The organism is Oryzomicrobium sp. (assembly GCF_036820405.1).
Taxonomy (GTDB): domain Bacteria; phylum Pseudomonadota; class Gammaproteobacteria; order Burkholderiales; family Rhodocyclaceae; genus Oryzomicrobium.
Genome location: NZ_DAISLS010000013.1, coordinates 55,346 through 165,412 on the forward strand (window position 1 = coordinate 55,346; position 110,067 = coordinate 165,412).

General features: G+C 67.7%; 110 protein-coding genes, 2 pseudogenes and 3 riboswitches (2 of these 115 only partly in view). Of the genes and pseudogenes, 47 read left to right on the top strand and 65 right to left on the bottom strand.

All coding sequences use genetic code 11. From position 1 onward, the window contains the following. From V7Z98_RS13725 to V7Z98_RS13735, 3 genes are all read left to right on the top strand, one after another. Positions 1 to 811, top strand: the 3' portion of a protein-coding gene (locus tag V7Z98_RS13725) for a M20 aminoacylase family protein (protein WP_334158609.1). Its footprint begins 380 nt before the window's first position; 811 of the gene's 1,191 nt are visible here — the last part of the coding sequence; its start codon lies off the left edge, out of view; it ends in the stop codon at positions 809 to 811. Beyond that, entirely contained in the window at positions 808 to 2,622 is a 1,815-nt protein-coding gene (locus V7Z98_RS13730) for a diguanylate cyclase (protein WP_334158610.1), read from the top strand. Before V7Z98_RS13725 ends, V7Z98_RS13730 begins: the two co-directional genes overlap by 4 nt. Before the next feature lie 145 nt (positions 2,623 to 2,767). Further along, complete coding sequence (locus tag V7Z98_RS13735) at positions 2,768 to 3,487, top strand: hypothetical protein (RefSeq protein ID WP_334158611.1); 720 nt, start codon at positions 2,768 to 2,770, stop codon at positions 3,485 to 3,487. A 55-nt stretch (positions 3,488 to 3,542) separates the two neighbouring features. Here the strand turns inward: V7Z98_RS13735 and V7Z98_RS13740 are convergent, their stop codons facing one another. The 15 genes from V7Z98_RS13740 to V7Z98_RS13810 form a co-directional block, all read right to left on the bottom strand. Continuing rightward, complete coding sequence (locus V7Z98_RS13740) at positions 3,543 to 3,890, bottom strand: ribbon-helix-helix domain-containing protein (RefSeq protein ID WP_334158612.1); 348 nt, start codon at positions 3,888 to 3,890, stop codon at positions 3,543 to 3,545. A 148-nt stretch (positions 3,891 to 4,038) separates the two neighbouring features. After that, the gene (locus V7Z98_RS13745) at positions 4,039 to 4,620 is read right to left on the bottom strand and encodes a DJ-1/PfpI family protein (RefSeq protein ID WP_334158613.1); all 582 of its coding nucleotides are present in this window, start codon (positions 4,618 to 4,620) and stop codon (positions 4,039 to 4,041) included. A gap of 151 nt (positions 4,621 to 4,771) precedes the next feature. Next, a complete protein-coding gene (locus V7Z98_RS13750) occupies positions 4,772 to 5,704 on the bottom strand; it encodes an MBL fold metallo-hydrolase (RefSeq protein WP_334158615.1) in 933 nt (310 codons plus the stop codon). Further along, a complete protein-coding gene (locus tag V7Z98_RS13755) occupies positions 5,704 to 5,889 on the bottom strand; it encodes a DUF1289 domain-containing protein (protein WP_293260526.1) in 186 nt (61 codons plus the stop codon). The genes V7Z98_RS13750 and V7Z98_RS13755 overlap by 1 nt, the downstream gene beginning before the upstream one ends. Beyond that, positions 5,886 to 6,083, bottom strand: coding sequence for a DUF1289 domain-containing protein (locus tag V7Z98_RS13760; protein ID WP_334158616.1), 198 nt, complete (start codon positions 6,081 to 6,083; stop codon positions 5,886 to 5,888). Before V7Z98_RS13760 ends, V7Z98_RS13755 begins: the two co-directional genes overlap by 4 nt. 164 nt (positions 6,084 to 6,247) lie before the next feature. Continuing rightward, the gene (locus tag V7Z98_RS13765; protein WP_334158734.1) at positions 6,248 to 7,153 is read right to left on the bottom strand and encodes a hydroxymethylglutaryl-CoA lyase; all 906 of its coding nucleotides are present in this window, start codon (positions 7,151 to 7,153) and stop codon (positions 6,248 to 6,250) included. Between the two features lie 88 nt (positions 7,154 to 7,241). After that, complete coding sequence (locus tag V7Z98_RS13770) at positions 7,242 to 9,260, bottom strand: acetyl/propionyl/methylcrotonyl-CoA carboxylase subunit alpha (protein WP_334158617.1); 2,019 nt, start codon at positions 9,258 to 9,260, stop codon at positions 7,242 to 7,244. Positions 9,261 to 9,333: 73 nt separating this feature from the next. After that, positions 9,334 to 10,125 carry an enoyl-CoA hydratase/isomerase family protein gene (locus V7Z98_RS13775; RefSeq protein ID WP_293260535.1) on the bottom strand — a complete coding sequence of 264 codons (792 nt, stop codon included), beginning with the start codon at positions 10,123 to 10,125 and terminating at the stop codon, positions 9,334 to 9,336. A gap of 19 nt (positions 10,126 to 10,144) precedes the next feature. Beyond that, complete coding sequence (locus V7Z98_RS13780; RefSeq protein WP_334158618.1) at positions 10,145 to 11,767, bottom strand: carboxyl transferase domain-containing protein; 1,623 nt, start codon at positions 11,765 to 11,767, stop codon at positions 10,145 to 10,147. Positions 11,768 to 11,844: 77 nt separating this feature from the next. Further along, a complete protein-coding gene (locus V7Z98_RS13785; protein ID WP_334158620.1) occupies positions 11,845 to 12,453 on the bottom strand; it encodes a 2-hydroxychromene-2-carboxylate isomerase in 609 nt (202 codons plus the stop codon). Between the two features lie 186 nt (positions 12,454 to 12,639). Then, entirely contained in the window at positions 12,640 to 13,566 is a 927-nt protein-coding gene (locus V7Z98_RS13790) for a DMT family transporter (protein WP_293260543.1), read from the bottom strand. A 97-nt stretch (positions 13,567 to 13,663) separates the two neighbouring features. Beyond that, on the bottom strand, positions 13,664 to 14,845 hold the full coding sequence (locus V7Z98_RS13795; RefSeq protein ID WP_334158621.1) for an acetyl-CoA C-acetyltransferase: 1,182 nt from the start codon (positions 14,843 to 14,845) through the stop codon (positions 13,664 to 13,666). A gap of 61 nt (positions 14,846 to 14,906) precedes the next feature. Continuing rightward, positions 14,907 to 16,079 (bottom strand): isovaleryl-CoA dehydrogenase, encoded by a 1,173-nt coding sequence (locus V7Z98_RS13800; protein ID WP_334158623.1) that lies wholly within the window; start codon positions 16,077 to 16,079, stop codon positions 14,907 to 14,909. A 65-nt stretch (positions 16,080 to 16,144) separates the two neighbouring features. Then, positions 16,145 to 16,606: a PaaI family thioesterase gene (locus tag V7Z98_RS13805; RefSeq protein ID WP_293260550.1), complete on the bottom strand. Its 462-nt coding sequence runs from the start codon at positions 16,604 to 16,606 to the stop codon at positions 16,145 to 16,147. Between the two features lie 92 nt (positions 16,607 to 16,698). Further along, complete coding sequence (locus V7Z98_RS13810; protein WP_293260553.1) at positions 16,699 to 17,160, bottom strand: MerR family transcriptional regulator; 462 nt, start codon at positions 17,158 to 17,160, stop codon at positions 16,699 to 16,701. Positions 17,161 to 17,388: 228 nt separating this feature from the next. Here V7Z98_RS13810 and V7Z98_RS13815 point away from each other — a divergent pair, with 228 nt between their 5' ends. The 4 genes from V7Z98_RS13815 (at position 17,389) to V7Z98_RS13830 (ending at position 24,899) form a co-directional block, all read left to right on the top strand. After that, positions 17,389 to 18,447, top strand: a complete 1,059-nt coding sequence (locus V7Z98_RS13815; protein ID WP_334158624.1) for an MBL fold metallo-hydrolase — start codon at positions 17,389 to 17,391, stop codon at positions 18,445 to 18,447. A 64-nt stretch (positions 18,448 to 18,511) separates the two neighbouring features. Further along, on the top strand, positions 18,512 to 20,335 hold the full coding sequence (locus tag V7Z98_RS13820) for a PHA/PHB synthase family protein (protein WP_293260559.1): 1,824 nt from the start codon (positions 18,512 to 18,514) through the stop codon (positions 20,333 to 20,335). Positions 20,336 to 20,643: 308 nt separating this feature from the next. Continuing rightward, on the top strand, positions 20,644 to 22,674 hold the full coding sequence (locus V7Z98_RS13825) for a methyl-accepting chemotaxis protein (RefSeq protein ID WP_334158626.1): 2,031 nt from the start codon (positions 20,644 to 20,646) through the stop codon (positions 22,672 to 22,674). Between the two features lie 197 nt (positions 22,675 to 22,871). Further along, on the top strand, positions 22,872 to 24,899 hold the full coding sequence (locus tag V7Z98_RS13830) for a methyl-accepting chemotaxis protein (RefSeq protein ID WP_334158627.1): 2,028 nt from the start codon (positions 22,872 to 22,874) through the stop codon (positions 24,897 to 24,899). A gap of 229 nt (positions 24,900 to 25,128) precedes the next feature. Here V7Z98_RS13830 and ubiT read toward each other — a convergent pair whose 3' ends face one another. The 4 genes from ubiT to V7Z98_RS13850 form a co-directional block, all read right to left on the bottom strand. After that, a complete protein-coding gene (ubiT, locus tag V7Z98_RS13835; RefSeq protein ID WP_293260568.1) occupies positions 25,129 to 25,611 on the bottom strand; it encodes a ubiquinone anaerobic biosynthesis accessory factor UbiT in 483 nt (160 codons plus the stop codon). 20 nt (positions 25,612 to 25,631) lie between these two features. Next, positions 25,632 to 26,573 carry a U32 family peptidase gene (locus tag V7Z98_RS13840; RefSeq protein ID WP_334158629.1) on the bottom strand — a complete coding sequence of 314 codons (942 nt, stop codon included), beginning with the start codon at positions 26,571 to 26,573 and terminating at the stop codon, positions 25,632 to 25,634. 11 nt (positions 26,574 to 26,584) lie between these two features. Beyond that, complete coding sequence (ubiU, locus tag V7Z98_RS13845; RefSeq protein ID WP_293260574.1) at positions 26,585 to 27,619, bottom strand: ubiquinone anaerobic biosynthesis protein UbiU; 1,035 nt, start codon at positions 27,617 to 27,619, stop codon at positions 26,585 to 26,587. A gap of 145 nt (positions 27,620 to 27,764) precedes the next feature. After that, a complete protein-coding gene (locus V7Z98_RS13850) occupies positions 27,765 to 28,604 on the bottom strand; it encodes a helical backbone metal receptor (protein WP_334158630.1) in 840 nt (279 codons plus the stop codon). Between the two features lie 70 nt (positions 28,605 to 28,674). On the opposite strand from V7Z98_RS13850, the gene V7Z98_RS13855 reads away from it, so the two are divergent. Then, the gene (locus V7Z98_RS13855; RefSeq protein WP_334158632.1) at positions 28,675 to 29,412 is read left to right on the top strand and encodes an SDR family NAD(P)-dependent oxidoreductase; all 738 of its coding nucleotides are present in this window, start codon (positions 28,675 to 28,677) and stop codon (positions 29,410 to 29,412) included. Positions 29,413 to 29,433: 21 nt separating this feature from the next. Here V7Z98_RS13855 and V7Z98_RS13860 read toward each other — a convergent pair whose 3' ends face one another. The 7 genes and pseudogenes from V7Z98_RS13860 to argS form a co-directional block, all read right to left on the bottom strand. After that, positions 29,434 to 30,222 (bottom strand): DUF2189 domain-containing protein, encoded by a 789-nt coding sequence (locus tag V7Z98_RS13860; protein ID WP_334158634.1) that lies wholly within the window; start codon positions 30,220 to 30,222, stop codon positions 29,434 to 29,436. A 49-nt stretch (positions 30,223 to 30,271) separates the two neighbouring features. Then, entirely contained in the window at positions 30,272 to 30,679 is a 408-nt protein-coding gene (locus V7Z98_RS17895) for a CZB domain-containing protein (RefSeq protein ID WP_442951849.1), read from the bottom strand. A gap of 21 nt (positions 30,680 to 30,700) precedes the next feature. Next, a pseudogene (locus V7Z98_RS17900) lies at positions 30,701 to 31,366 on the bottom strand (methyl-accepting chemotaxis protein); the annotation flags it as partial. A gap of 163 nt (positions 31,367 to 31,529) precedes the next feature. Beyond that, positions 31,530 to 32,372 carry an SDR family oxidoreductase gene (locus tag V7Z98_RS13870; RefSeq protein WP_334158637.1) on the bottom strand — a complete coding sequence of 281 codons (843 nt, stop codon included), beginning with the start codon at positions 32,370 to 32,372 and terminating at the stop codon, positions 31,530 to 31,532. A 37-nt stretch (positions 32,373 to 32,409) separates the two neighbouring features. Continuing rightward, entirely contained in the window at positions 32,410 to 33,075 is a 666-nt protein-coding gene (locus V7Z98_RS13875; RefSeq protein WP_293260589.1) for a thiol:disulfide interchange protein DsbA/DsbL, read from the bottom strand. Positions 33,076 to 33,087: 12 nt separating this feature from the next. Then, positions 33,088 to 33,807, bottom strand: coding sequence for an SPOR domain-containing protein (locus V7Z98_RS13880; RefSeq protein ID WP_334158639.1), 720 nt, complete (start codon positions 33,805 to 33,807; stop codon positions 33,088 to 33,090). A gap of 15 nt (positions 33,808 to 33,822) precedes the next feature. Next, positions 33,823 to 35,553, bottom strand: a complete 1,731-nt coding sequence (argS, locus tag V7Z98_RS13885; RefSeq protein ID WP_334158641.1) for an arginine--tRNA ligase — start codon at positions 35,551 to 35,553, stop codon at positions 33,823 to 33,825. A 163-nt stretch (positions 35,554 to 35,716) separates the two neighbouring features. Here argS and V7Z98_RS13890 point away from each other — a divergent pair, with 163 nt between their 5' ends. Together V7Z98_RS13890 and V7Z98_RS13895 are read left to right on the top strand one after the other, a co-directional pair. Next, positions 35,717 to 37,339 carry an ABC-F family ATPase gene (locus V7Z98_RS13890; RefSeq protein ID WP_293260592.1) on the top strand — a complete coding sequence of 541 codons (1,623 nt, stop codon included), beginning with the start codon at positions 35,717 to 35,719 and terminating at the stop codon, positions 37,337 to 37,339. Between the two features lie 280 nt (positions 37,340 to 37,619). After that, a complete protein-coding gene (locus V7Z98_RS13895; protein ID WP_334158642.1) occupies positions 37,620 to 39,446 on the top strand; it encodes a methyl-accepting chemotaxis protein in 1,827 nt (608 codons plus the stop codon). Between the two features lie 160 nt (positions 39,447 to 39,606). On the opposite strand, the gene V7Z98_RS13900 is transcribed toward V7Z98_RS13895, so the two are convergent. Continuing rightward, the gene (locus V7Z98_RS13900; RefSeq protein ID WP_334158643.1) at positions 39,607 to 41,535 is read right to left on the bottom strand and encodes an ATP-binding cassette domain-containing protein; all 1,929 of its coding nucleotides are present in this window, start codon (positions 41,533 to 41,535) and stop codon (positions 39,607 to 39,609) included. A 186-nt stretch (positions 41,536 to 41,721) separates the two neighbouring features. On the opposite strand from V7Z98_RS13900, the gene V7Z98_RS13905 reads away from it, so the two are divergent. From V7Z98_RS13905 to V7Z98_RS13940, 8 genes are all read left to right on the top strand, one after another. Beyond that, positions 41,722 to 42,549: a hypothetical protein gene (locus V7Z98_RS13905; RefSeq protein WP_334158644.1), complete on the top strand. Its 828-nt coding sequence runs from the start codon at positions 41,722 to 41,724 to the stop codon at positions 42,547 to 42,549. A gap of 175 nt (positions 42,550 to 42,724) precedes the next feature. After that, positions 42,725 to 43,333, top strand: coding sequence for a riboflavin synthase (locus V7Z98_RS13910; RefSeq protein WP_334158645.1), 609 nt, complete (start codon positions 42,725 to 42,727; stop codon positions 43,331 to 43,333). Beyond that, positions 43,330 to 44,460, top strand: a complete 1,131-nt coding sequence (ribBA, locus tag V7Z98_RS13915; RefSeq protein WP_293260597.1) for a bifunctional 3,4-dihydroxy-2-butanone-4-phosphate synthase/GTP cyclohydrolase II — start codon at positions 43,330 to 43,332, stop codon at positions 44,458 to 44,460. Before V7Z98_RS13910 ends, ribBA begins: the two co-directional genes overlap by 4 nt. Positions 44,461 to 44,482: 22 nt before the next feature. After that, on the top strand, positions 44,483 to 44,968 hold the full coding sequence (gene ribH / locus V7Z98_RS13920; protein WP_293260598.1) for a 6,7-dimethyl-8-ribityllumazine synthase: 486 nt from the start codon (positions 44,483 to 44,485) through the stop codon (positions 44,966 to 44,968). Continuing rightward, positions 44,965 to 45,546, top strand: coding sequence for a transcription antitermination factor NusB (gene nusB, locus V7Z98_RS13925; protein ID WP_293260599.1), 582 nt, complete (start codon positions 44,965 to 44,967; stop codon positions 45,544 to 45,546). The genes ribH and nusB overlap by 4 nt, the downstream gene beginning before the upstream one ends. Positions 45,547 to 45,574: 28 nt before the next feature. Then, on the top strand, positions 45,575 to 46,585 hold the full coding sequence (gene thiL / locus V7Z98_RS13930; protein WP_293260600.1) for a thiamine-phosphate kinase: 1,011 nt from the start codon (positions 45,575 to 45,577) through the stop codon (positions 46,583 to 46,585). A 63-nt stretch (positions 46,586 to 46,648) separates the two neighbouring features. Next, the gene (locus V7Z98_RS13935) at positions 46,649 to 47,137 is read left to right on the top strand and encodes a phosphatidylglycerophosphatase A family protein (protein WP_293260601.1); all 489 of its coding nucleotides are present in this window, start codon (positions 46,649 to 46,651) and stop codon (positions 47,135 to 47,137) included. Positions 47,138 to 47,172: 35 nt separating this feature from the next. Continuing rightward, a complete protein-coding gene (locus V7Z98_RS13940; RefSeq protein ID WP_293261279.1) occupies positions 47,173 to 47,676 on the top strand; it encodes a CinA family protein in 504 nt (167 codons plus the stop codon). Positions 47,677 to 47,840: 164 nt separating this feature from the next. Here the strand turns inward: V7Z98_RS13940 and V7Z98_RS13945 are convergent, their stop codons facing one another. From V7Z98_RS13945 to V7Z98_RS13975, 7 genes are read right to left on the bottom strand one after another with little or no spacing between them, the layout of a single operon-like run. After that, positions 47,841 to 48,674: a hypothetical protein gene (locus tag V7Z98_RS13945; RefSeq protein ID WP_293260602.1), complete on the bottom strand. Its 834-nt coding sequence runs from the start codon at positions 48,672 to 48,674 to the stop codon at positions 47,841 to 47,843. 4 nt (positions 48,675 to 48,678) lie between these two features. Continuing rightward, entirely contained in the window at positions 48,679 to 49,737 is a 1,059-nt protein-coding gene (locus V7Z98_RS13950; RefSeq protein WP_334158646.1) for a YaiO family outer membrane beta-barrel protein, read from the bottom strand. Further along, positions 49,707 to 50,906 (bottom strand): non-hydrolyzing UDP-N-acetylglucosamine 2-epimerase, encoded by a 1,200-nt coding sequence (gene wecB / locus V7Z98_RS13955; RefSeq protein WP_334158647.1) that lies wholly within the window; start codon positions 50,904 to 50,906, stop codon positions 49,707 to 49,709. Before wecB ends, V7Z98_RS13950 begins: the two co-directional genes overlap by 31 nt. Next, positions 50,903 to 52,771: a hypothetical protein gene (locus V7Z98_RS13960; protein WP_334158648.1), complete on the bottom strand. Its 1,869-nt coding sequence runs from the start codon at positions 52,769 to 52,771 to the stop codon at positions 50,903 to 50,905. The genes wecB and V7Z98_RS13960 overlap by 4 nt, the downstream gene beginning before the upstream one ends. Next, the gene (locus tag V7Z98_RS13965; RefSeq protein ID WP_334158649.1) at positions 52,756 to 53,772 is read right to left on the bottom strand and encodes a hypothetical protein; all 1,017 of its coding nucleotides are present in this window, start codon (positions 53,770 to 53,772) and stop codon (positions 52,756 to 52,758) included. Before V7Z98_RS13965 ends, V7Z98_RS13960 begins: the two co-directional genes overlap by 16 nt. Continuing rightward, a complete protein-coding gene (locus V7Z98_RS13970; RefSeq protein WP_293260607.1) occupies positions 53,769 to 54,854 on the bottom strand; it encodes a hypothetical protein in 1,086 nt (361 codons plus the stop codon). Before V7Z98_RS13970 ends, V7Z98_RS13965 begins: the two co-directional genes overlap by 4 nt. Before the next feature lie 2 nt (positions 54,855 to 54,856). Continuing rightward, positions 54,857 to 56,506 (bottom strand): glycosyltransferase, encoded by a 1,650-nt coding sequence (locus tag V7Z98_RS13975; RefSeq protein WP_293260608.1) that lies wholly within the window; start codon positions 56,504 to 56,506, stop codon positions 54,857 to 54,859. A 498-nt stretch (positions 56,507 to 57,004) separates the two neighbouring features. Beyond that, a riboswitch (cobalamin riboswitch) is annotated at positions 57,005 to 57,231 on the top strand. Between the two features lie 194 nt (positions 57,232 to 57,425). Here V7Z98_RS13975 and V7Z98_RS13980 point away from each other — a divergent pair. The 11 genes from V7Z98_RS13980 (at position 57,426) to V7Z98_RS14030 (ending at position 73,701) form a co-directional block, all read left to right on the top strand. After that, the gene (locus V7Z98_RS13980) at positions 57,426 to 60,323 is read left to right on the top strand and encodes a ribonucleoside-diphosphate reductase subunit alpha (protein ID WP_334158650.1); all 2,898 of its coding nucleotides are present in this window, start codon (positions 57,426 to 57,428) and stop codon (positions 60,321 to 60,323) included. Further along, a complete protein-coding gene (locus V7Z98_RS13985; protein ID WP_334158651.1) occupies positions 60,320 to 61,528 on the top strand; it encodes a ribonucleotide-diphosphate reductase subunit beta in 1,209 nt (402 codons plus the stop codon). Before V7Z98_RS13980 ends, V7Z98_RS13985 begins: the two co-directional genes overlap by 4 nt. Positions 61,529 to 61,664: 136 nt before the next feature. Continuing rightward, a riboswitch (cobalamin riboswitch) is annotated at positions 61,665 to 61,921 on the top strand. A 196-nt stretch (positions 61,922 to 62,117) separates the two neighbouring features. Beyond that, the gene (locus V7Z98_RS13990; RefSeq protein WP_334158652.1) at positions 62,118 to 64,397 is read left to right on the top strand and encodes a TonB-dependent receptor; all 2,280 of its coding nucleotides are present in this window, start codon (positions 62,118 to 62,120) and stop codon (positions 64,395 to 64,397) included. A gap of 19 nt (positions 64,398 to 64,416) precedes the next feature. Then, positions 64,417 to 65,025, top strand: a complete 609-nt coding sequence (locus V7Z98_RS13995; RefSeq protein ID WP_334158653.1) for a MotA/TolQ/ExbB proton channel family protein — start codon at positions 64,417 to 64,419, stop codon at positions 65,023 to 65,025. Further along, a complete protein-coding gene (locus V7Z98_RS14000) occupies positions 65,003 to 65,344 on the top strand; it encodes a DUF2149 domain-containing protein (RefSeq protein ID WP_293260613.1) in 342 nt (113 codons plus the stop codon). Before V7Z98_RS13995 ends, V7Z98_RS14000 begins: the two co-directional genes overlap by 23 nt. Continuing rightward, positions 65,328 to 69,368, top strand: coding sequence for a cobaltochelatase subunit CobN (locus tag V7Z98_RS14005; protein ID WP_334158654.1), 4,041 nt, complete (start codon positions 65,328 to 65,330; stop codon positions 69,366 to 69,368). The genes V7Z98_RS14000 and V7Z98_RS14005 overlap by 17 nt, the downstream gene beginning before the upstream one ends. Before the next feature lie 94 nt (positions 69,369 to 69,462). Continuing rightward, positions 69,463 to 70,644: a PepSY-associated TM helix domain-containing protein gene (locus V7Z98_RS14010; RefSeq protein WP_334158655.1), complete on the top strand. Its 1,182-nt coding sequence runs from the start codon at positions 69,463 to 69,465 to the stop codon at positions 70,642 to 70,644. 97 nt (positions 70,645 to 70,741) lie between these two features. After that, the gene (locus V7Z98_RS14015) at positions 70,742 to 71,719 is read left to right on the top strand and encodes a ParB/RepB/Spo0J family partition protein (RefSeq protein ID WP_334158656.1); all 978 of its coding nucleotides are present in this window, start codon (positions 70,742 to 70,744) and stop codon (positions 71,717 to 71,719) included. Positions 71,720 to 72,198: 479 nt separating this feature from the next. Further along, positions 72,199 to 72,537, top strand: a complete 339-nt coding sequence (locus tag V7Z98_RS14020; protein WP_334158657.1) for a YXWGXW repeat-containing protein — start codon at positions 72,199 to 72,201, stop codon at positions 72,535 to 72,537. A 136-nt stretch (positions 72,538 to 72,673) separates the two neighbouring features. Then, positions 72,674 to 73,240 carry a hypothetical protein gene (locus tag V7Z98_RS14025; protein ID WP_334158658.1) on the top strand — a complete coding sequence of 189 codons (567 nt, stop codon included), beginning with the start codon at positions 72,674 to 72,676 and terminating at the stop codon, positions 73,238 to 73,240. An 83-nt stretch (positions 73,241 to 73,323) separates the two neighbouring features. Then, complete coding sequence (locus tag V7Z98_RS14030) at positions 73,324 to 73,701, top strand: cysteine rich repeat-containing protein (protein ID WP_334158659.1); 378 nt, start codon at positions 73,324 to 73,326, stop codon at positions 73,699 to 73,701. A gap of 765 nt (positions 73,702 to 74,466) precedes the next feature. Here V7Z98_RS14030 and ahpF read toward each other — a convergent pair. The 3 genes from ahpF to V7Z98_RS14045 form a co-directional block, all read right to left on the bottom strand. Beyond that, positions 74,467 to 76,029 (bottom strand): alkyl hydroperoxide reductase subunit F, encoded by a 1,563-nt coding sequence (gene ahpF / locus V7Z98_RS14035; protein WP_334158660.1) that lies wholly within the window; start codon positions 76,027 to 76,029, stop codon positions 74,467 to 74,469. 174 nt (positions 76,030 to 76,203) lie between these two features. After that, positions 76,204 to 76,773, bottom strand: a complete 570-nt coding sequence (gene ahpC, locus V7Z98_RS14040) for an alkyl hydroperoxide reductase subunit C (protein WP_293260623.1) — start codon at positions 76,771 to 76,773, stop codon at positions 76,204 to 76,206. Positions 76,774 to 76,966: 193 nt separating this feature from the next. Then, the gene (locus V7Z98_RS14045) at positions 76,967 to 77,851 is read right to left on the bottom strand and encodes an acyl-CoA thioesterase (RefSeq protein WP_334158661.1); all 885 of its coding nucleotides are present in this window, start codon (positions 77,849 to 77,851) and stop codon (positions 76,967 to 76,969) included. Between the two features lie 180 nt (positions 77,852 to 78,031). Beyond that, positions 78,032 to 78,248: riboswitch (cobalamin riboswitch) on the bottom strand. A 203-nt stretch (positions 78,249 to 78,451) separates the two neighbouring features. On the opposite strand from V7Z98_RS14045, the pseudogene V7Z98_RS14050 reads away from it, so the two are divergent. Continuing rightward, positions 78,452 to 78,691: pseudogene (locus V7Z98_RS14050) on the top strand (methyltransferase); the annotation flags it as partial. Between the two features lie 163 nt (positions 78,692 to 78,854). Here V7Z98_RS14050 and V7Z98_RS14055 read toward each other — a convergent pair. From V7Z98_RS14055 to V7Z98_RS14180, 26 genes are all read right to left on the bottom strand, one after another. Further along, positions 78,855 to 79,352 (bottom strand): phage virion morphogenesis protein, encoded by a 498-nt coding sequence (locus tag V7Z98_RS14055; protein ID WP_334158662.1) that lies wholly within the window; start codon positions 79,350 to 79,352, stop codon positions 78,855 to 78,857. Continuing rightward, on the bottom strand, positions 79,330 to 80,169 hold the full coding sequence (locus V7Z98_RS14060) for a phage head morphogenesis protein (RefSeq protein ID WP_334158663.1): 840 nt from the start codon (positions 80,167 to 80,169) through the stop codon (positions 79,330 to 79,332). Before V7Z98_RS14060 ends, V7Z98_RS14055 begins: the two co-directional genes overlap by 23 nt. Beyond that, complete coding sequence (locus V7Z98_RS14065) at positions 80,170 to 81,684, bottom strand: DUF935 domain-containing protein (protein ID WP_334158664.1); 1,515 nt, start codon at positions 81,682 to 81,684, stop codon at positions 80,170 to 80,172. It abuts the gene before it with no gap. Positions 81,685 to 81,687: 3 nt separating this feature from the next. Next, entirely contained in the window at positions 81,688 to 83,166 is a 1,479-nt protein-coding gene (locus V7Z98_RS14070; protein ID WP_334158665.1) for a hypothetical protein, read from the bottom strand. Further along, positions 83,163 to 83,462 carry a hypothetical protein gene (locus V7Z98_RS14075; protein ID WP_334158666.1) on the bottom strand — a complete coding sequence of 100 codons (300 nt, stop codon included), beginning with the start codon at positions 83,460 to 83,462 and terminating at the stop codon, positions 83,163 to 83,165. The genes V7Z98_RS14070 and V7Z98_RS14075 overlap by 4 nt, the downstream gene beginning before the upstream one ends. A 3-nt stretch (positions 83,463 to 83,465) precedes the next feature. Next, complete coding sequence (locus V7Z98_RS14080) at positions 83,466 to 83,990, bottom strand: DUF3486 family protein (RefSeq protein WP_334158667.1); 525 nt, start codon at positions 83,988 to 83,990, stop codon at positions 83,466 to 83,468. A 3-nt stretch (positions 83,991 to 83,993) separates the two neighbouring features. Next, positions 83,994 to 84,305, bottom strand: coding sequence for a hypothetical protein (locus V7Z98_RS14085; RefSeq protein WP_334158668.1), 312 nt, complete (start codon positions 84,303 to 84,305; stop codon positions 83,994 to 83,996). Next, positions 84,298 to 84,687, bottom strand: coding sequence for a hypothetical protein (locus V7Z98_RS14090; protein WP_334158669.1), 390 nt, complete (start codon positions 84,685 to 84,687; stop codon positions 84,298 to 84,300). The genes V7Z98_RS14085 and V7Z98_RS14090 overlap by 8 nt, the downstream gene beginning before the upstream one ends. Continuing rightward, positions 84,684 to 84,920, bottom strand: a complete 237-nt coding sequence (locus V7Z98_RS14095) for a TraR/DksA C4-type zinc finger protein (protein WP_334158670.1) — start codon at positions 84,918 to 84,920, stop codon at positions 84,684 to 84,686. Before V7Z98_RS14095 ends, V7Z98_RS14090 begins: the two co-directional genes overlap by 4 nt. Continuing rightward, on the bottom strand, positions 84,917 to 85,186 hold the full coding sequence (lysC, locus tag V7Z98_RS17905) for an Rz1-like lysis system protein LysC (RefSeq protein WP_442951848.1): 270 nt from the start codon (positions 85,184 to 85,186) through the stop codon (positions 84,917 to 84,919). Before lysC ends, V7Z98_RS14095 begins: the two co-directional genes overlap by 4 nt. Positions 85,187 to 85,429: 243 nt before the next feature. Then, complete coding sequence (locus V7Z98_RS14105; protein ID WP_334158672.1) at positions 85,430 to 85,636, bottom strand: hypothetical protein; 207 nt, start codon at positions 85,634 to 85,636, stop codon at positions 85,430 to 85,432. Beyond that, a complete protein-coding gene (locus V7Z98_RS14110) occupies positions 85,623 to 86,156 on the bottom strand; it encodes a lysozyme (RefSeq protein WP_334158673.1) in 534 nt (177 codons plus the stop codon). Before V7Z98_RS14110 ends, V7Z98_RS14105 begins: the two co-directional genes overlap by 14 nt. Positions 86,157 to 86,269: 113 nt before the next feature. Then, positions 86,270 to 86,788: a hypothetical protein gene (locus V7Z98_RS14115; RefSeq protein WP_334158674.1), complete on the bottom strand. Its 519-nt coding sequence runs from the start codon at positions 86,786 to 86,788 to the stop codon at positions 86,270 to 86,272. A gap of 25 nt (positions 86,789 to 86,813) precedes the next feature. Next, positions 86,814 to 87,203, bottom strand: coding sequence for a Mor transcription activator family protein (locus tag V7Z98_RS14120; protein WP_334158675.1), 390 nt, complete (start codon positions 87,201 to 87,203; stop codon positions 86,814 to 86,816). Then, positions 87,200 to 87,814: a regulatory protein GemA gene (locus V7Z98_RS14125; RefSeq protein WP_334158676.1), complete on the bottom strand. Its 615-nt coding sequence runs from the start codon at positions 87,812 to 87,814 to the stop codon at positions 87,200 to 87,202. Before V7Z98_RS14125 ends, V7Z98_RS14120 begins: the two co-directional genes overlap by 4 nt. Positions 87,815 to 87,818: 4 nt before the next feature. Then, positions 87,819 to 88,517, bottom strand: coding sequence for a DUF2786 domain-containing protein (locus V7Z98_RS14130; protein ID WP_334158678.1), 699 nt, complete (start codon positions 88,515 to 88,517; stop codon positions 87,819 to 87,821). Positions 88,518 to 88,519: 2 nt separating this feature from the next. After that, positions 88,520 to 88,723: a hypothetical protein gene (locus tag V7Z98_RS14135; RefSeq protein ID WP_334158679.1), complete on the bottom strand. Its 204-nt coding sequence runs from the start codon at positions 88,721 to 88,723 to the stop codon at positions 88,520 to 88,522. A gap of 1 nt (position 88,724) precedes the next feature. Continuing rightward, the gene (locus V7Z98_RS14140; protein ID WP_334158680.1) at positions 88,725 to 89,330 is read right to left on the bottom strand and encodes a DUF3164 family protein; all 606 of its coding nucleotides are present in this window, start codon (positions 89,328 to 89,330) and stop codon (positions 88,725 to 88,727) included. Further along, entirely contained in the window at positions 89,327 to 89,917 is a 591-nt protein-coding gene (locus V7Z98_RS14145; protein WP_334158682.1) for a hypothetical protein, read from the bottom strand. Before V7Z98_RS14145 ends, V7Z98_RS14140 begins: the two co-directional genes overlap by 4 nt. A gap of 116 nt (positions 89,918 to 90,033) precedes the next feature. Beyond that, complete coding sequence (locus tag V7Z98_RS14150; protein WP_334158684.1) at positions 90,034 to 90,351, bottom strand: hypothetical protein; 318 nt, start codon at positions 90,349 to 90,351, stop codon at positions 90,034 to 90,036. A gap of 1 nt (position 90,352) precedes the next feature. After that, positions 90,353 to 91,549 (bottom strand): ExeA family protein, encoded by a 1,197-nt coding sequence (locus tag V7Z98_RS14155; RefSeq protein ID WP_334158685.1) that lies wholly within the window; start codon positions 91,547 to 91,549, stop codon positions 90,353 to 90,355. Beyond that, positions 91,549 to 93,351 (bottom strand): DDE-type integrase/transposase/recombinase, encoded by a 1,803-nt coding sequence (locus V7Z98_RS14160; protein ID WP_334158687.1) that lies wholly within the window; start codon positions 93,349 to 93,351, stop codon positions 91,549 to 91,551. Before V7Z98_RS14160 ends, V7Z98_RS14155 begins: the two co-directional genes overlap by 1 nt. 2 nt (positions 93,352 to 93,353) lie before the next feature. Next, positions 93,354 to 94,403: a hypothetical protein gene (locus V7Z98_RS14165; protein ID WP_334158688.1), complete on the bottom strand. Its 1,050-nt coding sequence runs from the start codon at positions 94,401 to 94,403 to the stop codon at positions 93,354 to 93,356. Between the two features lie 9 nt (positions 94,404 to 94,412). Continuing rightward, on the bottom strand, positions 94,413 to 94,724 hold the full coding sequence (locus V7Z98_RS14170; protein WP_334158690.1) for a helix-turn-helix domain-containing protein: 312 nt from the start codon (positions 94,722 to 94,724) through the stop codon (positions 94,413 to 94,415). Continuing rightward, entirely contained in the window at positions 94,711 to 94,908 is a 198-nt protein-coding gene (locus V7Z98_RS14175; RefSeq protein WP_334158692.1) for a hypothetical protein, read from the bottom strand. The genes V7Z98_RS14170 and V7Z98_RS14175 overlap by 14 nt, the downstream gene beginning before the upstream one ends. 2 nt (positions 94,909 to 94,910) lie before the next feature. Continuing rightward, positions 94,911 to 95,387, bottom strand: a complete 477-nt coding sequence (locus tag V7Z98_RS14180) for a hypothetical protein (RefSeq protein WP_334158694.1) — start codon at positions 95,385 to 95,387, stop codon at positions 94,911 to 94,913. A 111-nt stretch (positions 95,388 to 95,498) separates the two neighbouring features. On the opposite strand from V7Z98_RS14180, the gene V7Z98_RS14185 reads away from it, so the two are divergent. Beyond that, positions 95,499 to 95,729, top strand: coding sequence for a hypothetical protein (locus tag V7Z98_RS14185; RefSeq protein ID WP_334158696.1), 231 nt, complete (start codon positions 95,499 to 95,501; stop codon positions 95,727 to 95,729). Between the two features lie 422 nt (positions 95,730 to 96,151). On the opposite strand, the gene V7Z98_RS14190 is transcribed toward V7Z98_RS14185, so the two are convergent. Then, positions 96,152 to 96,418 (bottom strand): DNA-binding protein, encoded by a 267-nt coding sequence (locus V7Z98_RS14190; RefSeq protein ID WP_334158697.1) that lies wholly within the window; start codon positions 96,416 to 96,418, stop codon positions 96,152 to 96,154. Between the two features lie 122 nt (positions 96,419 to 96,540). Here V7Z98_RS14190 and V7Z98_RS14195 point away from each other — a divergent pair, with 122 nt between their 5' ends. The 13 genes from V7Z98_RS14195 (at position 96,541) to V7Z98_RS14255 (ending at position 105,563) form a co-directional block, all read left to right on the top strand. Next, positions 96,541 to 96,981, top strand: a complete 441-nt coding sequence (locus V7Z98_RS14195; protein WP_334158699.1) for a helix-turn-helix domain-containing protein — start codon at positions 96,541 to 96,543, stop codon at positions 96,979 to 96,981. After that, a complete protein-coding gene (locus V7Z98_RS14200) occupies positions 96,974 to 97,795 on the top strand; it encodes a hypothetical protein (RefSeq protein ID WP_334158701.1) in 822 nt (273 codons plus the stop codon). Before V7Z98_RS14195 ends, V7Z98_RS14200 begins: the two co-directional genes overlap by 8 nt. A gap of 97 nt (positions 97,796 to 97,892) precedes the next feature. Further along, positions 97,893 to 98,903: a hypothetical protein gene (locus tag V7Z98_RS14205; protein ID WP_334158703.1), complete on the top strand. Its 1,011-nt coding sequence runs from the start codon at positions 97,893 to 97,895 to the stop codon at positions 98,901 to 98,903. A gap of 152 nt (positions 98,904 to 99,055) precedes the next feature. Beyond that, positions 99,056 to 100,177, top strand: a complete 1,122-nt coding sequence (locus V7Z98_RS14210) for a hypothetical protein (RefSeq protein WP_334158704.1) — start codon at positions 99,056 to 99,058, stop codon at positions 100,175 to 100,177. A gap of 12 nt (positions 100,178 to 100,189) precedes the next feature. Then, positions 100,190 to 100,567 (top strand): capsid cement protein, encoded by a 378-nt coding sequence (locus V7Z98_RS14215; protein WP_334158706.1) that lies wholly within the window; start codon positions 100,190 to 100,192, stop codon positions 100,565 to 100,567. A 30-nt stretch (positions 100,568 to 100,597) separates the two neighbouring features. Beyond that, positions 100,598 to 101,683 carry a hypothetical protein gene (locus tag V7Z98_RS14220; protein WP_334158707.1) on the top strand — a complete coding sequence of 362 codons (1,086 nt, stop codon included), beginning with the start codon at positions 100,598 to 100,600 and terminating at the stop codon, positions 101,681 to 101,683. Positions 101,684 to 101,767: 84 nt separating this feature from the next. After that, a complete protein-coding gene (locus V7Z98_RS14225) occupies positions 101,768 to 101,959 on the top strand; it encodes a hypothetical protein (protein ID WP_334158708.1) in 192 nt (63 codons plus the stop codon). A gap of 12 nt (positions 101,960 to 101,971) precedes the next feature. Continuing rightward, complete coding sequence (locus tag V7Z98_RS14230) at positions 101,972 to 102,397, top strand: gp436 family protein (protein WP_334158709.1); 426 nt, start codon at positions 101,972 to 101,974, stop codon at positions 102,395 to 102,397. Further along, positions 102,397 to 103,005: a DUF1834 family protein gene (locus V7Z98_RS14235; RefSeq protein ID WP_334158710.1), complete on the top strand. Its 609-nt coding sequence runs from the start codon at positions 102,397 to 102,399 to the stop codon at positions 103,003 to 103,005. Before V7Z98_RS14230 ends, V7Z98_RS14235 begins: the two co-directional genes overlap by 1 nt. Before the next feature lie 18 nt (positions 103,006 to 103,023). Then, entirely contained in the window at positions 103,024 to 103,245 is a 222-nt protein-coding gene (locus V7Z98_RS14240) for a DUF2635 domain-containing protein (RefSeq protein WP_334158711.1), read from the top strand. 11 nt (positions 103,246 to 103,256) lie between these two features. Further along, entirely contained in the window at positions 103,257 to 104,681 is a 1,425-nt protein-coding gene (locus V7Z98_RS14245) for a phage tail sheath subtilisin-like domain-containing protein (RefSeq protein ID WP_334158713.1), read from the top strand. Between the two features lie 22 nt (positions 104,682 to 104,703). Beyond that, positions 104,704 to 105,078, top strand: coding sequence for a hypothetical protein (locus V7Z98_RS14250; RefSeq protein ID WP_334158714.1), 375 nt, complete (start codon positions 104,704 to 104,706; stop codon positions 105,076 to 105,078). After that, positions 105,075 to 105,563, top strand: coding sequence for a hypothetical protein (locus V7Z98_RS14255; protein ID WP_334158715.1), 489 nt, complete (start codon positions 105,075 to 105,077; stop codon positions 105,561 to 105,563). Before V7Z98_RS14250 ends, V7Z98_RS14255 begins: the two co-directional genes overlap by 4 nt. An 82-nt stretch (positions 105,564 to 105,645) precedes the next feature. On the opposite strand, the gene V7Z98_RS14260 is transcribed toward V7Z98_RS14255, so the two are convergent. Continuing rightward, positions 105,646 to 105,858 (bottom strand): hypothetical protein, encoded by a 213-nt coding sequence (locus V7Z98_RS14260; protein WP_334158716.1) that lies wholly within the window; start codon positions 105,856 to 105,858, stop codon positions 105,646 to 105,648. Positions 105,859 to 105,875: 17 nt separating this feature from the next. Between V7Z98_RS14260 and V7Z98_RS14265 the strand changes: the two genes are divergently transcribed. The 3 genes from V7Z98_RS14265 to V7Z98_RS14275 form a co-directional block, all read left to right on the top strand. Then, complete coding sequence (locus V7Z98_RS14265; protein ID WP_334158718.1) at positions 105,876 to 107,771, top strand: phage tail tape measure protein; 1,896 nt, start codon at positions 105,876 to 105,878, stop codon at positions 107,769 to 107,771. A 79-nt stretch (positions 107,772 to 107,850) separates the two neighbouring features. After that, positions 107,851 to 109,122 (top strand): DNA circularization protein, encoded by a 1,272-nt coding sequence (locus V7Z98_RS14270; protein WP_334158719.1) that lies wholly within the window; start codon positions 107,851 to 107,853, stop codon positions 109,120 to 109,122. Further along, a protein-coding gene (locus tag V7Z98_RS14275) for a phage baseplate assembly protein (protein WP_334158720.1) crosses the window boundary here: on the top strand, positions 109,106 to 110,067 show its 5' portion. It continues 169 nt past the right edge of the window; only the first 962 of its 1,131 coding nucleotides appear in the window; its start codon is at positions 109,106 to 109,108; the stop codon falls past the right edge of the window. Before V7Z98_RS14270 ends, V7Z98_RS14275 begins: the two co-directional genes overlap by 17 nt.

A 110,067-nucleotide genomic window follows, 5' to 3' on the forward strand; every position in this document is an offset into this window, starting at 1 on the left:
CATCTTCCAGCCCGCGGAGGAGGCCGAGGGCGGCGCCAAGGTGATGGTGGAGGAAGGGCTGTTCGAACAGTTCCCCATGGAGGCGGTGTACGGCCTGCACAACTGGCCCGGCGTTCCGGTCGGGCAGATGGCGGTGATGCCCGGCCCGGTGATGGCCGGCACCTGCGCCTTCGAGATCAAGATGCGCGGCCACGGCTGCCACGCCGCCATGCCCCACCTGGGCAGCGACCCCATCGTCGCCGCCGCCGAACTGGTCCAGGCCCTGCAAACCGTGGTGTCGCGCACCCTGCACCCCTGCGAGGCCGGGGTGGTGTCGGTGACCCAGATCCACGCCGGCGAGGCCTGGAACGTGATCCCCGAGGAAGTGGTGCTGCGCGGCACCATCCGCAGCTTCAAGCCGGCGGTGCAGGAGCAGATCGAAACCGCCATCGAGCGCCTGTGCAAGGGCGTGGCCGCCGCCCACGGCGCCCAGGCCAGCGTCTGGTTCGACCACCGCTACCCGCCCACGGTCAACAGCGCCGCCGAGGCCGCCCTGTGCCGCGACGTGGCCGCCGAAGTGTGCGGCGCCGACCGGGTGATCGTCGACGCCCTGCCCTCCATGGGCGCCGAGGACTTCGCCTACATGCTGGCGGTCAAGCCCGGCTGCTACGTCTGGCTGGGCAACGGCATCCAGGGCGATGCCCACGCCGCCCACGGCATCACCGCCGGGGCCTGCACCCTGCACAGCCCCCACTACGACTTCAACGACGAGGTCCTGGCCCTGGGCGTCACCTACTGGGTGCGCCTGGCGGAACGGGCCCTGGCGCGGTGAGGTCCCCGCTCCCGCTGGCCTGGCGGCGATCCCAGGCCGATTCGCCGTGCCCGCTCGCCCGGCTGTGCCGCGCCGGCCTGGCCCTGTTCGCCGTGCTGTGGACCCTGCTGGCCGCCGCCCCGGCCCGGGCCGACCTGGTGCTGGAATACGCCTCCCTGGGCCAGTCCCTCACCGGGCACCTGAGCATGCTGGTGGACCCAGGCGGCCGTCTCAGCCCCCAGGAGGCCCGCGCCAACAGCGCCCGCTTCAAACCCCTCACCGGCACCGGCGGCTTCGGCTACAGCACCGACGTCTACTGGCTGCGCTTCACCCTCACCCAGGACGGCCTGCCGCGCAACTGGCTGCTCGAACTGCCTTACCCCTATCTGGACGACGTGCGCCTGTACACGCCCCGGGCCGACGGCAGCCTGGTGGAGCAGCGGGTCGGGGACCACATGCCGTTCGCCAGCTGGCCCCTGCCCTACCGCAACTTCCTCTTCCCCCTGCACCTGGAACCCGGCCACGGCACCCACACCCTGTACCTGCGGGTGGCCACCGCCGACAGCCTGGCGGTGCCCCTGGTGGTCTGGGAAGAACACGCCTTCCAGGAGCACGCCCGGGAAGAGGCCCTGCTGTTCGGCCTCTACTACGGGCTGATGCTGGCGATGCTGTTCTACAACGCCTTCATCGGTACCCTGCTGCGCGACCGCACCTTCTACCACTACGTGGCCTGCGCGTTCTTCGCCCTGCTGATCGTGGCCGAACTGAACGGCCACACCCTGCAATACCTGTGGCCGAACTTCCCCTGGCTGGCGGACCAGCAGCACAACCTGATCCCCTGCGCCTACCTGATCGCCCTGGTGCTGTGGCAGCAGTCCTTCCTCAACCTGCGCCAGACGGTGCCCCTGATCGTCCGTCCCCTGTCGGCCATCGTCGGCGCCTGCGCCGCCCTGATCCTGTTCAGCCTGATCGGCTTCTACCCCCTGGCCAACCGCCTGACCATGTACTTGGCCGGCCTGACCATCGGCCTGACCACCCTGGCCAGCATCATCTGCGTCGTCCGCGGCAGCCTGCCGGCGCGCATCTTCCTCGCCGCCCAGCTCCTGCCCATGGCGTGCAGCGCCCTGATCGTGATGCGCAACCTGGGCTACCTCTCCGCCAGCACCCTGCTCAACCACAGCTTCCAGATCGCCACCGCCCTGGAAATGCTGCTGTTCTCGATCGCCCTGGCCTACCGGGTCTACCTGCTGCGCCGCGAGCGCCACGCCGCCCTGGACATGGCCCAGAGCGACCCCCTCACGGGGCTGCTCAACCGCCACGGCCTGGAACGGCGCCTGGCCCGCTTCGGCCCGGACGGCAGCCACCGCCACCAGGAACTGGCCCTGATGGTCATCGACCTGGACGGCTTCAAGCCGGTCAACGACCGCTACGGCCACAAGCCCGGCGACCTGGTGTTGCAGGAAGTGGCGCGCCGCCTCAAGACCTGCACCCGCACCACCGACTTCATCGCCCGCCCGGGCAACGACGAATTCATCATCGGCCTGCCGGGCATGTTCAGCCACAGCGACGGCGCCCAACTGGCCGACAAGATCCTCGAGCAGATCGCCCAGCCGATCCCCATCCCCGGCGGGCTGGTGCCCGGCGGCAGCCTCCAGGTCACCGCCAGCATCGGCGTGGCCTTCATGCCCGGGGACGCGGACCAGGTGGACGGCCTGCTCGAACAGGCCGACCTGGCCATGTACGTAGCCAAGTCCGAGGGCCGCAACCGCTACGAGCTGGCGGCCGGCATGAGCGAGGAAGGCTATCGCCCACCGGCCTGGCAGGCGAGCTGAACCCTTCGGAGGGCCACATCCGGGCAGGTCGGGCCGCAGAGCATGGACACCTGCCTGGCGACGCCGTGAATGCTTGCGCCTGGCGCATTGCCGGCCCAATGCCATTGGGTTAGCCTGCCGCGTTCCCACTTCGCGAAAGCCCGCCATGAACGCCGCTCCGCTCACCCTCTGCGTCGCCCTCGCCATGCTTGCCGGCCAGGCCTGGGCCCAGGGCATCGCCCCCCGCAACGCCGATCCCGTCCTGCCCCGTTCCGCCAGCGAGCGGCCGCCCCCCATATCCGCGCCGGCCGTGACGCCACGCAGCGCCACGCCGGTAAACAGCACGGCGGTCCAGGGCACCAACCCGAAAGCATGGCGCTGGCAGTCCCTCGGCGATACCGAGGTGGCAGGCGACGGAGTGGCCCGGGGCTCGCAGTTGCGTGACATCCGCTGCGCCGGCCTGGCCTGCCGTGTGTACCAGGACAGCGCCGGCGCCTGGACCATCCGGGCCGAGGGGGGCTTTCCCGAAATGGCGGGGCGGACCTTCAACGTCATGCTCATGAACAGCCAGACGCAACGGCTGCAAACCGACAGCCGCCAGCGGGGCATTTTCAGCGACGGCAGCTTCTGGGACCAGATCGACACCTGGCGCCTGCCCGCCGGCAGCTATGCGGTGTTCTACCACTGGCCGGAACAGGACAAGGTCTTCGCGGCAATCGCCTTCGACGTCCGGCAGGCGCCTGCGCGGCCGAGCAATTCGGGCAGCACGGGCGGCGCGGTGCCTCCCGGAAAGAACCAGCAGGCGATCAACACCGCGCGGGAGAATCAGCGCTGCCTGGCGATGGCGGCAACCAATCCGGACATCCGCTGCGAACCGGCCCGCTGAATCGGCGGGCCAGCAACGCGCCAGAACCACGCAGGCCCGGCGGCGGACTTGCCGTCTAGCCCGCGCCGCCCACCAGTACGAGGGGGGCCGGCACAGGGCCAGTGCCGTCGGGCGCCGCCTGGCGGCCGGACGCCGCCGACTCGCCCTGCAACTGCCGGTAGCGCATGCAGGTGACGCGCAGGAACGAGGCGAAGTTGTCCACCTCGCCCCGGTAGGCCGTCACCTCGTCGTGCAGGGTGGCGATCAGCTGGTTGGTGGTGACGCCCTCGGCAGCGGCCATTTCCGCCAGGGTGTCCCAGAACAGGTTTTCCAGGCGCAGGGTGGTCACCACCCCGTGGATGCGCAGGGAACGGGACCGGGATTCATAGAGGATCGGGTCGGCACGGACGTAGACCTGGCACATGGGCGGCTCCTGCAAGGGGCAAATAGGCAAGGGGGCGAAGCGGCTGCGGGGCGTGGCCCCCGGGTCCGACCGGCGGGCCGGACCGATCGATGGACAGCGCTCCGCCGCCCTGGTTCGGCCCGCGCCAGCCTAGCAGCGGATCACAGCATCACAGGCTGATGCGGGTGCCCAGCACCGCCAGGAACTGGGCCAGCCAGGCCGGATGGGCGGGCCAGGCGGGGGCGGTGACCAGGTTGCCGTCGGTGTGGGCCTGGTCCACCGGAATGTCGGCGTAGGTGCCGCCAGCCAAACGCACCTCCGGGCCGCAGGCCGGATAGGCGCTACAGGTGCGGCCCTGGATCACCCCGGCGGCAGCAAGCAGTTGGGCGCCGTGGCAGACCGCGGCGATGGGCTTGTTAGCCTGGGCGAAGTGCTGCACGGCGGCGATCACCTGGGGATTGAGGCGCAGGTATTCCGGCGCCCGGCCGCCCGGGATTAGCAGGGCGTCGTAGTTCTCGGCGCGCAGGGTGTCGAAGGTGGCGTTGAGGGTGAAGTTGTGGCCCGGCTTCTCGCTGTAGGTCTGGTCACCCTCGAAGTCGTGGATGGCGGTGCGCACGCTCTCGCCGGCCTTCTTGCCCGGGCAAGCGGCATGCACCGTGTGGCCGACCATGGTGAGGGCCTGGAAAGGCACCATGGTTTCGTAGTCTTCGGCGTAATCGCCGACCAGCATCAGGATTTTCTTGGCAGCCATCGATGTCTCCTCGTGTCCTCGCAGGGGCGCCCGTGACGGGCGCCGGGGGGTGGAGGCCGGGGAGGTTGCCCCGCCCGGCCCGTCCGGCCATTCTCCACGGGGCCGGCGGCGCCGGGTAGCACCGGGCTGCTACGGGAGAGGCGGGCCGGTCCTAGCCCGCCGTCAGCCAGCCCTCTTCCTCGCGCAGGGCGCCGGCCCGGGTCAGGTCGTGCACCAGCCAGTCGGCCAGGGCGTCGTCGTCCAGGCCCAGGTAGCGGGCGTTGACGCTGGTGACGAAGGACAGGCCGGCGAGGAATTCGGTGAGGTCGGCGCGCTTGATGCGGCGCTTTTCGAGCATGACGAAGGCGACGATGACCTTGATGGCGTGGCGCGCCAGCCGGTCCAGGCTGGCCTCGAAGCCGGCGAGCTTGCGGTAGGCCCGCTCCAGGGCCGCGTCCACCGCGCCGAAGGCCGGGCCGTGGCCGGGCAGCACGGCGTCGATGGCCAGGCGCCCGAGCATGTCCAGGGTGGCGCGGGTGGCGGCCAGGCCGTCGGCGGTGCCGAGCACCTCGGCGAAGATCACGCCGAAGCCGTCCTCCCACAGGGCGTCGCCGGAAATGAGCAGGCGCTCGTCCGGGTTGTACAGGGCCAGGGCGTCCATGTCGTGGCCGGGCACGGCCAGGGCCTGCCATTCCAGCTCGCCGAGGACGAAGCAGTCGCCCGGGCCGTAGGTGGCGTGGTGCTGGAAGCGGGCGGCGGATTGGCCCAGAGGCGAGAGCAGCAGAGCGTCCTCGTCCCACTCGGCGATGGTGGCGGCCAGGCCCTCGGGCACCACCAGCTCACAGCCGAAGGCGGCGTTGAGGGCGGCGTTGCCGCCGATGTGGTCGGAATGGGAGTGGGTGTTGATCACCCGGGCCAGGGTGCGGCCGGCCAGGGCCCGTTCCACCAGGGCCACGGTCTGGGCGGCGTGGCTGACGTAGCCGCTGTCGATCAGGGTGGCGACTTCGCCGTCGAAGGCGAGGATGTTGTTGGACGACAGCCAGCCCCGTTCGAGCAGTTGCAGGGAATCGGGCAGGACCGCGGCAATGCGCTCGGCGGCCCCCATCAGTCGCTCCCGGCGCCGACTTCGGCCTGGACGTTTTCGGGCAGGGGCACGGTCTTGTTCGGCTCCGCCGGTGGCGGCGGGGTGGGGATGCCGAAGATCTCGTCCGAGGTGCGGCCACAGCCTTCGCATACCCCGGTGTCCGGGTCGATCATGCAGATGCCGACGCACAGGTCATCGCTGCTCATTGCGGGCTCCAGGCGGTGGAAGGCTTGGGCTGGTCGGCGCGGCGCGCCGCCACGGCATCGAGGATGGCCAGGCGCTGGGGGTCACTGGCGCGGCCCCAGGCGGCGATCTCGTCCAGGGTGCGCAGGCAGCCCTGGCAAAGGCCGCTGGCCTTGTCCATGACGCAGACGTTGATGCAGGGGGAAGGAACGGTCATTTCAGCAGTGCAAAAAACAGGGAGGGGCCAAGACCAAGGCGGGACGGGCATCTTCATGCCCCCTGCCTGGAGAGCCGCGCCAGTGGCCGATCTTCAGGCAGGCTCCTTTGGAGGCCACGACTGGCGCGGGGTTCCACGGGGTACCCGATTTTCCTCCAGCGACCTCAGCCGCGCTTGGCGAGGATCGCCCGGGCCACCTTGGAACCGGTTTCCCGGCCCAGGGCCGCCGAGATGAAGGCGCCGGCATCCACCAGTTTGTCCAGGTCGATGCCGGTTTCGATGCCCAGGCCGTGCAGCAGGTAGACCACGTCCTCGCTGGCGACGTTGCCGGAGGCGCCCTTGGCATAGGGGCAGCCGCCTAGGCCGGCCACCGAGGCGTCGAAGACGCTCATGCCCAGTTGCAGCGAGGCCAGGATGTTGGCCACGGCCATGCCGTAGGTGTCGTGGTAGTGGCCGGCCAGTTTTTCCACCGGCACGTGGGCGGTGCAGGCCTCGATCATGCGCGCCACCGCCAGGGGGGTGCCGACGCCGATGGTGTCGCCCAGGGAAACCTCGTAGCAGCCCATCTCGAACAGGGTGCGGGCGACCCGGGCCGCTGCCTCGGGGGCGATGGCGCCCTCGTAGGGGCAGCCGACCACGCAGGAGACGTAGCCGCGCACCGGGATGTCCAGGGCGCTGGCGGCGGCCACCACCGGCTCGAAGCGTTTCAGGCTCTCGGCGATGGAGCAGTTGATGTTCTTCTGCGAAAACGATTCGGAGGCGGCGCCGAAGATCGCCACTTCCTGGGAGCCCGCTTCCACCGCCGCGTCGAAACCTTGCAGGTTGGGGGTGAGCACCGGGTAGGCGACCCCGGGCTGCTTGCGGATGGCGCCCATCACCGCGGCGTTGTCGGCCATCTGCGGCACCCACTTGGGCGAGACGAAGGAGGTGGCCTCCACCGCCGGCACCCCGGCGGCGGCCAGGCGCTCGATCAGTTCCACCTTGATCGCGGTGGGAACCACCTGCTTTTCGTTCTGCAAGCCGTCGCGGGGGCCCACGTCCACCAGCTTGACGCGCTGGGGCAGGTTCATCGGGGAGAGGGACATGTCGTGTTCCTTAGCAGGACGCGGCCGGCGGACGGGACATCCCGCCCCGCCGGCCTGCGGTTAGGCCGGGCGCTCAGGCCGCCTCGAAATCCACCAGTTCGGCGCCGTCGCTGACCTGGTCGCCGGCGGCGTAGCGGAAGGCCTTCACCACCCCGGCCTTGGGGGCGGTGATGGTGTGCTCCATCTTCATCGCCTCCAGGATCAGCAGCGGCGCGCCGGCCTCGACCTTCTGCCCCGGCGTGGCGATCAGGGCCACCACCTTGCCCGGCATGGGGGCGGTCAGGCCGCCGCCCTGATGGCCACCGGCCTCCACCTTGTGCAGGGGGTCGTGGCGCTCCAGGATGAAGGTGCTGCCGTTGAGGAAGACGTGGCGCCGTTCGCTCTGGGTGTCGTTGACCGCCACCACGCTGGCGAGCAGGCGCCGATCGTCCAGCTCCACCGCCAGGCGGTCGCCGCCCAGGCACTTGCCCCGGGCCAGCACCGGGGCCTCGCCGGCCAGGGCGAGGGTCCAGCTGTCGTTGCCGTAGGCCACCTCCACGGTGATTTCGGTGTCGTTGCCCGCCGACTTCCAGGTAAGGGTACGCCGGCCGGTCAGGTTCATGCGCCAGCCGTCCCGGCTCGCCCAGGGGGACCAGGGGTCGGCGCTGGTGCTCGCCGCCTGCTCGGCCTGGGCCTGTTCGCGCAGCAGCTCGGCCACCGAGGCCACTTGCAAGGCCAGAGCCGGCAACGGGGCGTCGCCCGGGAACAGGTAGTCGCGCTGGCGCTCGATCAGGCCGGTGTCCAGGTCGGCCCCGGCGAAGGCCGGGCAGGCCACCAGGCGGGAGAGGAAGGGAATGTTGCTGGTCACCCCGACCACCCGGTAATCGGCCAGGGCCTGGCGCATGCGCGCCAGGGCGGCGTCCCGGTTCTCGTCCCAGACGATCAGCTTGGCCACCATCGGGTCGTAGTGGGGGGTGATCTCGTCGCCCTCTTCCACCCCGGTATCGACGCGCACGTAGAGGCTTTCCGCCGGCGGCGCGAGGCGCAGCAGGCGGCCGGTGGAGGGCAGGAAGCCCCGGTCGGCGTCCTCGGCGTAGATGCGCGCTTCCAGGGCGTGGCCGTAGATCGCCAGGTCAGCCTGCTTGAGGGGCAGGGGTTCGCCGGAGGCGACGCGCAGCTGCCACTCGACCAGGTCCTGGCCGGTGATCATTTCGGTGACCGGGTGCTCCACCTGGAGGCGGGTGTTCATCTCCATGAAGTAGAACGAGCCGTCCTGGTTGGCGATGAATTCCACCGTGCCGGCGCCGACGTAGCCCACGGCCTGGGCGGCGGCCACGGCGGCCTCGCCCATCTGGCGGCGGCGCTCCGGGGTCATGCCCGGGGCGGGGGCCTCTTCCAGCACCTTCTGGTGGCGGCGCTGCACCGAGCAGTCGCGCTCGAACAGGTACACGCAGTTGCCGTGGGTATCGCCGAACACCTGGATTTCGATGTGGCGCGGCCGGGTGATGTATTTCTCGACCAGCACGTGGTCGTTGCCGAAGGAAGAACTGGCCTCGCGCTTGCACGAGGCCAGGGCGGCGATGAAGTCCTCGCCCTTTTCCACCAGGCGCATGCCCTTGCCGCCGCCCCCGGCGGCTGCCTTGATCAGCACCGGGTAGCCGATGGCGTCGGCCTGGGCCTTGAGGAAGTCCGGCTCCTGGTTGTCGCCGTGGTAGCCCGGGGTGAGGGGCACGGCGGCCTTTTCCATGAGGGCCTTGGCGGCGGACTTGCTGCCCATGGCGCGGATGCTGGCGGCCGGCGGGCCGATGAACACCACCCCGGCGGCGGCGCAGGCGTCGGCGAACTCGGCGTTCTCGGAGAGAAAGCCGTAGCCCGGGTGGATCGCCTGGGCGCCGGTGGCCCGGGCCGCGGCCAGTATCTTGTCCGCCACCAGGTAGGATTCCCGGGCGGCGGCGGGGCCGATGCACACGGCCTCGTCGGCCAGGCGCACGTGGCGGGCGCCGGCGTCGGCCTCGGAATAAACGGCGACGGTGCGCACGCCGAGACGGCGGGCGGTCTTGATGACGCGGCAAGCGATCTCGCCGCGGTTGGCAATCAGAATCTTGCTGAACATGTGTCCCCCTTGCGGAGCAGGCCGGCAGCCCACGCGGGCGCCGGCCCTCCGGGCGAAATGGTGCGGAGTGGCGTTAGGCGATCCAGGCGGGTTTGCGTTTTTCGAGGAAGGCGCCGATGCCCTCCCGGCCTTCGTCCGAGGCCCGCACCCGGGTGATGCGCTGGGCGGTGTCCTCGATCACGGCCGCGTCGATGGCCCGGTCGGCCACGGCGGCGATCAGGGCCTTGCACTCGGCCTGGGCGTTGGGGCCGTTGTTGAGCAGGGCCTCCACCACCTCGCCGACGGCGTCGTCCAGGGCCGCCTCGTCGGGCACGATCTCGTGCACCAGGCCGAGGCGGTAGGCCTCGGAGGCGGAGAAGCGCTCGGCGCTGAGCATGTAGCGGCGCGCCGCCCGGGTGCCCAGAGCCTGGATGACGTAGGGGCTGATGACCGCCGGGATCAGGCCGAGCTTGACCTCGGTCAGGGCGAACTGGGCGTCGAAGGTGGCGATGGCCACGTCGCAGGCCGACACCAGGCCGACGCCGCCGCCGTAGGCCGGGCCCTGGACCCGGGCCACGGTGGGCTTGGCCAGTTCGTTGAGGGTGCGCAGCAGCTCGGCCAGGTTGCGGGCGTCGCGCAGGTTCTCTTCCGGGCTGTAGCCGGCGGCGCGCTGCATCCAGTTGAGATCGGCCCCGGCGCAGAAGCTCTTGCCGGTGGAGGAGAGCACCACCACGCGCACGGCGGGGTTGGCTTCCAGTTCTTTCAGGCCGGCGGTGATCTCGGCGATCAGGGTTTCGTCGAAAGCGTTGTGCCGGTCGCCCCGGTTGAGGGTGAGGATGCCGACGGGGCCGTCGACTTCGAGCAGGATGGCGTTGTAGGTGGTCATGGTCGTATCCGTGCGGGGGTCACATGCGGAAGATGCCGAACTTGGTTTCTTCCGCCGGGGCGTTGAAGGCGGCCGACAGGCCCAGGCCGAGGACCCGGCGGGTATCGGCCGGATCGATCACCCCATCGTCCCACAGGCGGGCGCTGGCGTAGTAGGGGTGGCCCTGGGTTTCGTACTGGTCGCGGATCGGCGCCTTGAAGGCGGCCTCGTCCTCGGCGCTCCAGGTCTTGCCGGCGGCCTCCAGGCCGTCGCGCTTGACCGTGGCCAGAACGCCTGCGGCCTGCTCGCCGCCCATCACCGAGATGCGGGCGTTGGGCCACATCCACAGGAAACGGGGCGAGTAGGCCCGGCCGCACATGCCGTAGTTGCCGGCGCCGAACGACCCGCCGATGACCACGGTGAACTTGGGCACCTTGGCGGTGGCGACTGCCGTCACCATCTTGGCCCCGTCCCGGGCGATGCCGCCGTTCTCGTACTTGCGCCCGACCATGAAGCCGGTGATGTTCTGCAGGAACACCAGGGGGATGCCGCGCTGGGCGCACAGTTCGATGAAGTGGGCGGCCTTGAGGGCCGATTCCGAGAAGAGGATGCCGTTGTTGGCGACGATACCCACCGGATAGCCGAAGATGCGCGCAAATCCGCAGACGATGGTGGTGCCGTAGCGGGCCTTGAATTCGTCGAACTCGGAGCCGTCCACGATGCGGGCGATGATCTCGCGCACGTCGAAGGGCTTCTTGGTATCGGTGGGGATCACCCCGTACAGCTCCCGGGCGTCGTAGCGGGGCGGGCGCGGCGGCAGCAGGCTCACCGGCGGCCGCTTCTGCCAGTTGAGGTCGCGCACGATGCGCCGGGCGATGGCCAGGGCGTGGGCGTCGTTCTCGGCGAAGTGGTCGGCCACCCCGGAAACCCGGGTATGCACGTCGGCGCCCCCCAGGTCTTCGGCGGACACCACCTCGCCGGTGGCGGCCTTCACCAGGGGCGGGCCGCCGAGGAAGATGGTGCCCTGCTCGCGCACGATCACCGATTCGTCGCTCATGGCCGGAACGTAGGCGCCGCCGGCGGTGCAGGAGCCCATCACCACGGCGACCTGGGGAATGCCCTTGGCCGACAGGTTGGCCTGGTTGTAGAAGATGCGGCCGAAATGGTCCCGGTCAGGGAAGACCTCGTCCTGCAGGGGCAGGAAGGCGCCGCCGGAATCCACCAGATAGACGCAGGGCAGATGGTTCTGCTCGGCGATCTCCTGGGCGCGCAGGTGCTTCTTCACGGTCAGGGGGTAGTAGGTGCCGCCCTTCACCGTGGCGTCGTTGGCGACGATCATGCATTCGACGCCCTCGATGCGGCCGATGCCGGCGATCATCGACGCGGCGGGCACCTCAAAGTTCTCGCCGGCACCGCCGTACATGCCGTAGGCGGCCAGTTGGCCGATTTCCAGGAAGGGGGAGCCCGGGTCCACCAGGGTGTTCACCCGCTCCCGGGGGAGCAGCTTGCCTCGGGCCAGGTGCTTCTGCCGGGCGGATTCGGAGCCGCCCAGGGCAATGCGGTTGACGGTGTCCTGGAGGTGGGACACCAGGGTGCCCATGGCTTCGGCGTTGGCCTGGAAGTCCAGGGAGCGGGGATTGAGCTGGGTTGTCAGTATGGTCATGGCGTCACTCGCGGTGCGTCGGGAGATGCGCTGCTGGGTTGGATTGGATTCGGGATGAAACCGCGGCCGGAAGGCCGTCAGAAACCGCCGGGGCCCGCCGCCAGCCAGCGTTCGAGCTGGGGCAGCCGGTCGGCGCCGAGGAAAGGTTCGCCATCCACGACGATGTAGGGCGACCCGCACACGCCCCGGGCCAGGGCCGCCTCGACTTCCTGCTTGAGACGGTCCTTGAGGGCCGGGGTGGCCAGGGCCGCTTCCAGGGCGGCGGGATCGAACCCCTGGGCGGCGGCAATGGCCAGCACGGTAGCCGGGTCGGAAATGTCCCGGTCATCCACGAACAGGGCGCGAAACAGGGCCCGGCCGAAGTCGCGGGCCCGTGCTTGATCCTGATCCCAGGCCCAGTAGAAAGCCCGGGCGGCGACCTGGGTGGCGAGCGGAAAGCGGCTCGGCTGGCGGTAGGGCAGCCCCATGAAGCGGGCCGAACGGGCGAAGTCGCGCAGCACGTACTGGCCCTTGATGGGCGCCTGGGTCAGGGGCACGGCGCCGGTCTTCTGGAAGATCACTCCGAGCAGTACCGGATGCCAGGCCACGCTGCGGCCGTGGCGGGCCGCCAGGTCGTCGATCCGTTCCGCCGCCAGGTAGCCGTAGGGCGAGGAAAAATCGAAGTAGAAGTCCAGGGGCGCGGTCATGGCGCCCTCCGCGCGGGTTGCGCGCGTCTGCCGGCGGGCAGGCCGCCGGGCGGGTGGTTGCGATGCATGGGTGTCTCCTCCACGTTCTCGTCTCCCCGGAGCCGCCGGGCGGCTCCCTGTGATTGAAATCCGGCGCCCCCGGTTTTATTTAGGTGGCGGAGCGCCGGACGGCGTTGCTTGCGGCGGCTACACGCGGCGGCCTCCCAGGACGCCGGTGGTGAACATCACGCCGACGATGGTCAGGGCGCCGCCCAGGTAGGCGGCGGTGGACAGCCGCTCGCCGAGCAGCCAGGCCCCCTGCAACACGGCGAACAGGGGGACCAGGTTGATGAAGGCCGCGGTACGCGCCGGCCCCACCCGCTGCACGCCGTCGGCGTACCAGGTGAAGGACAGGGCGGTGCCGAGCAGGCCGAGGAAGAGGATCGCCGACCAGGCGGTCGGGCTGTAGTCGGGCACGCCCAGGTCGCCATTGACGGCGGCGGCGGCGCCGAGCATGGCGCAGCCGATCAGGCTGGCGTAGGCGGTGGCGGCCAGGGCACTCATGGTGGCGGTGGCGCGCCGGCCGATGAAGGTGTAGATGGCCCAGAAGACGACGCAGCCGAGGATCAGCACCTCGCCCAGGCCGATGGCGCCGGCGAACAGGCGGGTGGGGTGGCCGTTGGCAATCACCAGCAGGCAGCCGGCCATGGCCAGGACGATGCCCAGGGCCTTGCGCGGGGTCATCCGGTCGCCGAAGAACAACCAGGCGGACAGGGCCACCACGGCGGGGTTGAGGGCCACCACCAGGGCGCCCCGGCCGGCGGCGATGTGCTTGAGGCCGAACAGAAAGCAGAAGTTGTAGAGGGCGATGCCGGACAGGGCGAGCAGGGTGACGGTCAGCCACTCCTGGCGCGACAGTTTGGGCAGGCCGCCTTCGCTGACCACGGCCACGGCGGCCAGGGCCAGGCCGGCGGTGAGGAAGCGCCAGAAGGCGGCGGCCAGGGGCGGGACTTCCTGGACGACGACGCGGCCGGCGATCCAGGTACCGCCCCAGAAGAACATGGTGACGACGAGCTTGGCCAGGATGGCCGGGGTGAGCCGAGTGCTACCGGCGGTGGCGGTCGGGGAATTCAAGACGGGGGCTTTCGCGGGACGGATGGGAGGACGGCCGGCGCCCGCCATGCCGCGCACCGCAAGGTGCGCCATGGGGAGTGCGCCGGCCGTCCGCACGTTACAGCATCTCCACGCCGACAGCCACGGCCTCGCCGCCGCCGATGCACAGGGAAGCAACGCCCTTCTTCTTGCCGTACTGCTTGAGGGCGCCGAGCAGGGTCACCAGGATGCGGGCGCCGGACGCGCCGATCGGGTGGCCCAGGGCGCAGGCGCCACCGTGCACGTTGACCTTGGCCGGATCGAGCTTGAGGTCGTGGATGGCGGCCATGGTGACCACGGCGAAGGCTTCGTTGATTTCCCACAGGTCCACGTCGGCAGCATTCCAGCCCGCCTTCTTCAGGAATTTCTCGATGGCGAAGACCGGGGCGGTGGTGAACAGGTTGGGTTCCTGGGCGTGGGTGGTGTGGCCGACGATCTTGGCCAGGGGGGTGAGGCCCAGGACCTTGGCCTTGGATTCCTTCATCAGCACCAGGGCGGCGGCGCCGTCGGAGATGGAGGAGGAGTTGGCGGCGGTGACGGTGCCGTCCTTCTTGAAGGCGGGCTTCAGGGCGGGGATCTTGTCGATCTGGGCCTTCAGGGGCTGCTCGTCCTGGTCCACCACCACGTCGCCCTTCTTGCCGGCGATGGTGACGGGGGCGATTTCCCACTTGAACTTGCCTTCCTTAATGGCGGCCTGGGCCCGGGTGGTGGAGGTGATGGCGAACTCGTCCTGGGCGGCCCGGGTGAAGCCGTAGGACTCGGCGCATTCCTCGGCGAAGGTGCCCATCAGGCGGCCCTTCTGGTAGGCGTCTTCCAGGCCGTCGAAGAACATGTGGTCGAGCAGCTGGCCGTGGCCGAGGCGATAGCCGCCGCGGGCCTTGGGCAGCAGGTAGGGGGCGTTGGACATGGATTCCTGGCCGCCGGCCACGCCGATCTCGTAGGAACCGGCGAGCAGGCCGTCGTGGACCATCATCACCGCCTTGAGGGCGGAGCCGCACACCTTGTGGATGGTGGTGCAGCCGGCGGCCAGGGACAGGCCGGCGCCCAGGGCGGCCTGGCGGGCCGGGGCCTGGCCGACGCCGGCTTGCAGCACGTTGCCGAACACCACCTCTTCCACCTGCTCCGGCTTGATACCGGCCCGCTCCACGGCGGCCTTGATGGCCGTGGCGCCGAGCTGGGGTGCGGTCAGGCTGTTGAAGTCGCCCTGGAAGCCCCCCATGGGGGTGCGGGCGACAGAAACGATGACGATGGGGTCAGACATGGTGCTCTCCTAGGTTGAAATGCTCCGGCCCGGGCGCCGCGAGGCCCCCGGGCGGATTCGGTCATGCGGTCTCGGCGAACAGCTCCCGGCCGATCAGCATGCGGCGGATCTCGCTGGTCCCGGCGCCGATCTCGTAGAGCTTGGCATCGCGCCACAGGCGGCCGGTGGGATATTCGTTGGTGTAGCCGACGCCGCCCAGGGCCTGGATGGCTTCGCCGGCCATCCAGGTGGCCTTCTCGGCGGTGTACAGGATCACCCCGGCGGCGTCCTTGCGCAGGCTGCGGGCGTGATCGGCATGGTCGCAGGCACGGCCGACGGCGTAGGCGTAGGCCCGGGCGGCGGACCACACCGAGTACATGTCGGCGACCTTGCCCTGCATCAGCTGGAATTCGCCGATGCTCTGGCCGAACTGTTTACGTTCGTGCAGGTAGGGCACTACCGTGTCCATGCAGGCTGCCATGATGCCCAGGGGGCCACCGGACAGCACGGCACGCTCGTAGTCGAGGCCGGACATCAGCACCTTGGTGCCGTTGCCAATGCCGCCCAGCACGTTCTCCTCGGGCACTTCGCAGTCGTCGAAGAACAGGGGGAAGGTGTTCGAGCCGCGCATCCCCAGCTTGTCCAGGTGGGTGCCGTGGCTAAACCCCTTCATGCCCTTTTCGACGATGAAGGCGGTCATGCCCTTGGCGCCGGCGTTGACGTCGGTCTTGGCGTACACCACCAGGGTATCGGCGTCGCCGCCGTTGGTGATCCACATCTTGGAACCGTTGAGGACGTAGCGGTCGCCCTTCTTCTCGGCCTTGAGCTTCATCGATACCACGTCGGAGCCGGCGTTGGGCTCGGACATGGCCAGGGCGCCGACGTGGTCGCCGGAGATCAGCTTGGGCAGGTACTTGGCCTTCTGGGCGGCGTTGCCGTTGCGGCGGATCTGGTTGACGCACAGATTGGAGTGGGCGCCGTAGGACAGGCCCACCGAGGCGGAGGCGCGAGACAGCTCCTCCATGGCAATGATGTGGGCCAGATAGCCCAGGCCGGTGCCGCCGTACTCCTCCTCGGCGGTCATGCCGAGCAGGCCCAGGTCGCCGAACTTCTTCCACAGGTCGGCGGGGAATTCGTTGTTGCGGTCGATCTCGGCGGCCCGGGGGGCGATCTCCTTTTCGGCGAAATCGCGGATCGTGTCGCGCAGCATGTCCAGGGTTTCGCCCAGGCCGAAATCGAGGGAAGGGATGTGCATGGTTTGTCTCCGGATTGTCGTTTTATATGGGGTGCTGCGATCTTGCGATTCCGGCGGCCGGCGCCTCAGCGCTCCGGCCGGTTGGCCAGGGCCATGATGGTTTGCTGCAGGGTGGCGCACAGGGTGGCCTCCCCGTCGTTATAGGCGAACACGTCGGCCCGGGTGACGAGCAGGGTGCGGCCGGCCCGGACCACCTCGCCGTGGGCCTCGATGTGGTCGCCAGCGGCGGGTGCCATCAGGTTCAGGGTGTAGGACACGGTGAGCACGCTGGCGTCGGCCGGGGTCAGGGTCATGGCGGCGTAGCCGGCGGCCGAGTCGGCGATGGCGCCCACCACGCCGCCGTGGATGTAGCCGTGCTGCTGGGTCACTTCCTCGCGGTGCTGCAGCTGGATGACGCAGCGCCCCGCTTCCACTTCGGCCAGGCTGGCCCCCAGGTGGGCCATGGCCTTCTGCCGGGCAAAGCTGGCGCGCACCCGGCCGGCGAACCCGGCGTCGGCGGGATAGAAGGGGGTGCGAGGAGCGGACATGGCGGAAGTCTGGTGGCGGATTGGCCGGGGGGCGATGGCGTGTTTTTACGTGACGTTGACGTTAACGTCAACCGAGCCGCCGCGCAAAGCGCTCAGGCCTTGGCCCGGGCCTGCTCCTGAAGCGCCGGGGCGGACGAAGCGGTCGACGCGCCCGGCGCAGCCACGGCCCCTTCGTGGCTGGCGAGCATCTGGCGGCACTGGGTTTCGAAAGAATCGATCTCGCCGAGCACCGCCTCGATGTCCTCGCGCTGTTGCAGCAGGGCGGCGCGGCGCCGTTGCAGCACGTCGAGAAAACGTTCCAGCTGATGCACCTCGTCGCCGCGGCCGATGTCGTACATGTCGATCATCTCGCGGATCTCGGCCAGGGAGATGCCCAGGCGCTTGCCGCGCAGGGCCAGCTTGAGGCGGATGCGGTCGCGCCGCGAATAGACCCGGTTGCGTCCTTCCCGGCTCGGCGCGATCAGACCCTGGTCCTCGTAGTAGCGGATCGTCCGGGGCGTGATGTCGAACTCCCGGGCGAGCTCGGAGATGGTGTAGGTGCGGGTAGTGGGCATGGATTCTGGCGGGCCGGAACAGGGTGGCGAAGCGGGGCGGCGAAGCGCTGCCTGTGGTCAGGCCCGGGCCTTGAGGGCTATAGTCGAAGAAAAGAGACAACACGGCTCCACAATTCCCGGAGCATGGACGGAGATACTTCCCGTCCCAGAGGGCAGGACCGCCTGACGGCCGTCCCAATCCCCCAGTGTAGTCAGTTTCCCTAACCTCCATCAATTCACGGACGTTTCATGACCACCGCCGCACCCGCTGCCGCCGCCTCCGGCGAAACCGCCGGCCAACCCCGCTACCCCTTCCCCGACCTGCCCGCCCCGGGCGAGCGCATCGAAGTGGCCCCGGGCGTCTGGTGGCTGCGCATGCCCCTGCCCTTCGCCCTCGACCACATCAACCTGTGGCTGCTCGAATCCCCCACCGGCTGGACCATCGTGGACACCGGCATCGCCACCCCCGAGGTCAAGGCCGCCTGGGAAACCCTGCTGGCCGGGCTGGACAAGCCGGTGGAGCGGATCGTCGTCACCCACTTTCACCCGGACCACCTGGGGCTCGCCGCCTGGCTGATGGAGCGCACCGGCGCCCCCCTGGCGATGACCGCCGGCGAGTTCCTCACCGCCCACGCGGTGTGGCACCAAGCCGCCGGCCACGGCACCGACGACATGGTGAGCTTCTTCCGCCTGCACGGGCTGGACGACGAGCGCTGCGCCAAGCTGGCGGCCCGGGGAGCGGTCTATCCCAAGGGGGTGCCGGCCCTGCCGCAGCGCTACGAGCGGCTCATCGACGGGGACCGGATCGCCGTCGGCGACACGGAATGGCAGGTGGTGACCGGTTACGGTCATGCGCCTGAACACGCGGCGTTATTTTCCTGTAAGCATGACGTATTAATTTCGGGGGATATGGTCCTACCGCGTATAACCACCAACGTCAGCGTGTTCGCCGTGACGCCGGACGCCGATTCCCTGTCTCGATACCTGGACTCGGTGGCCCGCTACGGTGCCCTGGGCGACGATCCCCTGGTGCTGCCCTCCCATGGCCGGCCGTTCTACGGCCTGGCCGACCGGGTCGCCGCCCTGGCCGAGCACCACGACGAGCGCCTGGCCGACGTGGAGGCCGCCTGCACCGAGCCCCGGAGCGCCGGCGACCTGCTGCCGGTGCTGTTCAAGCGCGAGCTGGATTCGCACCAGGTGATGTTCGCCATGAGCGAGGCCATCGCCCACCTGAATTACCTGGAGCACGCCCGTCGCCTGCGCCGCGAGGCCGGCGGCGACGGCGTGATCCGCTTCCGCCGCCCCTGATCCGCTCGGGGGCAACCGTTCTTCAGCAGTGCCGCCAGACCTGATCCAAACCAAGGAGACACCGATGTCGCAGCAAGTCGAGAACGAAAGCACTCCCCTGCCCAACCCCGCCGAAATCGCCAAGTCCTATGCCGAGGTGGCGCAACGGGCCTCCCGGCTGCTGACCCATTACATGGAAAAGAAGGCCAAGGAAGGGGTCAGCCCCCCCTCCGACGAACTGGGCATCGCCCGGGCCTTCATGGACCTGTCCGCCCGCCTGATGGCCAACCCCTACAAGATCGCCCAGGCCCAGATGGGCATGATGTGGGACTACTTCTCCCTGTGGCAGGGCTCCATGCTGCGCATGATGGGCGTCAACGCCCAGCCGGTGGCCAGCCCGGCCAAGGGCGACAACCGCTTCCGCGACGAGGACTGGGAACAGCACTTCCTGTTCGACTTCATGAAGCAGTCCTACCTGATCGCCGCCCGCCACATCCACGACACGGTGTGCGACGTCGAGGGCCTGGACGACAACACCCAGAAGAAGGTCAATTTCTACACCCGCCAGTACATCGACGCCCTGTCGCCGTCCAACTTCGCCTTTACCAACCCGGAAGTGTTCCGCGAGACGGTGAAGAGCCACGGCCAGAACCTGATCAAGGGCCTCAACAACCTGCTTCACGACATCGAGGCGGGGGACGGCCAGCTGCGCATCCGCATGACCGATACCAGCGCCTTCGAGCCGGGCAAGAACGTGGCCGCCACCCCGGGCAAGGTGGTGTTCCAGAACGACCTGTTCCAGCTGATCCAGTACGAGCCGACCACCAAGGAACAGAACAAGACCCCGCTGCTGATCATCCCGCCCTGGATCAACAAGTACTACATCCTCGACCTGCGCGAGAAGAACTCCTTCGTGAAGTGGGCCACCGACCAGGGCCACACCACCTTCATCATGAGCTGGGTGAACCCGGACGCCCACCTGGCCAAGAAGAGCTTCGAGGACTACCTGCTCGAAGGCTCCCTGGCGGCCATCGAGGCGGTGTGCCAGGCCACCGGCGAGAAGGAAGTGAACATGGCCGGCTACTGCCTGGGCGGTACCCTGCTGGCCACCACCCTGGCCTACCTGGCGGCCAAGAAGGACAAGCGGGTCGCCTCCGCCACCTTCTTCACCTCCATGATCGACTTTTCCATCCCGGGCGAACTGGGCGTGTTCATCGACGAAGACCAGGTGTCGTCCCTGGAGAAGAAGATGAACGAGCGCGGCTTCCTCGAAGGCTCCGAGATGGCCATGACCTTCAACATGCTGCGCGCCAACGACCTGATCTGGTCGTTCGTGGTGAACAACTACCTGATGGGCAAGGACCCCTTCCCCTTCGACCTGCTGTACTGGAACTCCGATTCCACTCGCATGCCGGCGGCCATGCACAGCTTCTACCTGCGCAACATGTATATGGCCAACAAGCTCAAGGACCCGGGCGGCATCACCCTGAACGGGGTGAAGATCGACGTGAGCAAGATCACCACGCCGTCCTACTTCATCTCCACCGTCGAGGACCACATCGCCCCGTGGAAGAGCACCTACCTGGGCGCCCGCCTGTTCAAGGGTCCGGTCAAGTTCGTGCTGGGCGGCTCCGGCCACATCGCCGGGGTGGTGAATCCGCCGGTGGCCAACAAGTACGGCTACTGGACCAACCCGGCCGCCACCCTGCCCGAGACCAGCGACGAGTTCCTGGCCGGCGCCACCCAGAATCCCGGTTCCTGGTGGAGCGACTGGCAGGAGTGGGTTACCGCCCTCAACGGCAGCAAGCAGGTGCCCGCCCGGGTGCCCGGCCAGGGCGGCCTGAAGGCCGTGGAGCCGGCCCCCGGCAGCTTCGTCAAGTTCCGTCTCGACACCGCCGTGACGGCCTGATGCGCCAGCGCTGACCACACTGCAATACGCCGTAACCGACGGGGGCCGCCAGGGCCCCCGTTTCTTTTTTCGCGCTCCCCGCCGGACACCGCTCCGCCCCCCGGCTTGCGGATACGCCGGCCCGCCATTCGCCGGGCAAACTGCCCGGAACTCCGCGCCCCTATTGGAGTTACGCCATGAGCAACCGATTTTCAAACTATACGTCCTATGACGTTCGAAGTAGAATCGTCCGTGCATACAAAAAACTATTTCTGGCATAACTGTGTGGCGCACTTGGTGCGCCACACCAGGCCAGCCCCACTCCAGCCATGAAACGACTCTCCCTCACCCAACAGATCCTTGCCATCGCCGCCGCCGCCACCCTGGTCATGGTGCTCGTCCAGAACGCCGTGGTCGCCTACCTGGCCCGGCAAAGCGCCATCGCCCAGACCGAGGCCGCCCTCAACGAGCAGGCGTCCCTGATCGTCACCACCCTGGAATTCGCCCAGGAATCCCTCAAGGACCGGGCCCAGAACGCCCTGGCCAACTACCAGCGCAACCTGCCCGGCCCGGTGCATCTGACCGGGCGCATGGTCAAGACCGGCAACATCGAACTGCCCGAGGTGGCCGCCGGCAACCTGGTGCTGAACAACAACTCCGCCGCCCTCGACGCCTTCAGCAAGGCCAACCCCGGACGGGAGGTGGGCTGGCTGGTGGCCCACGAGGGTAAGCTGTACCGCATCGCCACCCTGGTCAAAGGGGCCAACGGCCAGTACCGCAACGGCGAGGAAATGCCGCCGGCCCCCGGTTCGTATACCCAGGACATCCTGGCCAACAAGCCCTACCTGGGCACGGTCCAGCGCGGCGGTCGGATGAACGCCATCGCCGTAGTGCCGATCGTCGACGACAGCGGCAAGGTCATCTCCGGCATCGCCCTGCGCATGGACGCCGAGAGCAACGTGGCCCTGCTCAAGAAGAAACTGCACGAGACGCGCATCGCCGAAACCGGCTATCCCTTCGTCCTGGCCGAGCCCTTCGGCGACCAAAAAGAAGGCATGTACGTGATCCATCCCTCTCTGGAGGGCAAGAAATTCTCCGAGACCGGCGAACAGGGTGCCCGCATCGGCGAGCTGATTCTCAAGCACAAGGACGGCATGCTCACTTACGACTGGGCGGACGCCGACGGCCGGCAGCGGGAGAAGGTGGTGGTGGTGCGGGAATTGCCGGAACTGCACTGGAAGGTGGGCGTCGGCTCCTGGACCGACGAATTCACCAGCCGCACCCAGGCCCTGCGCAATAAGGTCATCCTCGTCTCGGTCCTGCTCGGCATCGCCCTGGTGGCCGGCATCGCCGCCTTCGCCGCCTGGCGCCTCAAGCCCGTGGCCGGGCTGGTCCAGGCCACCGAGCGCCTCGGCGCCGGCGATCTGTCCGTGGCCCTGCACGGCGACCCCGCCAGCCGCAACGAGGTGGACGTGCTGTCCCGCTCCCTGGGCCAGGCCATCGCCTCGATCCGCAGCCTGGTGGCCGGCCTCAAGGACACCAGCGCCAGCCTGGGTTCCACCGCCCAGGAACTGTCGGCCTCGTCCGCCGACCTGGACCAGGCCACCGCCGCCCAGAGCGAGGCCGCCGCCTCCATGTCCGCTTCGTCCGAAGAACTGTCGGTGAGCATCGACCAGGTGGCCGAAGGCGCCCGCTCCGCCCTGGGCCTGACCCAGGAAGCCCGTCAGGTGGTGGAAGACGGCCAGGTGACGGTGGGCCAGGCCATCGCCGCCATGGAAGAAACCGCCCAGGCGGTGCAGCAGTCCGCCGACCAGGTTGGCGAGCTGGGCCGCCGCTCCCAGGAGATCGAGCACGTGCTGGCCGCCATCAAGGGCATCGCCGAACAGACCAACCTGCTCGCCCTCAACGCCGCCATCGAGGCCGCCCGCGCCGGCGAGGCCGGACGCGGCTTCGCCGTGGTCGCCGACGAAGTGCGCAAGCTGGCCGAACAGTCCGGCAAATCCGCCCACGAAATCTCCGCCATCCTCTCCCAGGTCCAGACCGGCGTCGGCTCGGTGCGCGAGACCATCGCCAGCGCCGTGGACCAGGTGGCCCGCTCGGTGGACGCCTCGCGCCAGCTGGAGGCCGCCCTGGGCCAGGTGGCCGAGCACTCGGGCCAGCTCGGCGAGGCCATCGGCGACATCGCCGGGGCCACCCAGGAACAGGCCAGCACCGCCCAGAGCATCGCCCGCCAGGTCGAGCAGGTGGCCGTCATGGCCGAGCAGACCGGCCGCTCCGCCCAGACCAACCGGGAACGCTCCTCGTCCCTGCTGGCCTCCGCCGACGCCCTGTCGGCCGACACCAGCCGCTTCCGGGTGTAGGCCTCGGCACGGCAGCCGTCATCTCGCCCCGCCATCCCCCGGATGGCGCCCAGGCCCGGCATCCGCCGGGCCTTTTTGCTGGGGCCGTGGATAAGACCACATGACTAAAGTGGTATTTCTCCTACAATCCCCGGCCAAGACGCACGACCAACGTGCGCGCCCGAGAACGCCTGCCGACCAACGCACGATAAAAATCAATGAAACGCCTGCCACTCTCCAAGCAACTCCTCGCCGTGGCCGCCCTGGCCACCCTCCTGATGATCGTGACGCAAAGCCTGGTCGTCGCCTACCTGGCCAAGCAGAGCGCCCTGGCCCGCACCCAGGCCGCCCTCAACGAGCAGGCCGGCCTGATCATCACCACCCTGGAATTCGCCCAGGAGTCCCTGAAGGCCCGGGCCCTGGAAAACCTGCGCGCCTTCGAGCGCACCCTGCCCGGCCCGGTGCGACTGTCCGGCCGTACCGTGCGTCAGGGCCAGGAAGAACTGCCCGAGCTGGTGGCGGGCAACCTGGTGCTGAGCGGCAACCGGGATTTCCTGGAGCACTACGGGAAGCTCAACAGCGGCCGCGAAGCCGCCTTCCTGGTACGCCAGGGCGAGCGTTTCTACCGGACCGCCACCCTACTCAAGGACGCCAACGGCGCTTCCCGGATCGGCGAGGCGGTACCGGAGAAGGAGAGCTACATCCCCAACATCTCCAAGGGCGAGAACTTCGTCGGCACCATCCAGCGTAGCGGCCGCATGTACGCCATCGCCGTGACGCCGATCAAGGATGAGGCTGGCAAGGTGGTCGGCGCCATCACCATGCGCCTCGACGCCGAGAGCAACGTGACCCTGCTCAAGGAGAAGCTGCTCGCCGCCAAGGTCGGCCAGACCGGCTACCCCTTCGTGCTGTCCGAGCCTCACGGCGACCAGAAGGAAGGGGAATACGTGATCCATCCCAAGCTCGAAGGCAAGAAGCTCTCCGACGCGGGCCCTGCGGCGGCGGCCATCGGCGAGCAGATCTTCAAGCTCAAGACCGGCATGCTCGAATACCCCTGGACCGACAGCGACGGCCGGGTCCGCGACAAGGTGGTGGTGATCCGCGAAATGCCCGAGCTGCACTGGATCGTCGCCGTCGGTTCCTGGACCGACGAATTCACCGGCGACACCCTGACCCTGCGCAACAAGGTCATCCTCGTCTCGGCCCTGCTCGGCATCGCCCTGGTGGCCGGCATCGCCGCCTTCGCCGCCTGGCGCCTCAAGCCCGTGGCCGGGCTGGTCCAGGCCACCGAGCGCCTCGGCGCCGGCGACCTGTCCGTGGCCCTGCACGGCGACCCCGCCAGCCGCAACGAGGTAGACGTGCTGTCCCGCTCCCTGGGCCAGGCCATCGCCTCGATCCGCAGCCTGGTGAGCCGCCTCAAGGACACCAGCGGCGCCCTGGGCAGCACCGCCCAGGAACTGTCCGGCACGTCGGCCGAACTCGACCAGGCCACCGCCGCCCAGAGCGAGGCCGCCGCCTCCATGTCCGCCTCCACCGAACAGCTGTCCAGCAGCATCGACCAGGTGGCCGAGGGCGCCCGCTCCGCCCTGGAACTGACCCGGGCGGCGGGGAGCGTGGTGACCACCGGCCAGGCGACCGTGGGCGAAGCCATCGCCGCCATGGAGGATTCGTCCCAGGCAGTACAGCAGTCCGCCGAGCAGGTGGGCGACCTGGGCCGCCGCTCCCAGGAGATCGAGCACGTACTGGCCGCCATCAAGGGCATCGCCGAGCAGACCAACCTGCTCGCCCTCAACGCCGCCATCGAGGCCGCCCGGGCCGGCGAGGCCGGCCGCGGCTTCGCCGTGGTGGCCGACGAGGTGCGCAAGCTGGCCGAACAGTCCGGCCAGTCCGCCCAGGAAATCTCCGCCATCCTCTCCCAGGTCCAGGCCGGCGTCGGCTCGGTACGCGAGACCATCGCCAGCGCCGTGGACCAGGTGGCCCGCTCGGTGGAGGCCTCGCGCCAGCTGGAAGCCGCCCTGGGGGACGTGGCCGACCGCTCGTCCCGGGTGATCGAAGCCATCGAGGACATCGCCGGCGCCACCCAGGAACAGGCCGGCGCCGCCCAGAGCATCGCCCGCCAGGTCGAGCAGGTGGCCGTCATGGCCGAGCAGACCGGCCGCTCCGCCCAAACCAACCGGGAACGGGCCGGCACCCTGCTGGGGGCCTCCGCCAGCCTGGCGCAGGACACCAGCCGCTTCCGGCTCTGATCCGGCCCAGGTCATCGCGCCACCTCGCAACGCCCGGCCCCGCGCCGGGCGTTTTCGTATCTACGCCAGGGCGGCGAAGGGGGCGGGGTAAACCGGGGGCGTCAACGAAACGGGGGCGCCCGTAGGCGCCCCCATTCCTTCTTTTATGCCGACTGGCCCAGACTGGGTGCCGGTCTTCCTCCCCGTGGGGCTCTCACCAATCCCCGCTTAGGTTCGTTGTGCCAAGCCCTCAGGTGCGCTCGGCGATAAAAGGCAGACGCGGCCATTCCACCGCGTCCAGCAGATTCTTCACTAGCAGGCCCAGCTCGGTGTCGCCCTCGATCACCAGGCGGCGCTGGAAGAACAGGGTATCCGGGTCCTCCTGCCGCGCCAGCAGCTGCAGGTAGGCCGACAGGGTGGCGCGGAAGGTCAGGTCCGGCGCCGGGCCGTCGGCGGCGAGCAAAGGAACGAAGCGCAGGCCGTCGAAGGTGAAGCGGGCCACCGCCGCGGTGTCTTCCACCTCCACGGCGAAGACGCGGCCGGTAAGGGGCTCCAAGGCCTCGGCGTCGAGCAGCTTCAGCAGCAGCAGGCCGTTCAGGCCGCCCACCAGACCCAGGGCGTGGGGCCACTGGGGCAGGCTCTGGCCGATGCGGGTGACGAAGGCGGGCAGGCGAAAGGTGGGCACCTGCAGGTTGATGCCCGGCAGGCCGGGCAGGGTAAAGCGGGTAGTCATGGCGATCGGGTTCATTGGATTCACGCGCCGCAGGCGGCAACAACCAGAGTGTCGTCCTCGGCGCCGACCTTGGCAATCCCCGCCTGGCCGTGCCAGTAGCCGTCGCAGGTGCCGTGGTCGGTGCAAGCGGCCGGCAACCCGGCCGGCTCGCCGCGCCGAGCGGCGTCGAAAGCGGCCAGCACGGCGAAGAAGTCCTTCGACTGGGGCGACAGGCGCAGGGCATCGATGCCCAGGTCCAGCAGCGCGGGCAGTTCGGCGAGCAGGGAATAGTGCTGGGCCGACATGGTCTGGATGCCGTTCATGGTCAGGAAGGACTGGCCTTCCCGGGTGGCCAGGGTCAGGCCGTCGGCGTGGTCCAGGCAGCGGAACTGGCAGTCGTCCTTCTTCAGTCCATAGTGGCGGGCGGTGAAGCAGCGCGCCGAGAAGGCCAGGGGGATCTTGCCCCAGGCGAACACCTCGGTGGCCATGCCCACCGGACGGCTGGCGTGGAGCGGCGCGATCAGGCTGCGTGGCGCTTCCAGGGGCGGCACCCAGGCGACGGCGCCCTTGGCGGCGAACCAAGCCAGGGTGGCTTCGTTGTAGACGTTGAGGTGGGGGCCGCAGACGAAGGGCACGCCGGCCTCGGCGGCCACTTTCACCGCCCCCAGGTCATTGGCTTCGAGGCGGATGCGCCCGCCGCTCTCGGCGCAGGCGGCCACCAGCTTGCGCAGGGCGATCAGGTCGCCCTCGGATTCGGCCAGGGCCAGGGCCGACAGCACCACGTCCTTGCCGGCGGCGGCCAGGTCCTTGGCCAGACCGATCCAATCGGAGGTGCGCAGCTGGCAGCGGCGCGAGCAGACGCTCTCGCCGACGTAGACGATGTCGGCCGGCGAATCGCTGGCTTGCAGGTAGAAGTTCTGGACCTCGTCCTTGCTCCAGTAGAACAGGATCGGGCCGATGGCGAGCTTGATCGGGTTGCTCATGGACGGGCTCCTCAGCGCCAGGGACGATCGTAGGCGCCCAGGGTGACCTGGTGGCCCTCGGCCACCTTGGCCAGTTCGCTCTGCCAGGCCGGCTTGACGGCGAAGCCCGGGGCCTTCAGGGCGTCGATGGCCTGACGCAGCACCCGGGTCACCTGGCCGACGTAGGCCGGGCTGCGCTGGCGCCCCTCGACCTTGATGGCGGCCACGCCGGCGGCGGCGATCTGGGGCAGCAGTTCGACCACGTTCAGGCTGGTGGGCTCTTCCAGGGCGTAGCCGGTCTCGCCGGCTACCTCGAAGCGGCCCTTGCACAGGGTCGGGTAGCCGGCCGGCTCGCCCTCGCCATAGCTGTCGATGAGGATGCCGTTGAGCCGGGCGTTCATGGTCTTGCCCTGCTGCTCCCAGCGCACGTACTTGGCCGGGGAGCAGGCGCCCACGGTGTTGGGCGATTCGCCGGTGGCGTAGGACGACAGCCAGCAGCGTCCCTCGTTCATCACGCACAGGCTGCCGAAGCCGAACACCTCGATTTCCACCGTGGTGTGGCGCACCACGTTTTCCACCTGGGCCAGGGTCAGCACTCGGGGCAGCACGGCGCGGCGAACGCCGAAGGCGTCCTGGGCGAAGTTGATCGCCTCGTAGCTGGTGGCCGAGCCCTGGACCGACAGGTGGCGGTGCAGGGCCGGATGGCGCTCGGCGGCGTAGGCGAGCAGGCCCACGTCGGCCAGGATGACGGCGGTGGCACCCAGGTCGGCGGCGGCATCCACCGCCCCGTGCCACTCGGCCAGGCGCCCGGCCTGGGGGTAGGTGTTGATCGCCACCAGCACTTCGCGGCCCCGGTCCCGGGCGTAGCGCACGCCCTCGCGCAGGCTCTTGTCGTCGAAGTTGAGCCCGGCGAAGTTGCGGGCGTTGGTGGCGTTCTTGAAGCCCAGGTAGACCGCGTCGGCCCCGTTGTCCACCGCCGACTTGAGGGCGGGCAGGCTGCCGGCGGGGCAGACCAGATGGGGGATGCGGAAGGCGCTCGTAGTCGTCGTCGGAGTGCTGCTCACCATGATGGCGCGACGCGGGAAATGGAAAGGGCGCAGTCTAGGCCCCCGCCGCCCACCGCCCCTTGACCTCGGTCAAAGAGGTTTCGGAGACGGCTCAAGCCAGCTAAAACCGGCTAAAACCGCGTCGGCGCCCGGCAACGCAGAACAGTCACTGGCCCAACTCCCGGCGCAGACGGCCCAGGTAGTCGAGCCCCCGGGGCGCCCGGCTGCCGTACCAGGAGACCATCTCGCCATCGACCAGGGTCACCGGCACCGTGGGAAAGCGGGCTTGCAGCTCGGCCTGTTCCCCGGGGCCGAAATGGTAGGGCTCGGAAGGCAGCAGAATGCGGGCGGCCTCGGCCACGGCGCGCTCCAAATCCACCGCTGGATAGCGATCGGCGCCGGTATCGCCGCCCAGGCGGGCCGGCACCGTGTCCCAGCCGGCGGCAGCCAGGGTGGCGGCGATGTAGGTGTTGCGCGCCACGGTCAGCCAGGGGTCGCGCCAGATCAGGTAGAGCACCGGCTCCCGGGGCAGCCCCAGACCGGCCAATCCGGCCTCGGCCGCGTCCAGTTCGGCGGTCAGGGCGGCCGCCTCGCGGTGCCGCCCGAACAGGGCGCCGATCAGGCGGTAGAGGGCCCGGTTGTCCGCCGGCGTATTGGGGTGGGTGACCACCACGTGGGGCACGAAGGCTGCCAGGGCGTCGATTTCCTCGGCCCGGTTCTCGTCCATGTTGGCGATCACATGGGTGGGGGCCAGGGCCCGCAGCTTGTCCAGGTCGAAGCCCTTGGTGCCGCCCACCTTGGGAATGTGCCGCACCACTTCGCGGGGATGGATGCAAAAGCCGGTGCGCCCTACCAGCAGGGGGGCAAGGCCCAGGTCGACGAGCAGCTCGGTGATCGACGGCACCAGGGAGACGATGCGCGCGCCGGGACCGGCGGCGGGATGGCGCACACCCCGGGCGTCGGCCGGGATGAAGGCAGTGGTGTCGGCGGCGGAAGGCAAATCCATGCTAGAAAGAAGGAAAGGCGCCGCCCCCGGGGCGGCGGCCACCTATCCCCACATGATCGAGGAGAACGGAATGCTAGCCAAAAAAACCGCCGTCGTGACCGGCGCCAGCCGGGGCCTGGGCTTCGAGGTGTGCCGCCGGCTCGGCCAGGCCGGCTGCCGGGTGGTGATGGTCGCCCGGGACGGTACCGCCCTGGAGCGTGCGGTGGCCGCCCTAGCGGCGGAAGGCCTGGACGTGGCCGGCCGGGCCGCCGACGTGGGCGACACCGCCGCGGTGAATGCCCTGGCCGCCTGGGTGGACGCCGCCTGGGGCGGTACCGACATCCTGGTGAACAACGCCGGCGTGTACCTGGACCCCAAGACCCCGGACGATCCTGCCGCCCAGGGCGTGCTTGCCAGCGATCCGGCGGTGGTGGAGCGCAGTTTCGCCATCAACGTACTCGGCCCCCTGCGCCTGATCCAGGCCTTCTTGCCGGGCATGGTGGCGCGGGGCCACGGCCGGGTGGTCAATGTGGCCTCGGGCATGGGGTCCCTGGCCGAGGGCGGCCCCTACTGGCCCGGCTACCGCATCTCGAAGACGGCCCTCAACGCCCTGACCCGCACCACCGCCCATGAGCTGCAACTGGACCCGGCACTGGCCGACGTCAAGGTGAACTCGGTATGCCCGGGCTGGTGCCGCACCGACATGGGCAGCGCGGCGGCCCCGCGCAGCGCCGCCGAGGGCGCTGCGTCGATCACCTGGGCCGCCCTGCTGCCGGAGGACGGCCCCAGCGGCGGTTTCTTCCGCGACGGCCAGCCCGTGGCCTGGTAAGCCCGGGCTCCGCCGTTCGGCCTACACGCCGGACGGCGGCTCGGGCATCAGGGCCCGGTAGGCGTGCCAGGTGGCGTGCCCCACCAGGGGCATGGTGACGACCAGGCCGACGAAGCCGGTGGCGAAGCCGAGGGCGGTGAGGAACACGATCGACCCCGCCCAACCCAGCATCGCCCCGGGATTGCGGGCCAGGGCCGTGGCGCTGGCGATGGCGGCGTTGATGGCGTCCACCCGCCGGTCGAGCATCAGGGGCACCGAGATCACCGACACGGCGAACACCAGGGTGGCGAAGAAGCCCCCTACCGCCAGGTAGAAGACCACGAACTCCAGGTTGTCCAGGGCCGAGAAGGCGTGGACGAAACCGGAGAAGGAGGGCATCGCCCCCTCGTAGAAGACGGCGAAGATGACCATCGAGGCCCGCGCCCAGACCATCAGCACGACGGCCAGGACGGCGGCGAACAGGCCGATGTTGGAGACGTTGTGGCGCCAGGCCAGGGCCGAGGCGAAGAAGCTCACCGGCTCGCCCCGCTCGCGGCGGCGCGACAGGTCGTAGAGGCCCAGAGCGAGGAAGGGCCCCACCAGCAGCATGCCGGTGACCAGGGCGCTGAGTAGCGCCGTGGTGTGGTCCAGGGTGGCGGCGAGCAGCCAGCCGCACAGGGCGAAGGCCGCCCCGTAGGCCAGGCTAGGGGCCGGATGGGCGCGCAGGTCGGCCCAGCCGGCGCGCAGCCAGGCCAGGGGGGCGTCCCCGTCCACCGGCCGGATGGCGGCCAGCAACTCGAAGGTCAGGCTCTTTTCGTCGGCGGATTGCATGGCGGCCTCCAGGCGGGGAACTTCCCCTATGGAGCGGCCGCCGGGGCGCTTAGTTCAATCCGTTGAGCATGCGCTTCATGCCCGCCATCACCGTCAGGTTGGATTGCTCCATGGCCATCAGGGCGGCCAGTGCCCCATCCGCGTCCCGGGCGTAGAAGCGCTCCACCGCCCGGCGGGCGTGGTCGTGCACCGCCTTGTGCGGCGTTTCCATTTCGGCGTACCCGGGCAGGCGGGCGAAGTGGGCCTTGCCCTCGCCCTCGTAGTACCAGCGGCCGAGGCGGCACTGGGTTTCGTCCGGCAGCTCCTCGGGGCGCAGGGTGGAAAGGCCGAGGAAGACCTTGTACACCTCCAGTTTCAAGGCCAGTTCGTCGATGTTGGCCAATTCCACGTTGGCCAGCAGCGACGAGGACGACACCGCCCGCTCCATGGTCTGGGACAGGTCGAGCAGCCGCCCCATGCTGTGGGTGGCGGCTTCGCTCTCGGCGGAATAACGGGCCGCATCTGCCGCCCCCAGGGACATGACGCTGCGCGCCTGCTGGGTATCGCCCTGGATGGTGCCGACCAAGCCGGAGATCTCCACCGTGGCCTTGGTGGTGCGCTCGGCCAGCTTGCGCACCTCGTCGGCGACGATGGCGAAGCCGCGCCCGGCCTCGCCGGCCCGGGCCGCCTCGATGGCGGCGTTGAGGGCCAGCAGGTTGGTCTGGTCGGCGATTTCCTTGATCAGGCTGACGAAGCCGGCGATGTCGGTGACCCGTTTGGACAGGCTTTCGACGCTGCCAGAGGCCTCGGTCATGCGCCCCACCATGTCGGTCAGATTGGCGGCGATGGTCTGGAAAGCGGCCCGGTTGGTTTCCGATTCCGCAGCCGCCGTGGTGGCCGATTCCTTGCCCCCTTGCAGGGTGGTGGTGAGGCCGAGGAAGGAGCCCTGCAGGCCGGTCAGCGAATCGCCGAAGCGCCCCAGGCTGGTGAACACGCCATCGAGCAGGGCCTCGCGGGCGCGCAGGGCTGCCAGCTCGTCGGTCAAGGCGGAGCGCTCGGCCTCCAGGGTGGCGACGCGGGTCTCCAGGCGGGCGTTGTCGGCGCGCAGGGCGGCGCACTCGATCTCGCTGCGGCTCAGGGCTTCCTTGGCGGACGAAAAGAACATGGCGGCTCCCCTGATGAAACCGCCATGGTGGACGCCCTTGGCCGGGGATACCAGCGTTCTTTTGTAACACCCCTAAAGCCGTTGCGGACATAGGGTTTATGCGGGTTGCGGGGGAAACCGCCCCGCCATGCCAACGGGATTGCCCGGTCGGCCGCGGGACTAACTACAGGGGCAGTCCCCGGGGCTTGCGCTTGGCCCGGCCGAACAGGCGGTCGTAGACGGCGTTGGGCAGCAGGCGCAGGAGCTTGGCCACCACGCCCATCTGCCAGGGTACCACGGTGTAGCCGGTGCCGGCGTCGATAGCCCGGGCCATGCGCCGCGCCGCTTCCGCCGCGGGCAGCAGGAAGGGCATGGGGTAGGGATTGACCGCGGTCATGGGGGTATCCACATAGCCGGGGCAGATGGTTACGGCGCGGATGCCGGACGGTGCCAGTTCCAGGCGCAGGGATTCCAGGTAGGCGATGGCGGCGGCCTTGGAGGCGCAGTAGGCCTCGGCCCCGGGCAGGCCGCGGATACCGGCCACCGAGGCGATGCCGACCACGCGGCGCGGCAGGCCGTCGCGCAGGGCCTTCATGGCCGGCAGGAAGGGGGCGAAGGTGGCGGCCATGCCGAAGACGTTGACTTCCAGCACCCGGCGGAAGGCCACCAGGTCCTCGCTTTCCTCGGTGAGGGTGCCCACCGAGATGCCGGCGTTGGCGATCACCACGTGGGGCGCGCCGAAGCGGGCGCAGAAGTCGGCGGCGGCGGACGCCAGGGCGGCGCTATCGGTGACGTCGAGGGGATAGGTGGCGGCTAGCGCACCGCCCAGCTCCCGGGCCAATTCGTCGAGCCGGTCGGCGCGGCGGGCGGCCAGGCCGAGCTGCCAACCGGCGGCGGCATAGTGGCGGGCGAAGGCTTGGCCCAGGCCGGAACTGGCCCCGGTGATGAAAACGCGCCGCGGCAGCCCCGGGGGGGACTGGCGCGGCGCATTCTGCTTGCCGACGGGAACGGGCAGGGGCGAAGTCACGGGGTCACAGGCTCACACGCTCGCGCGTTCCGCTGGCTTACTTGCGTGCCTTATCGCTGCGGGCCAGGGCGACCACCGCGTCGGCGCGGGTGAGTACCTCGCCGAGGTTCTTCACACCCTCGGTGCTGACCAGGTAGCGGCCATCCACGGCCAGGGCGGGCACGCCGTTGATGCGGTAGGCCTGGACCATCTGGTTGGCCCGGTTGACCTTGCTGGCGACCGAGAACGACTTGTAGGCGTCGGCGAACTTGCGGCCGTCCACGCCCTGCTTCTCGACCCAGGCCTGCATGTCGTCGGGCACCGGCATGCGCACACCCTGCTCGTGGATGGCGGCGAAGATGGCGCTGTCCAGACGGGCCACGTCGCCGGTCACTTCCAGGGCGTAGTAGAGCTTGGCCAGGTTGGCCCAAGCGGCGTTCCAGCCGGCCGGGACGCGTTTGAAGGCCACGTCGGCGGGCAGCTTGGCGACCCAGGCGTCGAGGGGCTTGTGGAAGTCGTTGCAGTGCGGGCAGCCGTAGGAGAAGAACTCGATCACCTCGATCTTGGCGCCGGACTCGGTGGGCTGGGGCGGATCGATGGGCTGATAGTCGCGGCCGCGGGCCGCCGGGGCGGCAAAGGCCGGCAGGGCGGGGAACGCCGCCAGGGAGGCCGACGCGGCGGCGGCCAGGACGAAATCACGACGGGAACGATCAATCTTCACCATGGGGAATCTCCATCAATCCTTGTTCTTGACCAGGCTGGCCTCGACGCCGGCCTTGGCCAGTTCGGAACGGGCGCGGTTAACCTCGTCCATCTTGCCATAAGGTCCGAGGCGGACCCGGTACCACACCTTGTCGCCGACCATCACCTGCTGCACCGTGGCCTCCATGCCGAGCATGGCCAGGTTGGCCTTCTGGTTGTCGGCGTCGCCCGAGCGCTGGAAGGAACCGGCCTGGATGAAGAAGGGGCCTTCCTTGCCGTCCTTGGTCTCCTTCGCCTCCTTGGATTCCTTCGCCCCATCCTTGCCATCCTTGGCGGCGTCCTTGGCCGCCGGCTTGTCGGCGGCCGTCGCGTCGGTCTTGGGCTCGGCCTTGCCGGGCAGGATGTCGTAGAACTGGAAGCGCTTTTCCGGCACCGGGTCGCCGGGCTTGCCCGGCAGGGGCACCGGAGCGGCCGCCTGGGGCGCGGCGCCGGCGGCCGGGGCCTGGGCCGGCGCCGGGGCGCCGGGCTTGGCGGCGGCCAGGTTGCCGGAGGTTTCCTTGGCGTCCTTGGGCGGCGGCTGGGTCTTGTCCACGAAGGGCATGGGCGCCTTGTTGATGTACAGCACCACCGCCAGGGCCGCACAGACCCCCAGCACCAGGCCGATGATGATGCCGATCAGGGTGCCGCCGCCGGCTTTTTTCGCCGGGGAGCGCTTGCCGGAAGTGCTTTGGGGTCGTTTCAGGTCACGGCTCATAGAGGGATTCCGGAGTTACATCGATTCGGGGCAGGAGACGCCGAGCAGCGCCATGCCGTTGCGGATCACCTGACGGGTGGCCAGGGCCAGGGCGACGCGGGCGTCGCGCAGGGCGGCGTCGTCCACCAGCATGCGCTCGGCGTTGTACCAGGCGTGGAAGTCGCCGGCCAGGTCCTTCAGGTAGAAGGCCACCGCGTGCGGCGCCAGGTCCCGGGCGGCGGCCTCGATCACCTCGGGGAAGGCGGCCAGGCGAGCGGCCAGGGCCAGTTCCCGGGGGTTGGCGAGCAGGCCCAGGTCGACCTTGGCCAGGTCGGCGGCCTCGCCGACCCACTGGTTGACCACCGAGCACACCCGGGCGTGGGCGTACTGGATGTAGTAGACCGGGTTTTCGTTGCTCTGGCTCTTGGCCAGGTCCAGGTCGAAGTCCAGGTGCTGGTCGGACTTGCGCAGCACGTAGAAGAAGCGGCAGGCATCGTTGCCCACCTCGCGGCGCAGCTCGCGCAGGGTGACGAACTCGCCGGAGCGGGTGGACATGGAGGCTTTCTGGCCGTCCTTGTAGAGCACGGCGAACTGCACCAGGGCCACCTGCAGCTTGGCCTCGTCCTGGTCCAGGGCCTTGAGCGCCCCCTTCACCCGGGGGATGTAGCCGTGGTGGTCGGCGCCCCAGATGTTGATGACCTTGTCGAAGCCGCGCTCGAACTTGTTGAGGTGGTAGGCGATGTCCGAAGCGAAGTAGGTGAACAGGCCGTTCTCGCGCTGCACCACCCGGTCCTTCTCGTCGCCGAAGGCGGTGGAGCGGAACCACTTGGCGCCGTCCTGCACGTACAGATGACCGGCCTTTTCCAGGCGTTCGACGCATTTCGCCACCAAGCCGGTGTCAAACAGGGACTTTTCCGAGAACCACACGTCGAAGCGCACGCCGAACTCTTCCAGGTCGTCGCGGCCGTCGGCCAGCTGCTCGGACAGGGCGTGCTGGTGGACGTAGGCCCAGTCGGAGCCGAGCAGGCGCTTGGCGTTGGCGATCAGGCCATCCAGGTGGGCTTCCTTGTCGGCTTCCACCGACGGCACGTCGGCCAGGATTTCGGCGGCGGGGCGCACGTACTTGGCGCCGTGGGCGGCGTCGATCTGGGCGCCCATGTCGCGCACATAGTCGCCCTGGTAGCCGTTGGGCGGGAAGGGCACGGCCACGCCGTGGCGTTCCAGGTAGCGCAGCCAGGTGGACACCCCGAGGATGTCCATCTGCCGGCCGGCGTCGTTCACGTAGTACTCCCGGGTCACGTCCCAGCCGGCGAAGGCGAGCAGGTCGGACAGGGAGGCGCCGTAGGCGGCGCCGCGGCCGTGGCCGACGTGGAGCGGACCGGTGGGGTTGGCAGAGACGAACTCCACTTGCAGCTTCTGCTGGCCGCCCAGGGTGGACCGGCCGAAGTCGGCGCCGCCGTCGAGCACGGCGCGCACCACCGCCAGCTTGGCGGCGGGCTTGAGGGTGAAGTTGATGAAGCCGGCGCCGGCCAGGTCCACCTTCTCAAGCCACTCGGAACGGGGCAGCTCGTTGATCAGTTGCTGGGCGATTTCCCGGGGGTTCTTCTTCAGGGCCCGGGCCAGTTGCATGGCCAGATTGGTGGCGAAGTCGCCGTGGGATTCCTGCTTGGGCCGCTCCAGATGGATGTCGGCCTCGGCCCCGGGGGCGACGCTGGCCAGGGCGGCCTGGAGCAGGCTGGTGAGATGGGAACGAATGTCGTGGGTCATCGCCGGGCGAAAAATTGCAAAAGGGCGATTATACGTGCCCGGGGCCGGTTCTCATGCCCCGGCGGCGCGGACCGAGGCCGGGCGCGCCGCGGCGGGGCAACGCCCCTCGGGTATAATTCAAGGTTTTGTTTTTACGCGGGTTCGTCCCGCCACAGGATTCACCGTGCTCGTCGCCAACAACATCACCATGCAATTCGGGGCCAAGCCCCTGTTCGAAAACGTCTCCGTCAAGTTCGGCGAGGGCTACCGCTATGGCCTGATCGGCGCCAACGGGGCGGGCAAGTCCACCTTCATGAAGATCCTCTGCGGCGACCTCGACCCCTCCGCCGGCAACGTCAGCAAGGACGTACACGAGCGCATGGCCTACCTGCGCCAGGACCAGTTCGCCTACGAGGACCAGCGGGTGATCGACGTGGTGCTGATGGGCCACGAAGAGATGTGGGCGTGCATGCAGGAGAAGGACGCCATCTACGCCAACCCGGAAGCCACCGAAGACGACTACATGAAGGCGGCCGAACTGGAAGGCAAGTTCGCCGAATACGACGGCTACACCGCCGAATCCCGGGCCGGCGAGCTACTGCTCGGCGTGGGCATCCCCACCGAAAAGCACTTCGGCCCGATGCGCGAGGTGGCCCCGGGCTGGAAGCTGCGGGTGCTGCTGGCCCAGGCCCTGTTCGCCAACCCGGACATCCTGCTGCTGGACGAACCGACCAACAACCTGGACATCAACACCATCCGCTGGCTGGAAAACGTGCTCAACGAGCGCGAATCCACCATGATCATCATTTCCCACGACCGCCACTTCCTCAACCAGGTCTGTACCCACATGGCCGACCTGGACTACGGCAAGATCACGGTCTACCCGGGTACCTACGACGACTTCATGGAAGCCTCCACCCAGGCCCGGGAACGTCAGCAGAACGCCAACGCCAAGGCCAAGGAGCGGGTCGCCGAGTTGCAGGAATTCGTGCGCCGCTTCTCCGCCAACAAATCCAAGGCCAAGCAGGCCACCTCCCGCCTCAAGCTGATCGACAAGATCAAGCCCGAGGACGTGAAGCCCTCGTCGCGCCAGTACCCGTGGATTCGCTTCGAGTACGACGACAAGGACAAGCTGCACCGGCTGGCGGTGGAAGTGGAAAACCTGTCCTTCACCTACCCGGGCGGCGAGCGGCCGATCTTCAACAATCTGACCTTCGCCGTGGAAGCCGGCGACCGGGTGGCGGTGATCGGTGAGAACGGTGCCGGTAAGACCACCCTGCTCAAGCTCCTGATGGGCGAGCTGACCCCCAACCACGGCACCCTCAAGTGGGCCGACAAGGCCAAGCTCGGCTACTACGCCCAGGACCACGCCGCCGAATTCGCCAACCCGGTCAGCCTGACCGACTGGGTGGCGCCCTACGCCCGGGCCACCATCGCCGACGGCGGCGACCTGGAAACCCTGATCCGCGGCACCCTGGGCCGGCTGCTCTTCTCCGGCGACGAGCAGAAGAAGCCGACCAACGTCATCTCCGGGGGCGAGCAGGGCCGCATGATCTTCGGCCGGCTGATGCTGGAAAAGCCCAACGTGCTGGTGATGGACGAACCGACCAACCACCTGGACATGGAGTCGATCGAATCCCTCAACACCGCCCTGGACAAGTTCAAGGGCACCCTGGTGTTCGTCTCCCACGACCGGGAATTCGTCTCCACCATCGCCAACCGCATCATCGAGGTGAAGGGCGACGGCACCGTGGTCAATTACCAAGGCAGCTACGAGGACTACCTGGCCAGCCAGGGCGTCGAGTAAAGCGACCGCCGCAACCGGCCCCCGGGCCGGCTGCAACAAGCCCGGGAGGCCACGCCGCCCCGGGCTTTTTCATGGGCGCGAGCTTGGCCTTGCCCCAGCGGCCGCCGCCCCGCCTGCGTGGGCGCATGGCTGAAGAATGGCGTGGATATTGGCTTTCCGGCCTGGCCGACCTGTGGATAGTCCCTAAAGGATGACAGTGCGATTGTTGCTAGGGTAAGACCCTGCGCCGTGCCACCCGCGCGACGCCAACTCGACACCGCATCCCCATGAAAGACTCCAGATGAAAGGTTTGGGACTCCAGGCCCGTTTCGCCCTCTTCGGTTTCGCGCCCCTGGTGGTGGCCCTGGTCATCGGGGCGATGGCCCTCTCGATCAACGAATCCCGCCGCATGGAAGCGGAAGTGCGGCAGCAGTCCGCCAACACCGCCGCCAGCATCCTGCAACTGTTGCAGTTGAGCGACGGCCTGGTCGGCGAGCAGACCCGCAGCGCCATGAAGCTGTTCAAGGAAACGAGCACCCAGCTCGGCCCAGCCAGCGCGGGCGAGGCGGTGGCGGTGGGCGGCCGCACGCCGCCCAACCTGCGCTTCGGCGGCCGGAGCCAGGCCCTGGGCACGGCCCTGGTGGACGGCGTGACCGGCATCGCCGGCGGCAGCGCCACCCTCTTCGCCCGGGACGGGCAGGACTTCGTGCGCATCGCCACCAACGTCAAGACAGCGGACGGCCAGCGGGCCGTCGGCACGGCCCTGGACCCGAACGGCAAGGCCTACGCCGCCCTCAGCCGGGGCGAGGCCTTCTACGGTCAGGTGGACATCCTCGGCTCCCCCTACCTGACCGGCTACGAGCCCATCGTGGATGGGGCCGGCAAGGTGGTCGGCGCCTGGTACATGGGCTTCAAGGCCGACCTGGCCGGGCTCAAGGCCCTGATCGGCGAGAGCGCCGCCTTCGGCTCCGGCTTCGTCGCCCTGCTCGACGGCAAGGGCCAGCCCTTCCTCCATTCCCGGGGCATCGAGCCCGACGCGCTCCTGGCGCGCCTGGCGGAAGCCCGCCGGGACGGCGGGCGCGACTGGGAGGCGATCGAACGGGACTTTCCGGCCTGGGGCTTCCGGGTGGCGGTGGCCTACAGCCGCCAGGAAGTGGCCGAAGTCGGCCGCCGCGCCGCCCTGCCGGTGCTGGCGGGGGGCCTGGTCATCACCGCCGCCCTGCTGGCCCTGCTCACCCTGGTCCTGCGCCGGGTGGTGCTGGCCCCGGTCCGCCAGGCCGTGGCGGCCTCCGACGCCCTGGCCGAAGGCGACCTGACGGCGCGCCCCGAGGCCGCGCGGGACGACGAGATCGGCCGCCTGCTCCAGGCCATGGCGCACATGACGGACCGCCTGGCGAACATCATCGGCCAGGTGCGCGGCGCCGCCGACAACCTTTCGGCGGCGTCGGAGGAAGTCTCGGCCACCGCCCAGTCCCTGGCCCAGTCCGCCAGCCAGCAGGCGGCGTCGGTGGAGGAGATTTCGGCCACCCTGGAGCAATCCACCGCCTCGGTGCATACCAACACCGAGAACGCCCACACCACCGACGGCATGGCCACCCAGGCCGCCCGGGAGGCGGAAGCCGGCGGCGCCGCCGTGGCCGAGAACGTCCAGGCCATGCGCCAGATCGCCGACAAGGTGGGCATCATCGACGACATCGCCTACCAGACCAACCTGCTGGCCCTCAACGCCGCCATCGAGGCGGCCCGGGCCGGGGAACACGGCAAGGGCTTCGCCGTGGTGGCCGCCGAAGTGCGCAAGCTGGCCGAGCGCAGCCAGGTGGCCGCCGGCGAGATCGGCACCGTGGCCGGCACCACGGTGCGCCAGGCGGCGCACGCGGGGGAACTGCTGGAGCGCATCGTGCCGGCCATCGGCCAGACCTCGGCCCTGGTGCGGAACATCGCCAGCGCCTCGGAAGAGCAGGCTCGCGGCATCGCCCAGATCAACCAGGCCATGGGCCAGCTCAACCAGGCCACCCAGCAGAATGCCTCGGCCTCCGAGGAGCTGGCGGCCACGGCGGAAGAAATGGGCGCCCAGGCCGAATCCCTACAACAACTGATGCACTTCTTCCGGCTCAACCCGGGGCGCTGAGGGGGCGCCGACCCTGACCGGACAGGCGTTGAGCCGGCACGCGAAGTCCACGCCAGACGGGCATCTCCGGGCGGGCACGGCCAAACGCCGCGCCCTGCCTCGGGTTTGGGGCAGGCCCCGTGGAAACCCGCGCCAGGCGCGGACCTCCGGGCTCCCCCCGTTATGCCTCGGGTAGAGCCTCCAGGGCTTCCTGCACTTCGAGCCAGCGCATCTCGCCGTCCTCGATCATCGTCGCCAGTTCGCCCTGGCGCTTGAGCAGGCCGGCCAGCTGGGGGTGGGGCGGGCTGGTGTAGAGGGACGAATCGGCGAGGCGCTCTTCGAGCAGCTTCTTCTCGCCCTGCCAGCCGTGCAGTTTCTTTTCCAGTTGCTCGCCTTCCTTGACCAGGGGACGGCGCTTGGCCAGCAGTTCCTTGCGCGCCGCGGCGTCGGCCTCCCGGCTGGCGGCGCGCTCGGCCTTGGCTTCCTTGGCTTCCACGTCCACCGGCCGGGCGGCGTTGCGCGCCTGGGTCAGCCAGGCGGCGTAGTCGTCCAGGTCGCCGTCGAAGGGCGTCACCTGGCCGTCGGCCACCAGCAGCAGGGTGTCGGCGGTGGTCTTGACCAGGTGCCGGTCGTGGGAAACCAGCACCACGCCGCCCTCGAAGCCTTGCAGGGCGAAGGCCAGGGCCTCGCGCATCTCCAGGTCCAGGTGGTTGGTGGGTTCGTCGAGCAGCAGCAGGTTGGGGCGCTGCCAGATCAGCAGGGCCAGGGCCAGGCGCGATTTCTCGCCGCCGGAGAAGGGCGCCACCGGCCGGGTGGCGACGTCGCCGCGGAAGTCGAAGCCGCCCAGATAGTCGCGATGCTGCTGCTCCGGGGTGTCCGGGTCGAGCCAGCGCAGGTGGTCGAGGGCCGAACCCTCGGGGCGCAGGGCTTCCACCTGGTGCTGGGCGAAGTAGCCGATCTTGAGGGCCTTGGCCTCCTGGCGCTCGCCGGCCAGGGGCGGATGAACGCCGGCCAGCAGCTTGATCAGGGTCGATTTGCCGGCGCCGTTCATGCCCAGCAGGCCGATGCGATCGCCAGGGCGGATGGTCAGGCGCACGTGGCTGAGGATGGTGCGCTCGATCGTGTTCTCACCCGCAGCGCTGCGGTAGCCGGCCTGGATCTTGTCCAGGCTGAGGAGGGGGTCGGGCAGGGCTTCGGGATCGCGGAAGCTGAAGGTGAACGGGGTGTCCACGTGGGCCGCCGCCACCGTCTCCATGCGGGCCAGGGCCTTGATGCGGCTCTGGGCCTGGCGGGCCTTGGTGGCCTTGGCGCGGAAGCGGTCGATGTAGACCTGCAGGTGGGCCACCTCGCGCTGCTGCTTCTCGAACAGGGACTGCTGCTGGGCCAGTTGGGCGGCGCGCTGGGTCTCGAAGTCGGAGTAGCCGCCCTTGTACAGGGTCATGGCCTGCTGCTCGATGGCCAGCACGTTGCCGCATACCGCATCGAGAAAGTCCCGGTCGTGGGAGATCAACAGCAGGGTGCCCCGGTAGCTCTTCAGCCAGGTCTCCAGCCACAGCACCGCGTCCAGGTCCAGGTGGTTGGTCGGTTCGTCGAGCAGCAGCAGGTCGGAGCGGCACATCAGCGCCCGGGCCAGGTTGAGGCGCATGCGCCAGCCGCCGGAGAACTCGGCCACCGGGCGGGAAAAATCCGGATCGTGGAAGCCCAGGCCGTGCAGCAGTTCCGCCGCCCGGGCCTTGGCGCCGTAGCCGCCGATCTCGCCCAGGCGGGCGTGGATGGCACCGATGGCCTCGCCGTCGTGGCTTTCCTCGGCCCGGGCCAGATCGGCCTCCAGGCGGCGCAGTTCCTCGTCGCCGTCGAGGACGAAGTCCAGGGCCGGCGAAGGCAGGGCCGGGGTTTCCTGGGCGACGTGGGCCATCACCCAGCGCTCGGGCCACTCCAGGTCGCCGGATTCCGGGTGCAGGCCGCCGTTGAACAGGGCGAAGAAGGTGGACTTGCCGCTGCCGTTGCCCCCCACCAGGCCGACGCGCCAACCCGGGGCGATCTGTAGCGAGGCGTCGCGCACCAGGGGATGGCCCGCCCGGGCGAAGGTCAAACGGCGAAGAACGATCATGGCAAATCCAGAACTGAGAGGGACATCACCCCGGACACTGCCCGACACACGGCCCATCGCCGTGCACCCATAGGGGGCGGACAGGGGCGGCAACCGGCGTCGGCGCGCCGCGGCCGAACGGCCGGCGGGTTTCGGAAAACGGGGAAATCCCCTATTTTACGGGGATTCGGAATTTCCCCCACCGCCATGCGCTTCTCCCGTCCTGCCTCAGCCCTCCCCGCCGCCCCCGCCGCCACCCTTCGCACGCCGCGCCTCATCGCGGCCGCCCTTCTCGGCCTTTTCACCCTTTGCGCCCTGCTGCCGGCAACCGTCCACGCCCAGCCGGCCCCGGTCAACGACCAGCCCTGGAGCGGCGACGCCGAGCGCGCCGGCCTGGTCGGCCGGGCCGATGCCCTGCGTACCCGGGCCAAGGCCATGCGCGACGAATCGGTGGCCAAGTACCAGGCCGAGTATCAGGCCTGCTACGCCCGCTTCCGCGTCGTCGCCTGCCAGGACGAGGCCAAGAAGGCCAAGACCGCCGCCGAACTCGAAGCCCGCAAGGTGGATGCCGAAGCCCGGGAACTGGAACTGGAGATCCGCACCCGGGACCAGGCCACCAAGGCCGCCCAGGCACGGCAGGAGGCGCCGCGCCGCGCCGCCAGCCAGCAGCGCCAGAGCGAGGAATTCAAGGCCGACAAGGCGCGCCAGGACGCGGAGCGGGAACAGCGCCAGGAGGACAAGGCCAAGGCCGTGGAGGCCGGCGCCGCCCAGGCCGCCGCCGAGCGGCGCGAAACCGCCGCGCGCCTGTCCGGCAAGCGCGCCGACAAGGCCGCCCAGGCACCCGAAGCCGCCAAGCGGGCCGAGGACCAGCGCGCCAGCGTGCAGGAGGCCCACCAGCGCATGGCCGAGCGCGACGCCAAGGTGGCCGAGAAGAAGGCCCAGCGCGAGGCCAAGGCAAAACAGCGGGCCGAGGAACGGGCCAAGGCCGAGGCCGCCGGTATCATTCCGCCCCAGCCGCCCGCCGCCAAGCCCTAGCCACCGTAGCCGCCGTCCGCCGCCGGACGCACCGGGGCGGGGCGCCGTCCCGCCCTTCGGCAACCACCGACCTCTTCCGGCCTCCGGCAACGCCGGCCCGGCCCTGCCCGGTGCCGGCGGGGCCCCGTGGTAAAATCGCCGCCTTTCCTCCCTCACCGCTTGCGCGGGAATCCCCATGTTCACCGGAATCATTGCCGCCGTCGGCCGCATCGCCGAGCGCACCCCCCGCGAAGCCGGGGTGCGCCTGACCATCGACGCCGGCACCCTGGACCTCAGCGACGTCGCCCTGGGCGACTCCATCGCCTGCAACGGCGTCTGCCTCACCGTGGTCGAGCTCGGCCCGCGCACGTTCAAGGTGGACGTCTCCCCCGAGTCCCTGTCCTGCACCGTCGGTCTGGAAGGCGACGGCCCGATCAACCTGGAAAAGGCCCTGCGCCTGGCCGACCGCCTGGGCGGCCACCTGGTGTCCGGCCACGTGGACGGAGTCGGTGAAGTGCTCGCCTTCGATGCCATCGGCGACAACCGCCGCCTGGTCATCCGCGCCCCGGCCGAGCTGGCCCGCTACATCGCGCGCAAGGGCTCGATCGCGGTCAACGGCGTGTCCCTGACCACCAACACGGTGGACGGCCGCGACTTCGCCATCAACCTGATCCCCCACACCCTGGATAACACCACCCTGCACCTGCTCGCGGCGGGCGCCAAGGTGAACCTGGAAGTGGACCTGATCGCCCGCTACGCCGAGCGCATGCTCAACGCCGACACCGAGAGCGAGGTGGCCGCATGAACGCCGTGCAAGCCTCCGCCATCGCCCCGGTCCAGGACATCATCGCCGACATCCGCGCCGGCAGGATGGTGATCCTGGTGGACGAGGAAGACCGGGAAAACGAGGGCGACCTGGTGCTCGCCGCCGAGTTCGTCACCCCGGAAGCGATCAACTTCATGGCCAAGTTCGGCCGTGGCCTGATCTGCCTGACCCTGACCGACGCCCGCTGCCGCCAGCTCGGCCTGGAGCAGATGGTGCGCGACAACAAGACGCCCCACGGCACCGCCTTCACCGTCTCGATCGAGGCCGCCGAGGGCGTCACCACCGGCATCTCCGCCCACGACCGCGCCCGCACCGTGCAGGCCGCCGTGGCCAAGGATGCGGGCCCGGACGACATCGTCCAGCCCGGCCACATCTTCCCCCTGCGCGCCCAGCCCGGCGGCGTGCTGGTACGCGCCGGCCACACCGAGGCGGGCTGCGACTTCGCCGCCCTGGCGGGGCTGGAACCGGCCTCGGTAATCTGCGAGATCCTCAAGGACGACGGCACCATGGCCCGTCTGCCGGACCTGATCGAGTTCGCCCGGGAGCACGGCCTGAAGATCGGCACCATCGCCGACCTGATCCACTACCGCAGCCGGGTCGAAACCCTGGTCAGCCGCGTCGCCGAGCGCACCGTGAACACGCCCCACGGCGAGTTCCAGTTGATCGCCTACGCCGACCGGGTGGCCGAAGAGGTGCACCTGGCCCTGGTCAAGGGCGCCCCGGGGCCGGACACCGAAACCCTGGTGCGGGTGCACGAGCCCGTGTCCATCCTCGACTTCCTCGACCCCGACAGCGGCCGCCACGCCTTCTCCCTGGACCAGTGCCAGCAGGCGGTGGCCCGCCACGGCACCGGGGTGATCGTGCTGCTGCACCGCCCCGAGAGCGGCGCCGACCTGAAGGCGGCCCTCACCGCCGCCCCCGCCGACAAGCCCGCCCCGCGCAAGTGGGACCCCCGCTCCTACGGCATCGGCGCCCAGATCCTGCGCGACCTCAAGGTGCGCAAGATGAAGCTGCTGGGCAGCCCGCGGCGCATGCCGTCGATGACCGGCTTCGACCTGGAAGTCACCGGCTACGTGCCTTCCCCGGCGGACGCCGCCGCCCTGTAACGAACACCAGACTGGAGCCCCCATGGCCCGTTTCAACGACATCTACGAATACGACGAGAACCTCGCCGGCGCCGGCCTCAAGGTTGGCGTGGTGATGAGCCGCTTCAACCAGGACGTGTGCGAGGGCCTGCTCTCGGCCTGCGTCACCCAGCTCAAGCAACTGGGCGTGGCCGACGCCGACATCGCCATCGCCACCGTGCCCGGCGCCCTGGAAATCCCGCCGGTGCTGCAACGCCTGGCCCAATCCGGCCGCTATAACGCCCTGGTGGCCCTCGGCGCGGTGATCCGCGGCGAGACCTACCACTTCGAGGTGGTGTCCAACGACGCCTGCCGCGCCATCATGGAAGTGCAGCTCGACACCGGCGTGCCGGTGGCCAACGGCGTGCTCACCTGCGAGGACGACGACCAGGCCATCGCCCGCATGCACGAAAAGGGCAGCGACTGCGCCAAGGCAGCGGTGGAAATGGCCAATCTGCACGCGGCGATCGCCGCCCGGGAGGGTGTATGAGCAAGAACGACGGCAAGGTCCTGCGCCACCAGGTGGGCAAGCCCTGGACGCCCCGGGAGAAGTCGCCCCGGCGCATGGCCCGGGAATACGTGATCCAGGGTCTCTACCAGTGGCGCGTCGGCGGCAACGACGAGGCCGCCATCGAGGCCACCCTGGAAGCCCTGGTGGCCGACGCCAAGGCCATCGAGGCCGAGGAAGCGGCGGAATTCGCCGCCGCCAACCCGGGTCTGGTCGCCGAGGCCCAGGCCAAGGAACCGCCCATCGACCGTAACTTCTTCCTCGCCCTGCTGCGCGGCGTGCTCGCCCAGCACGACGCCCTGGCGGCGGAAATCGCTCCCTGCCTGGACCGGCCTTTCGACGAGCTGTCGCCCATCGAGGCCGGCGTGCTGCTGCTCGGCGCCTTCGAGTTCAAGCACCACCCGGAAACCCCCTACAAGGTGGTGCTCAACGAAGCCATCGAGCTGGCCAAGGCTTTCGGCGGCACCGACGGGCACAAGTACGTAAACGGCGTGCTCGACAAGCTGGCCGCCCGCCTGCGCCCGGTGGAAGTGGAAGCGCGCAAGAACCCCGGCGCCTGATCCGCCCGGCACCGCGGACATCCCCATCATGCCCGGCACCGCCGCCCCCCCCGGCGAATTCGACCTGATCGACCGCCACTTCGCCCGCCCCACCCCCGGGGCGGATCTGGGGCCGGGGGACGACTGCGCCCTGGTGACCCCGACGCCGGGGATGCAGCTGGCGGCCACCACCGACATGCTGGTGGCCGGCACCCACTTCTTCGCCGACACCGACCCGGAAGCCCTGGGCTGGAAGACCCTGGCGGTGAACGTCTCGGACCTGGCGGCCATGGGCGCCACGCCGCGCTGGGCCCTGCTCGCCGGCGCCCTGCCGGCGGCCGACGAAGCCTGGATCGCCGCCTTCGCCAAAGGCTTCTTCGCCTGTGCCGGCGCCTTCGCCATGGACGTGATCGGCGGCGACACCACCCGGGGGCCCCTCAACCTGTGCGTCACCGCCCTGGGCGAAGTGCCCGCCGGCCGCGCCCTGCGCCGCGACGGGGCCAAGCCCGGCGACGACCTGTGGGTTTCCGGCCGCCCCGGCCTGGCCAACCTGGGCCTGCGCCACTTGCAAGGCGACCTCGACCTGCCCACGGCGCCGGTCGCGGGTGAGCCGCCGCTGCGCGACGCCTGTCTCGCCGCCCTGACCCGACCCCAGCCCCGGGTCGCCCTGGGCCTGGCCTTGCAGCGCCAGGGCCTGGCCCACGCCGCCATCGACGTTTCCGACGGCCTGCTCCAGGACCTGGGGCACATCGCCCGCCGTTCCGCCCTGGCCGCCACGGTGTGGCCCGAACGCCTGCCGGCTCTGCCCGCCGGGGTGGACGCGGCCATCGCCCGGGCTGCCCAGCTGGGCGGCGGCGACGACTACGAACTGGTCTTCGCCGCCCCCGCCGCCGCCCGGGAGGCCATCGCCGCCTTGGCCCACGCCTTGGACCTGCCCCTCACCCGCTTCGGCGTGCTGTCCGCCCCGGACGAGGCGCCGGCGGGCAGCGTCACCGCCCTGGACGAGGCCGGCCAGCTCTTCCCGGTGGCCCGGCGCGGCTACGACCACTTCGCCGCCTGAACGCCCCACGGCGGCGGCGAACCTTTTTCCACCCGCTCTCCCGATTCCGTCATTCCACACCCGATGAGCAACCGCCCCGGCCTGAAATTCCTCTTCGCCCACCCCGCCCACTTCATCGCCTGCGGCCTGGGTTCCGGCCTGTCGCCCTTCGCCCCGGGCACCGTCGGCACCCTGTTCGCCTGGGCCACCTTCCCGGTGCTGCGCCACGCCTTGCCCACCGACCTGCCCCTGCTGGTCTTCCTGCTGGTGTGCTTCGTCGGCGGCGTGGTGGCCGCCCACCGCACCGGCCGCGACCTGGGAGTGGTGGACCATGGGTCCATCGTCTGGGACGAGATCGTGCCCTTCTGGCTGGTGCTGGTGTTCTGCCCGGCCGGCTGGCTGTGGCAAACCGCCGCCTTCTTCCTGTTCCGCGTCTACGACATCGTCAAGCCCTACCCGGCCAACTACTTCGACGAGAAGGTGAAGAACGGCTTCGGCGTGATGGCCGACGACGTGTTCGCCGGCGCCTACACCATCCTGACCCTGGCCGTCGCCAAGTTCATCATCGGCTGACGTCCCCACGCATTTTTCCCGGAGCCTCCGCCATGATCACCCAGCGCGACCTGGAAGCCCTCGCCGCCAAGGCCGGCGCCCTGCTCTTGGCCCGGGGCGAATGGCTGGCCACCGCCGAATCCTGCACCGGCGGCTGGATCGCCCAGGCGGTCACGGCGATTGCCGGCAGTTCGGCCTGGTTCGACCGGGGTTTCGTCACCTATTCCAACGCGGCCAAAGAAGACATGCTCGGCGTGCCGCGCCAGACCTTGATTGCCACGGGTGCCGTCTCGGAAGCCACGGCCCGGGCCATGGCCGAAGGGGCCGTCGCCAAGAGCCGCGCCCAGTGGGCCGTTGCCGTGAGCGGCATCGCCGGCCCCAGCGGCGGCAGCCCGGACAAACCGGTGGGCACGGTGTGCTTCGCCTGGGCCGGCCCGGGCGGAGTCGAGGCGGTCACCCGCCATTTTCCCGGCGACCGGGAAGCGGTGCGCGCCGCCACTGCGGCCCTGGCCCTGTCCCACCTGATCACCCGGCTGGAAGGCGCCACGGTCGGCGCCTGATACGCAGCCGCCGCCGATAGATTAATTTTTCTAATACGTCGCGGCGGAAAAAGCCGCAAACTCAAGGACTGGCGCGGACCTTCGTTTTTCCGCCGGCCGGTCACATGAATTTTATTAATACATCCCTCGCCAGGCCCGGCGGGTCGGGAATCGGAAACCAGGAATCAGGCCGCCTCTTCTTCCTGGCGGCGGCGCAGGCTGAAGGTCGGCCAGTTCCAACTCATGCCCCAGGCGTAGAAGGCGATGAACATCATCACGTCGAGGAAGCTGCCGAACAGCAGGTAGAAGATGGGTAGGAACAGCAGGCTGAGGTGCCACAGCAGCACCGTGTGCAGGGCGAACTGGAAGGGCAGGGCCAGGGCGAAGTAGGCCAGCACCAGCGCGGTCAGGGCCAGCTTCTGGTGCAGCGGAAAGTTGAACACGTAGTAGGTGAAGCCGAAGATCCAGGGCACCAGGAACATCAGGATCAGCCCCATCGCCAGCCCGCTGAACAGGTAGGAGCCCAGGCCGTGGGGGAAGGAAGCCGGCACCAGGGCGAAATACACCAGGGCGGTGGCATGGATCAGCACCGCCGCCCGGATGGCGTAGATCAGGGGCAGCAGGCGGACCGGCGGGATCAGCTTGGTGGACAACCACAGCAGCACGCAGCCGATGGCGCTGATCCACCATTGCAGTTGGGTCGGGGCGCCGGCATACAGCTCGATGCGCGGCAGCCACACCGTGGCCACCACCAGGTCGAAGGGGGCGGCCACCAGGCCGCCGGGAAAGTCCGTGGCGGCGAACCAGAATTTCAGCACAGCGAACCAGAACGGCACGATCTCTTCGATCGACAGCAGCAGCAGCAGGTTGAAGACCAGCGGCAGCAGCAGGGCGATCAGCAGGTTCCCCTTGTGCAGGGAGACGTGGTAGATCGCCCGGTGCAGCTGGATACGCCGGCCGCCGAAGCCCTTCGAGCGGATGGCCTCGATGCGCGTTTGCAGGTCCTGGTCCCGGTCCATGGCGTCAGAAGTCCTTGAACAGGCTGAACTCGCCGCCCAGCCGGCGGTAGTAGGGGTTGCTGTACTCACCCACCCGGGCCTGGAAGCCCCAGTCGCGGCCGACCCATTCGCGCCAGGTGAGCAGGGTGTCGTGGCTGGGGAAGTTGGCGAGGATGTTGTCGCCACTGCCCACCAGCTGGTAGCCCTCCTGGCCCTGGGCGAAGCGCAGGGAGATGAAGCGTTCCTTGTCGCGGCCGTAGGTCACCGCCACGTTGTAGTAGTCGGCGAAGACGCTGCCCGGATCGCTGCGGTTGATACGCACGCCGCCCTCGATCACCCAGGGGCCGTCGAAGTAGTAGGCGGCGTTGAGCAGCACGGCCAGGTCCCGGTGTTCGTCCTTGGCCTTGATCGAGGACAGGCCCACGCCGATCACCAGGTTGCGCGGTTCGAGGAACTTGCGGTTGATCACCACGTCGCCCCGGTAACGCGGCTGGAAGAAGCCGCCGTTGCTGGTGGCCAGGGAGGTGGACACGAACCAGTCGTCGTTGATGACGTGGGTGTTACCGACCACGAACAGGAGGCCCCGGTCGCCGAACTGCTGGAGGTCGGCCACTTCGCCGGTCCAGGTGTTCTTGGGGTCCGAGGCGTACACGCCGCGCACGAACTGGCTGTTCCAGTTCTGGTAGCCGGCGGTGAGGGAGTTGAAACCGAAGCCGGCCTCGATGGTGCCCTTGGGTACGAACGGCTCCGGCGCTTCCGGCGCTCCCGGCTCTCCCGGAGCTTCCGGCTCTCCCGGAGGCCCCGGAGGCCCCGGAGGGCCCGGGGGCCCGGGTGGGCCGGGCGGGCCGGGTTCGTCCTCGCCCGGCGCGGCGGGGGCTTCACCGGCGGCCGGTTCGGCCGGGGTGGTGGCCGGGGCTGGCGTCGCGGGGGACGCCAGGAAAGGCGCATCGGCGCTGGAGTTCAGAGGTGCGGCGGGAACGTTGACGGCCATTTCGGGCGCGGTATCCGGCTCGGCGGACCAGGCGGCGCCTGCGGTGGCGCCGAGGATCAGGCTCAGACCGAGGCGGGAGAGACGGCGGGGCATATGTTTTTATGGTGGATGAAATGGTTGGAAAGGAGGGTGGCGATGCGCTGGCCGGCCAGCCCGTCGCCGAAGGGGTTGATGGCCTCGCGCATGGCGGCGGCCAGGGCCGGGCGGGTGGCCAGCTCGCGCACCGCGGCGGTCACAACGGCCCGGTCGGTGCCCACCAGCCGGCCGGCGCCGGCCTCGATCAGCTCGGGGCGCTCGGTGGTCTCGCGCAGCACCAGGATCGGAGTATGCACCGCGGCGGCTTCTTCCTGAATGCCACCGGAATCGGTGAGCACCAGCCAGGCACGGTGCAGCAGCCACATCAGGGCGGCGTAGCCCATCGGCTGGGTGAGGAAGAGGCGGCCGGCGGCTTCGGCCGGCAAGTCGCCCAGGGCGCCGTGCACCACCTCCTGGACCCGAGGATTGGCGTGCACCGGCCAGACCACCAGCAGATCGGGGGATTCGAGCAGCAGGTCGCGCACCGCCCCGGCCACGCTGGCCAGGGGGCCGTTGAGGTTCTCGCGCCGGTGCGAGGTCACCAGCACCAGGCGGCGGCCGGGCAGCAGGCCGGGCAGGTCGGCCAGGTCCTGCTGGAGTTCGGGAATGGCTTCCTGCCTGGCGCCGTCCATTTTCCCGGCGAGTTGCACCGCATCCACGATGGTGTTGCCCACCATGTGGATGGCCTGCTCGGCGATGCCCTCGCGCAGCAGGTTGGCCCGGGCCTGGGCGGTGGGGGAGAAGTGCCAGGTGGCGAGACGGCCGATCAGTTCCCGGTTCTTCTCCTCGGGGAAGGGGTCGTACATGCAGTGGGAGCGCAGGCCGGCCTCGACGTGACCCACCGGCACCTGCTGGTAGAAGGCCGCCAGGGCCGCCATCAGGGCGCTGGAGGTGTCGCCGTGCACCAGCACGGCGGCCGGGGCACTGTCTTCCAGGATCCCGCCGATCTTGTCCACCATCAGGGCCGACAGGTGGGACAGGGTCTGGCGCTGCCGCTCCAGGTCCAGGCTGAGGGCCGGGCGCATGCCGAAGAAGTCGTACATGGGGTCGGCCATTTCCCGATGCTGACCGGTGTGCAGCACCAGGGGCTCCAGGTCGGTGGCGCGCAGGGCATGGTAGACCGGGGCCATCTTGATGATCTCCGGCCGGGTGCCCATGCACAGCAGGATGGTATTGGACAGTTTCATGGCAGTGCCTTGCGGGTGAATTCGAATTCGAAGTTGCGGCCGTGGCCGGCGACGACGCGCCAGGCGCGACCGATGTCCTCGACCCGGCCGTCGCCCACCGTCACGCGGGGCTGCTGCCCGCCGGCCTTGGGCACCTCCCAGGCCAGGTCGACCAGGTCGGTCGGGTGGGTGGCCTTGAGGGTCAGCCGGTCGCCGCTGCCGACGTAGGACCAGACCGCCTGCTCGCGGCGGTTGAGGAAGTCGGCGGCGGCGGACATGGTGGTCCAGCGGAAGCGGCCGGCGGCGTGCAGTTCCCGGGTATGGGCGAACAGGGCGCGCAGGGCCTCGGGGTAACGGTGGAAGCCGTGGGGGTGGGAGTAGATGGTGCGCAGGGTGCCGGTATCGGCGGTGAAGTCGGCGGCGGAGGTGAGCCAGTTCTTGACCGTGTCTTCGCTCAATTCCTCTTCGTCGAACTCCTCGAAGGCGGCCATATTGCCCAGGATGAGCACCGGGAAGGACCAGATGTGCTTGGCGTTGAGACGGCCGTTGCGGTAGCTGCGGGTGGGGGCCATGCCGGTGTTGCCGGTGAAGTAGTAGGCCACCATGTTGTGGGCCTCCAGCCACTCGGTCACCCATTCGGGCTGGTTGCCCAGAGGCGCCGAATACTCCCGGGACGGCCGCCCGGCGATGGCCGAGACCGCCTTCTCGTTCATCTCCAGGTACTTGACCATCTCGTCCTTGTTGGTGTCGTTCACCCGGCCGCCGAAGTAGTTGTGGATCCAGCCGCCGTGGTCCCCCAGGGCGTCGCCCCGGTCCCGGAACCGGGCCACCCACTTGCGCGCCTGGGCGTTGTGCTCCAGGTCGAGGCCCTGCTTGTCGCCGAAGGCCGCCATGTCCGGACCGGCGGTGAAGTGGATCGAGAACGGTCCCTGGTCCAGGGCGCCGAAGCTTTCCAGGCGCTCGAACTCGGGGGTCGAGGCGTTGGAGTCCACGTGCCAGTTGAACACCAGGCCGCCGATGCCGTCGGCGGTGGCCTTCAGCACCGGCAGGCCGAGCCGGTCGAACACCAGGTGGTGCAGAAAGGCGTGCAGCAGCGTCCCGTCGGTCTGGCCCTTGAGGTAGCCGATGGGGGTGTTGACGAACAGCACCCCGCCTTCGCCGAGGCGGCGGTAGCCGGCGGCCACCCCACCCGAGTCGCTGGCGAGCAGTGCCTCGCCGGTGTAGGCGCCGGAGGTGGGCAGGATGGGGTAGAGCAGGGCGCCGTACTGGTAGCCGGTGATGGCGTAGGTCTTGCCATGGAGCAGTTCCTCGGCCGGGGGCGAGGGCATCTCCATGGTCTTGCCCGGGGGCAGCAGGAGCCGGCGCACCCCGGCGTCGGTGACGAACAGGGGGCCCCGCTCCACCCCGCCGGCGCCGAAGCGCTCCCGGTCCGGGCCGTAGTGCACGCCCACCAGGCCGGACAGGGGGGAAGCCGCCCCCGCCGGCACGTCGCTGCTGATCACGGTGCCGCCGTCGTAGACCACCATCAGCTGGCCGCCCCGGGCGGCGAACTGCTCCAGGCGGTTGACCACCACCGGGGTGATCTGGCGGTGCAGGTTGTCCGGCAGGATCGCCGCGCTGCCGCGGTCGCTCGTTTCGGGACGGAGCAGGAAGTCCGAATCGCTGATGGTGCGCATCGGAATGCCTTCTTCCTTGGCCGCATCCAGCCAGATGCTCACCGCCGGCGCGGCCGGGTCCTGGCCTTCGGGCAGGATCAGGTAGACGGTGTGCTCGGCCATCGCGGCGTCGTTGCGCTGCCCCCACCAGGAATAAAGGGCTCCCAGGGCGACGAACAGCAGCACCCAGGGCACGACGGCAAAGAGGAAGCGTTTCAGCGCAGCGAACATGGCGTATTGGGATCGACGTGGGTGGACAGCCCTTGCCACAGGGCGTCCTCAAGAACATTCCAGCGGGCGCCGTGGCGCAGCGCGGCGGTCTGGCGCACCCAGCAGGCGACAGTGGGGGCATCGCCCTGCTGTTGGGCCACCTGGGCCATCAGCCCCCAGGGATAGTCGTCCGCCGACAAGGTCAACCAGGCGTGGCGGTAACGGCGCATCCACTCCCGGTAACCGATGGCGGGCTTTTTCATCAGGCTGGGCAGGCCGTGCAGCAGCGGGTAGAGCTGGGCCACCAGGTGGGGGTAGAAGGCCCCGTCGGCCTCGTCCTCGCTGGTGTGGCGCAGCAGGCCGTCGGCCTTGGGCGGGAACAGGCCGCCCAGGCGGCGCTCCACCAGGTCGGCCTGCTGGCGCAGGCGGCGGGCGCCGGCGGCATCGCCCCAGGCGGCCTGCTTGCCGGCGACGACGCGCAGGGCGGCCACCACCTCGCAATTATCCATGAGCAGGGCGACCCGCTGGGTTGGCGAGATCACGTAGCCCCCCAGGCGAGGATCGTACAGCCGGGCCAGGGCCGCCCGGCTCTGCTCGGCGCTGTTGCGCCAGGCGGGGGGCAGGCCCTCGGCCGGGGCGGCGACGTGGAGCAGCTCCAGCCACAGGGCGAGCAGGGAATCGTCGGCGTCGGCCTCCTGGCATTGCAGCCAAGCGCCGTCCTCGGCAATGCAGTAGCGGCCAAACAGGCCGTCGGCGGTGGGCCGGGCCAGCATCCAGTCGATCCAGCGGCCGGCCGGGGCGGCGATGTCCAGCCCCAGCTCCCGAGCCGCCAGAAGGGCCTTCAGGGCGAAGTAGGGATCGACGAAATCGCCCTGGTAGTGGGTGGTGATCGCCCCGTCGTCGCGCTGGTAGCCAGCCAGGTCGAGGCTGGCGCCCCGGGCCAGCCAGGGGGCGGCCGCCAGGGCCAGGCCGAGCACGAGGCCGCCCAGGCGGGCGGCCAGAGGGCGGGAGCGGCGGTTCATGCCAGCACCTCGCCCTCTTCCCGGGCCCAGATCGAGCCGTACACCAGGGCGCCGGGGGCGATGCGGATGCGCGGCGCGGTGATGGTGGTGGGATGGCCGGGGGCGCCGACCACGCAGCCGGGGCCGATTTCCACCACGTCCTCGGCGACGATCGGGCCCATGGCCTGACTGTCCCGCTCCATGACCACCCGGGCGCCCGCCACCACGCTGCCGTGGACCCGGCTGCCGCTATCGAGCAGCACGTCCCGGTTGCCCTTGATCGAGCCGGCAACGAAGGCACCGGCGCCGACCAGAAGGTCGGCGGATGCGATCAGGTGGCCCCGGTGCCAGGTGCCGCCGGCCACGGCCAGGTCCCCGCGCACCAGCCAGCGCCCCATGTCGCCGGCCTGGAGCCGGGGAGGGGCCTCCATGGCCTCACGGCGGCGCAGGCGCTGCCGGGGCGAGGCCGGGGCGGGCCGGACCAGGGGAGTGAATTCGATCCGCGGGGCATACATGCGGCCGAAGCGGCAGCCCGGGCCCAGCAGCAGGCGCTGCCCCGCCGAGGCCCGGCCGTAGAGCCGGCTGCCCTCGCCCGCCACCGCCACGCCGTCGGCATGGAGCCAACGCAGGACGTAGGTTTCCGCTCCCAGGCGGATGTCGCCCTTGGCCAGCACGGCACGTAGCACCAGACCCGAACCACCGCGCAGGGAGCCCTCGGCATAGACCTCGCCGGAAAAGATGTGGTCGTTGGGCAACATCAGGTCGCCGGCCCCCAGGACCAGGCGGGTGGTTTCCCGGGCGTCGGCTTCCCGGCCTTGCAGGCGCGGGGCGCGGTCGGCCGGTACGGCGATCACCTGGGTGCCGTTGGACAGGGCGGCCTCCACCTGGGTCCCGTCAGTCCCGGCCCGGCCCAGGTAGGGGCGCAGCTGGGCATCGACGAAACGCTGGAAACCGGCGGCGAAGTGGCCGATGTGGCCGCCGTATTCGCGCACCACGTTGAGGGGCGCGGCGTCGCTCGGATGCAGCCATTCCAGGGCGGCCGGGGCGAGCGGCAGCAGGAACAGGACGGCGCAGCTGAGCGCCAGAAGCAGCAACCCGATCATGATCAGCCCACGGAGCCCGTCTGGTGGTGCGGCGTGGCTCCGGCCGGCAGATGCACGGGGACGGGGGTGGCCCCCGGCTGGCGGTAGCGCACGGTCTTGTCCCACACCAGGCTGCGGCGCAGCAACCAGTCGAAGAAGAACTGGTTCCAGGTGGCCCGGGCGATCGACAACAGGCTGATCAGGAAGCCGAACAGGTTGAGGGGCAGCAGGCGGATGCGGTTGCGGTTGCCGTCCAGGTGCACCGCCGCCGATATCTCGAAGTAGGCGGCGAAGTTGCCCAGGGCCCCGTAGCCCATCAGGGCGAACATGGCCAGGGCGCCGGACAGCCACTGGTTGGTGGTGCAGTAGAACAGGAAGATGGCCAGCATCCAGCCGAACAGCAGCAGGGGGGACATGGCATAGACCCCGAGCAGGAGCAGGCCGTCCATCCGCTCGGCGAAGCTCACGCCCCGGTTGAACAGCAGCCGCCCGGCGTAGCGTAGCGCCGCCTGGTTGTGGCCCTTGGCCCAGCGCATGATCTGGCGCACCCGCACCGGCCAGCTCTCGGGCACTTCCTCGTAGCACTCGGAACGGTTCTGGTAGACAGTCTTCCAACCCGACAGGAGCAGGCGGTAGGTCAGGTCGGTGTCCTCGGCCAGGGCGTCGTCGCGCCAGCCGCCGATGCCTTCCAGGGCGATGCGGCGCACCCCGCCCACGGTGCCGCCGTACTGGGGCACCATGCGCAGGTTCATGCGCGCCTGCTGGTCCACCTGGTAGCCGCCGGAGCGCTCCAGGTCGAGCAGGCGGGTGAGCAGGTTGCTGCCGGTGTTGAGGGGCACCACCCGGCCCATCACCGCGCCGGTCTCCGGATCGAGGAAGGGGGCCACCAGCTGCTTGATCAGGCCTTTCCCGGGCACGTAGTCGGCATCGAAGATGATGATGATGTCGCTCTCCACCAGTTCGGTGGCGTCCTTCAGCGCCGCCGACTTGCCCGGCTTGCCGCCGCTGCGGTGGAAGGGGGTGATGCGCCCCGGAAAGCGGACCACGTAGCTGTCGATGATCTCCCGGGTGCGGTCGGTGGAACGGTCGTTCACCGGCATCAGGCGGATGCGCTCGGGCGGATAGTCCACGTCGAGCAGGGCTTCCAGGGAGTTGGCGATCACCGCCTCTTCGTTGTGGGCGGCGATGAACACGGTCACCGTGGGCCAGTCCGCCGTGTCGATGTCCACGTAGGGGTGCCGCTGCCGGCCGAACAGCCGGTTGAAGGCGAAGTAGTAGTGGCGCAGGGTGTAGACGACGATCAGCGCCAGGACGAAGAACAGCAGCACCAGAGCCGTCACCGCCGTCTCGTTGGAAATCTGCGTCAGCCGGGAACTGACGAAGCCGGCATCCGGCGGCAGGGGTTGCCACTCGCTCACCGGCTTGATCCGCAGCACCGCCTCGGGAGGCACGGCATCGCCGTAGTAGGTGGGCGGCTCCGGCCGCACCGCGACGTCCAGGGGCACCACCGGCGCCGGAACCTCGCCACCCATGGCCTCGGCGGTGGCGCCACCAGCCGGCGCCTCGCCCACGCCCTCGCCTTCAGCCGCGCGCAGCTGGCCGGCGGCCAGCAGCAGCCCTCCTGCGACGAGGCAGGACAAAAACGGGCGCTTCAGGAAAGAAAAGGGGGACATGGGGCACGCCAACACTTGGGGAGTGGAACCCCAAGCTTAAGCGCCCCGAGCTCCTGGAAGGAATGAAATATTTTGCACAGCAGGCAATATTTTGGGCGAAATAAAAAACAACGTGTTTTTTCTCACAAAACATATAGCAAACCCCAGCAATCACAAGGGAATGCAAGCTTTTGACAGGCTCGAAGAAAAAATAAAAATTCTCTTTGGAAAATAACGCCATCACCCATAGGAGGGCTTTTCGGCACCCTTAGTTCCTAGCTTGAGGGGTTTCTTGGACAAATCGTGAGAAATGTCACCACCGACCAATTTGTATCAAATTGCTAACGATTCCCCTGCCATGGCAACACCGGCACAGCATCATCGCCCCCCAGGCCGCAACCATCCCAAAGACATTGCAACTTTTCATTCCGGCAAAAACAAACACAACATGTAGTAGAAGCACAATGCAAAAACACTAGATGTAGTGAAATTTCGTTGACGACGCCGTTTCCGGTCCGGTACATTGCAGACCATGATGGTTCCCCCTTCCGGGGGATGAAACGGGAATTCGGAGCGGTGGGCTGCGGCCCCTCGCGCAAGCCGAAGCTGCCCCCGCAACTGTGAGCGGAGAGCGTGCCCCGACGGCCACTGGAGCAAGATGCCTCCGGGAAGGCCGGGGCCGGCGCCAACCAGGCGCCACGCGACGACCTGCAAGCCAGGAGACCGGCCATCGCTGCAACGCCGCCTCACCGGAGTCGCCAGAATCACCATCGACTCACCGCCGGGCGGCAACGTTTTCACTTGGGGCGGGGCGCCCCGGGAAAGCGCGGCGGCCCCGGCGGGGCCGTCCGGCATGGGCGCATGGGTTCGGCCGCAACGGCCGCCAAGCACCGGCCTCCGCGCGCCCCCAGGCTCCCCGGCCCGTCACGGGGAGATCCGCATGCACCATCCTTCCAGCGCCATCGAGCAGGGCCACGGCCCGGCCACCAGCCCTTCCGCGCCCTTGCCCACCCTCGAAACCGGCGCCGAGCTGCCGGGCAGCCCGGCCTACACCCCGGGCCTGGGGGTGAGCGTCGACGCCCGCAGCTTCGAGGTGATCCGCCGCAACGGCGCGGTGGTGGCCTTCAACCCAGACAAGATCGCCGTGGCCCTGACCAAGGCCTTCCTCGCGGTGGAAGGCCACCAGGGCGCCACCTCGGCCCGCGTCCGCGACGTGGTGGGCGAACTCACTGCCACCGTGGTCCAGGCGCTCACCCGGCGCCTGCCCGGCGGCGGCACGGTGCACATCGAGGACATCCAGGACCAGGTGGAACTGGCCCTGATGCGTTCCGGCTCCCACGACGTGGCCCGGGCCTACGTGCTCTACCGGGAGAAACGGGCCGCCGAGCGGGCCGCGGCACGGGCGGCCCAGGCCACCGACGAGCGCGCCGACGAGCCGGTGCTGCATGTGGTGGACGGTGAGACCCGCCGCCCCCTGGACCGGGCCGCCCTGCTGGCCACGGTGCAGGAAGCCTGCGCCGGCCTGGCCGACGTTTCCGCCGAAACCGTGCTGGAACACGCCCTGCACAACCTCTACGACGGCGTGCCGGTGGTGGCGGTGCGCCAGTCCCTGGTGCTGGCCGCCCGCACCCTGATCGAGCGGGAGCCGGCCTACAGCAAGGTTTCCGCCCGGCTGCTGCTCGATTCGATCCGCGTCGAGGTGCTGGGCCAGCCCACCGCCCACGGCGCCATGACCGCCGGCTACGCCGAGTATTTCCCCCGGGCCATCCGCCGCGGCATCGCCGCCGAGCTGCTCGACCCGCGCCTGGCCGAATTCGACCTGGAGGTGCTGGGCCGCGCCCTGGTGGCCGACCGGGACCTGCAGTTCGACTACCTGGGCCTCCAGACCCTCTACGACCGCTACTTCCTGCACGAGGACGAGCAGCGCATCGAGCTGCCGCAAACCTTCTTCATGCGCGTGGCGATGGGCCTGGCCCTGAATGAGATCGACCGGGAAGCCCGGGCCATCGAGTTCTACAACCTGCTCTCGTCCTTCGACTTCATGAGCAGCACGCCGACCCTGTTCAACAGCGGCACCCGCCATTCCCAGCTGTCGTCCTGCTACCTGACCACCGTCTCCGACGACCTGGAAGGCATCTACCAGTCGGTCAAGGAAAACGCCCTGCTGCAAAAGTACGCCGGCGGCCTGGGCAACGACTGGACCCCGGTGCGGGCCCTGGGCAGCCGCATCAAGGGCACCAACGGCAAGAGCCAGGGGGTGATCCCCTTCCTCAAGGTGGTCAACGACACCGCCGTGGCGGTGAACCAGGGCGGCAAGCGCAAGGGGGCGGTGTGCGCCTACCTGGAGAGCTGGCACCTGGACATCGAGGAATTCCTCGAACTGCGCAAGAACACCGGCGACGAGCGCCGCCGCACCCACGACATGAACACGGCCAACTGGATTCCCGACCTGTTCATGCAGCGGGTGCTGGCCGGGGCCGACTGGACCCTGTTCTCCCCCAGCGACACGCCCGACCTGCACGACAAGTACGGCAAGGCCTTCGAAGCCGCCTACACCGCCTACGAGGCCAAGGCCGACCGGGGCGAGATCAAGCTGTTCAAGCGCATTCCCGCCGTGCAGCTGTGGCGCAAGATGCTGACCATGCTGTTCGAGACCGGCCATCCCTGGATCACCTTCAAGGACGCCTGCAACCTGCGCTCGCCCCAGCAGCACGTGGGCACCGTGCATAGCTCCAACCTGTGCACCGAGATCACCCTCAACACCTCCGACACCGAGACCGCGGTGTGCAACCTGGGCTCGGTGAACCTGCCGGCCCACCTGGTGCAGGTGGACGGCCAGTGGACCCTGGATCAGGCCAAGCTCAAGCGCACCATCCGCACCGCCATGCGCCTGCTCGACAACGTGGTGGACATCAACTTCTACGCCACCCCCAAGGCGCGCAACGCCAACGTGCGGCACCGCCCGGTGGGCCTGGGCATCATGGGCTTCTCCAACTGCCTCCAGGAAATGGGCCTGCCCTACGCCTCGGACGAGGCAGTGGTCTTCGCCGACCGTTCCATGGAAGCGGTGTGCTACCACGCCTACTGGGCCTCCACCGACCTGGCCGAGGAGCGGGGCCGCTACTCCAGCTTCACCGGCAGCCTGTGGGACAAGGGCATCCTGCCCCTCGACTCCCTGCAACTGCTCGAAGACGCCCGGGGCGGTTTCGTCGAGGTGGACCGCGGCGCCACCCTGGACTGGGAGGCCCTGCGCCAGCGCATCGCCCAGGTGGGCATGCGCAACTCCAACTGCGTGGCCATCGCCCCCACCGCCACCATTTCCAACATCGTCGGCCTCTCGGCCTCGATCGAGCCCGAGTACCAGAACCTCTACGTGAAATCGAACCTGTCCGGCGAGTTCACCGTGGTGAACGACGCCCTGGTGCGCGACCTCAAGGCCCAGGGCCTGTGGGACGAGGTGATGGTGGCCGACCTCAAGTACTTCGACGGGTCCCTGGCCCCCATCGACCGCATCCCGGCCGAGCTCAAGGCCCGCTACGCCACCGCCTTCGAGATCGACCCGGTGTGGCTGATCGAGGCCGCGGCGCGGCGCCAGAAGTGGATCGACCAGGCTCAGTCCCTCAACCTGTACGTGGCCGTGGCCTCGGGCAAGAAGCTGGACGAAATCTACAAGCTGGCCTGGAAGCGCGGCCTCAAGACCACCTACTACCTGCGCACCCTGGGCGCCACCGCCATGGAAAAGACCGGCGCGCCGATCGACCGGGCGGCCGTGTCTGCCGCCCCGGCCGAACCCAAGTTCTGCTCCATCGACAACCCGGATTGCGAGGCCTGCCAATGAGCGCCTTCCTGCTCAACGACTGGGACGACGGCCCCGCCGTCGCAACGCCCCCTGCCCAGGCCCCTGCGCCAAACCCCGCGCCCATGGCCGATCTCCAGGCAGGAATCTTGGAAAGCCGCGCCCCTATTGGTTCTTCGACCATGCCGACCGGAGAACAAGCACTGGCGCGGGCTTCCACCTTGCATCCGGCAGGGTTGTCCCTCGCCCCGATCAACCCGGAGGACAAGCGGGTGGTGAACGGCAAGGCCGACATCAACCAGCTCGCCCCCTTCAAGTACCCCTGGGCCTGGGAGTTCTTCCTCAACGCCAACCGCAACCACTGGACGCCCCTGGAAATCTCCATGGCCCAGGACGTGCACGACTACAACCACAAGCTGACGCCGGCGGAGCGCCACGTCTTCGAGAACGTGCTGTCCTACCTGACCACCTCCGACATCCTGGCCATGCGCAACATCGGCCTGGCGGTGATGGAAAAGATGAGCGCCCCGGAATTGCAGATCTACCAGGCCCGCCAGGTCTACGAAGAGGCCCTGCACACCTGGACCTACCAGCACTGCATCGAGAGCCTGGGCCTCAACCAGCAGGAGATCTACAACCGCTACCGGGTGGTGCCGCAGATCCACGGCAAGATCGCCCTGGCCAACCGGCGCCTGGAGCGGGTGATGCGCTCCGACTTCGACCTCACCGACCGGGACAACCTGCACGAATTCGCCCTCTCCTACCTGTTCTTCGCCGGCATCTTCGAAGGCTGCTGGTTCTACAACGGCTTCACCCCCATCTTCGCCCTGCAACGCCGGGGCCTGATGAAGGGCACCGCCGAGCAGCTGCAATACATCATGCGCGACGAGGTGCTGCACTGCGCCTTCGGCATCCGGGTGGTGCGCCAGCTGTTGCAGGAAGAGAACCTGACCCTGGACCCGGCCGCCGTGAAGGCCCTGTGGGAAGAAGCGGAAGCGGCCGAAGCGGCCTACGCCGGCTACATCCTGCGGGAGCCCATCCTGGGCTACAACGCCGACCTGCACCGGGGCCAGTTCCGCTTCATCGCCAACCGCCGCGCCCGCCAGCTGGGCCTCTCCGAGCCTTTCCCCGGAGCCGAGAACGTGCTGCCCTGGCTCGACGAGCAGGCCAACATGCGCAAGGAGAAGAACTTCTTCGAGACCCGGGTCACCGAGTACCAGACCGGCGGCGCCCTGGCCTGGGAATGACGCCCCGCCGGCCGGGAGCCACGGAGCACCTGGCCGAAGCCAGGTCAGACTTTGGTCATAATTGTTCCAAAACGCGCTATCATCGCCCCTCTTTCCGGACGGGACGGCCCTGCCGACCGGAACACGACACGCAGTACAGGGCCACGCAGTCAAAGGTGTCCGGCGGCAGCAGCCGCCGGGTGAAACGGGAACGAAGTAACGGCCTAACCGCCGCCAAGCTTCGGCTGCCCCCGCAACGGTAAGTGAGCGCGGATGCGCCACGGCCCCTCCTCCCCGGAAGGGCCAGCCACTGAAACCGCACGTGACCCCGGATTTCCGGGCGCGCGACGGCTTCGGGAAGGCGACGCATCAAATCTCACGAGCCCGGAGACCGGCCTTTGACGCCAACGTGCCGACCGCTTTCGCCAGCGGTCGCCAAGGCACGAGCCAAGCACCGGTCGCGGGGATGCGAACGGAGCCGCGTAGCGAAAAGCCCGGGTCGCCCCTAGCCGCACCATGCCCGTCCTCCGCGCACCGCCATTCCGGCGCGCCGCCTTTTCACCGCTGCTCCCTCCGCCCGGCCGGTCATCGACTGGAGTCACGAGAGAGCATGCGCAGCACCACCAAGAAAAAGATCATCGCCACCGCCATCGCCGCCTGTTTCACCCAGGCCGGCGCCTTCGGCGAGGAACGGGAACCCGACAACGACAAGCACCTGGCCAACGTGGTGGTCAGCGCGGCGCGGATCGCCCAGAGCACCCTGGAAGCCCCCGCCAGCGTCACCCTGGTCGATAGCGACACCCTGGACGCCTCCGGCGCCGTTCGGGTCGGCGACGCCCTCACCGCCAAGGTACCCAGCCTTTATCTGCGCGGCGGCCTGGGCAACACCTCGCGCATCAACAGCGCCCCCATCGTTTCCCTGCGCGGCCAATCCCAGGGCCGGGTGAAGATGATGGTGGACGGCATCAGCCTGAGCGACGGCAACAGCGGCGGCCTGTCCAGCCTGCTGGGGCTCAACGTCGGCGACGTGGAACGCATCGAGGTGGTACCCGGCCCCGGCTCCGCCCTGTACGGCAGCGACGCCATCGGCGGGGTGGTGAACATCATCTCCAAGGCCCCGACCAAACTGGAAATCGACGCCAAGATCAGCCGCGGCTTCGGCGACGGCGAGCGCAACGCGGTGGAAGCCAGCTACCGCAACAAGTGGGCAAACGGCCTGGCTGCCTCCATCGGCATCGGCTACGAGGACATGGCCGGCTACGCCAAGAACGACTTGGTGGTGGTGCCGGTCGGCACCACGGGCACCGGCAGCAATGCCGTCCAGGGCGGCCAGCGCACCACTACCGTCACAGGCGCGCCGGCCTACATCGTCGGCGACAAGGGCGCCACACCGTCCCACGCCGCCTTCGCCAACGCCAAGTTCTACTTCGACATCGACGCCCAATCGCGGCTGTTCGCCGGCTTCGCCCGGACCGAGGGCAAGATGGGCTACCAGAACTTCAACAACTACCTGACCCGCAACGGTGTGCCCCTGGCCCTGCCGGCGAGCAACGTCTCGATCAACGGCGACAAGCTCGGCTCCCTCAAGGAAAGCAGCTTCTGGAATTCCAGCAACCCCAACAGCCGCGAAGAGAACCGCTACTTCGCAGGCTACGACGGCAAGGTGGGAAGCGCCGACCTCAAGGTCAACCTCGGCTACTTCGACCGGGACAACTACTACGTCGGCGCCGGTACCGGGGCCACCTTCGCCGGAGGGCCAGGCACCAGCACCAACACGCCCAACACCACCCTGGATGCCTCCGCCCAGGTGGGCTTCGGCATTGGCGAGCACCACTACCTGATCGCCGGGGTGGCCGCCAACCGCAGCACCCTGAACCGCAAGGTGTACCAGCTCGCCAACTGGCGCCAGCCGGAAAACAGCCGCACCGGCGCACTGAACGAGGAATCCTCGGGCAACAGCGACACCCGCTCCCTGTTCCTCCAGGATCAGATCTTCCTCACCGACGCCTTCACCCTCTACGTGGGCGGACGCTACGACTACTGGACCACCCGGGGCGTGGCCAAGAAGTATGTGGGCACCCCGGTCGGTACGGTGGATTCGCCCGAGCGCTCCGACTCAGGCTTCTCGCCCAAGGTCGCCGCGGTCTACCGCTGGAACGAGCGCCTCACCCTGCGCAGCTCCCTCGGCACCGCCTTCCGCACTCCGTCCAACTACGAGATGTACGCCACCCCCAGCGTGAGCGGCAGCCGCCTGCTCATCGCCGACCCGACCCTGAAGCCGGAAACGGCCACCTCCTGGGACCTGGGAGCGGAAGTCGCCCTGCCCGGCAACGGCTTCGCCAAGGCCACCTATTACCGTACCCGGCTGGACGACATGATCTACCGCAAGACCAGCCCCTACAGCGGCCCCCTGGTCGGCGTCACCACCAACGCCACCATGACCAACGCCGGCGCCGCCCGGATCGAGGGCATCGAACTGAGCGGCGAGATGCCCCTGACCGGCTGGCTGCGGGCGTCGGCCAGCTACACCTGGACCGACAGCGAGATCACCCGCGACGACAGCAACAGCGGCCTGCTTGGCAAGCGCCTGCGCTACGTGCCCAAGAACATGGCCAGCGTCGCCCTGGACGCCCAGTGGCAGAAGTGGCGCGGCTACCTCTCGGCCATCTACACGGGCCAGCAGTTCAGCAACGAGGACAACAGCGACGTGGTCAAGGACGTCTTCGGCGGCACCAGCAAGTACTGGCTGGCCAACCTGCGGGTCAGCTACCAGATCGACAAGCACCTCAAGGCCAGCGTGGCGGTGAACAACCTGCTCGACCAGAAGTACTACGAGTACTACCTGATGCCCGGGCGCTACACCACTGTCGAACTGAGCGCCTCGTTCTGACACCTCCGGAGAACGCCCCATGGAAATCGTCACCCTCATCGAGCACCTGCTCTACCAGGTCTCCACCGCCCTCTACCTGCCGGTGATCGGCGGCTGCGCCCTGCTCGTCTGCTACATGCCGGTGCAGCTCGGCATGGCCCTGTTCGAAGCCTGGCAACGCCAGCGCGGGCGTTTTCCCGACCGGGACGGCTTTTCCCGCCGCCTGGCCCTGCTGCGCGGCCGCCACCGCCATGCGCCCCAGCGCCTGGCGATCGAGGTGGAGCGCCAGCTCCAGGCCGAGGAGCTGGCGCTGTCGCGGCGCCTCGATCGCATCCGCTTCGTCATCAAGGTGGGGCCGGCCCTGGGGTTGATGGGCACCCTGATCCCCATGGGCATTTCGCTGGCGGCCCTGGCCGAGGGCAACATCCCGAAGATGGCCGGCAGCATGGTCACCGCCTTCACCGCCACCGTGGCCGGCCTGGGCGCCGGGGTGCTGGCCTACCTGATCGCCCTGTCCCGGGAGCGCTGGGTGCGCGCCGACGTGCGCGAGATGGCCCACGACGCCGAGTTGGCCCTGGCCGACGCCGGACTGCCCCAGCCCCACCACCTGCAAGCGGAGGCCGACGATGCGGTTGCTGCAGCGGCGTAGGCGCTTCTCCCTGGACGGCGAGGCCCTGGAAGACCCCATCGCCGGGGTCGCCAACCTGTTCGACGCCAGCATCGTCTTCATCGTCTCGATGATGATCGCCCTGTTCATGGCCTACAACATGATGGACCTGCTCGACCCCACCTCCGAGGTGACCCTGGTGAAGAAGAACGCCAGCGGCGAGATGGAGATCATCACCAAGAAGGGCAACGAGATCAAAGCCTCCAAGGTCACCGACGAGAAGCTCTCGGGCCGGGGCGAACGCCTCGGCACCGCCTACAAGCTGCCCGACGGGAGGGTCGTCTATGTTCCGGGCAACTGATCTGCTCACCACCGCCCTGCGCGGCCTGCTGCTCTGCCTGTGCCTGGGCGGCGCGGCCTGGGCCAAGCCCCTGTCGGTGGTGCTCATCCCCGGCGACCCGGCCACCCTGCCGGCGGTGGGAGCGGTCAAGCAGCTGCGCCAGCAGGCCCGGGACCGGACCGTGCCCGAGGCCGAACGGCGGGCCTTGGCCCAGGTGCGTTTCCACATCGTTTCCTCCACCCAGCTCTCCGCCGCCGACCTGGAGACCCTGGCCCAGGCCGATGCCGCCCTGGTGTACAACATGGGCCGGGAACTGGCCGCCACCATCACCCCGGCGGTGCGCGCCATGGCCGCCCGGGGCGCCCGGGCCTACGCCGTGGGCTCGCCCTTCGAGGAAGGCGAAAAGCAGGCCGGGCTGACCCGGGACGAGACCCTGCGCGCCTACGCCCAGGCCGGCGGCCAGGACAATCTGGTGGCCATGCTGCGCCGCCTGCTGGCCCGGGACTTCAAGCAGCCCCTGGCCTACCCCGAGGCCCGGCCCTTCCCCGCCACCGGGCTGTGGGAGCCGCGCGGCAACCGGCTCTACGCCAACTTCGACGACTACGCCCGGGACTACCTGGCCCGCCACCCCGACGCCGCCGGCCGGGTATGGGTGGGGGTGCTGTTCAACCGGGTCACCGCCCAGGCCGGCAGCTCGCCGTTGCTCGAAGCCATCGTCGGCCGCCTGGAAGCCCGGGGCTTCAACGTGGTGCCGGCCTTCGGCTTTCCCTCCGAGATTCCGGCAGAACGCTATTTCCTCGACGCCCGGGGCCAGTCCCGGGTGGCCGCCGTGGTGGGCCTGGCCCTGAAGATGGGCAACGTCCCGGAAAAGACCATCCCGGCGATGAAGCGCCTGGACGTACCGGTGGTCAATGCCATGACCCTGTACAACCAGACCCGGGAGGAATGGGAAGCCTCGCCCCTGGGCCTGTCCCTGTCGGAGCGGGCCTGGCAGGTGGCCGGCGCCGAATTCGCCGGGGCCGTGGCCCCCACCGTGGTGGCCTCCAAGGAACGGGTGGTGGACCCGGACAGCGGCCTCGCCTACATGGTCGAGACGCCCATCCCCGAACGCGTCGAGCGCCTGGCGGACCGCATCAAGAAGTGGGTGGCGCTGCGCTACGAACTGCCGGCCAACAAGAAGGTGGCGGTGATCTACTACAACTACCCGCCGGGCAAGGAGAACATCGGCGCCTCCTACCTCAACGTGCTGCCCCGCTCCCTGTGGCAGATCCTCGGCCGCCTGGAGCAGGCCGGCTATAACGCCCAGGGCCGCCCGGCCACGGAAGAGGCCCTGTTCGACGCCCTGCGCGAGCACGGCACCAACATCGGCAACTGGGCCCCGGGCGCCCTGGAAAAGATGGTGCGCGGCGGCCACGCCATGCTGCTGCCGGTGAGCGACTACCGGAAGTGGTTCGACCGCCAGCCGGAGGCGCTGCGCAACGCCATGGTCAAGGCCTGGGGCGAGCCGGAGAACTCCAAGGTGATGCTGTGGAAGGACGGCAAGGGCAAGCCCCACTTCGTATTCCCCGCCCAACGCTACGGCAATCTGGTCTTCGCGCCCCAGCCGTCCCGGGGCTGGGAGGGTGACATCAAGAAGATGTACCACGACGTGGCCCTGCCGCCCCACCACCAGTACCTGGCCTTCTACCTGTGGCTGCAAAAGGGCTACCAGGCCCACGCCATGGTGCACGTGGGCACCCACGCCACCCACGAGTGGCTCTCCGGCAAGGAGGTGGGCTTCACCGCCGCCGATCCGGGGGAGGCCATGGTGGGCGACGTGCCCCAGCTCTACCCCTACATCGTGGACGACATCGGCGAGGCCCTGCAGGCCAAGCGGCGCGGCATGGCCACCATCATCTCCCACATGACGCCGCCCTTCGACAAGGCCAGCCTCAACCTGGAACTGGTCAAGCTGCGGGGCCTCATCGACGACTACGTGGTGGCAGCCCAAAAAAGCGAATCAGCCGCGGCCGCCGCCCTCGGCGAGGTCAACGCCCAGGGCCGCAAGCTAGGCGTGCTCAAGGACATCGGCAAAACGGCCCTGGCCGACGGCGAAGACGTGGAGGAGCTGGAGCACTACCTGAAGGAGGTGAGCGAACACCAGGCCCCCTACGGCCTGCACACCTTCGGCGTCGCCCCGCCCAAGGACATGCAGCGCAGCACCGCCGAGGCCATCCTGGCCCTGGCCGGCAAGCTGGCCCCGGTCGAACACCAACGCCGCCTGGAAGCCCTGATGGCCAATATGGAAGCCAGCGGCAAGGCCGAGCTGGACGCCCTGGAAGCGGGGCTGGCCGGCCGCTACGTGGCTGCCGGCCCGGGCAACGACCCGATCCGCAATCCGGACTCCCTGCCCACCGGGCGCAACCTCTACGGCTTCGACCCCTCCCGCCTGCCCACTCCGGGCACCTGGGAACAGGGCCGCAGCCTGGCCGAGAAGTTCGTCGCCGACTACCGGCAGCGCCACGGCCAGTATCCGGACCGGGTGGTGTTCAACCTGTGGAGCACCGAGGCCATGCGCCATGAAGGCGTCACCGAGGCGGAGATTCTCGCCCTGCTGGGGGTGAAACCCCAATGGGACGAGCGGGGCCGGGTCAGCGGCCTGGAGATCATCTCCCGCCGCGACCTGGGCCGCCCCCGGGTGGACGTCACCGTGGTGCCCTCGGGCCTCTACCGGGACGCCCTGCCGACCCTGATGCAGCTGGTGGACGAGGCCGTCTCCAAGGTGAAGGACCTGGAAGAGCACGACAACCCGATCCGCGCCAACGTGCAGAAGACCCGCCAGGCCCTGGAGCAGCGGGGCATCGCCCCGGCCGAAGCGGCACGCCTGGCGGCGGTGCGGGTGTTCACCGAGCCTTCCGGCGCCTACGGCACCGGCGTGGACAACGTGGTCCAGGCCAGCAACACCTGGGACCAGGAAAGCCAGGTGGCCGACGTGTACTTCAACCGGGTCGGCCATCTTTTCGGCCAGGGCTACTGGGGCGACCGCCCCGGCGGCGCGGCCCTGGCGGTGGACGTCTTCAAGATGGCCCTGAAGGACGCCAAGGCGGCCATCCACTCCCGTTCCTCCAACCTCTACGGCACCCTGGATAACGACGACGTGTTCCAGTACCTGGGCGCCACTTCCATGGCCATCCGCCAAGTGAACGGCAAGTCGCCGGAAACCCTCATCCTCAACCTGGCCGACGGCAAGGGCGGCAAGCACGAGACCCTGGACAAGTTCATGGGCCGGGAGATGCGCACCCGCTACACCAACCCGGAATGGGTCAAGGCCATGCTCAACGAAGGCTACGCCGGCGCCCGCTTCGTCATGAAGGTGACTGAGCACCTGTGGGGCTGGCAGGTGACCGTGCCCGAAGCGGTGGACGGAGCCAAGTGGCAGGAGATGTACGAGACCTACGTGGCCGACCGCAACCGGCTGGGCGTGAAGGACAAGTTCCGCGAGGCCAAGAACCTGCGCGCCTACCAGGCGGTGGTGGACAAGATGCTGGTGGCCATCAACAAGGGCTACTGGCAGGCCGACCCCCAGGTGAAGGCCCATCTGGAGCAGGTGAACCGGGAAGTGATCGCCGAAGCCGGCGTGGCCTGCAACGCCGCCTCGTGCAGCAGCCCCGAGGTCACCGCCCTGGCCCAGGCCCAGGACGCCCGGGACATGGCCGACGCCCGCGCCCTGCCGGCGCCGGGAGCAGGTGCCCGGGCCCCCGGCAGCGGCAGCGCCGCGCCTGCCGGCGGCCGAACCGCCACGGCAACCACGCCGGCCACGGCGACCACGGCGACCAACGCCCAGCCTGCCGCCGTCCGGCCCCAGGCGGCGGACCGCGCCAGCCAGGCCACTCCGCCGGCCCAGCCCCCGGCACCGGCCAGCGAAGCGGTGGAGGGCTACGCGATGAAGGAAGAAAAGCGCACCGCCGCCCCCGTGCCGCCCGAGGCCGCCTCCTGGGCCCTCGCCGGCCTGGGCGTGCTGGTGGCCCTGGGCTTTGCCTGGGGCGCCCGGCGGCGCCGCGCCTGAACCGTTCCCTCGTGGGGGGTACCTGCCCCCCTTTTTTGGCGCAGCCTTCGGGCTGCGCATTTTTTTACCCCGACCAACCTGAATCCCCGATCCCATGCGCATCCGCCGCCTGTGCTCCCTGCTGCACCGCTACACCGGCCTGGCCCTGGCCGCTTTGGTGGGCCTCGCCGCCGTCACCGGCAGCCTTCTCGTCTTCACCCCGGAACTGGACCGGCTGCTCAATCCGGAGCTGCTCACCATCGCCCCGCCTCGGGCGGATGCTGTGCCCCGGCCCCTGGCCGAGCTGCTCGACACTGCCCGGCGCAACCATCCCGCCCACCAAGCGGTGTCCATTACCCCGCCGGCCCGCCCGGGCGATGCCACGGCGGTGTGGCTGAAACAACCCCGGGCCGGCGAGCCGGGGCGCTTCGACTGGCTCCAGGCCCTGTTCGACCCCTACAGCGGCCGCGAGCTGGGCGCCCGGGAACGCAGCCGCATCGACTTCAGCCGGACCGGTCTGCTGCACCTCGTCAACCACCTGCACGGCCAGTTGCTGCTCGGCGAGTTCGGCCTGTGGCTGATGGCCGGCGCCGCCCTGGCCTGGAGCCTCACCTCCCTGGCTGGCCTCTACCTGTGGTGGCCGGGCCGGCGCAAGCTGCGCCTAGCCCTGACGGTCAAGCGCAATGCCGGAACGGGGCGCCTGCTGTTCGACCTGCACCGGGCCGCCGGCTTCTACACCCTGCCCGTGCTGCTCGTCCTGGCCGTCACCGGCATGTACATGGCCCGGCCCGCCACCGTGAAGCCGGTGGTGGGCTGGTTCGCCCCCCTGGACGCGGACAAGCCGCCCCGGGTCGAGCCACGCTCCGGCCAGGCACCCCTGACCCCGGACGAGGCGGTGGCCGCCGCCCAGGCCGCCCTGCCCCAGGGCGCCCTCAAGCGCATCGGCCTGCCCCAATCGCCCCGGGACGCCTACGCCGTCTCGTTCCTGCTGCCTGGCGAGGTGCGCCGCCCCAGCGGCGGCCGCAGCACGGTGTGGGTCGATCCCTGGCGCGGCAACGCGCTGCGGGTCAAGGACGCCACCCGCCTGCCCGCCGGCGAGGCCTACCTGGCCTGGCAAACGCCTCTGCACACCGGCAGCGCCTTCGGCCTGCCCAGCCGCCTGCTGGTGGCCGCCGCCGGCCCCCTGGCCTTGCTGCTGGCCGCCACCGGGGTGCTGATGTGGCTGCGCCGGGGCAAAAAGCCCAAAGCAGCCGGCCAGGCGGTGCGTCCGCTGGAAACCGCCGCCGTCAAGCCTTGAAAACCCTGGCAAAAAGTCGCACCATGCCGCCCCTTTTTGCCCCCGCCCACGGCGGGGGATTTTGTTTTCTTCTTTTGCTTCGTTTGCAGGAACGGCCATGGCCTTCAAGGACACCCCACCCGATTTCAAGCTGATCGACTTGGCGTTGATCGACCCGGACCCGGAACACCCGCGCAAGCAGGTGGATACCGCCGGACTGAAGGCCCTGGTGGCCTCGATCCAGGCCAAGGGGCTGATCCAGCCCCTGATCGTGCAACCCGCCGGTAGCGATGGGCGGCATCGCCTGATCGTCGGCGAGCGCCGCTGGCGCGCCGCCATGCTCGCCGGCGAAACCCGGGTGCCGGCCCTGGTGCGCCCCTGCGCCGCGGAGGAGGCCCTTGAGATCCAGGTCTTCGAGAACCTGGGCCAGGGCGTGCGCGCGCCCTTGGAGAGCCGGGAGATGGCCAACGCCATCCAGGCCATCGCCCAGCGCTTCGACAGCCGCGAGGCCGCCGCCGAGCACTTCGGCCGGCCCCAATCCTGGCTCAACCAGGCCACCGCCGCCGCCAACCTGTCGCCCAAGGTCAGCGCCCTGCTCGACTCGGGCAAGATCACCAGCACCGCCACCGCCATCCAGTTGGAAAAGCTGGCGCAGAAGAACGAAGCTCGGGTGGATACCCTGATCGAACAGGTGCAGGACGGCGCGAAGCTGGCCAAGCAGGCGGTGGAAAGCGCCCTCTCTGCCGAAGGCCTGAAGCGCGGTCGCAAGAAGGCGGAAGCGTCCGAACCACCGGCTCCTGCCGCTGCGGCGGCCGGCGGACACGGCGATGGGGCCGGGGCAGCCGCAGCCGCTGTACCGGGCCAACCCGGTGCCGCCGCTGAGTCCGGTGCAGCCACCGCGCCTGCCGCTCCGGCCATGCCCTCCGCTGCCGAGGCACCGGCCGAGGCTCCGGCCACCCCGCGCCACATCAATCCGGGCAAGGCTCGCCGTGCCGCCCAGCTGCTGGGGCTGTCCGACGACGACAAGGACGCCCTGCTGGCCCGCCTGATCGACGAATTCCTGGCCCTCAAGGGCGAGTCCGACCCACCCTTCTGATCGTCGCTCCGGTAGCCCCGCGCCATGGCGCGGGGCGGCTTGCCGCTCCCTAATCCCCCATCCCCGTTTCTCCCCTTCCTCCGCCGGCCGCCTGGGCCGGCGGACGGCATCCCGGCCAGTTCGGCCAACTCGGCCTCGGCCGGTCATCCCGCCGGTCTTAAGCAGCCCCATTCCTCACCCCCCGCCCGTGGCGGCGGCTGCGGCCATGCCCCATGGCAAGGCGGCCGGGCCGTTCTGTATCGAAATCCTTACATTTTTTTACGCGCTTTCGGCGTGATGGCCGCGTTTTAGGTCAGATCACGGTCAAACGTCAGGATTAATGTGATTTCGCCCCGGCCAGGACGGTCGCCCCCCGGCCCTCAACCCTGGCGTAATGGCTGCATTGGCAGGGATTTACCGGAACGCGACGGCGCTTTTACGCCACGCTCCGCCGATTCCGGAACAAGCCGCCATTTACGGGTTTTTATCCGAGATCGCATATGAACAAGCCATCCGCCTTCCTCGTCCCGCTGCTGGCCTGCACCCTGGCCCTGGGCGCCTGTACCGTGGTGCCGCCCCGGGTGACGATCAGCGGCCCCAGCGTGGCCGTGGTCGCCCCCGTGGCCCCGCCGCCGCCCCGAGTGGAAGTGATCCCCGAGGCCCCGGGCCGTGATTTCTTCTGGGTGCCCGGCTACTGGCACTGGGAAGGCAACCAGCACCGCTGGATCGAGGGCCACTGGGAACGCCACCGGGAGCGGGAGCACTGGGTGCCCCACCGCTGGGACCGGGATGACCAGGGCCAGTGGCGCCTGAGCGGCGGTTACTGGCACCACGACTGATCCGATTCCACCGGCAACGGGGAGGCAGTTGCGCCCCGGCCGCCCTAGCCGTCTTGCCTGACACCGACCGAGCCTTCACGCAGTCCCCGCCACGCCCAGGCGCCATCGCAATGCGCCGCCCTATCAGGAGAACGCCATGCTGATCCGCAAGACCCTTATCGCCCTCGCCGTGTGCACCCTGTGCGCCGGCGCCGCCTTCGCCCAGACCAGCACCAGCCCGACCCCGCCCAGCGGCGGCAACCCGGCCGTGAACCAGGACAACCGCGACATCCGCCAGGATCGCCGCGATCTGCGCCAGGACAATCGGGACATCCGCCAGGACCGCAGCAACATCGCCAACGACCGGACCGACCTGCGCCAGGACCGCAACCAGCTCAACCAGGACCGCAGTGCCGACCAACAGGCCGCCGCCCAGCGCCGCCAGGACCTCAACACCCTGCGCAACGACCGCCAGAGCGGCAACTCCGCCGCCCTCGCCCAGGACCGCCAGAACCTGCGCCGCGACGATTCCACCCTGCGCCAGGACAACCGGGCAGTGCAGCGGGATCGCCGCGACATCGGCAACGACCGCCGCGACCTGCGCCAGGACCGCCAGGATCTGCACACCGACCGGGCCGACCGCCGCCAGGACCACCGCGACCTGAACGCCGACCGGGCCGAACGCCGCAACGACGCCCGCACCGCCCGCCCGCACCGGGGCTGAGCGCCGCCCAGGACACCCTTGCCGGCCCCGGAAGGTTCGCGCCTCCGGGGCCGTTTTACATCCTCCGCCCCTCAGGTGACGCCATGTTCCGCAACTCCACCCGTACCGCCCTCCGCCGCGCCCAGCCCCTGCTCCTCGCCCTCGCCGGCCTGCCCGCGATCGCCCAGGCCCAGACGCCCCCCGCCTGCCAGGCCGACGTCCAGAAGTTCTGCCCCGGCTCCGGCCCCGCCCAGGAATGCCTGCTCGACCACCAGCAGGACATTTCCGACGGCTGCTACAACGCCCTCAAGCAGCGCCTGGACAACCAGCGTGGCCTGGCCGCCTGCAAACAGGACGTAGGCCGCCTCTGCCAAGGCGTCCAACCCGGCGGCGGCCGCATCGTGAACTGCCTGCTGGACCACCAGAAGGAAGTGTCGGACGGGTGCTACGACATGCTGGCGAAGCGGAATAAACGGCCGTGATCAGCGCTTTCAAGGAAAACCCCGTCTAAGCCAACCCGACAGAGTTTTCAAGCGCCACGTTTATGACTTATGGATGGTGATAAACATTCCCACACTTGTGACAAAGCCAACTATCCAACCAGTATTGATACTGCCCTGGCCACTCCTTAGAGTTGAACTGGGTCGCAGCATAAGCGAAATACCCTCCTGCTGCGATCAATAGCAAACCAAACAGGAAAGGCCCTGTACTACCACCCAAACAAAAAAGACCAATAATAGCCGCGCTTAGCGGTCCCTTGAGGGAACGTTTTTGCGGTGGGGTTGCCTTTTGCGCCAGAATCGACTGGGAAGTACCAGAAGTTTTAGTCACGGCACCACTTAAACCGAGTGCGCCCCCCAAGCTCCCAACGCCCGCAGTATGACTCTTAGCATTGATATCTTGGGTTCCCCCTTCAAAAACAACCTGTAGTCTCTGAGTGTTTTCAGAGCCGCATTTTTCACACTGCATATATCCCCATTTTTTACCGGATTAACACAATTCCATGACATTTTAGCAGTATGCATATCGCTAAAAATAGGAAAATTCACCGCCTTTGAAACCTTAAACAATTATAACGCCACATCCCACAACAAAATTCCATTTGCAAATTAATAATATTGGCTGGAATTTTTCCGATCATACAGAAACCACCCCCATCTATTTGATAATTAAACATTATTTAAAAGCCAGAAAAAAGCCCACCCCGGTTCCCCAGGGCGGGCTTTTTGTTGCTGCGGCGGTAAAACTTACGCCGTCACCGACGTGCGGATCAGGTGATCGAAGGCGGCGAGGCTGGCCTTGGCGCCTTCGCCCATGGCGATGATGATCTGCTTGTAGGGCACCGTGGTGCAGTCGCCCGCGGCGAAGACGCCGGGGACCGTGGTCTGGCCCTTGTCGTCGATGATGATCTCGCCTCGGCTGGACAGTTCCACCGTGCCTTTGAGCCAGTCGGTGTTGGGTAGCAGGCCGATCTGGACGAAGATGCCTTCCAGTTCCACCTTCTTCGTTTCACCGCTCGCCCGGTCCTTGTACACCAGGCCGTTGACCTTCTGGCCGTCGCCGGTGACTTCGGTGGTCTGGGCCTGGGTGATGACGGTGACGTTGGGCAGGCTGTGGAGCTTCTTTTGCAGCACGGCGTCGGCGCGCAGTTCGGCACCGAACTCCAGCAGGGTGACGTGGGCGACGATGCCAGCCAGGTCGATGGCTGCCTCCACACCGGAGTTGCCGCCGCCGATCACCGCCACGCGCTTGCCCTTGAACAGGGGACCGTCGCAGTGGGGGCAGTAGGCCACGCCCTTGGTGCGGTACTCGGCTTCGCCGGGCACGCCCATCTCGCGCCAGCGGGCGCCGGTGGAAAGGATCACCGTCTTGCTCTTGAGCACTGCGCCGTTGGCCAGGGTGACCTCGGCGGGCTTGCCGTCGGCGGCGGGCTTGAGGCCCACGGCGCGTTGCAGGTTCATGATGTCCACGTCGTAGTCGCGCACGTGCTGTTCCAGGGCCATGGCCAGCTTGGGGCCTTCGGTTTCCTTCACCGAGATGAAGTTCTCGATGCCCAGGGTGTCGAGCACCTGGCCGCCGAAGCGCTCGGCCGCCACGCCGGTGCGGATGCCCTTGCGGGCGGCGTAGATGGCGGCGGCGGCGCCGGCCGGGCCGCCCCCCACCACCAACACGTCGAACACGTCCTTCTGGGCGATCTTCTCGGCGGCCCGGGCGGCGGCACCGGTGTCGAGCTTGGCGATGATTTCGCCCAGTTCCATGCGGCCCTGGCCGAACAGTTCGCCGTTGAGATAGACGGCGGGCACGCCCATGATCTGGCGGTCTTCCACTTCCTTCTGGAACATGCCGCCGTCGATCATCACCGCTTCGAAGCCGGGGTTGAGCACGGCCAGGGTGTTGAGGGCCTGCACCACGTCCGGGCAGTTGTGGCAGGACAGGGAGACGAAGGTCTCGAAGCTGAACTTGCCTTCCAGGCCCTTGATCTGCGCGATCACGTCGGCTTCGATCTTGGGCGGGTGGCCGCCGCTTTGCAGCAGGGCCAGCACCAGGGAGGTGAACTCGTGGCCCATGGGGATGCCGGCGAAGTGGATGCGCGGGGTCTCGCCGGCCTTGGCGATGGCGAAGGACGGGCGACGGGCGGCGGTGCCGTTCTCGCGCAGGGTCACCTTGGGCGACAGTTCGGCGATGTCCAGCAGCAGGCCGCGCATTTCCTGGGCCTTGGCAGAATCGTCCAGGGAGGCCACCAGTTCGATGGGCTGGACGAGCTTTTCAAGGTAGGCCTTGAGCTGGGTCTTGATGTTGGTGTCGAGCATGGCGGTCTCCCGAAGAATCTGGATGGGAATTGGGGAATTGCAGGGGGAAAACGTCTGAGCCTGATGGCAGGCGCCTTGCCGCTGGGATCCCGGAACCGGGCAACATCTTGCCCGCCCCCCGGGCCGGGGCCCGGGGGTTGGTTCCTGCTTGGGGTTGGGGCGCTGCGGTGGCGCTTAGATCTTGCCGACCAGGTCCAGGGACGGGGCCAGGGTGGCGTCGCCTTCCTTCCACTTGGCGGGGCAGACTTCGCCCGGGTGGGAGGCCACGTACTGGGCGGCCTTGACCTTGCGCAGCAGCTCGGCAGCGTCGCGGCCAATGCCGCCGGCGTTGATCTCGATGATCTGGATCTTGCCCTGGGGGTCGATCACGAAGGTGCCGCGCTCGGCCAAGCCGGCTTCTTCGATCATCACGCCAAAGTTGCGGGTGATGGCGCCGGTGGGATCGCCGATCATCGGGTAGGTGATCTTACCGATGGTCTCGGAGCTGTCGTGCCAGGCCTTGTGGGTGAAGTGGGTGTCGGTGGAAACGGAGTAGATTTCCACGCCCAGCTTCTGGAACTCGCCGTAGGTGTCGGCCAGGTCGCCCAGTTCGGTCGGGCAGACGAAGGTGAAGTCGGCGGGGTAGAAGAAGACCACGGACCACTTGCCCTTCAGGTCGGCGTCGGAGACGGGAACGAACTTGCCGGCGTGGAAGGCGGTGGCGTTGAACGGCTTGATTTCGGTGTTGATCAGGGAGGTGCTCATCAGTGATTCTCCTTAGCTGGTTGTGGCAAATCGGGTTGGGGTTGGGTACTGCGATGGATGCATCTTAGGGGCCCTCCGCCAGTTAATCCAGTCAATTGTCTTCATATTGAAAATAGCAAAAGACTATAGACCGCCCATCCCCGCCCCGGACCGCCCTTGCCCTGGGGCCGGGCGGTCCTTGCCCAGTGCCGGATCAGCCCGGGTGCGTGCCGCGGAACGGCTGGGGCACCGGCGTGGGACGTCCATCGTAGCCCACCGCCACCAGCACGAAGCGGCCCCGGGTGCACAGGCGGCGCCGGCCGCTCAACAGGTCTTCGCCGTACATCAGCACGTCCACCGTCATCGAAGTGTTGCCCACCGCCACCACCCGGGCGGCGAGATCGACGATCTCGCCTTCCAGCACCGGGGCGTGAAAGTCGATGCGCTCGGAAGCAGCCATCACCACCGGCAACCGGGCGTAGCGGGTGGCAGCCACCATGGCGGCCTTGCCCAGGCGGGCCAGGGCCTCGCCGCCGAACAGGGTGCCGTGGTGGTTGGTGTGGCCGGGGAAGACGATCTCCACCAGATGGGTGACCGGCCCCAGGCCGGCCAGGATCACCGGGTCCGGGGCCGCCGGCGGGGTGGCGCTGCCCTCCCCCACCGCCACCAGCACGAAGCGGGCGGTGGCGCAGGTTTCCCGTGTCCCCCGGGTCATGTCCTCGGCGGCCAGCACTACTTCCACCTCCACCGAGCGGTTGCCGCGGCGCGCCACCCTGCCCGACAGCTCCACCAGCCGCCCCTGGGGGATCGGGCGGAGGAAGTCGATGGCCCCGGTGCTGGCGGTGACCATGGGGCGCCGGGTTTCCCGGGTGGCGACGAGAAAAGCCAGCTTGTCCATCATCGCCAGGGCGGCGCCGCCGAAGAGGGTGCCGTGGTGGTTGGCCTGGTCGGGAAAGACCACGTCCACCAGCACCGTGGGCGACAGCACCGGCAGGGTGTCAGCGGCGGGAACGGAAGAATCGGGGAAATCGTGGGAATCGAGGGGTCGAGCGGTGGCCGTCCCCGCGACGGCGGCCTGCTCCAGTGCTTCCATGCGCATGCGCATCTCCTGAAGGGTGCGGAGCGGGCGTGGCCGGAACGACGGGAGCGAAAGCGGCAGGCCACCCGGACGGGCGGCCATGACGGACCGGCGCAGCCGCAGGGAGCGGACGCCGGGCCAGGACAGCGGTTGCAGATGCGCGCATTCCATTCCTCCGGGGACACCCCGCCCCACTTGGATTGATGAAAGAACGCCGCGGCAGGTCTCCTGGCTTGCGGGTCGCCGCATCGCGCCAGCCTTCCCGGCATGACATCGCCAGTGGCAAAGAATGGGCGCGACACTCGCCGCTTACAGTTGCGGGGGCAGCTCCGGACTGGGATTCGGGGAGGTTTCCCCCAATCCGCACCGGATTCCCTTTTCATCCCCGGGACGGGGAACCGAAGCCCGGGCAGGGTAGCGCGCTGCGGTGCAGCACGTCAAACGGGCACCGGGCGGCGGCCCTTGCGGCAAACGCCGGACGAGCCCGCACCGGCATGCCTCGCCGTACCGGCACCGTGTCGTTGTGCAGCAGCGCCCCCCGCGCGTTGCTCCGGACCCGGGGCCTCTCTACAATCGCCGCTCCCGGGGCAGCCGCCCCGCCTTACCGAGCGTGGCCCCGTCATGAGCGACATCCCCCAACTCTGCTGGACCGACGGCGACGGCCCCCACAGCGCCCGCTGGCGCTCGGAAAACGGCAGCCCGCCGCCCAAGAAGGTGCAGCTCGCCGACGACACCCTGAACGCCGACGCCGCCTACCGGCTGACCTGCGAGGGCACCGCCCTGCTCTGGCGCGGCGACTTCCACAACGCCCGGCAGTTGCTCCAGGCCCTGGCCCGGCGCGCCGACAAGCCCAGCCCGGCGGCGCGCAAGATGAGAGGGGCTGAGATAAATAAAGGGGAAGCGGCGAGATAAATCCGGGAAGAATCCGGATGATCCGGGAAGTGCTGGGATGGCCGCCGCAAAAACCTTGCAGTATTGGAAATAAGAACGGCCGACGTCTCGAAGCGCGTTCCAAGGCGCTAGTTTAACCGGCCGCCTTGCTCAGGTAGCGGCTGACCGCGCTGAGGATGTGCTCTTCGCCGCTGGCCGTGATCACCAGGAACGGGCGAGCCGGGATATTGGAGCCGGGATGCTGGACCCGTTTGACGTATCGGCCACCGAAAGCCAGGGCTTTCTTGTGCCTCGGGGCGATCACGTGGGGGCTGGTCTTGCCGCCGAACTGGTGGATCGCCGCATAGACCTTATTGGTGCCGACCCAGGCGCTGTTCGCATCACTCCCTGGTTCGATAGAGGCAGCGAGCTGGCCACTGTCCTGGAGGATTTTCCCGCCGATGCGGCGCTTGGCTACTGGCGGTTTCAGCCCCAACCACCTGGGCCGCCCCTGCTGGGCGAAGTTCTCCTCCACCTCATGGTGCATGATGCCGGCGATCTCCCTCATGACCGGCGCCAGATTGGCCGCAGACCTGCCAAGCCGTGCAAGAGCTTCGGCGATCTGGGGGCTATTTTCCCGGATTTCGATCATGGTATTGCTTGACCAGGTCGGGGGCGTACTTGGATAGATCGGGTTGCCAGGCTGCCTTGCCCGGGTTGTAGCTCCAGCCGGGATCGGGAGCCACGTACCTCTGCGGAGCGTACTCGAATCGGGTCACCTCAGCCGTTGGGGCATCGGTCCGCGCCGACGTCGGCACCTGGATCTGCGAGAGGCGCCCTTTCGAGCTGGAAAGATCGAGGCCGCGTTCCTTGAGATTGTCACCGTCCAGGGCGCGCACCCGGCAGCGGCAGTTGTAGCCGTTGGGCGGATAGAAGCTCTCCCAAAAGGGATCGTCGGCCCGAAACACCAGGCCGTTCATGGCGGCGTGAGTTGGGCGGGTTCGGCGGTCCATCACGGCGGTGTATTGCCAGTACGGCCGCGCCTCGACGTTCTCCATGAACGCCTTGTAGCGACCGGCCATGTAGGCCGTCTGCAGGTTGGTCTGGTAGATGGTCTTCAGCCGCCAGGGGGTGAGCCCCTTGCCTTTCACTTCCCCCGTGCGGGTATCCACCTGGGCGTCGCGCCCCCACCAGCCCCGGCGCTGCAGGGTTGGAATGAGAGCCTTCTCGAAGTCGGAATAGGTCTGGCCGGTGGCCAGGGCCTTGTCGACCGCCTGACGGATGTCCTGCAGCATGTCCATCTTCATGACGCCGGCGACGGTGAAGGCTTTGGCCTGGGCCGCCTGCCACACGTCGAGCCAACTCCAGGAGATGGCGTAACCCTTCTGCCGGAAGTATTCGATGGCCTTCTCGGGCGGCAACTGGAGGGCATACAGGAGGTCGATGTTGGAGGGATCGGTGGTGGCCATCTATGCCTCCGCCTCGGCCGACAGCCGGCCCCAAATCTCGGCCACGAAGATGGCACGGGCCAGCATCTCCTCCAGGAAAGCCGTGTCCATCTCAGGATAAACGTCGGCGATGCGGGCCATCGCTTCCTGGGGATCGCCCCCCTTCTGGATGTACTGGACCACGGGCTTGAGCGCCTTTTCCATCGCAGCCTGGGCCTGGTCGGCCGGTAGGCCGTCAATGGCGGCATCGAGGGCCTGTTGATCGGCGAAGGACTCGCCGCCCTCGGCAAAGTCGGCCGGCGGTGGAAGGATCGGCTTCTGGCCCGAGGCCGGCACCACCTCCCACTTGCCGCCGTAGTCCTCCTGGATCTGCTCAAGGGTCGGCCGGAAGCCGATGCCGTGGATGTTCTTGTCCCGCTCGCTGCGGGCCTTCAGATCCTCGGGGCGTTTGACCTGGCGCCAGATCTTCGGCGGCCGGGCCCCGGGGCAGTTGTAGGCGGTCAGCCAGGGCGACAGGGTTGCGTTGAGGGTTGCCGAGAGCAGGTCCGCATCGGCCTGAACCAGCTCCAGGCGTACCTCCTCCCGGGCAACGGCCGCCGAGGCCAGGGCGCCACCGCTGCCCTTGGAGGTTGGCGACTCGCCCAGCACGGCGAAAGTCATCTCCTCGTCCATGTAGCGACAGAACTGCTCGTAGCTCACCGTGCCGCTGCGCTGGGCCTCCAGGTACTCGATGATCATCCCTTCCGGAATCGTCACGCCGGCATCCTGAGCGATGGCGCCCAGGGCCGACAGGAGCTTGCTCTTGTCGCTTTCGGTCGTACCGTTGGGGTATTTCCCCACTGCGGTCGGACTGCCAAACTTGTCCAGAAAGGTCAGCCAGAAGGTGATGTCCTGGCGCTTGAAGAAGGCCGGCCAAAACAGCCGGGAGCCCAGGCCGTGGCCGTAGGGACTGCCGTCCTTGGCGCCAAAGCTATGGACGATGAACTTGCGGGCCGGCACCGGATCGCCGGGGATCAGGTTCTGGAAGGTCTTGAGGCGCAGCTTGTAGTCCACGTCGAAGTTGAACCGCCGCTGGTCCCGGGAGCGCACCTCCCGCACCACCACCTCGCTACCGTCCCGGCCCCACATGATCTCGCCCACGGCAAAGCCCTTGAGCAAGGCGTCCAGCAGGTTGTAGCAGACCAGATCGAAGTTGCTGGCCACCACCACCTGATCGCCGGGGGTGTCGAGAGCGGGCACGCCGATGTTGGCGAGCTGGGCCCGCACCATGTCGGCGGCCTGCACGTCCCGCGGATCTTCCGATGCGGGATCGACCTGCCAGGGCCGGGCTACCACCGCCAGCTTGCGCTTCTGCAGCAGGCCATAGGCGTGGCAGTCGCGCTCGATGTCGTCGTAGATCTTGTAGCTGATGCTGGCGCCACGGGTCAGCAGGGTATCGTCCTGCACCCGCAGGATGCCCATGAACGACGGGAAGGTGATGTCCTTCTGGACGGTGGCGACTTCCTGTCGCAGGTCGGTCGGTAGGGTTTCGGCCATGGGTTATCCCAGGTAGTCGGCGTACTGGGCAGAAGCGCGGATCTGGCCCAGGGCTTGGAATTCGATAGGAGCCGGTTCCATCTCGAACACGGCGTGGGTGGCCAGCGCCAGGGCAATGGCGGTATCGCCGTGGCGGTCGCGACCGTCGCTGCCACGCCCCCGGGTGCTGTCGGGCACCTTGGCCACGCCCTTCTCCATGCGGATGGCGCGCAGGTCGGCCAGGACGTCGGCGTCCTTGGGTAGCTGCAGGGTACGGTCCTCGATGGCGGCCTTGAACTGGGGCATGTTGTCCCGGTACCACTCAGTGGAGAGCATCACCTGGGCAATGCGGCTGGCGCCGAACTCCTGCATGGCCACCTCGGCCAGATACTGGCCGTTGCCTCGGGCATCCATCGCCCCGGCGCGAAAGCGCGGCAGCCGACGCACCAGGTAGAAGAGGATCTGCTTCTGCTGCTCGAAGGGAATGTTGCGCAGCTCGACCACGAACGGAGTGACCAGGCCGAGGGCCTGGGTCTGGGCCAGAGGCCAGATGGCGGTCAAGTCGCCGGAGCGGGCGAAGTCCTCGCCGAAGAAGTGGTCCTGCTCGGGATCGAGCCGGAGCAGCAGCGGCAGCAGCTTCTCGTCGCACCAGTCCTTGATCTCGCCTTCTCGAAGATGGGCGGCCAGCAGGGAGAAGCCGTCGGGCTGCGCCAGGCGCAGCACCGGGATGCCTTCCGCCATGCACGCCTCGATCTGGGCCCGGGTCAGGTAAGCGCCGCTGCCGGAGCTGGGGATTACGTCTAGTTCCTCGGCCGCGTGGTCGCCGTAGAAGGCGTACATCTCGGCCACCCAGGCCGCCTCGGCCTCGGGCGTCCACTCCCGGCCGGTGGAGAGGCAGATGCGCTTGAAGAGGCCCTGGGCGACGGCCGCCTTGAACTCGATGCGGTGCAGGCTGTAGGGCACCTTTTTGGCCCGGCAGTCCAGTACCAGCTCGTTGAACGGGTTGGCATCCCCGTCGTGGGTGCTGACGATGCGGACCTTGCCGCCCCACATGAGCAGCGCCATGGCTGCCTTGATCAGGCCCTGCAGGTCGTCGTGGAAGGCGGCCTCGTCGATCACGACGCGGCCCTGCTTGCCCCGGAGGTTGGACGGGCGGCTGGAGAGCGCGGTAACGCGAAATCCGGAAGCGAACTTGATGACAAAGGTCAGGATGTCCTTGTCTTCGTCCTTGATGACTTCTTCCTCCATCTCGCCGGCGGCGAGCTGGTAGTGCTTGGCCCAGAAGCCGACGTCGCGGATGAACTCCTTGGCCATGTCCTGGTTGTAGCCGATGTACCAGGTGTCATCACCGCCGGCGCTGCGGTCGGCGGCACCAGTCAAGGCGGCATCAGCCGCCTCGGCCCAGGACAGGCCGACCCGCCGCGACTTCTCGCAGACCTTGACGGCCGCCCGGTCGGCGATCCAGTCCTGCTGGTACGGGAGGAGGACAGTCGGGGCCATCATTCCATCTGTCCTTCGACAGCGATGCGAATGCAGGCTGCTTCTCCGGCGCTGTGGCCGTAGCAATCCAGCCAAGCCTTAGTCGTTACCGGGGCTTCGCTGCGCTCAAAACCGACGATCACACCGTGGATACGGTGTTTTTTTCCATAGCCGAGGCTGAGCACAACTTCCCGCCCAACAGAGCAGGTTTTCTCATTCCAGCGTGTCCCATAGCGCCGGAATTCGGTGTTTTTTTCTCCTGCTTGGAAGGCAAGAAAGAATTCACGTTTGAGGGGGATGAATAGCGGCTTCTGGTCCATGGCTTAACCTGCGATCCCCAGAATTTCCCGGCGGATGGTGTCCACCGCCTCGGCACTGAGGCCGCCCTTCTTGGCGACCTGGGTGACGGCCTCGGCCGCCGTCCGGGCCTTTTCCCGGACTTCAGCCAGCCATTTCTTCTGGCCGACGGTGGCCCGGGACAGCTCGGCGATGGCCTTGGCGGCGCTGGCGATGTTCAGCGGCTTCTTGGGATCGACCTGGAAGTCGAGCATCACCTGGAACAGCTTCTCCTGCACCAGGCGCATCAGCGCCTCGGAAACTGCACCTTCCTCATCCGGCGCAGCATCGACGATGGCCTTGGCCTGCTGGCTGGCCAGCTTGAGGGTGGCCAGGCGCTCCTCGAACTGCGATCCGTAACGGTGGATGCTGCTCTTGCCGATGTCGAAGCCACGCTTCTTCAGTTCGGCGGCCAGCTGCTCGTAGCCGCTGAAGTTACCTTCCACCAGGGCCGCATCGAGCCACGCCTTCACCGCCGGCGGCAACCCCTCGATCTTCGAGCGCTTGGCCATGGGTCAGGAAGCCCAGTATTTATGCGGACGGGCAATGCCCGGGTCGCAGTCGACGGTGTATTCCGCCACGTCGGTGCCAAACCGGGTCAGGTCCGCCAGCCAGCGCCCAGCCGGGTCTTTCTTCAGCTCGACAAGATCCCGGTCGGCCAGGTAATCCAGCTCCCGGCGCAGTTCCAGGGGCGAGGCATCCGCATAGGTGCTCTGGATCACGGCTAGCACCGTCTCTTCCCAGGCCCCGATGGGACGGGCGTTATTGAGGGTCAGCAGGATCTGCCAGCGGATCGACTCCCGCCGCACCTTGACCAGATCAACCATGGGTGGCTCCCTTCAGTTGCACCACTTCGAGCTTGTTGTAGAGGGCATCGAGCTTGGCCTCGATGACGGATTGGCCGCGGATGTAGTCATCTCGGCGCACGTAATAGATAGGCAATTCGGCCTTCCATTCGAGGAAGTCCCGCTCCAGGGCGGCGACCTGTTCGGCGGTGCGCTTGCCCTCTTCGGCATAGGTATCGATGGCCTCCCGCAGCGCCTTGGCCCCAGTCTCGCGGGCCTGCTCCTGGGCCTTGAATCTTTCTTCCAGGCGCTTATCGATCTGGGCCCCCAGTACTTTGGCAAAACCGAAGATGCAGGCCAGGAAGGTGAGGAGCAGGCCGATCAGGAAGGTCAGCAACGTCCACAGGTCAACCTGCATCGTCATCGGGCAGCCCTCCGCAGGCCATGCTCCAGCTCCTGCTGGCAGGCCACGCAGGTCTGCACGCCAGGCAGCGCCCGGCGCCGGGCTTCGGGAATCGCTTTCTCGCAGACCTGGCAATGCTCGGCCGAGTCCGCAATGCTCTTGTCGGAAAGCCCGGCGCGGCGGGCTTGGTCGCGCAGCGCATCAGCGAGCAGCTCTGCTTCGCGCTCTTGGGCGCTGTCGAATACGTCGGTCACATCGATTCTTTCTCAGTGACCTTCAACCAGTCGATCAACCCCTGGTGCCGATCCCGGCACTGGTGATACACCTTCGCCACCGCGACGTGGTTCGCCAGCAGATCCGTCAGGCTTCCACTCCCCGGCTGCGGCAGCGGCGGGCAAGGCGCCATCCTCGCCGCCGGCGGTGCCAGCGTCGGCGCCATCGTTCGCGGCCCGCCAGAGGCGCAGGCCGTCAGGGTCAAGGCCGCACTGGCTGCCAGGGCCAGCAAGATGCTTCTGCGCATAGGTGACAACTCCCTTTTGAATGGTGTTGAAAGCGGCCTCGGTCTTGGCAGCCCGAGCCTCCGACTGCTGCTCCACCACCTGGCCGGCGGCGGCTGCCTGGTCGTGTTTCTCGACAGCGACCTCCAGGGCCTTTCCCTGCTCGGCCTGGTTGGCGGTTTGCTCGTTGGATTTGCCGATGAAGTAGCCGGCGACGAAGAGGACCAGCCCGGCCAGAACTGCAATCAGGATCGATGTGGCTTTGCTCATTTCAGGCTGACCCCCTGGGCGGTGAGCAGGCGCAGCACGGCATTGCCACCGGCCAGGAACACCATCCCCCAGCCATACACGCTGCCGGGCACATAGGGCTGGATCAGATGGGCATTGGCCTCGATGGCCGCAAGGGCCGCGACGACGGCGTTGAAGCGGATCGTCCGGCTCCGCCACCAGGGCTTGGGTTCACGCGAGCGCATTGGCGGCCTCCGGGGTCAGAAAAAGAGCTTGTTCATCGCCCCGGCGCGTGACCAGTCCGGCCAGTTTCTTGCCTTCGGAGTAGATCCAGCGGCCGAATTGCTCGGCCGCGCCAGCAATGTCGCCAGCCTTCAACTTCCGGAAGAGCGTGGAGGTCTCGAAGGCGCTCAGGCCGACGTTGAAAGCGAAGCTCACCAGGGCATCGAACTGGTTCTGGTTGAGGCCCGGGAGGACGGCATTCAGGTAGGTCTCGACGGCGCCAACGTCGGTGGCCAGGATGGCTTCCGCCTTGGCCAGGGTGATCCCGTTCGTGTAGAGCGACCGTGCAAGAGCCTTGTCGGCCGACCCTCTGAGAATGCGTCCATTGAAGCGGATGGCGTGCCCCCAGCCGATGGTCCAGATGCCCACCGGGTCCATGTAGGGGTCGAAGTTCGGCGTGCTCGGGTCGCCGTCGCGGATGCCCTCATGGCGCTTGATCAGCGCGAGGCAGCGCGGGGATGCGGTTTTGCGTTGGGTAGCCATGCCCGCAGGCTACGCGCGCGCGGGAGTGCGAATAAGGCGGAAAGGCTTCCGGAAAAAGGGAAAGGGCGCCGAAGCGCCCTATCTCGTAGTCATTCTCTGAAGCGGTTGGCCGATTACGAATTCGGCTTATCCAGCTTTTTCTTCACCAGCCCTTTTTTCTCATCGAACCAGACGGTGTATTTGCGCCCGTCATCATCGCCGACGAATTGCTCCAGCTCACCGTTGATGGCGTCTTCCAGGATCATCCAGCCAATGACCCCAGGCTGGACGCGCAGTCGCTCGGTCGACATATGGCGGCCCTGAAAAAAGACCATGCTCTTCATGAACTCGCAGGGATTCGTGCATTCGGCGACGGCATAAGCGCCAGGCGCGGCAGCGTTCTTGAGGAAGACCTGGTACTTGCCATCCAGCCGCCCGGCGTATCGGGCCATCATGAGCGAACTGGCCGCCTGCCCCTTGTTGCGCTCATCGACAGAAACCTTGCGCTCATAGCCGTATTCGTACCCATCCTTGAGCGAGTAGTTGTGGGTCTTTACCGGCGGGGCCGGCTCGGCAGGCTGCTGCTGGGGCGGCGCCTGCTCCCCGCAGCCCACCACAACAAGCGCCAGCATCACGACAAACAGATTCCGCATACGTCCCCCTGTAAAAGCCATAACCTTAGAACAGCCCTACCTGCCTGTCATCCTCTTCGGGGCCCAGGATGTTGCGGATTTGGCGCTCGGTCAGACCGAACTCCACGGCCAGGCGCGCATGGGTCGTGCCGCCGGAGCGCTTGGCGCGGATCTGCTTGTCCCGGGCGGCCTTCACCGCGATGTCTCCCTTGGGCAAGTCGAAGTGCTCCAGGCCGCCATAAGAAGCCACCAGCTTGGCCGCCGCCTCATGGCCCACGTACTTGACGATGGGGTGGTCCGGATCAAAGCGCTTGGGCACGTACAGGCGTGTGCCCCCATAAGCCCGCACCAGCGCCAGAGTGGCGGGCAGGCCGACCAGGGCGGCGATCTCCTGCAGAACGCCGGGCAAGTAGCGGGACTCGACCTCGGTGTTCACTTCGCCGCTCCAGACTCGCGCAGCTGGGCGGTGATCAGCCGCAGGGTTTCCAGGCACTGATACCACTTCCAGGGGTTGGTGAGACGGCCCATAGCCTCGGCCGCATTGAGCGCCCATGCCCCAGTCAGCCCGCGTTGATCGAGCAGCGCATGCAGCTCACCCGAGGCAACGGCCAGCATGGCTTTCTTCTTGCGATCCAGGGCAGCGATCACCCCGACGAGATCCCTATCAGGCACCCAGGCCAGCCGCTCGATGCCCCCCTTACGGCGGGTCTGCTGCCGGGCGATGGCGTCGGCGTAGGACCAGGGCAGCTGCATGTCCGCTAGCAGGGCCTCCACCTTCTTCAGCAGTTCGACCCGATCCAGGTTGTGAGGCTGACCAGGCTGGTGGCCTAGCTTGGCCTGGCCGGGCTTACCGGCGCCGAGTCGGGACAAATGGTCCAGCACCCTGTCGCAGGCCGCCAAGGTCAGCTCGGTGGTGGAACGCACGCCAGCCACGCCAGCGAGCATGTCGCGGCGGGTGGAGTCGTCCATGCCGAGCTGGCGGGCGGCAGCGTGTACGGCACGGCGCCGGGCGGCGAGGCGTGGGCTGGAAGTAGTGGTAGCGGCCATTCCGTCACTCCAGGGCCAAGGGGGATGCCGTGCCGCCGATGCCATGATTCAGCTGTGCATTGCGCCCGGAGCGGCTACCGGCGTCATAGTCGTCGTATTCGTGGTCGCGGAGCTTGCGGCCGTCGTTACGGTTGCGGGGTTTCAGATTGCTCAGGTTCGGGTGGTGCTTGGCCATGTAGGCGTCAATGGCGGCGGCCCGCTGGTCATTCCCTGAAAACGCTGCAATCGTGCCGACCACAGACCGCACCCAGCCTTCGCTGAACAGATCGGCGCGGCGCGTCTTTGTAGCCACCTTGCAGCGTTTGAGCTTGGCCTTGATGTGCTCTTCCCGTGATCGCTTGGCCTGACGGTGCAGCACCGTAAAGGCATAGTGGGCAACCTCCGGGGCCGCACCGCAGCCGATGAAGCACCACTCCCCCTTTTCATCCCAGAAGTAGCCATTGGAGAAGATCACTCGACAACCGAAGGCTTCACCGACCTTCGCCGCCAGCATGGTTTCCCAGTTAGCGGGATTGGATTTGGCCCCGGCCTTTGCCCGGCACTCTTCGGCCTCGGCGGCCTGGATGTCCAGGTCGGTGATGCCGTGAGCCTCCATCAGCTTGCGGGCTTGGCGCAGAGCGGCCTCGGCTTCGTGCTCGTTGCTGCTGGCGGACAGGGCCAGGCACTTCTTGATCTTGTCCAGGATTTTGGCGTTGTCGCTCATGATCACTCCATAATCATGTGGCGAAAGGCAGCCACTTCATCGTCGATGTCTCGATCAGCGGAAATTACGATGATTGCGACTGTGCGTCCGTTGTTCATCCCCAGTTCGACGGAGTCGAACTGGTCATCGGTCTGACGCTCACCATCATCAACAAGATCTTTCAGCGTCATCGTGGGCCACTGGCCAATTCTGTGCAGAAGCCCCATGTCACACCGCCGCGATGTCGAGGGGGATCGGGGCGTACTGGTCGGTGTCGCCAACCTGCTCATAAACCCGGATGTAGGACTTGCTGCCGGTGACCTGCACCGCCTCGCCGATGGCCGTCATGGCCTTGTTCCAGCGCTCGTCGTCGATGGCGATGCGGCGCAGGCCGAGCACTCGGCCGGTGTTGATGTTCCCTTCCTTGTCGACTTGAAATGCGTCATGGACCAGGGCCTGGATTTGCGGGCTGGACCCTTTGCTCCAGTCGGTGATGCACTCGTCGATCAGTGCCTTGGCGGCCTGGAGGCGCTCGTCGAAGGTAAGGCGCTCGGAGATGGCCCGCACGACCTTGTAGCGGCCGTCGAAACTGACCAGGGTGACGTTGCCCTTCTGGCCGCCGACCTTGGCGCCGTACTGCTCGGCGCTCAGCTCGATGAATGCGGCAACATCGCCGAAGACACCCGCCTTGAAGGCGGCGATCTGCTCGCGGAGGGCGCGGGCCTTGGCGACGATGTCGGCCACCAGCTTGTCGCGCTCGATGTCGATGGGCCGGATAGTTTCGATGGGCACCAGGCGCCCCTGGTTGTCCTTCATGTACTTGTCGTTGGTCATGCTGGCTGTCCTTTCTTGATTCGGTTCATCATTTCGCGGGCTTCGTGGCTGGGGGCGGAACGCTGCGGCGGCTCCCGGGGCTTGGCCTCGCCGGTCATGGCTTCACCGACCTGGGTGAAGTCGCCGGACTGGCGATCCACGCTGTAGGGGTTGCGGCGGTCGGCCTCTCGGGCCGCTTCGCTACGCCCCTCGGCCCGGTCGGCGATACCGACGACGATGCGCTTGAGGTAGTTGTGGCCGGAGAGCGGCAGCTGTAGCTTGTCCCGGGTGGCAAGCATGTGTTCCATGGCATCCACCCAGTAGCTCACCGGCGTCACCCACGCCCGGCCCCGGTCCTCGATGCGCCCCGGGGCGATCAGGGCGGCCAACTCGCTCAGGCGGCTGGCCACCGCGTCGAAGCGCATCACCTGCTTGGCCGGGGCGAACAGGCCCACGTAGCGCACCGCGGCGCTGGCCAGGGTGGCCATGGCCGGGTGCAGCTCGGCGAGCGCCAGGAGAGCGTCCCGGGCCCCCTGGTGCCCCATCACCACGTCCAGGCTCATGCGGGCATTGCAGGCCGGGCAGCAGACGGTGGGAAGGCCGCTCATCTGTCAAAACTCCGGCCGGCTGGAAACGGCGAAGGCATGGCGCCAGGTGTAGCGCAGGGCCCGCACGTAGCGCCGGGCTTTGAGGCACCGGCCAATGAAGGTGATGAACGGCAGCCTCATTGCAGTTCCTCCCACTGGATTTGCACGTCGTAGCGGCGGGCGGCGTAGCGCCGCTTGAGCAGGCCGCCATGGTTCGTCTGGCCGATGTCGGCCACGTCGTCGAGCTTGATGTGCAGCTGGGGGCTGGGGGCCACATGGATCACCGGCCCGGTGCGCAGGATCGCTACGGCCAGCACGGGCATGCCCAGGCCGGTCAGCCAGACGATGGCGCGGCGTACGTCATCCAGCGCGGCGGCGTAGCGGTCGTTGCCTTCCTGGTGCAGGCAGCGGCGTTCGGCTTGGGATACGGGGCGAAGGGCAGGATTGCGCGGCATGTCACACCCCCTTCACAACGTCGGCGTTCACAACCGGCACCCCGAGCTGGGCGGCCAGGTTCATGCAGGCCGCCAGCAGGTTGCCCACCGCCAGCGGGTACAGCAGGGACACCGTCTCCGGCCGGTCCCGCCGTGTGGTGGTATGGCTCAGCTTGGCGCGCAGGGCATCGATGCCGCTGGCGTCGATCACCTCGCCCACCGGCTTGCCCAAGCGCTCGAACTTGAATTTCAGGTATTCCTCCAGGCGGCTGCCCTCCAGGGGGGCCAGCTCCACCATCTCGCAGCGCTGCACCACTTCACGCACCGCCGCATCGCGCTCGGAGAGCTTGGCCTTCAGCTCCGGTTGGCCGATCAGGATGATCGACAGCAGCTTCTTGAAGCCCAGTTCCAGCTCGAAGAAGCGCTTCAGGTGCTTGATGGTCGGGATGGGCAGCGCGTTGGCCTCGTCGATCACCAGGCAGTGGCGGTACCCGGCGGCGTGGCTCTCCTTGAGCGCCTTGTGCAGCTGGGCGAAGCGCGCCTCCGGGCTGCTCTTGGGCTTTTCCAGGGGTGCCACTGCTGCCATCAACGCCTCGGCGATGTGGGTAGCCTTGAGGGTCTTGCCCTTCTGGTCGTTGTCCTCCATGCCCAGCACGTAGGGCTTGATCAGCAGGATCGGCTGGTTCTCCCGAGCGATCCGGTCTTCCAGGTCGCGCATCAGGGTCGTCTTGCCGGCACCGCTCTCGGCCACCACCGCCAGCAGGCCACCGTGCTTGGCGGTCTGCAGCATGGCTTCGCGGACGTAGCGGATGTCCGGGCTCACGTACATGTCATCCGCGGACTGGATGGCATCGTCGGCAAAGGGGTCGCGGAACATCCCGAAGTGCTTGCGGGTGTGGGGGAACAGGGTCTGTTTACGCAGTAACATGGAGTCCTCCTGGTTGATTTCTTCAGCGGTTTTCGACGGGGAGACCGAGCGGGCCGCGTTGGCGCGCGGCTCGCTCACTTCTTCAAAGACACCGGACAAGTCGGCCTTCTTGGCGCCATTGGCTTCCAGGAAGTCGAGAATCCGCTCCTTCAAGTCCAACTCGTCCAGGCTCCGGGGCCATTCGCCGTGGTTCACGATCTGGGCCACGGTCGCCGGCGACAGCCCCAGCGCCTTGGCCAAGGCCGCTTGCTTGAGGGCGTTGGCCTCCAGCACCTTCTTCAGCTTCAACATCACTCACCTCCTGCCGCTGCCCGTACCACCTGCAGCGGCCGTTGCATGCCCCCGCGGGGGCCGGAAAGCTCGGCGGCAATCGCGTCGAGCTGATCTTCAGGAACGCCTTCCGGGTAGCGCTGCTGCAGCCAACCGAAGCGGTCGGCCGTCCACTCCCCGCCGGCAGCCTCCACCCGGGCCTTGAGCTGCTTGGCGGCCTCGACGTGGGAGAGCGGCGGCAGCTCCACTCGTGGCGCCACCAGCCCGTGGGCCGTGCCACGGCGCGGCAGGAAGGCCGGCAAGGTGGCGTCGTCGATGTGCTTGTAGGGGTTGAACTGGCCGCCGAGCGGCAGAGCCTTGGCTTTTCGGGCCGCCTCGGCATCGGCCTGGCTGCTGGTGCCGGTGACCAATTGCTCGATTTCCTTCTGGGCCGTCTGCGCCGGGGTATCGGCATGGCGCTTGTAGCGCTCGCCGATGGTGGCGGCGTCGGTGCTGAAGCCGAATTCGGTCTTCTCCACCTCGTGGACGACATGGAAGACTTCGTTCCCGTCCTCGCCCACCAGCACCACCTGGGCCGCGTCGTCGCGCCAGGGGTTGCGGGTGACCATCACCTTCTCGCCGACCATCACGCCCGGCACGGTGGAAACGTCGTACTCGCGGCCCTGGAAAGACACACGCAGCTTCGGGGTGACCTTGCGGCTTTCCGGCTCGGCCACCGCCAGCTCGCGGCACACCGCCACCGAAGGGGCCTTGATCAGCTGGTGGGGGGCGATGGTCATCCACACCTGGCTGCGCGCCTTGCCATGACGGCGGTGGATCTCGGTGGCGTTGAAGTTCTCGCGCCAGGCCCGGGCCAAGCTGTTCAGCTCCTCCAGACCGGACACCGGCCTAAACTTCAGGCCCGGCTCAAACTTGGTTTCCACCAGGTTGTTGGCGTTCTCCACCTGGCCCTTGGCCCGGGCGTTGCCCACCTTGTTGATCACCAGGGCAATGCCCAGGGCCCGGCACAGGTTGCGGAACAGGGCGCCGGTCATGGCTGCGCCGGGGTCGGTCATGATCATCGACGGGCAGCCGTGCATCATGTCGGCGCCACCGCGCTCCTGCATGGCGTTGATGAACACCGAGCACAGGTTCTCGCCGGACTCCGCGCCGAGCACATACTCGACGTACACCCAGCCGCTGGCGTGGTCGGTGACCACGTAGCGCCACACCCGGTTGGCCGACACCCGCTCCAGGTTGCCCGGCTTGTTCTTGTAGTAGACGCTCCCATCCAGACCCTGCAGGCCCTGGTGGCCCCGGCCCTTGTTGCCATTGGCCAGGTAGTACAGGGTGCACAGCGAGGCATCGATCTGCCACACGTGGTTGGGGTGCTTACTCGCCAGTTCAGTCACCGGCGCCGGCGCCAGCAGCTGGTCCGGGTGCAGACCATAGCCGCGCAAAGCACGGTGAATCGTGCTCTCAGAGAGCGGCCGCAGCTCGCCGCTGTCCTTGTCCAGGAACTCGGCCCGGATCATCCCGTTGGCGCGCAATGCCGTGACTGCATCCGCCACCCCGTACAAGCGCTTGTCGTTCTTTCGGGTGGATTCCATCAGCGTGGCCGAGATCAGCTTGGCTTCGTCGAGGGTCAGGGCACTCTGGCCGGCATCGGAACGGCGTTTGCGTGGCGCCATGACGGCCACCTCCTTCATCTTGCGTGCCAGGGTGGCCCGGGAGAACCCCAGTTCCTGGCACGCGGCGTCTAAAATGGCGCCCTTGCCGCCGTGCCCGGCTTGCCGGGCCGCCAGGGCGACGGCCACCAGTCGTTCGGTCAGCGCGGCGCTCATGCTCAGGCGTCCGCCGTTTCCGCAGCGGGCACCATGCGGCCATCGGCGTCACGCTTCCAGCCTGCTGCCGCCATGTCCTCCGCCACCCGGGCCGCCGCCGCTTCCGAGGCGCCGGGGCGCAGCCATTCCGGAGTGGCATCGCCATCGGGGGCACGCTTCACGTCGAACTCGCTGCGCAGCTGGCGCAGGGTCAGCTCCAGCTGGCAGATCAGCCCGGCGGTGAACTCGCCGTGGTCAATCCCGTGGGCTTCGGTATGGTCCGCCAGCGCCTGCAGCCCGGCGTACAGGGCGCGGATGCCCACCTCGGCCTGGGCCGCCAGCAGCGTCACTTCCTTGCGGATTTCCTCACCCACCTCGGCGGGCGGCTGGGCCTTCACCCGCGTCGTGGCCTTGGCCACCTTCTCGGTGAGCTGGTCGATCTTGGCGGTCTTGTCCGCCAGCACCTGGGCTCGGGCTTCCAGGTTGGCCTCGGCCTCCTCGGCGCGCTGGGTCAGCGCCTCCTTTTCCCTGGCGTGCTTGGCGATCAGGTCTTCGGCCAGCTCCAGGAAGGAGTCCTTGTCGCCGGCCTTGGCCACCTCGATCAGGGCAGTCTTCTGATCGTCCGGCAGGCGGCGGAACTGGCGCAGTTCGCGGTAACCGATGCCCATGCGGGACATGCTTTCGAGGGCTTCTTCGCCGAGTGCCTTGAGGTTCGCAATGTTGTCATTCGCATGTTGAGGGGTGATTTTCATCAGCCCACAGAACTCATCCCATGTGCCAGAAAACTGAATACCGTTTTCACTCTTCCTCCCGCTAAGTGCCCGATAAAGCTTGTTTTCCTTAACGAAAGCCAGTTTCGAAGTGAAAACCGTCTTCGAAAATTGCGAGAAAGCATCCGCCATCTGCGCCTGTCCCAGGAGCTGGTTCAGCAGATCGCGTTCTTCAGCCATGCCGCCCGCGAGTTCCTGGGCGCGATTCACGGCGGCCTCCTGGGCCGCCATGTCCGGCGGCGTGGCGCCGGCGAAGTCGGGGCCAACGGGGTCAGCGGTGGGGGTGAGGGCTTTGCGTCCCATGGGGTCTCCTTAGAGGGGTGAGCGGGTGTAGCGCTGGTCGATTTCATCGACCCGGGCGCGCAGGCGGGTCATTTCCACGTCGTGGGCCCGGGCCAGCTGGATCAGCTTGGGGGTCAGGCGCCAGAACTCTTCCCGGCCGGGGATGCGTTCGGCCACGCCTTCCTCGGCCAGCATCTCCAGGTCGCGCAGGGCCGTGGATTGGGTGGTGTCGAGCTGCTCGGCGATCTGCTTGAGGCGCAGGCCGTCGAAGGTGTTGCCCTGGAGAATCCAGAGCAGGCGGATGGCCCGACGGGCGGACTGCTTTTGCTCAGGGGCGGCCATGGTCGGTACCTCCCTGCAGGGCCTTGAGCTTCTTGGCGAGCAGGTGCTCGACCAGGTCGGCAAAGGGCTTGGCATCGGCCTCGCTGATGTCGATCTCGCCGTAGTTGGTCTCGATGCGAAAGCCGCGGCGCATGTCCGGCACCTTCTTGGCCAGGTCGTAGCTGATCCACTGTGGGTCGTGCATGGTCAAACCTCCTGAAAATCCAGCTCGGGCTGGGCATGCTTCTCGACATTGCGGTGGTGCCAGGCCAGCCCTTCCGTGGCCTGCTGGATCGCCGCCAGGGTGTCGTGGGCTTCGGCCTTGCCGCCATGGAACTGGAGCAGTTGGCCAACGGCGGTGGTGAGCACCGTCTGCAGCTCCTGCATGTCGGCTGCGGTGGCAATGCGGCCCGTGGGGATGTCGATCAGCAGCCGGCCGGAACTGGCGGCCAGCCAGCGGGTCACGTAGTCGATGCCGCAGGCTGCCTCGTAGGGGCGGATCAGGTTGGCGGGGATGCGGCCGGTCTGAATCCACTTGTAGACGGTCCAGTGGTCCGTCAGCCCCATCCGCTCGGCAATGCGCTCCACGGAAAGGTTGTGCCGCGCCTTCGCGTAGTCCTTGCACAGCTCAAGGGCGTTGCGCAGCGAGGTCGGCTGGGCGCGTTTCCAATTGCGCGTGGTCATTGGAATGCCCTCCCGCCCAGGGGCTCCAAACAAATCCCGGTTTTGCATCTGTCGTAACGGATTTGCAGCCGATACGATGAAAAGCAGATAATTCGAGAGTTGGAGGAAGTGATGGCGGACCCGGATTTCAACGAGCTGGCGGCGCGGGTCGATGCGGTGGGGCACACGTTGCTGTTCCTCATTGCCGAACTGGAGCTGCAAGGTGCGGTTGATGGGCCGAAGCTGTCCCAGACGTTGCGGCGCTTCGGGCATGACCGAGGGCGACACCCTGGCCTTGAGCGGTGCGGCCAGGTGATGCAGGAGCTGGCGCAGCGGCTGGATACGGCGCGAGCGTCCCGATGACCGGGGCGTCTGCCATAAAACCGAATGCGTTGTAGAGGCTCATGGCGCAACCTTCATGATGAAAGGGTGGTATGGAGCGGGAAGAAGCCGAAGCACTCATTGGGACGTGTCTTGAGGCGGTTTATGAGCAGTACGTGCAGCCCCTGACATTGGCGCTTGGGACTCTGACTGCGGCGGCATGCCAGGATCAGGACTCAGCGCGGCAGATTGCGGCCGCTCTGCATCGGCAGGCTGAGAGCTGCCCGCCGGATGTGGTAGGACGCGAGCTGCTGCTATCGCTTGCCGAGCTAGCTGGCGGGCCGTCTTCACCTGATCCAAACGCTGTTCAAGACGCGCTGCGTAGATCGTTGCGGCTGATTCCTGGGGGTCGGCCATCAAACGACTAGCAAGGTGGTCATACGTCCAGTTGCACATGGCAGGTCTTATGCAGCGCGACGTTCATGACCAGTCCGGCGTTCACCGGCGGCATGGTTGTCCAGGGCCTTGGCGGGATCGGTGCAGATCACGCCATCCTTGATGCCGAGCTTGACGGCGATGTTGTGGGCCTGGCCCCGGACGCACTTCTTGCGGCCGCCCAAAACCTCGAACACCAGGTTGGTGGAAAAGCCATTGGCGATGGCCCATTGCGAGATGGAAACGCCCTGACGCTTCAGCTCGGCGCGGGCTTCGTCGGCAGTACGTAGGTTCATGCGGTGCTCCTTCGGGGGCGGGCACTTTGGCGAGTGCCGGTTAAATTGCCGTTCGTGGTTGGACGGTGTGAGTTAATTATGGGACCGATTGGGTACATCGTCAAGCACCCAAGTGGGGATTTATGGGCGATCTTGATCTGGCTGCAATTGGTGAACGGCTACGTGCTGTTCGTGGGCGCCTGACTCAATCGGCATTTGCCGAGCGACTCGGGATTGAGCGCAAAACAGTTGGCCGCTATGAGGCAGGGGAACGGGCACCAGATGCCCTCGCACTGCTTCGGCTGATGACCGAATTTGGAGCCGACCCTGCTTGGGTACTTACGGGCTCTGGCCCAGGGCCGCAGATGACTGAAGACGAGCGTGAGCTGATCGCGCTCTACCGGACGGCGCCGCTTGCCGGAAAGATGGCCGCCGTAGGTGCTCTGCAAGGGGCTGTGGGCGCCAGCCAACCCAAGGCGAAGCAGGTCTTCCACGGGGAGGTTGGCCAGGTGGTCGAGGGCGGCCTGAAGAACACCAAGCCGGTTACCTTCAACGTTGGCGGGAGGAAGAAGAAGGGTGAGTGAGAGCGATACCGAGAAGATCCAGCAGACCTTCCATGGCCCGGTTGGCCAAGTAGCGGGCGGAGATATCGTCGAACACCACAGCCACTACTACGACGGTGGCCGCGAGCTGACCAAGCAGGAACGCAGCGAGCTGAATGCCAAGGTCAATAAGCTGGAAGCCGAGTACGACGAGCCCGGCTGGAAGACCTGGAGGTTTTTGCATCGCACGATTGGCATCAAGAGCATCGAAGCCATGCGCCTCGGTCAGCGCGATAGTGCCCATGCCATCCTTGATCTATTGCTTGAGAACGCCTCGCTGCAGAGCAAGGCGGGTAGCGCACGCGATCTGGCCGACGTGGCTATCCAGAACAGCAACCTGACGGCGCAACTGAAAGAGTGGAAGGGAAAGTGTGGCCGACTGGAGCGCATGCTGGGTGAAGAGGTCCACCGCACCTCAGCCCTGCGAATTCAGCTGGAGCAAACCTCTGCCCTGGTGTCGACGCATGCTGGCCGCTTCCAGGCGCTGGAAGGCGGGTTGATCGCCGCAATAAAGAAAGCACGCCGACGCCTACGCGTCTCCCTACTGCTCGGACTGGTCGCCGTGGCGGGGGCAGCCTTTGCCTACACACAGAACGAGCGGGCCAAAACGGCCGAGGCCCGACTGGGTGGTTGCACCTATGCAGGCAAGCCCTACGCCATCGGCAGCGTCCTACCCGGGAACCCCAACAGGGAATGCGTCCGGACGAAAGAAGGCCGCCAGATCTGGCAGCCCGCTCAGCAGAAGCCGAAGCGGCCAGCAGCACCAAAATCGCCTCGGCCAGAATCGGGCCTGTAAGGCCGATTAGGCGGCCTAGAAAGCCGGATGCCGGTGAAGTTGGAGTGACGGGCTTTATAACGATTTAGACAGGCATTTCAGACAGGGAGGATGTGTAGTGGCAGATACCGATCAGCAGGGGGGAGACTGGATCGACCTGAAAGTCACCAGTGAAGCCGATGCCTTCAAACTTATCGAGAAGGCGCTGAACAAGGAATTGGGCTATCAGCCCTACCGCCTTTGCTTTGAGAACTGGCCTGTTCTCTCCATCAAGTTGGAAGGCGAAGGGTACGAGAGTACGATCACGCCCGATATGGCCGCCGCCCTGGTGGAATTGCAGCACGCCATGAACCGTACCTATGCGCGTCTCGTCCACCAATCAGCCAATGCGCGGGTGCTTTCGATTGAGGAGCGCGATTCCCTCAAGTTCAAAGCGAAGGTCGAGAAAGGTAGCTCCCTGGTAGAGGTCAACCTGGGGGAATGGGCAGAGAAACTCTCAACGGCACTGGTGGATAAGATGAGTCCTGAGCAAGTGGTCTTGTCGGTGGTGGGTGTTGCCGCCGTTGCCGGCGGAACCCTGGCTTACAAGTGGTATTTGCGCCACAAGAGCGAAGACAAGAAGGTCGAGGCGGAGATGCAGACGCGCGTTGCTCTGTCTGCCGAAGAAACGAAGCGCCACGAAATCTTGACCAAGGCGCTCACGGCCCGCCCCGAAATCGATCACGCCCGCCAATACTTCGATGCGGCCCGGACTGATGTCCTGAAGGGTGTAGCCGATGCCGATACTGTGACCGTTGCTGGTGTAAAGCTGGACAACGCGACTGCACATGCTGTGGCTAGGGCTAAGCGGTCGGAGTCCAAAGAGATTCAGGCCAACGGTAACTACCAGATCCTGCGGGTGGATTGGCACCAGGAAGGTGAGGCACGTTTCAAGGTACTCAACGTCGATACCAAGCGTGAGTTCATGGCATCGCTTATCGACGAGAGCCTTGAGCACGAACAGATCAAGCTCCTCCAGCAGGCCGAGTGGGAGCGCACCCAGGTTTATCTCTCCATCAACGCGACGGAACTGCGCGGTGAAATCACCACGGCAACCATTGTCGGGGTGACCCCGCACGCTGGAACGTGATTCCCTCCGGGGTAATTTCAGCCGACTGTAATTACCCCGGATTTGTTCACAAAGATCGCGGTGTGATAGCCTAAAAGCCGCTCCACCACAGCGTTTCAGCCGGAAACGCTTCCGCCTTATCCCTCCCGGGGCCGGTCGCCAAAATGGCGACCATGGACAACCCGAACGCCCCCAAGCCCCTCCAGATTTTCAAGCCCGGCCGCCATGTCGCCATGAGCGGCGCCGCGCTTGAATTCTCCGAATCGGATCTGCAGGCCTCGGCCAACGCATACGATCCGGCCAAGCACGAAGCCCCCATCGTCGTCGGCCACCCCAAGGCCGACGCCCCGGCCTATGGCTGGGTCAAGGGCCTGTCCTTCGCCGAGGGCGGCCTTGAGGCTGCGCCGCACCAGGTCAACCCCGACTTTGCCGAGCTGGTGGCTGCGGGCGCATTCAAGAAGATCTCCGCCAGCTTCTACTCCCCCAGTTCCCCGCAGAACCCCGTCCCCGGGGTCTATTACCTGCGCCACGTCGGCTTCCTGGGCGCCCAGCCTCCCGCCGTCAAAGGCATGCGTGCCCCGGAGTTCGCCGACGCCGAGGAAGGCGTGGTCGAGTTCGCCGACTGGGCCGACATGCAGAACGCCAGCCTGTGGCGCCGCATGCGCGAATGGCTCATCGGCCGCTTCGGCCTCGACGAGGCCGACCAGATCATCCCCCACTACGCCGTAGCCACCCTGGAAGAGGACGCCCGCCAGGAGGCGGCGGACGACTCCCAGGTGGTTGCTGCTCCCGCTTTTTCCGAGCAACCCACCCAGGAGACGACAGTGACCCCTGAACAAGCGGCCGCGCTTGCGACCGAAAACGAAACGCTCAAGAAGCAGCTGGCGGAATCCACCGCCCGGGACAAAGCCGCCCAGGCTGCCGCCCGCCATACCGACAACGCCGCCTTCGCCGAAGGGCTGATCAAGAACGGCAAGCTACTGCCCGTCCACAAGGACTTCATCGTCGCTTTCATGGACCACGTTGCCGCCGACACCGGGGTGATCGAGTTCGGCGAGGGCGAGGCCAAGCAGTCCAAGACCGGCATCGCCGGCCTCAAGGACTTCCTGGAACGCCTGCCCAAGGCCGTGGACTTCAGCGAAGTGGCCGGCCCCGGCGAGAAGTTTGTTGATACCGCTGACCCCGTTGCCCTGGCTGCCAAGGCTGTGGAATTCCAGGAAGCGGAAGCCAAGGCTGGTCGCAACATCACCATTGCCGAAGCCGTCGCCCGGCTGAGCAATCCCGACGAACAGTAAGGAGGAACTCCTGTGTCCAATCTCGGCATCGTCAAGAACTACGTGGCGGACGTCGCCATTTCGCCCTATCGCATCGTCAAGCCCGGTTCGGCGGATGGAAACGTCACCTTCGCTACCGGCCCCACCGACCTGCTGATCGGCGTTACCACGGAAGTGGGCCCCGCCGCCGGCGAACGCACGGATGTGGCCCACTCCGGTATCGCCTACGTGGAGGCCGGTGCTGCCATTCCCCGTGGTGCCCGCATCACGTCCGATACGCTCGGTCGAGGCATAGCCGCCGCTCCGGCGGCCGGCACCAACAACAGCGTCGTCGGTTCCACCCTGGAAACCGCTACTGCCGCCGGCGATGTCATCCGGGTGCTGCTCAGCCTCTCCACCCTCCAGGGCTAGGCGTTATCCAACTTTCCATAGGAGTTTCCCATGAAACTGACTCGCCCCATTTTCCTGCGCCTGGCGTGGGCCCTCTTCGTCGTCGTTGCGGCCCTGGTCGCCCATCATTTTGGCTTGGTCGGCCATGGTGCCGGTGGCGAAATGTTGGTCGGTATCGGCCTGAGTACCACGGCTTTCCCCGTGAGCCCGTCCCTCTCTGCCGTAGCTATCGGCTACCGGAATCCCGACATCGTTCTGATCGCCGATGAGGCACTCCCTCGGGTCCCGACGGCCAAGAAATTCTCTTACACAAAGTACGGTGCCGCTCAGGGCTTTACCGTACCCGATACCAAGGTTGGGCGCCGGTCCGAACCGAACATGGTCGATTTCGGCGGCACCTTGATCAATGATGAGGTCGAGGACCACGGCCTCGATGATCTCGTTCCCAACGACGACATCAAGGCCTGGGAAGACATGGCCAAACCTGCCAGTGGTGGCCCCATCGATCCCCGCGCCCTCTCCACCATGATGCTCACCAGTCTGGTCCAGTTGGACCGGGAGGTTCGCGTGGCCAACACGGTGTTCAATGCCGCCAACTATGTGGCTGCCAACCAGCAGACCCTGGGCGGGACGAGCCAGTGGAGCGATTACGCCAACTCCAATCCCCTCTATGCGCTGCTGACGGCCCTGGACTCGACGCTGGTGCGCCCCAATCAGATGAATATCGGCCAGGCGGCCTGGACCACGCTGCGCCAGCATCCCAAGATCGTTCAGGCCGTGTTCAAGACCCAGCAGGGTGCCGGCGTGGTTACTCGCCAGGCCCTTGCCGAACTCTTGGAGCTGGAGAAGATCAACGTCGGCCAGGCCTGGGTTAACACCGCCCGCAAGGGGCAGGCCCCCAACTATCAGCGTGCCTGGGGCAAGCATTGCTCCCTGACTTTCACCTCCCTCCAGGCGGCTCAGCTCGGGCAGCCCTGCTACGGCTTTACTGCCCAGTGGGGTACCCGCATCGCCGGTGCGCTTCCTGAACCTAAAGTCGGTCTGCGGGGCGGCGAGCGTGTCCGCTCCGGTGAGAGCGTCAAGGAAGTGATCAGTGCCCCCGATGCCGGCTATTTCTTCCAGAACGTCATCGGCTAACTGAATAACCACCAGCCCCGTGCCTAGCCCAGCCAGGAATTTCTCCTGGCTGGGTACGGAAAGCCCGAAACATAGGAGAGCCTCATGGCTAAGAATGACAAGTCGATTCCTGCCATCAGCGTCAAAGCGCTGGTTCCGATCAATTACGACGGCACCCTCTATGGCCCCGACCTGCCCGATGGCGACACCTTTGACTGCCGGGAGAACGACCTGCAGCAGCTGAAGGGTGTCAAGGCCATTGCGGAAATCGCTGCCGACCCGGCGCCGGCTGAGTAAGGATCACCGGCCATGCCCTACGCCACCCAGGCCGACATGATCGCCCGCTTCGGCGAGCGCGAGGTGATCGCCATCAGCGACCGCAACCTGACCGCCCAGGTCGATGCGGTCGTCCTGGCGGCGGCCATCGAGCAGGCCGGCGACGTGATCGATGCCCACCTGGGTGGCCGCTATGCCCTGCCGCTGGCCACCGTGCCCCGGCTGCTGGTGGGCGTGGCCTGCGACATCGCCCGCTACCAGCTTTGTGGTGCCGATGCCCAGGAGACCGAGCCGGCCCGCAACCGCTACAAGGACGCCATCCGCCTCCTGGAGCGGATCAAGGACGGCCACCTCTCTCTGGGGCTCGATCCGGCCAGCCAGCCGGTGGCCACCTCGGGCACGGTGCTGATCGTCAACGGCCGGCGCACCTTCGACCGCAATACCCTGGCGGACTACTGATGATCGCCCAGATCGAAGACGCCATCCTTGCCCGCCTGGCCGCCGCCAACGACGGCCGGCTCGGCTACAAGGTGGCCACCCTGGAAACCTATGGCGGCGAGTTCGACGACGACATCGCCCAGGTCGTGCGCAAGCTGCCCGGCATCTGGGTGGTCTATGCCGGCGGCGGCAAGCCGGTGCCCTGGGGGGCGAGCAAGACCAAATGGAAGATGCCCGCCACCTTCGCCGTCATGGTGGGGGCGCGCAGCGTGCGCAGCGAGCCATTCTCCCGGCGCGGCCTCACGGTTGGCGGCCAGGTCAAGGAACCTGGGGCATACCACATGCTGGAGGACGCCCGCCGCATCCTGCTCAACCAGGACTTCGGCCTGCCCATTGCCCGCTTCGAGCCGGGCGCGGTCAAGACCCTCTACAACCTGAAGTTGAACAACCTGGCCCTCTCGGTCTTCGCCCAGGAGTGGCACACCGCCTTCATCGTCGAGCCCGAAGCCGTCGAGGCCCTCGGCCCCAATGGCGTGGTGGCCGACGACTGGCTGCGCATCGGCCTCAACTACTACCTCCAGCCGGACGACGGAAAACCCGACGCGTCCGACCTCGTCACGCTGTCCTGACCGACCTAGGAGAACACCATGCTGGTCCTCGCCTGCACCGGATTGAAGGTGCCCAAGGAAGAAAAGCCCCGGGAGTACATCACCGACACGCCCCCGGAAGGCTTGCCCGGGTTTGAGGTTGCCGAGTCCGCCTACTACCTGCGCCGCATCGCCGAAGGCGACCTTGTCCAAGTGCAGCCCGGAACCGCTGCCAAGAAAGCCAAGGCGCCCCCCGCCGATGGCCCCACCGTCACTGCGTAACGGAGCACACCATGGCATCCGCAAACATTGCCTTCGACCAGATCCAGGCCAGCACCCGCAAGCCGGGCAAGTATTTTGAGTTCAACACCAAGCTGGCGGTGCGCACCCTGCCGGGCAACCTGCAGCGTGTGCTGGTGGTCGGTCAGAAGACCGCCGCCGGCATCCTCCCGGCCCTCTCGCCGGTGGATGTGTTTTCCGACGCCGAGGCTGCCCTCTACGCTGGCCGGGGCTCCATCGCCCACCTGCAGGTGCGGGCCGCGATCCGCGCCAACCCCTACCTGCAGATGACGCTAATTCTGCTCAATGACGACGCGGCCTCCCTGGCTGCCACCGGCACCGTCGCCATCTCCAACCCGGCCAGCGGCCCGGGCACACTGACCCTGGCCATCGGCAACGACTACGTCACCATCGCCATGGCCACCGGCGACAGCACCACCTCCATCGCCACCGGCTTGGCGGCCGCCATCAATGCCAAGGCCGACCTGCCGGTTACGGCGGCGGCCAGCCAGGCGACGGTGACTCTGACCGCCAAGAACAAGGGCACCCTGGGGAATTACATCCTCCTCAGCACCGCCGGCACCGGGCAGACCGGCGTGGTGGCCACCCTCACCGCAATGAGCGGCGGCGCCACCGACCCGGCCCTGGCGCCGGCCTTGGCCGCCATGTTCGGCGCCGGGCACAACGTGATCAACGTGCCCTACATCGACGCCACCTCGCTCACTGCCCTGCGCACCCACCTGACCAGTGTCAGCGGCCCCATGGAGCAGCGCGGCGCCTTTGCCGCCCTCGGCCACACCGGCACCCTGGCTCAGGCCATCACCCTGGCGGCAGCGCTGGACGATGGCCGCCAATCCCTGGCCCTGTTGCCGAAATCCGCCAGCCTGCCCTGGGAAGTGGGGGCCGCCTATGCCGCCGTGTGCGCCGGTGAAGAAGACCCGGCCCGCCCGCTCAACACCTTGGAGCTGACCGGCATCGCCCCGCCGCCGCTGGCCAGCCGCTTGGGGCGCACCGAGCAGGAGAACTGCCTCTACAACGGCGTCACCCCGTTGGAGGTGGGCCCCGGCGAGCGGGTGCAGATCGTGCGTGCCATCACCACCTACACCACGGACCCCCAGGGCATCGCCGACATCAGCCTGCTCGACCTGACCACCATCCGCACACTGGACTACGCCCGGACGGCCTACCGCACCCGCATCGCCCTGCGCTTCCCGCGGGAGAAGCTGTCGGAGCGGACCCCGCCCAAGGTGCGGGACCAGCTCCTGGACGTCTCCTACAAGCTCGAAGAGCTGGAAATCCTGGAGAACGTGGATGCCAACAAGGACGGCCACATCGTCGAGCGGGATCTGCAAGACCCCAACCGCCTCGATGCCCGCATCCCCACCGATGTCGTCAACGGCCTGCATGTATTCGCCGCCCGCATCGACCTGCTGCTGTAACCCTGCCACCTAGGAGAACGACATGGCATTGGAAGAATATCTCGGCGCCATCGTGATGGAAGTCGATGGCCAGGAGGTCGAGATCGAGAGCCTGGACGTCACGGTCAAGACCGGCCGCAAGCTGGTCAAGACCATGAACAAGACGGGTCGCGCCAAGGGGTTTTCCCGTGGCATCGAAGAGATCGACCTGAAGGTCACGGCGATCATTCCCCTGACCGGGGAGCCGGACTGGAAGAAGATCGAGGGCGCCCTGATCACCATCTATCCGGTGAGCAACGGCGGCAAGCGCACCAAGTACTACGACTGCTTCACCATCGACGTGGGCGCCAAGTACACGGTGGATGGCGAGGCCAAGCGTGACCTGACCATGGCTTCGTTACGGGAGGAAGTGGCATGAGCGATCTTCTCGCCCGTTTGAAGGCGGGCCGTTCGGCGCTGCGCCGGGTGACCGTGGGGAATGTCGAGCTGGGGCTGCGCGTGTTGTCCGAGCAGGATTATCTGGACGCCGGTCTTGCAGCCCAGGCCGCCATGGATCAGCGCAAGCTGGAACTGACCGTTGCCACTGCCGACCTGTTCGAGGACGAAAAGGCCAGCCAGCTGCTGCAACGGGCAGTGGTCGACCCGGACACGGGGAACCCCGTGGCGGCCTCGGCCCAGGCCTTGCGTGATGCACTCAGCCGCAGCGAACGCTCTTACCTGGTCGAAGCCTACCTGGAGCATGAAAAGCAGTTCTCGCCCAGTGAGGCCGCCCTGGGTGAGGCGGCCTTTGCTGAACTGCTGGAGGCGGTAAAAAAAACGCCAGAGAAAGCACTTTCGAACGTTTCAAGTACCGCCACGCTGAAAAGGCTTATTACTACTTTGGTCTGCCCGCCTGCCAACTAACGGGAGGGCAGTGGCTGTGGCTGCTGGGGATGGCGCTGGCGGAGGTGCCACAAAAGGGTGGCGGCGAGGGCGAGACCAAGCGCTACGTGGCGGCCCGCCGCACCAAGCCGGCGATGTAACGACACAGCGCCACGCTGCCATGCCACAGCACCAGCAGGCAGAAAACAAGCCCTTGCAGGGCATACCACAGGGCGCCGCCGACGATCAGCACGATACCGGCGAGCGCCCAGAAGAGCAGGCTCAGCCAGAAAAAATCGGTTGCGGCATCGGCGAGCGGGTCATGTTGAGTATTCATGATGAAAGGGTAGGTCGATGAGCGCCAACCTGCAACTGTTCTTGCGCCTCTCGGCCGATGGCAGCCCCCTATCCCGCGTGGTCAATCGCAGCGCTGCGGAGATGAAGGCCTTCGGCCGCACGGCCAGTGGTGCGTTTGCCAGCGCCGCCTCGGCCATGCAGCGCCTCAACGCGCAACTGAACGGATTCTCCAGCCTGACTCGAATGGCCATGGCCGGTGGCGGCTTGCTGTCGATGCGGGCTGGGATCAATGGGGCCGTCGAGCTGGAAAAAGCGATGCTCGGCGTCAAGGCCAACATCATGAGCGGCGTCGGGTCGGCGGCGGAGCTGACCAAGCAGTTGCAGGAGGTGCGAGCGACCGCACGCGACCTGTCGAAGCAGACCATTTTTTCCGATGCCGACATGGTCAATATCACCGGCCAGCTGCTCAAATCAGGCGTGCGTCTCCAGGATGTGCAAGGCAAGCACGGCGCCGCCTATGCCACGGCGGCCCTGGCGCAGTTGGGGGGGCTGGCGCCGGAGATCGCCGCGGCTCAGATCGGCTCCCTCGGCAACGCCTTCAGCTTCAAATCTCAGGAGCAATACAAGGCCTTGGCCGATCAGATCATACGGGTCGATGATGCCTCGGCGATGAAGTCGTCAGACATCCTGTACAACGCCCAGCTGGTCAGCGCTTCCGCGGCCCAGCTGAAGATCGACCCGAAACGCATGGTGGCGGCCCTGGGCTACCTGGACCCCCTCGGCAACATGGCCGGCACCAGCCTGAACCGCTTTATGGAAGGTCTTGCCGGTACCACCAAGCACAAGCGTGCGGCCCTGCAGGAATCCGGCCTCAACTATTGGCAGAAGAATGCCGATGGTACTGAAACGCTCAAGGACTTCGGTGAGGTCATCGAGATGACGCGCCAGAAGTTCCAGTCGCTCAAGAGCGACAAGGACAAAATTCGGCTGGGGCATCTGCTGTTCGGCGAGGAAGGGGGACGGGCTGCCGCCTTCTTTTCGGCCAAGGAAACATCCTTCGCTGAGTTTGAGGCCCAGGTGGAAAAGTCGGCCTCAGCGGCTGACAAGCTCAAGGTGAATATGGAGGGGCTGGGCGCCCAGTTCGACCGTCTGAAAAACAGCACCTTCGCCGAGCTGGAGAAAGGAGCGCCGATGAAGGCCAGTGGGTATCTGGTCGGCGGCCTGGCGGACCTGGTCGAAAATGGCCATCTCGGGCAACTCATCGTCGGCGGGGTCGGCGCGCTGATCGCTGGCCGGCTGGGCTGGAAACAGCTTCATTCCCCCGGGGGCATCACCGGCCGCGCCGGAGCGGCTGCCGGGTCGGCGCAGCCGGTGTTTGTGACCAACTGGCCCGGCGGTAGTCCGGGGGCGCCTGGAGTCGGCAGTGGCCGTTCGGCCCCGGGTGGCCGAACCGACCCCTTGCTGCTGCCCCAGGCCACCCCGGGCAAGTGGCAAACCCGCGGCGCACGGTTTGGTAATGGTGCAAAAACATCGGCGGCTACCGGAGGGGCGGTAGCCGTTGTGACCGGTGCCATGGACGTGGTCGCTATCCGCAACAACGATGAACTGAACGATACCCAGAAGAATGCCCAGACGGGGCGGGTGGTGGCCGGAACGGCCGGCGCCGCCGCCGGGGCGGCCATCGGCGGTGGCGTAGGTGCCTTGTTTGGCGGCTTTGGGGCCATTCCCGGGGCCTTGATCGGTGGCGCCATCGGTCAGGCCGTAGGGGAATGGCTGGTCAAGGACGATGTGGCGGCCGCCATGGGGCGCGGCGACGAGGAAATCGAGTTGATGCGGCAGCAACTCGAAGCCATGAAGGATCTTTGTCGCCGGCCAGTGCAGGTCAGCATCAACGGCCGTGAGGTAAGTGCCACGGTCAATGAGGACAACAGCCGCCAGGCCCGCCGTCATTAATGTCAGAGTCCCCAACTGGGGGTAAGGGCGGAAACGCTTCCGCCTTAATCGCCCTCGTGCGCGCGCGTAGCCTGCGCACATGGCTTGGAAAGACACTCTCCTCGATTGCTCCTACAAGGGCTTTGTTTTCGACATCCGCAATGTCGATGACACGGCCGTTCGCGCTACGGCCGAGCATGCCTACCCCTATGTCGACGGGGCAGACATCGAGGATCTTGGGGCTGGCCCCATTGTGGTCTCCGTCGAGGCGCTATTCTGGGGCAGCGACTACGAGCAGCGCCTGCAGCAGTTTCTCAAGGTGCTGGCCCAGCCTGGCCCCGGTGAGCTGATCCACCCCGTTTTCGGCTCCATCAAGAACGCCCTCTGGCGCAATCGCCGCATTCGGCACCAAGCCGATGACGTGGATCAATGCCTGGTGTCGCTGGAGTTCGTTGCATCCACGCCATCCAACCCCTTCTTCGACCGCACGCTTCCTTCTCAGAAGGTTGGCGCCATCAGCCAGCGTAGCGGCATCGCCAAGAACGCCCTGGCCAATGCCCTGGGTAACGCCATCGACACCCTGCGCAACGCCAGCCCTCTGGCGAGCCTCAACAGCCTGCGCCAATCGATGCTCGGCCCCGTCCTGGCGACCTTCTCCCAGGTGCAGGGCGTGGTGCTCTCCGGCATGGACGTGGTCAATTTCCCCCGGGCCTGGGCCCACGATATTTCGTCCATTGCCGACGGCATCCTCAATCTCAAGGACTTCGGTTCCAACTTGATGGGGGACTGGGCATCGGTGGGGAATGTCTTCAGCCTCTTCGATGGCTTTGGCAGCAGCGGGAGCAAGAACACCGGGACTGGCGGGAGTGGCAATGCCGCCACGGCACAGATCCTCCCGGGCGCTTCGCCCACCGAGAGCCAGGCGGTAGCCGCCACCCAAGCCCACGTGACCGCCGCAACTGCATTGGGTGTGGCTGATGCTGCCAGCCTGGTGCTGACGGCCGAGGCCGACCCCGAGCATGGCCTGACCCTGTCCCCCGTCGAGATCGAGAGCGTGGTCGGCGACGCCAGAACCCGCATCGAGGGTGCCATCGAAGCCGTCCGGGCCATCTACCCGCTGGAGACGGCCCGGACAATTACCGAGCCGATGAAGGACTTGGCACTGGCGCTGCAAGACGCCGCGCAAGCCATCATCGAAGCCCGTCCGCCGCTCGTCCAGAAGGCCGTTGAGGCGCCGGGCAACCTGCGCCTGCTGGCCCATCGCTGGTACGGCGATCACAACCGCGCCACCGAGCTGGCACGCCTCAATCCAGACCTTCGCTTGCCCAACGCCATGCAAGCAGGAGATGTGCTCAATGCCTACGCCGTCTGACCACAAGGTGCAGCTGCTGGTGGGAGGTCAGTTCCACGAGGACTGGGAGTCCTACGAAGTGGATTCGGATTTGCTCATACCGGCTGATGCCTGGCGTGTCACTCTGGGGTTGCGTGATGGCCGACTGCCACCGACGGTGAGTGAGGGTGCAGCAGTCGAGGTGCGAGTCGGCAGCGAGCGGGTCATGACCGGGCGTATTGATGATTTGACCCACCGGGTGAGCAAGTACGAGCACAGCTTTTCGCTCTCGGGCCGGGACAAAGCGGCAGACTTGGTGGACTGCTCGGCGCCCATCTTTTCGGCCCGGCAGGTGACTCTGGGGGAGATCGCGGCGAAATTGACCCGTGAGTTTGGCATCGCTCAGCCGCGTATTGCCGCCGATAGCACCCGCATCCGCGAAAAGGTCAGCGTAGAGCCTGGGGATACAGCCTGGGATGCCTTGGTCAATGCAGCCGAGGCCAATGGCCTATGGCCCTGGTTTGCACCAGACGGAACCCTGGTCATTGGAGGCCCGGATTATTCCACCCCGCCGGTAGCTACCCTCATCCTGCGCCGCGACGGCAAGGGCAACAATGTTGAGTCACTGGAGGAGCATCGCTCCATCGCCGAACGGTACTCGCACCTGACTGTACTCGGGCAGACCCACGGCACGTCCCACGAAGAAGGTCGGAACGCCATCGGCGCGACCTTCAAGGACACCGAAATGGCAGCCATTGCCTACCGGCCAAAAATCGTGGTGGACCACGAATCCGACAACGCCGGCGTGGCTCAGGATCGTGCGCGCAAGCTGATCGCCGACGCCCGGTTGAAGGGCTTTATGTTGACGGCCACGGTCAAGGGCCACCGTATCGTCGCGCCGAATCAGCCGAGCGACGGCCAACTGTGGTCACCTGGCTGTCGCGTCCAGGTGTTGTCTGAGCCTCACGGCCTGGATGGGGTGTTCTT

Bases quoted from the DNA above. Each gene is read 5' to 3' on its own strand.
- V7Z98_RS13735 (WP_334158611.1), top strand. From the start codon at position 2,768: ATGAACGCCGCTCCGCTCACCCTCTGCGTCGCCCTCGCCATGCTTGCC.
- V7Z98_RS13740 (WP_334158612.1), bottom strand. From the start codon at position 3,890: ATGTGCCAGGTCTACGTCCGTGCCGACCCGATCCTCTATGAATCCCGG.
- V7Z98_RS13745 (WP_334158613.1), bottom strand. From the start codon at position 4,620: ATGGCTGCCAAGAAAATCCTGATGCTGGTCGGCGATTACGCCGAAGAC.
- V7Z98_RS13750 (WP_334158615.1), bottom strand. From the start codon at position 5,704: ATGGGGGCCGCCGAGCGCATTGCCGCGGTCCTGCCCGATTCCCTGCAA.
- V7Z98_RS13755 (WP_293260526.1), bottom strand. From the start codon at position 5,889: ATGAGCAGCGATGACCTGTGCGTCGGCATCTGCATGATCGACCCGGAC.
- V7Z98_RS13760 (WP_334158616.1), bottom strand. From the start codon at position 6,083: ATGACCGTTCCTTCCCCCTGCATCAACGTCTGCGTCATGGACAAGGCC.
- V7Z98_RS13765 (WP_334158734.1), bottom strand. From the start codon at position 7,153: ATGAACCTGCCCCAGCGCGTCAAGCTGGTGGACGTGGGCCCCCGCGAC.
- V7Z98_RS13770 (WP_334158617.1), bottom strand. From the start codon at position 9,260: ATGTTCAGCAAGATTCTGATTGCCAACCGCGGCGAGATCGCTTGCCGC.
- V7Z98_RS13775 (WP_293260535.1), bottom strand. From the start codon at position 10,125: ATGACCACCTACAACGCCATCCTGCTCGAAGTCGACGGCCCCGTCGGC.
- V7Z98_RS13780 (WP_334158618.1), bottom strand. From the start codon at position 11,767: ATGACCATACTGACAACCCAGCTCAATCCCCGCTCCCTGGACTTCCAG.
- V7Z98_RS13785 (WP_334158620.1), bottom strand. From the start codon at position 12,453: ATGACCGCGCCCCTGGACTTCTACTTCGATTTTTCCTCGCCCTACGGC.
- V7Z98_RS13795 (WP_334158621.1), bottom strand. From the start codon at position 14,845: ATGTCTGACCCCATCGTCATCGTTTCTGTCGCCCGCACCCCCATGGGG.
- V7Z98_RS13800 (WP_334158623.1), bottom strand. From the start codon at position 16,079: ATGCACATCCCTTCCCTCGATTTCGGCCTGGGCGAAACCCTGGACATG.
- V7Z98_RS13805 (WP_293260550.1), bottom strand. From the start codon at position 16,606: ATGTCCGCTCCTCGCACCCCCTTCTATCCCGCCGACGCCGGGTTCGCC.
- V7Z98_RS13810 (WP_293260553.1), bottom strand. From the start codon at position 17,160: ATGCCCACTACCCGCACCTACACCATCTCCGAGCTCGCCCGGGAGTTC.
- V7Z98_RS13815 (WP_334158624.1), top strand. From the start codon at position 17,389: ATGACCACCGCCGCACCCGCTGCCGCCGCCTCCGGCGAAACCGCCGGC.
- V7Z98_RS13820 (WP_293260559.1), top strand. From the start codon at position 18,512: ATGTCGCAGCAAGTCGAGAACGAAAGCACTCCCCTGCCCAACCCCGCC.
- V7Z98_RS13825 (WP_334158626.1), top strand. From the start codon at position 20,644: ATGAAACGACTCTCCCTCACCCAACAGATCCTTGCCATCGCCGCCGCC.
- V7Z98_RS13830 (WP_334158627.1), top strand. From the start codon at position 22,872: ATGAAACGCCTGCCACTCTCCAAGCAACTCCTCGCCGTGGCCGCCCTG.
- ubiT (WP_293260568.1), bottom strand. From the start codon at position 25,611: ATGACTACCCGCTTTACCCTGCCCGGCCTGCCGGGCATCAACCTGCAG.
- V7Z98_RS13840 (WP_334158629.1), bottom strand. From the start codon at position 26,573: ATGAGCAACCCGATCAAGCTCGCCATCGGCCCGATCCTGTTCTACTGG.
- ubiU (WP_293260574.1), bottom strand. From the start codon at position 27,619: ATGGTGAGCAGCACTCCGACGACGACTACGAGCGCCTTCCGCATCCCC.
- V7Z98_RS13850 (WP_334158630.1), bottom strand. From the start codon at position 28,604: ATGGATTTGCCTTCCGCCGCCGACACCACTGCCTTCATCCCGGCCGAC.
- V7Z98_RS13855 (WP_334158632.1), top strand. From the start codon at position 28,675: ATGCTAGCCAAAAAAACCGCCGTCGTGACCGGCGCCAGCCGGGGCCTG.
- V7Z98_RS13860 (WP_334158634.1), bottom strand. From the start codon at position 30,222: ATGCAATCCGCCGACGAAAAGAGCCTGACCTTCGAGTTGCTGGCCGCC.
- V7Z98_RS17895 (WP_442951849.1), bottom strand. From the start codon at position 30,679: ATGGGGCGGCTGCTCGACCTGTCCCAGACCATGGAGCGGGCGGTGTCG.
- V7Z98_RS13875 (WP_293260589.1), bottom strand. From the start codon at position 33,075: ATGGTGAAGATTGATCGTTCCCGTCGTGATTTCGTCCTGGCCGCCGCC.
- V7Z98_RS13880 (WP_334158639.1), bottom strand. From the start codon at position 33,807: ATGAGCCGTGACCTGAAACGACCCCAAAGCACTTCCGGCAAGCGCTCC.
- argS (WP_334158641.1), bottom strand. From the start codon at position 35,553: ATGACCCACGACATTCGTTCCCATCTCACCAGCCTGCTCCAGGCCGCC.
- V7Z98_RS13895 (WP_334158642.1), top strand. From the start codon at position 37,620: ATGAAAGGTTTGGGACTCCAGGCCCGTTTCGCCCTCTTCGGTTTCGCG.
- V7Z98_RS13900 (WP_334158643.1), bottom strand. From the start codon at position 41,535: ATGATCGTTCTTCGCCGTTTGACCTTCGCCCGGGCGGGCCATCCCCTG.
- V7Z98_RS13905 (WP_334158644.1), top strand. From the start codon at position 41,722: ATGCGCTTCTCCCGTCCTGCCTCAGCCCTCCCCGCCGCCCCCGCCGCC.
- V7Z98_RS13910 (WP_334158645.1), top strand. From the start codon at position 42,725: ATGTTCACCGGAATCATTGCCGCCGTCGGCCGCATCGCCGAGCGCACC.
- ribBA (WP_293260597.1), top strand. From the start codon at position 43,330: ATGAACGCCGTGCAAGCCTCCGCCATCGCCCCGGTCCAGGACATCATC.
- ribH (WP_293260598.1), top strand. From the start codon at position 44,483: ATGGCCCGTTTCAACGACATCTACGAATACGACGAGAACCTCGCCGGC.
- nusB (WP_293260599.1), top strand. From the start codon at position 44,965: ATGAGCAAGAACGACGGCAAGGTCCTGCGCCACCAGGTGGGCAAGCCC.
- thiL (WP_293260600.1), top strand. From the start codon at position 45,575: ATGCCCGGCACCGCCGCCCCCCCCGGCGAATTCGACCTGATCGACCGC.
- V7Z98_RS13935 (WP_293260601.1), top strand. From the start codon at position 46,649: ATGAGCAACCGCCCCGGCCTGAAATTCCTCTTCGCCCACCCCGCCCAC.
- V7Z98_RS13945 (WP_293260602.1), bottom strand. From the start codon at position 48,674: ATGGACCGGGACCAGGACCTGCAAACGCGCATCGAGGCCATCCGCTCG.
- V7Z98_RS13950 (WP_334158646.1), bottom strand. From the start codon at position 49,737: ATGCCCCGCCGTCTCTCCCGCCTCGGTCTGAGCCTGATCCTCGGCGCC.
- wecB (WP_334158647.1), bottom strand. From the start codon at position 50,906: ATGAAACTGTCCAATACCATCCTGCTGTGCATGGGCACCCGGCCGGAG.
- V7Z98_RS13960 (WP_334158648.1), bottom strand. From the start codon at position 52,771: ATGTTCGCTGCGCTGAAACGCTTCCTCTTTGCCGTCGTGCCCTGGGTG.
- V7Z98_RS13965 (WP_334158649.1), bottom strand. From the start codon at position 53,772: ATGAACCGCCGCTCCCGCCCTCTGGCCGCCCGCCTGGGCGGCCTCGTG.
- V7Z98_RS13970 (WP_293260607.1), bottom strand. From the start codon at position 54,854: ATGATCGGGTTGCTGCTTCTGGCGCTCAGCTGCGCCGTCCTGTTCCTG.
- V7Z98_RS13975 (WP_293260608.1), bottom strand. From the start codon at position 56,506: ATGTCCCCCTTTTCTTTCCTGAAGCGCCCGTTTTTGTCCTGCCTCGTC.
- V7Z98_RS13980 (WP_334158650.1), top strand. From the start codon at position 57,426: ATGCACCATCCTTCCAGCGCCATCGAGCAGGGCCACGGCCCGGCCACC.
- V7Z98_RS13985 (WP_334158651.1), top strand. From the start codon at position 60,320: ATGAGCGCCTTCCTGCTCAACGACTGGGACGACGGCCCCGCCGTCGCA.
- V7Z98_RS13990 (WP_334158652.1), top strand. From the start codon at position 62,118: ATGCGCAGCACCACCAAGAAAAAGATCATCGCCACCGCCATCGCCGCC.
- V7Z98_RS13995 (WP_334158653.1), top strand. From the start codon at position 64,417: ATGGAAATCGTCACCCTCATCGAGCACCTGCTCTACCAGGTCTCCACC.
- V7Z98_RS14000 (WP_293260613.1), top strand. From the start codon at position 65,003: ATGCGGTTGCTGCAGCGGCGTAGGCGCTTCTCCCTGGACGGCGAGGCC.
- V7Z98_RS14005 (WP_334158654.1), top strand. From the start codon at position 65,328: ATGTTCCGGGCAACTGATCTGCTCACCACCGCCCTGCGCGGCCTGCTG.
- V7Z98_RS14010 (WP_334158655.1), top strand. From the start codon at position 69,463: ATGCGCATCCGCCGCCTGTGCTCCCTGCTGCACCGCTACACCGGCCTG.
- V7Z98_RS14015 (WP_334158656.1), top strand. From the start codon at position 70,742: ATGGCCTTCAAGGACACCCCACCCGATTTCAAGCTGATCGACTTGGCG.
- V7Z98_RS14020 (WP_334158657.1), top strand. From the start codon at position 72,199: ATGAACAAGCCATCCGCCTTCCTCGTCCCGCTGCTGGCCTGCACCCTG.
- V7Z98_RS14025 (WP_334158658.1), top strand. From the start codon at position 72,674: ATGCTGATCCGCAAGACCCTTATCGCCCTCGCCGTGTGCACCCTGTGC.
- V7Z98_RS14030 (WP_334158659.1), top strand. From the start codon at position 73,324: ATGTTCCGCAACTCCACCCGTACCGCCCTCCGCCGCGCCCAGCCCCTG.
- ahpF (WP_334158660.1), bottom strand. From the start codon at position 76,029: ATGCTCGACACCAACATCAAGACCCAGCTCAAGGCCTACCTTGAAAAG.
- ahpC (WP_293260623.1), bottom strand. From the start codon at position 76,773: ATGAGCACCTCCCTGATCAACACCGAAATCAAGCCGTTCAACGCCACC.
- V7Z98_RS14045 (WP_334158661.1), bottom strand. From the start codon at position 77,851: ATGCGCATGGAAGCACTGGAGCAGGCCGCCGTCGCGGGGACGGCCACC.
- V7Z98_RS14055 (WP_334158662.1), bottom strand. From the start codon at position 79,352: ATGATCGAAATCCGGGAAAATAGCCCCCAGATCGCCGAAGCTCTTGCA.
- V7Z98_RS14060 (WP_334158663.1), bottom strand. From the start codon at position 80,169: ATGGCCACCACCGATCCCTCCAACATCGACCTCCTGTATGCCCTCCAG.
- V7Z98_RS14065 (WP_334158664.1), bottom strand. From the start codon at position 81,684: ATGGCCGAAACCCTACCGACCGACCTGCGACAGGAAGTCGCCACCGTC.
- V7Z98_RS14070 (WP_334158665.1), bottom strand. From the start codon at position 83,166: ATGATGGCCCCGACTGTCCTCCTCCCGTACCAGCAGGACTGGATCGCC.
- V7Z98_RS14075 (WP_334158666.1), bottom strand. From the start codon at position 83,462: ATGGACCAGAAGCCGCTATTCATCCCCCTCAAACGTGAATTCTTTCTT.
- V7Z98_RS14080 (WP_334158667.1), bottom strand. From the start codon at position 83,990: ATGGCCAAGCGCTCGAAGATCGAGGGGTTGCCGCCGGCGGTGAAGGCG.
- V7Z98_RS14085 (WP_334158668.1), bottom strand. From the start codon at position 84,305: ATGGTTGATCTGGTCAAGGTGCGGCGGGAGTCGATCCGCTGGCAGATC.
- V7Z98_RS14090 (WP_334158669.1), bottom strand. From the start codon at position 84,687: ATGACGATGCAGGTTGACCTGTGGACGTTGCTGACCTTCCTGATCGGC.
- lysC (WP_442951848.1), bottom strand. From the start codon at position 85,186: ATGCGCAGAAGCATCTTGCTGGCCCTGGCAGCCAGTGCGGCCTTGACC.
- V7Z98_RS14105 (WP_334158672.1), bottom strand. From the start codon at position 85,636: ATGCGCTCGCGTGAACCCAAGCCCTGGTGGCGGAGCCGGACGATCCGC.
- V7Z98_RS14110 (WP_334158673.1), bottom strand. From the start codon at position 86,156: ATGGCTACCCAACGCAAAACCGCATCCCCGCGCTGCCTCGCGCTGATC.
- V7Z98_RS14115 (WP_334158674.1), bottom strand. From the start codon at position 86,788: ATGCGGAATCTGTTTGTCGTGATGCTGGCGCTTGTTGTGGTGGGCTGC.
- V7Z98_RS14125 (WP_334158676.1), bottom strand. From the start codon at position 87,814: ATGGCCGCTACCACTACTTCCAGCCCACGCCTCGCCGCCCGGCGCCGT.
- V7Z98_RS14130 (WP_334158678.1), bottom strand. From the start codon at position 88,517: ATGAGCGACAACGCCAAAATCCTGGACAAGATCAAGAAGTGCCTGGCC.
- V7Z98_RS14135 (WP_334158679.1), bottom strand. From the start codon at position 88,723: ATGGGGCTTCTGCACAGAATTGGCCAGTGGCCCACGATGACGCTGAAA.
- V7Z98_RS14140 (WP_334158680.1), bottom strand. From the start codon at position 89,330: ATGACCAACGACAAGTACATGAAGGACAACCAGGGGCGCCTGGTGCCC.
- V7Z98_RS14145 (WP_334158682.1), bottom strand. From the start codon at position 89,917: ATGAGCGGCCTTCCCACCGTCTGCTGCCCGGCCTGCAATGCCCGCATG.
- V7Z98_RS14150 (WP_334158684.1), bottom strand. From the start codon at position 90,351: ATGCCGCGCAATCCTGCCCTTCGCCCCGTATCCCAAGCCGAACGCCGC.
- V7Z98_RS14155 (WP_334158685.1), bottom strand. From the start codon at position 91,549: ATGTTGAAGCTGAAGAAGGTGCTGGAGGCCAACGCCCTCAAGCAAGCG.
- V7Z98_RS14160 (WP_334158687.1), bottom strand. From the start codon at position 93,351: ATGAGCGCCGCGCTGACCGAACGACTGGTGGCCGTCGCCCTGGCGGCC.
- V7Z98_RS14165 (WP_334158688.1), bottom strand. From the start codon at position 94,403: ATGGGACGCAAAGCCCTCACCCCCACCGCTGACCCCGTTGGCCCCGAC.
- V7Z98_RS14170 (WP_334158690.1), bottom strand. From the start codon at position 94,724: ATGGCCGCCCCTGAGCAAAAGCAGTCCGCCCGTCGGGCCATCCGCCTG.
- V7Z98_RS14175 (WP_334158692.1), bottom strand. From the start codon at position 94,908: ATGCACGACCCACAGTGGATCAGCTACGACCTGGCCAAGAAGGTGCCG.
- V7Z98_RS14180 (WP_334158694.1), bottom strand. From the start codon at position 95,387: ATGACCACGCGCAATTGGAAACGCGCCCAGCCGACCTCGCTGCGCAAC.
- V7Z98_RS14185 (WP_334158696.1), top strand. From the start codon at position 95,499: ATGGCGGACCCGGATTTCAACGAGCTGGCGGCGCGGGTCGATGCGGTG.
- V7Z98_RS14190 (WP_334158697.1), bottom strand. From the start codon at position 96,418: ATGAACCTACGTACTGCCGACGAAGCCCGCGCCGAGCTGAAGCGTCAG.
- V7Z98_RS14195 (WP_334158699.1), top strand. From the start codon at position 96,541: ATGGGCGATCTTGATCTGGCTGCAATTGGTGAACGGCTACGTGCTGTT.
- V7Z98_RS14210 (WP_334158704.1), top strand. From the start codon at position 99,056: ATGGACAACCCGAACGCCCCCAAGCCCCTCCAGATTTTCAAGCCCGGC.
- V7Z98_RS14220 (WP_334158707.1), top strand. From the start codon at position 100,598: ATGAAACTGACTCGCCCCATTTTCCTGCGCCTGGCGTGGGCCCTCTTC.
- V7Z98_RS14225 (WP_334158708.1), top strand. From the start codon at position 101,768: ATGGCTAAGAATGACAAGTCGATTCCTGCCATCAGCGTCAAAGCGCTG.
- V7Z98_RS14230 (WP_334158709.1), top strand. From the start codon at position 101,972: ATGCCCTACGCCACCCAGGCCGACATGATCGCCCGCTTCGGCGAGCGC.
- V7Z98_RS14235 (WP_334158710.1), top strand. From the start codon at position 102,397: ATGATCGCCCAGATCGAAGACGCCATCCTTGCCCGCCTGGCCGCCGCC.
- V7Z98_RS14240 (WP_334158711.1), top strand. From the start codon at position 103,024: ATGCTGGTCCTCGCCTGCACCGGATTGAAGGTGCCCAAGGAAGAAAAG.
- V7Z98_RS14245 (WP_334158713.1), top strand. From the start codon at position 103,257: ATGGCATCCGCAAACATTGCCTTCGACCAGATCCAGGCCAGCACCCGC.
- V7Z98_RS14250 (WP_334158714.1), top strand. From the start codon at position 104,704: ATGGCATTGGAAGAATATCTCGGCGCCATCGTGATGGAAGTCGATGGC.
- V7Z98_RS14255 (WP_334158715.1), top strand. From the start codon at position 105,075: ATGAGCGATCTTCTCGCCCGTTTGAAGGCGGGCCGTTCGGCGCTGCGC.
- V7Z98_RS14260 (WP_334158716.1), bottom strand. From the start codon at position 105,858: ATGAATACTCAACATGACCCGCTCGCCGATGCCGCAACCGATTTTTTC.
- V7Z98_RS14265 (WP_334158718.1), top strand. From the start codon at position 105,876: ATGAGCGCCAACCTGCAACTGTTCTTGCGCCTCTCGGCCGATGGCAGC.
- V7Z98_RS14270 (WP_334158719.1), top strand. From the start codon at position 107,851: ATGGCTTGGAAAGACACTCTCCTCGATTGCTCCTACAAGGGCTTTGTT.